The organism is Candidatus Paceibacterota bacterium (genome assembly GCA_035452965.1).
Classification (GTDB): Bacteria; Verrucomicrobiota; Verrucomicrobiia; order Limisphaerales; family UBA8199; genus UBA8199.
Map to the genome: position 1 here is coordinate 1 of DAOTCE010000016.1, position 112,066 is coordinate 112,066.

92 protein-coding genes, 1 tRNA gene and 1 pseudogene are annotated in these 112,066 nt (G+C 62.1%); 47 read left to right on the forward strand and 47 right to left on the reverse strand.

From position 1 onward, the window contains the following. The 4 genes from P5205_13035 to P5205_13050 form a co-directional block, all read right to left on the reverse strand. Positions 1–898: cache domain-containing protein (locus tag P5205_13035; protein ID HSA11286.1), on the reverse strand; the 898-nt coding region annotated here is incomplete at its 3' end. 32 nt (positions 899–930) lie between these two features. Continuing rightward, the gene (locus P5205_13040) at positions 931–1,614 is read right to left on the reverse strand and encodes a DUF4410 domain-containing protein (protein ID HSA11287.1); all 684 of its coding nucleotides are present in this window, start codon (positions 1,612–1,614) and stop codon (positions 931–933) included. 4 nt (positions 1,615–1,618) lie between these two features. After that, positions 1,619–1,972 (reverse strand): hypothetical protein, encoded by a 354-nt coding sequence (locus P5205_13045; GenBank protein ID HSA11288.1) that lies wholly within the window; start codon positions 1,970–1,972, stop codon positions 1,619–1,621. A gap of 715 nt (positions 1,973–2,687) precedes the next feature. Next, the gene (locus tag P5205_13050) at positions 2,688–4,709 is read right to left on the reverse strand and encodes a hypothetical protein (protein ID HSA11289.1); all 2,022 of its coding nucleotides are present in this window, start codon (positions 4,707–4,709) and stop codon (positions 2,688–2,690) included. Positions 4,710–4,837: 128 nt separating this feature from the next. Between P5205_13050 and P5205_13055 the strand changes: the two genes are divergently transcribed. Continuing rightward, the gene (locus tag P5205_13055; GenBank protein ID HSA11290.1) at positions 4,838–5,683 is read left to right on the forward strand and encodes a sugar phosphate nucleotidyltransferase; all 846 of its coding nucleotides are present in this window, start codon (positions 4,838–4,840) and stop codon (positions 5,681–5,683) included. A gap of 1 nt (position 5,684) precedes the next feature. After that, positions 5,685–9,035: a UTP--glucose-1-phosphate uridylyltransferase gene (locus P5205_13060; GenBank protein HSA11291.1), complete on the forward strand. Its 3,351-nt coding sequence runs from the start codon at positions 5,685–5,687 to the stop codon at positions 9,033–9,035. 16 nt (positions 9,036–9,051) lie between these two features. On the opposite strand, the gene P5205_13065 is transcribed toward P5205_13060, so the two are convergent. Next, entirely contained in the window at positions 9,052–10,311 is a 1,260-nt protein-coding gene (locus tag P5205_13065) for a mechanosensitive ion channel family protein (protein HSA11292.1), read from the reverse strand. Between the two features lie 150 nt (positions 10,312–10,461). On the opposite strand from P5205_13065, the gene P5205_13070 reads away from it, so the two are divergent. Continuing rightward, positions 10,462–11,703, forward strand: coding sequence for an MFS transporter (locus P5205_13070; GenBank protein ID HSA11293.1), 1,242 nt, complete (start codon positions 10,462–10,464; stop codon positions 11,701–11,703). Positions 11,704–11,725: 22 nt separating this feature from the next. Here the strand turns inward: P5205_13070 and P5205_13075 are convergent, their stop codons facing one another. After that, a complete protein-coding gene (locus tag P5205_13075) occupies positions 11,726–13,249 on the reverse strand; it encodes a DUF2961 domain-containing protein (GenBank protein ID HSA11294.1) in 1,524 nt (507 codons plus the stop codon). Positions 13,250–13,369: 120 nt separating this feature from the next. Here P5205_13075 and P5205_13080 point away from each other — a divergent pair, with 120 nt between their 5' ends. From P5205_13080 to P5205_13120, 9 genes and pseudogenes are all read left to right on the forward strand, one after another. Further along, the gene (locus P5205_13080) at positions 13,370–14,812 is read left to right on the forward strand and encodes a uroporphyrinogen decarboxylase family protein (GenBank protein ID HSA11295.1); all 1,443 of its coding nucleotides are present in this window, start codon (positions 13,370–13,372) and stop codon (positions 14,810–14,812) included. A 346-nt stretch (positions 14,813–15,158) separates the two neighbouring features. Further along, positions 15,159–16,109, forward strand: a complete 951-nt coding sequence (locus P5205_13085; GenBank protein ID HSA11296.1) for a hypothetical protein — start codon at positions 15,159–15,161, stop codon at positions 16,107–16,109. 3 nt (positions 16,110–16,112) lie between these two features. Further along, the gene (locus P5205_13090; GenBank protein ID HSA11297.1) at positions 16,113–16,397 is read left to right on the forward strand and encodes an isoamylase early set domain-containing protein; all 285 of its coding nucleotides are present in this window, start codon (positions 16,113–16,115) and stop codon (positions 16,395–16,397) included. A 518-nt stretch (positions 16,398–16,915) separates the two neighbouring features. Then, positions 16,916–17,125, forward strand: coding sequence for a 50S ribosomal protein L35 (gene rpmI / locus P5205_13095; protein ID HSA11298.1), 210 nt, complete (start codon positions 16,916–16,918; stop codon positions 17,123–17,125). A 39-nt stretch (positions 17,126–17,164) separates the two neighbouring features. Continuing rightward, positions 17,165–17,536 carry a 50S ribosomal protein L20 gene (rplT, locus tag P5205_13100; protein ID HSA11299.1) on the forward strand — a complete coding sequence of 124 codons (372 nt, stop codon included), beginning with the start codon at positions 17,165–17,167 and terminating at the stop codon, positions 17,534–17,536. 99 nt (positions 17,537–17,635) lie between these two features. Continuing rightward, positions 17,636–18,655, forward strand: a complete 1,020-nt coding sequence (gene pheS, locus P5205_13105; protein ID HSA11300.1) for a phenylalanine--tRNA ligase subunit alpha — start codon at positions 17,636–17,638, stop codon at positions 18,653–18,655. Positions 18,656–18,660: 5 nt separating this feature from the next. Then, a complete protein-coding gene (gene pheT / locus P5205_13110; GenBank protein ID HSA11301.1) occupies positions 18,661–21,117 on the forward strand; it encodes a phenylalanine--tRNA ligase subunit beta in 2,457 nt (818 codons plus the stop codon). Positions 21,118–21,382: 265 nt separating this feature from the next. Continuing rightward, complete coding sequence (gene glpQ / locus P5205_13115; protein ID HSA11302.1) at positions 21,383–22,396, forward strand: glycerophosphodiester phosphodiesterase; 1,014 nt, start codon at positions 21,383–21,385, stop codon at positions 22,394–22,396. 16 nt (positions 22,397–22,412) lie between these two features. Beyond that, a pseudogene (locus P5205_13120) lies at positions 22,413–22,745 on the forward strand (FAD-dependent oxidoreductase). 35 nt (positions 22,746–22,780) lie between these two features. Here P5205_13120 and P5205_13125 read toward each other — a convergent pair. From P5205_13125 to nadC, 5 genes are all read right to left on the reverse strand, one after another. After that, complete coding sequence (locus tag P5205_13125) at positions 22,781–23,914, reverse strand: sugar phosphate nucleotidyltransferase (GenBank protein ID HSA11303.1); 1,134 nt, start codon at positions 23,912–23,914, stop codon at positions 22,781–22,783. Between the two features lie 63 nt (positions 23,915–23,977). Next, positions 23,978–24,778 (reverse strand): tryptophan synthase subunit alpha, encoded by an 801-nt coding sequence (trpA, locus tag P5205_13130; protein ID HSA11304.1) that lies wholly within the window; start codon positions 24,776–24,778, stop codon positions 23,978–23,980. A gap of 88 nt (positions 24,779–24,866) precedes the next feature. Beyond that, positions 24,867–25,622 (reverse strand): type III pantothenate kinase, encoded by a 756-nt coding sequence (locus P5205_13135; protein HSA11305.1) that lies wholly within the window; start codon positions 25,620–25,622, stop codon positions 24,867–24,869. Continuing rightward, the gene (locus P5205_13140; GenBank protein HSA11306.1) at positions 25,619–26,599 is read right to left on the reverse strand and encodes a biotin--[acetyl-CoA-carboxylase] ligase; all 981 of its coding nucleotides are present in this window, start codon (positions 26,597–26,599) and stop codon (positions 25,619–25,621) included. Before P5205_13140 ends, P5205_13135 begins: the two co-directional genes overlap by 4 nt. A 12-nt stretch (positions 26,600–26,611) precedes the next feature. Then, on the reverse strand, positions 26,612–27,427 hold the full coding sequence (gene nadC, locus P5205_13145; protein HSA11307.1) for a carboxylating nicotinate-nucleotide diphosphorylase: 816 nt from the start codon (positions 27,425–27,427) through the stop codon (positions 26,612–26,614). A gap of 9 nt (positions 27,428–27,436) precedes the next feature. Here nadC and P5205_13150 point away from each other — a divergent pair, with 9 nt between their 5' ends. The 4 genes from P5205_13150 (at position 27,437) to P5205_13165 (ending at position 31,527) form a co-directional block, all read left to right on the forward strand. Further along, entirely contained in the window at positions 27,437–28,297 is an 861-nt protein-coding gene (locus tag P5205_13150) for an SGNH/GDSL hydrolase family protein (protein HSA11308.1), read from the forward strand. Positions 28,298–28,318: 21 nt separating this feature from the next. Next, on the forward strand, positions 28,319–29,002 hold the full coding sequence (locus P5205_13155; protein ID HSA11309.1) for a hypothetical protein: 684 nt from the start codon (positions 28,319–28,321) through the stop codon (positions 29,000–29,002). Continuing rightward, positions 29,002–29,565, forward strand: coding sequence for a LemA family protein (locus tag P5205_13160; GenBank protein HSA11310.1), 564 nt, complete (start codon positions 29,002–29,004; stop codon positions 29,563–29,565). The genes P5205_13155 and P5205_13160 overlap by 1 nt, the downstream gene beginning before the upstream one ends. A gap of 492 nt (positions 29,566–30,057) precedes the next feature. Further along, the gene (locus P5205_13165; GenBank protein ID HSA11311.1) at positions 30,058–31,527 is read left to right on the forward strand and encodes a Gfo/Idh/MocA family oxidoreductase; all 1,470 of its coding nucleotides are present in this window, start codon (positions 30,058–30,060) and stop codon (positions 31,525–31,527) included. Between the two features lie 137 nt (positions 31,528–31,664). Here P5205_13165 and P5205_13170 read toward each other — a convergent pair whose 3' ends face one another. From P5205_13170 to P5205_13180, 3 genes are read right to left on the reverse strand one after another with little or no spacing between them, the layout of a single operon-like run. Next, positions 31,665–32,408, reverse strand: a complete 744-nt coding sequence (locus P5205_13170) for a Sir2 family NAD-dependent protein deacetylase (protein HSA11312.1) — start codon at positions 32,406–32,408, stop codon at positions 31,665–31,667. Beyond that, on the reverse strand, positions 32,405–33,499 hold the full coding sequence (locus P5205_13175; GenBank protein HSA11313.1) for a DUF4838 domain-containing protein: 1,095 nt from the start codon (positions 33,497–33,499) through the stop codon (positions 32,405–32,407). The genes P5205_13170 and P5205_13175 overlap by 4 nt, the downstream gene beginning before the upstream one ends. Beyond that, positions 33,496–33,870 carry a Dabb family protein gene (locus tag P5205_13180; protein HSA11314.1) on the reverse strand — a complete coding sequence of 125 codons (375 nt, stop codon included), beginning with the start codon at positions 33,868–33,870 and terminating at the stop codon, positions 33,496–33,498. Before P5205_13180 ends, P5205_13175 begins: the two co-directional genes overlap by 4 nt. A gap of 242 nt (positions 33,871–34,112) precedes the next feature. On the opposite strand from P5205_13180, the gene P5205_13185 reads away from it, so the two are divergent. Further along, entirely contained in the window at positions 34,113–34,598 is a 486-nt protein-coding gene (locus tag P5205_13185; protein ID HSA11315.1) for a hypothetical protein, read from the forward strand. 38 nt (positions 34,599–34,636) lie between these two features. Here P5205_13185 and P5205_13190 read toward each other — a convergent pair whose 3' ends face one another. From P5205_13190 to P5205_13200, 3 genes are all read right to left on the reverse strand, one after another. Beyond that, positions 34,637–35,143 (reverse strand): hypothetical protein, encoded by a 507-nt coding sequence (locus P5205_13190; GenBank protein ID HSA11316.1) that lies wholly within the window; start codon positions 35,141–35,143, stop codon positions 34,637–34,639. Between the two features lie 216 nt (positions 35,144–35,359). Then, positions 35,360–38,506 (reverse strand): alpha-amylase family glycosyl hydrolase, encoded by a 3,147-nt coding sequence (locus tag P5205_13195; GenBank protein ID HSA11317.1) that lies wholly within the window; start codon positions 38,504–38,506, stop codon positions 35,360–35,362. A 33-nt stretch (positions 38,507–38,539) separates the two neighbouring features. Next, a complete protein-coding gene (locus tag P5205_13200) occupies positions 38,540–39,172 on the reverse strand; it encodes a nucleotidyltransferase family protein (protein ID HSA11318.1) in 633 nt (210 codons plus the stop codon). Between the two features lie 126 nt (positions 39,173–39,298). Between P5205_13200 and P5205_13205 the strand changes: the two genes are divergently transcribed. The 3 genes from P5205_13205 to P5205_13215 are packed head-to-tail and all read left to right on the forward strand — an operon-like array spanning position 39,299 to position 42,322. Then, a complete protein-coding gene (locus P5205_13205; GenBank protein ID HSA11319.1) occupies positions 39,299–39,883 on the forward strand; it encodes an RNA polymerase sigma factor in 585 nt (194 codons plus the stop codon). After that, entirely contained in the window at positions 39,880–40,467 is a 588-nt protein-coding gene (locus tag P5205_13210) for a zf-HC2 domain-containing protein (GenBank protein HSA11320.1), read from the forward strand. The genes P5205_13205 and P5205_13210 overlap by 4 nt, the downstream gene beginning before the upstream one ends. A gap of 7 nt (positions 40,468–40,474) precedes the next feature. After that, a complete protein-coding gene (locus P5205_13215) occupies positions 40,475–42,322 on the forward strand; it encodes a hypothetical protein (GenBank protein HSA11321.1) in 1,848 nt (615 codons plus the stop codon). 10 nt (positions 42,323–42,332) lie between these two features. Here P5205_13215 and bamD read toward each other — a convergent pair whose 3' ends face one another. From bamD to P5205_13235, 4 genes are all read right to left on the reverse strand, one after another. Continuing rightward, positions 42,333–45,035, reverse strand: coding sequence for an outer membrane protein assembly factor BamD (gene bamD / locus P5205_13220; protein HSA11322.1), 2,703 nt, complete (start codon positions 45,033–45,035; stop codon positions 42,333–42,335). A gap of 101 nt (positions 45,036–45,136) precedes the next feature. Then, positions 45,137–45,838 carry a DUF933 domain-containing protein gene (locus P5205_13225; GenBank protein ID HSA11323.1) on the reverse strand — a complete coding sequence of 234 codons (702 nt, stop codon included), beginning with the start codon at positions 45,836–45,838 and terminating at the stop codon, positions 45,137–45,139. Positions 45,839–45,943: 105 nt separating this feature from the next. Then, positions 45,944–48,493: an NPCBM/NEW2 domain-containing protein gene (locus P5205_13230; protein HSA11324.1), complete on the reverse strand. Its 2,550-nt coding sequence runs from the start codon at positions 48,491–48,493 to the stop codon at positions 45,944–45,946. Positions 48,494–48,620: 127 nt separating this feature from the next. Next, entirely contained in the window at positions 48,621–50,774 is a 2,154-nt protein-coding gene (locus tag P5205_13235) for a hypothetical protein (GenBank protein HSA11325.1), read from the reverse strand. 657 nt (positions 50,775–51,431) lie between these two features. Between P5205_13235 and P5205_13240 the strand changes: the two genes are divergently transcribed. The 4 genes from P5205_13240 to P5205_13255 are packed head-to-tail and all read left to right on the forward strand — an operon-like array spanning position 51,432 to position 54,995. Then, on the forward strand, positions 51,432–52,316 hold the full coding sequence (locus tag P5205_13240) for a prephenate dehydrogenase (GenBank protein ID HSA11326.1): 885 nt from the start codon (positions 51,432–51,434) through the stop codon (positions 52,314–52,316). Positions 52,317–52,342: 26 nt separating this feature from the next. Next, positions 52,343–53,629: a 3-phosphoshikimate 1-carboxyvinyltransferase gene (locus tag P5205_13245; protein ID HSA11327.1), complete on the forward strand. Its 1,287-nt coding sequence runs from the start codon at positions 52,343–52,345 to the stop codon at positions 53,627–53,629. Further along, positions 53,619–54,335, forward strand: coding sequence for a (d)CMP kinase (gene cmk / locus P5205_13250; GenBank protein HSA11328.1), 717 nt, complete (start codon positions 53,619–53,621; stop codon positions 54,333–54,335). The genes P5205_13245 and cmk overlap by 11 nt, the downstream gene beginning before the upstream one ends. Positions 54,336–54,341: 6 nt before the next feature. Further along, positions 54,342–54,995: a lysophospholipid acyltransferase family protein gene (locus tag P5205_13255; GenBank protein ID HSA11329.1), complete on the forward strand. Its 654-nt coding sequence runs from the start codon at positions 54,342–54,344 to the stop codon at positions 54,993–54,995. A gap of 23 nt (positions 54,996–55,018) precedes the next feature. Here the strand turns inward: P5205_13255 and P5205_13260 are convergent, their stop codons facing one another. The 4 genes from P5205_13260 to cysS form a co-directional block, all read right to left on the reverse strand. Continuing rightward, on the reverse strand, positions 55,019–56,323 hold the full coding sequence (locus P5205_13260) for a Gfo/Idh/MocA family oxidoreductase (protein ID HSA11330.1): 1,305 nt from the start codon (positions 56,321–56,323) through the stop codon (positions 55,019–55,021). A 64-nt stretch (positions 56,324–56,387) separates the two neighbouring features. Further along, positions 56,388–56,720, reverse strand: a complete 333-nt coding sequence (locus P5205_13265; GenBank protein HSA11331.1) for a DUF4404 family protein — start codon at positions 56,718–56,720, stop codon at positions 56,388–56,390. A 167-nt stretch (positions 56,721–56,887) separates the two neighbouring features. After that, positions 56,888–57,553, reverse strand: coding sequence for a dTMP kinase (gene tmk, locus P5205_13270; protein ID HSA11332.1), 666 nt, complete (start codon positions 57,551–57,553; stop codon positions 56,888–56,890). 1 nt (position 57,554) lies between these two features. Beyond that, a complete protein-coding gene (cysS, locus tag P5205_13275) occupies positions 57,555–58,970 on the reverse strand; it encodes a cysteine--tRNA ligase (GenBank protein HSA11333.1) in 1,416 nt (471 codons plus the stop codon). A 141-nt stretch (positions 58,971–59,111) separates the two neighbouring features. Here cysS and P5205_13280 point away from each other — a divergent pair, with 141 nt between their 5' ends. Together P5205_13280 and infC are read left to right on the forward strand one after the other, a co-directional pair. Then, entirely contained in the window at positions 59,112–60,389 is a 1,278-nt protein-coding gene (locus P5205_13280; GenBank protein HSA11334.1) for a PDZ domain-containing protein, read from the forward strand. A 219-nt stretch (positions 60,390–60,608) separates the two neighbouring features. Then, positions 60,609–61,265 (forward strand): translation initiation factor IF-3, encoded by a 657-nt coding sequence (gene infC, locus P5205_13285; GenBank protein HSA11335.1) that lies wholly within the window; start codon positions 60,609–60,611, stop codon positions 61,263–61,265. A 254-nt stretch (positions 61,266–61,519) separates the two neighbouring features. Here the strand turns inward: infC and P5205_13290 are convergent, their stop codons facing one another. Further along, positions 61,520–62,005 (reverse strand): BON domain-containing protein, encoded by a 486-nt coding sequence (locus tag P5205_13290; protein HSA11336.1) that lies wholly within the window; start codon positions 62,003–62,005, stop codon positions 61,520–61,522. Positions 62,006–62,017: 12 nt separating this feature from the next. Next, a complete protein-coding gene (locus P5205_13295; GenBank protein ID HSA11337.1) occupies positions 62,018–63,478 on the reverse strand; it encodes an ATP cone domain-containing protein in 1,461 nt (486 codons plus the stop codon). A 166-nt stretch (positions 63,479–63,644) separates the two neighbouring features. On the opposite strand from P5205_13295, the gene P5205_13300 reads away from it, so the two are divergent. Next, the gene (locus P5205_13300; protein HSA11338.1) at positions 63,645–65,069 is read left to right on the forward strand and encodes a sulfatase-like hydrolase/transferase; all 1,425 of its coding nucleotides are present in this window, start codon (positions 63,645–63,647) and stop codon (positions 65,067–65,069) included. A 99-nt stretch (positions 65,070–65,168) separates the two neighbouring features. Here P5205_13300 and P5205_13305 read toward each other — a convergent pair whose 3' ends face one another. Together P5205_13305 and P5205_13310 are read right to left on the reverse strand one after the other, a co-directional pair. Then, entirely contained in the window at positions 65,169–66,569 is a 1,401-nt protein-coding gene (locus P5205_13305) for a neutral/alkaline non-lysosomal ceramidase N-terminal domain-containing protein (GenBank protein HSA11339.1), read from the reverse strand. Between the two features lie 16 nt (positions 66,570–66,585). Then, entirely contained in the window at positions 66,586–67,929 is a 1,344-nt protein-coding gene (locus P5205_13310) for a DegT/DnrJ/EryC1/StrS family aminotransferase (protein HSA11340.1), read from the reverse strand. 314 nt (positions 67,930–68,243) lie between these two features. Between P5205_13310 and P5205_13315 the strand changes: the two genes are divergently transcribed. The 4 genes from P5205_13315 (at position 68,244) to P5205_13330 (ending at position 73,189) form a co-directional block, all read left to right on the forward strand. Further along, positions 68,244–68,750, forward strand: coding sequence for a response regulator (locus P5205_13315; protein ID HSA11341.1), 507 nt, complete (start codon positions 68,244–68,246; stop codon positions 68,748–68,750). A gap of 564 nt (positions 68,751–69,314) precedes the next feature. Next, a complete protein-coding gene (locus P5205_13320; GenBank protein HSA11342.1) occupies positions 69,315–70,688 on the forward strand; it encodes a sugar porter family MFS transporter in 1,374 nt (457 codons plus the stop codon). A gap of 67 nt (positions 70,689–70,755) precedes the next feature. After that, positions 70,756–72,924, forward strand: a complete 2,169-nt coding sequence (locus P5205_13325; GenBank protein ID HSA11343.1) for a glycoside hydrolase family 95 protein — start codon at positions 70,756–70,758, stop codon at positions 72,922–72,924. 172 nt (positions 72,925–73,096) lie between these two features. After that, a tRNA-Ser gene (locus P5205_13330) sits at positions 73,097–73,189 on the forward strand. 585 nt (positions 73,190–73,774) lie between these two features. Here the strand turns inward: P5205_13330 and P5205_13335 are convergent. Further along, on the reverse strand, positions 73,775–76,063 hold the full coding sequence (locus tag P5205_13335) for a nitric-oxide reductase large subunit (GenBank protein ID HSA11344.1): 2,289 nt from the start codon (positions 76,061–76,063) through the stop codon (positions 73,775–73,777). 322 nt (positions 76,064–76,385) lie between these two features. Between P5205_13335 and P5205_13340 the strand changes: the two genes are divergently transcribed. Together P5205_13340 and P5205_13345 are read left to right on the forward strand one after the other, a co-directional pair. Then, positions 76,386–76,514, forward strand: a complete 129-nt coding sequence (locus P5205_13340; GenBank protein HSA11345.1) for a hypothetical protein — start codon at positions 76,386–76,388, stop codon at positions 76,512–76,514. Between the two features lie 239 nt (positions 76,515–76,753). Continuing rightward, positions 76,754–76,978: a hypothetical protein gene (locus tag P5205_13345; GenBank protein HSA11346.1), complete on the forward strand. Its 225-nt coding sequence runs from the start codon at positions 76,754–76,756 to the stop codon at positions 76,976–76,978. 195 nt (positions 76,979–77,173) lie between these two features. Here P5205_13345 and P5205_13350 read toward each other — a convergent pair whose 3' ends face one another. The 3 genes from P5205_13350 to P5205_13360 all read right to left on the reverse strand — a co-directional run bounded on the left by P5205_13350 (position 77,174) and on the right by P5205_13360 (position 80,532). After that, complete coding sequence (locus P5205_13350) at positions 77,174–78,238, reverse strand: glycerol-3-phosphate dehydrogenase (GenBank protein HSA11347.1); 1,065 nt, start codon at positions 78,236–78,238, stop codon at positions 77,174–77,176. A 146-nt stretch (positions 78,239–78,384) separates the two neighbouring features. Next, positions 78,385–79,281 (reverse strand): amidohydrolase family protein, encoded by an 897-nt coding sequence (locus P5205_13355; GenBank protein HSA11348.1) that lies wholly within the window; start codon positions 79,279–79,281, stop codon positions 78,385–78,387. Between the two features lie 168 nt (positions 79,282–79,449). Next, on the reverse strand, positions 79,450–80,532 hold the full coding sequence (locus tag P5205_13360) for a sugar kinase (protein ID HSA11349.1): 1,083 nt from the start codon (positions 80,530–80,532) through the stop codon (positions 79,450–79,452). A gap of 322 nt (positions 80,533–80,854) precedes the next feature. Between P5205_13360 and P5205_13365 the strand changes: the two genes are divergently transcribed. Further along, a complete protein-coding gene (locus P5205_13365) occupies positions 80,855–81,199 on the forward strand; it encodes a hypothetical protein (protein HSA11350.1) in 345 nt (114 codons plus the stop codon). Here the strand turns inward: P5205_13365 and P5205_13370 are convergent. After that, entirely contained in the window at positions 81,196–81,819 is a 624-nt protein-coding gene (locus P5205_13370) for a DUF4202 domain-containing protein (GenBank protein ID HSA11351.1), read from the reverse strand. The two genes, P5205_13365 and P5205_13370, sit on opposite strands and share 4 nt — an antisense overlap. 55 nt (positions 81,820–81,874) lie before the next feature. On the opposite strand from P5205_13370, the gene P5205_13375 reads away from it, so the two are divergent. Further along, positions 81,875–83,425: an AAA family ATPase gene (locus tag P5205_13375; protein HSA11352.1), complete on the forward strand. Its 1,551-nt coding sequence runs from the start codon at positions 81,875–81,877 to the stop codon at positions 83,423–83,425. A gap of 144 nt (positions 83,426–83,569) precedes the next feature. Continuing rightward, the gene (locus tag P5205_13380; GenBank protein ID HSA11353.1) at positions 83,570–84,427 is read left to right on the forward strand and encodes a hypothetical protein; all 858 of its coding nucleotides are present in this window, start codon (positions 83,570–83,572) and stop codon (positions 84,425–84,427) included. Between the two features lie 2 nt (positions 84,428–84,429). Here the strand turns inward: P5205_13380 and thiM are convergent, their stop codons facing one another. After that, positions 84,430–85,248: a hydroxyethylthiazole kinase gene (thiM, locus tag P5205_13385; protein HSA11354.1), complete on the reverse strand. Its 819-nt coding sequence runs from the start codon at positions 85,246–85,248 to the stop codon at positions 84,430–84,432. A gap of 45 nt (positions 85,249–85,293) precedes the next feature. After that, on the reverse strand, positions 85,294–85,902 hold the full coding sequence (locus P5205_13390; GenBank protein HSA11355.1) for an HD domain-containing protein: 609 nt from the start codon (positions 85,900–85,902) through the stop codon (positions 85,294–85,296). 309 nt (positions 85,903–86,211) lie between these two features. Between P5205_13390 and P5205_13395 the strand changes: the two genes are divergently transcribed. Further along, entirely contained in the window at positions 86,212–86,529 is a 318-nt protein-coding gene (locus tag P5205_13395) for an RNA-binding protein (protein ID HSA11356.1), read from the forward strand. 128 nt (positions 86,530–86,657) lie between these two features. After that, positions 86,658–86,873: a translation initiation factor IF-1 gene (infA, locus tag P5205_13400; GenBank protein ID HSA11357.1), complete on the forward strand. Its 216-nt coding sequence runs from the start codon at positions 86,658–86,660 to the stop codon at positions 86,871–86,873. Between the two features lie 34 nt (positions 86,874–86,907). On the opposite strand, the gene P5205_13405 is transcribed toward infA, so the two are convergent. Further along, positions 86,908–87,759 carry an ABC transporter substrate-binding protein gene (locus P5205_13405; protein HSA11358.1) on the reverse strand — a complete coding sequence of 284 codons (852 nt, stop codon included), beginning with the start codon at positions 87,757–87,759 and terminating at the stop codon, positions 86,908–86,910. A gap of 100 nt (positions 87,760–87,859) precedes the next feature. Continuing rightward, complete coding sequence (locus P5205_13410) at positions 87,860–88,501, reverse strand: hypothetical protein (protein HSA11359.1); 642 nt, start codon at positions 88,499–88,501, stop codon at positions 87,860–87,862. 178 nt (positions 88,502–88,679) lie between these two features. On the opposite strand from P5205_13410, the gene P5205_13415 reads away from it, so the two are divergent. From P5205_13415 to P5205_13425, 3 genes are all read left to right on the forward strand, one after another. Continuing rightward, a complete protein-coding gene (locus P5205_13415) occupies positions 88,680–90,740 on the forward strand; it encodes a UvrD-helicase domain-containing protein (GenBank protein HSA11360.1) in 2,061 nt (686 codons plus the stop codon). 198 nt (positions 90,741–90,938) lie between these two features. Beyond that, positions 90,939–91,382 carry a DCC1-like thiol-disulfide oxidoreductase family protein gene (locus P5205_13420; protein HSA11361.1) on the forward strand — a complete coding sequence of 148 codons (444 nt, stop codon included), beginning with the start codon at positions 90,939–90,941 and terminating at the stop codon, positions 91,380–91,382. Between the two features lie 91 nt (positions 91,383–91,473). Further along, positions 91,474–91,818 carry an HPF/RaiA family ribosome-associated protein gene (locus P5205_13425; protein HSA11362.1) on the forward strand — a complete coding sequence of 115 codons (345 nt, stop codon included), beginning with the start codon at positions 91,474–91,476 and terminating at the stop codon, positions 91,816–91,818. Between the two features lie 22 nt (positions 91,819–91,840). On the opposite strand, the gene P5205_13430 is transcribed toward P5205_13425, so the two are convergent. After that, positions 91,841–92,068 (reverse strand): hypothetical protein, encoded by a 228-nt coding sequence (locus P5205_13430; GenBank protein ID HSA11363.1) that lies wholly within the window; start codon positions 92,066–92,068, stop codon positions 91,841–91,843. Positions 92,069–92,380: 312 nt separating this feature from the next. Here P5205_13430 and P5205_13435 point away from each other — a divergent pair, with 312 nt between their 5' ends. Continuing rightward, complete coding sequence (locus P5205_13435; GenBank protein ID HSA11364.1) at positions 92,381–93,424, forward strand: J domain-containing protein; 1,044 nt, start codon at positions 92,381–92,383, stop codon at positions 93,422–93,424. A gap of 1,031 nt (positions 93,425–94,455) precedes the next feature. Here P5205_13435 and P5205_13440 read toward each other — a convergent pair. The 7 genes from P5205_13440 to P5205_13470 all read right to left on the reverse strand — a co-directional run bounded on the left by P5205_13440 (position 94,456) and on the right by P5205_13470 (position 102,523). Continuing rightward, the gene (locus P5205_13440) at positions 94,456–96,255 is read right to left on the reverse strand and encodes an AAA family ATPase (GenBank protein HSA11365.1); all 1,800 of its coding nucleotides are present in this window, start codon (positions 96,253–96,255) and stop codon (positions 94,456–94,458) included. Beyond that, positions 96,255–97,235, reverse strand: coding sequence for a hypothetical protein (locus P5205_13445; protein ID HSA11366.1), 981 nt, complete (start codon positions 97,233–97,235; stop codon positions 96,255–96,257). The genes P5205_13440 and P5205_13445 overlap by 1 nt, the downstream gene beginning before the upstream one ends. Positions 97,236–97,294: 59 nt before the next feature. Beyond that, complete coding sequence (locus P5205_13450; protein HSA11367.1) at positions 97,295–98,206, reverse strand: ABC transporter ATP-binding protein; 912 nt, start codon at positions 98,204–98,206, stop codon at positions 97,295–97,297. A gap of 3 nt (positions 98,207–98,209) precedes the next feature. Then, entirely contained in the window at positions 98,210–99,082 is an 873-nt protein-coding gene (locus tag P5205_13455; protein HSA11368.1) for an ABC transporter permease subunit, read from the reverse strand. A 104-nt stretch (positions 99,083–99,186) separates the two neighbouring features. Then, positions 99,187–100,929, reverse strand: coding sequence for a phosphate ABC transporter substrate-binding/OmpA family protein (locus P5205_13460; protein ID HSA11369.1), 1,743 nt, complete (start codon positions 100,927–100,929; stop codon positions 99,187–99,189). A gap of 92 nt (positions 100,930–101,021) precedes the next feature. Further along, entirely contained in the window at positions 101,022–101,783 is a 762-nt protein-coding gene (locus P5205_13465; GenBank protein ID HSA11370.1) for a hypothetical protein, read from the reverse strand. Positions 101,784–101,815: 32 nt separating this feature from the next. Next, entirely contained in the window at positions 101,816–102,523 is a 708-nt protein-coding gene (locus tag P5205_13470; GenBank protein ID HSA11371.1) for a vWA domain-containing protein, read from the reverse strand. A gap of 219 nt (positions 102,524–102,742) precedes the next feature. On the opposite strand from P5205_13470, the gene P5205_13475 reads away from it, so the two are divergent. The 5 genes from P5205_13475 to P5205_13495 all read left to right on the forward strand — a co-directional run bounded on the left by P5205_13475 (position 102,743) and on the right by P5205_13495 (position 110,007). Further along, entirely contained in the window at positions 102,743–104,320 is a 1,578-nt protein-coding gene (locus tag P5205_13475; GenBank protein ID HSA11372.1) for a DUF2961 domain-containing protein, read from the forward strand. A 698-nt stretch (positions 104,321–105,018) separates the two neighbouring features. Beyond that, positions 105,019–106,629, forward strand: coding sequence for an RNA polymerase sigma factor RpoD (rpoD, locus tag P5205_13480; protein HSA11373.1), 1,611 nt, complete (start codon positions 105,019–105,021; stop codon positions 106,627–106,629). Positions 106,630–106,643: 14 nt separating this feature from the next. Then, positions 106,644–107,324: a metal-dependent hydrolase gene (locus tag P5205_13485; GenBank protein HSA11374.1), complete on the forward strand. Its 681-nt coding sequence runs from the start codon at positions 106,644–106,646 to the stop codon at positions 107,322–107,324. Between the two features lie 174 nt (positions 107,325–107,498). Then, the gene (locus P5205_13490) at positions 107,499–108,788 is read left to right on the forward strand and encodes a hypothetical protein (GenBank protein HSA11375.1); all 1,290 of its coding nucleotides are present in this window, start codon (positions 107,499–107,501) and stop codon (positions 108,786–108,788) included. 88 nt (positions 108,789–108,876) lie between these two features. After that, positions 108,877–110,007: an ATP-binding protein gene (locus tag P5205_13495; GenBank protein ID HSA11376.1), complete on the forward strand. Its 1,131-nt coding sequence runs from the start codon at positions 108,877–108,879 to the stop codon at positions 110,005–110,007. A gap of 308 nt (positions 110,008–110,315) precedes the next feature. On the opposite strand, the gene P5205_13500 is transcribed toward P5205_13495, so the two are convergent. Continuing rightward, positions 110,316–111,887: an MFS transporter gene (locus tag P5205_13500; protein HSA11377.1), complete on the reverse strand. Its 1,572-nt coding sequence runs from the start codon at positions 111,885–111,887 to the stop codon at positions 110,316–110,318. Positions 111,888–112,066 lie beyond the last annotated feature (179 nt).

Consider the following 112,066-nt stretch of genomic DNA (forward strand, 5'->3'; position numbering starts at 1 on the left):
GCTTTGGGGGCCAGCTCTGCTCGGCTGTGAATAACTTTGGAGACGGTATCAGGGTTAAGAGCGACTGTGCATCGGCCGCATCGGGAAGCAATCCCAACTGCTTCAGTTCGTCGTCAAACCGGCTTTCCGACAGGAGCACCCCGTTGCGGTTGAACGCATAAGTTTCCCCGCTGGCGCCGGACCGCGCCGTGGCCAGGATGCGCGTGAAGTCCTGTTCCGGCAGGATGCGCAGAGCCAGCACCGCGATGACCTGTTGATCCGCCGAGCGGATGGGGGCAGCGGCGAACATCATGGCTTGGCGCGAGCGCATTGTTCCCGTCGCGTCTGGCAGCAACCCGGGCGCGGAGAACGGGGGTGTCACGATCGCATTGCCAGCAAAGCAGTTGGCAAGCTGCTCCGCGTATTCAGGCGGAGACCTTGCCCCGACGAAGTCATCCCGCCCAGCCGCCAACACGACCAGATTGGCATCCAAAACGGCGTAACCGCTGAAGCCGCGCCCCTCCTCCGCGGGTTTGAGATTCTCCCGCAATGTGGCGAATTCCGGGGCGCCAACCAGCACAGCTTGTGAGGCGCCTTGTTGGCTGGCGCGCCGCAACAAGGCTGCGGTGAGCGTCCGCACGTGTTCGTCCCCGGCCAGCAGTTCGGCCTGGGACTTCATGGCGGCGGCCCAGGCCCGAAGCGCTTCCGCGTTGGCGTCCCGGACGACTTTGAGGTTGTCCGCGATTTCAGTTCGCATCGCGCCTTCCATCCGCGCCCGCAACCATACGCCCACAAAGGCAAGCATCGCCGCCGCCAGTAGCGGCCAAACCCACAATTGCCGGCGGAGAAAGCTTTGCTCGCGAACTCCCGTCACGGTGGCGGTCGGCCTGGGTAAATTTCTATGTCCAGGTTCAGCCATACGCGCGAGTCATGGTGGTCATTATGTTGTGATCAATGCGGCTGCTGGATGCGCACGGTCATTTGCTCGGCAATCTTTGCTGCGGTTTGCTTCACGTTCTTATCAAGGTCATTTCCCGCCATGACGAAACGAATAGCGGCGCCATAAGGACTGAAGACCAGCGTAGGAGCGGCGCCCGGCATCTGGCCGCTGTTCGCGTCCGTGGTGACCTCGTACAGCGGCTTGGGCGGGCCTTGTGAGAGGTTATCAATGGTGGTGACCACTTGGAGGTCAGTCGCCCCCTGGCCGAAACCGATCATGGCACGGCGCAGGCGATTGCCTTCCTGGACCTCCGTAAAGAGGCCGCGCACACACCACCCTTCACCCGGAACCGGACGGCCAGCCGGCAGCCGCAGGGCGTTATACCCGGCCTTCGACAATTCCTTGACGAGTGAATTGGCCATCAGGTCCACGATCTGCTGGGCGCGCGCGGCCGGGTCACTGGAGGCACCGGAGAGCCGCTGCCCGATCCGACCGACGGGACCAGGGCGGCCAGAGAGCATGCCATCCTCGTGCTTGACGACCCCGATTTCGAAGTCGGTGACGTAAACGACCACGGGCTTTGCGGCGGGCGGCGGGGCAAACTCCCGTTCAGACGTGACGTGGGCGCTCTTGCAGCCGAGTGCGCATAGACCAACCAGTGTCAGGATACAAGTCAGGGATAGAATGCCCCTCATAGGTTCAGGCAACAGGTTCAGGCCCCTTTTCCGGCAGGTGGGCTTGGGCAGGTTGAACTCCCTTTCGTTCAGCGAGGCGCTGCAGCACCACGAAGAACGAAGGCACCAACGGCACGGCCGGGGAGCTTGAGGCCATCATGCTGGTGGATACGGCAGTGACGGTGCCAAGCAACGCCAGGATGATCGCTGCTGGCGTGATCCAGCCCTCGCATTGGCCCGTGAGGACGAAATAGACCAGAATATTCCCCAGAGCGAAGGTGAAGTAGTTTGAACTGCCCAAGAGCTTCTCCTGGCAGGGCATCGCCGCCCATTCAAACTCCATCCCCGGGCTGGTTGCGAGCAGGGCGGTTGCTTTCATGTGGTTCCCTTTGTTCTTCTGGTTTGATCTGCGTTGCCCACTCTTCCGAACTGGTAAGCCGCCTATTCCCCCGGATCGTAGCCCCGGTTGTCGCCGTGTCCAGTTTGATTTATGGTTCTTCGCGGATTTCCTGGCAACCCCGATAGCGAATCATCGTCCCGCACTCCCTTTCTTGCCTTCAGCACTCCCGCCGGACGGGCGACGGTGCCATAAAGGCGGTCGCACCCGGTCGTTGGCTCGCGGTTGGCTGGACGATGGCTCGTTAGTGCGGTCGGGCTACGGTGTGTATCCCATGGGGAGCGCTCCCCATGGGATACACACCGTAGCACCACCGTGCCGCCACCGTATCTCCAAGCCAGGGGTGCCAGTGTCAGAAAGGACTGGAAGAGGCAGGCAGGCAGCTTGACTGTCCCAAATATGGACAGTGTGCGGATGAAAATCACCGTTGGCACCTCCCAGGAATCCCTGATGAACCCGACTTGTGGATGAATCCCGGCCCGGCGCATTCCCTGCTCCCTCAGTTTCTCCTTCCGGCAGAAATCACCGGTCCCATTCGCATTACCCGAACGCCCCCGTAAAATAGCGGAGAGTTCAGCCGGTGGTGAGCGAGTCGCAAGCCGGAGGTATGCCGAAGGACTGGCATCGTTCAGGACGCTACTTCAGGGTTCGAAGCGCTGGCCCCGATAAGTAAAACCTGGGTGTTTTGTTGGTGCAGCTACCTGTCGAGAATAGGAGGCGGAGCGGGGAGGTTATGATAAGCTTCAATGACCGCCGGCAGGTCCCAGCGACGGGCCTCATCGGACCGATGAACCACAGTCACGCCCTTGGGAGCCTTGAGCAGCGGACGTGATTTGGGCAGGTGGAGGACAATGTGTTGCGCGGGCTGGCGCCGGGGCGGGACCAGCTTGACCGAAACACCCGCACCTGAGCCGCGAATCCGCAGGCTCATCGGCCCAAAGTGGGTGGGGGCGTTTTCGACGCGGATTTCCCGGCCGGGTTCGAGCCACCAGTCGGGCGCGCCTAAGAGCAGGTGCAGTTCATCACCGCGTTCGTGAAGGAGGGCGTGGCGCAGGAGAAAGGCGAAGTTGGCCGCGCCGGTGGCGTGGGGGATGGTGTCGCTCCAGGCGAACCGTCGTCCGAAGAAGATGCCTTCAGGAAAGGCATGGGTCGCCGTTGAATGCAGCAGGTACCAGTAGAACTCCTCGACAAAGGTGTCGTGCTCGCCCCGAATCAGCGAGGCCATCGTGGTATAGGAGGACATGTACGGGTGGATGGCGGGTTCTTTGGAGCCGGTCCAGCGGATTGTGCCTTCGCAGAAGCCGCCACCGTGCCGCAGCCGTACTTCATCGAGGAGAGCGCCCACCCTGGCGTCGTCCGGCGCAAAGAGCTCGGTTGGCCAGAGGGTCTCGGTGTTCCCCCAGTGCGTGCCCGCCTTTTCCCAACTGGGCGGGAACCACCCGACGCCGGCTTTTTCCCAGGCAGCATCAATGGCGCGGCGATAGTCGTCAGCCTCTTGTTGGTAATGTTGCGCGTCGGCCTGTTCCCCCAGCGCGCGCGCGGCGGCCACGACACAGAGAACACCGCGCAAGTTCCAGAAGTCATAGCCGACGATGTGATGTTTGCCGTCCCAAAGATACTCGCCGTCGGCAAGCGCGTTAGGCAGCACGCCGGAAAAGGGTGAGTCGGCCGGAGCCTCGCGGCGGGCACGCAATGCCCAGTCGGCGGCACGGCGCATCTGCGGGTAGGCCTTCGCGAGCCAACCGCGGTCCGCAGTGATCTGGTAGAACTGCCAGAGGGTCCACAGCGCCTGGCCATTGGCGTCGAGTTGGGCTTTCTGCGTTTCAAACCGGCCATCGGGGCGTTGAGCGCGCAAATAAGCAGCGGCGGTCTTGCGGGCAGCGTCGAAGAGTCCGGCCTCTTCGAGTTCAAGCATCTGGTAAGCGCCATCGCGAAGGTAGAACTCATCATAGAAGCCCTCCCCGCCATGGAGCACGCCCAGATCGCTGGCAAGCAGTTGGCAGACATGCGCCGCGCGGAGGGCTTGGGTGGACTTCTCACATGGCACTTCGATCCGCGTGGCTTTGGCCATCAGGTATCGCCAGTAATGCACCGTGCGGTCCAACCAAAGCTTGGGTTTCTCGTGGTCGAATGCCGCAGCCCCGGAGACCGCCCTAAAAGGAACGCGACAACAGGTCTCCGCGCTGCGGCCCGGCGCCAGTGACGCCCGCCAGTCGGCCGGTGCGGGAGCGTTGGTGGCGACCAACTCGAACCGCACGCGCGCCTCGATCAAGGTTTGGCCCAGGTTGGTTGCCTTGACGCGGACCCAGTTCAGGAAATTCTCGCCTTCGGTGGGCCAATCGTAGGCGGCGCGCCAGTCCTTCACGCTCGGGAGCGGCGTCGCCCAAAGAGTAAACTCATAGCGCACGGTGTCTTCTTCGGCAGCCAGCAGCACGATCGGGAGCCAGCCATCGAGCAGCGTCTTGGTTTGCGCGCGGCTGAGGGGCCTCAGGCTCCTTCCGCACAAGAGGCGCAGCCTGTCCTTGTCCGCGAGCAGCAACTCATTCTGGGGCGTGACGCGCGTGCCGTCCTTGTAGTCCTTAAGCCCAATGACGCTCCACGAGTTCTGGAAGTAGTCGAACGGTTCCTCCTCCGCCAGGGCAGCCATGTCCGCGCCGGCGAGTTGCGCGACAATCAGGAAAAGCCAGTGAAAACGGAAAGCAGGTTGTGCGAGTTTCATAATCAGATCCGGCCGCTACGCCGCAGTTCCCGCGCGAACCGGCGCTCCAAGTACCGGTGCGCGGTTGACTCAGCGGCGGCATTTTGCAACGCTCCTGCCGCCTTGCACAACAACGAAAACTCCTAGTCGTGGAAATCAAAAAAGCCATCATCACCGCCGCTGGCCAGGCTCAGCGGACACTTCCCCTGCAAACGCTCGTAGGCCGCGACGGCGTCACCAAAACCGCGCTACGGATCCTGATTGAGGAGATCCTCGCCGCGGGCATCGAGGAGATCTGCGTCGTCACCTGCCCGGGAGACCAGGCACCCTACGCCGCCGCGGCGGGCGGCCAGGGGGGGCGGCTGCGCTTTGTCGAACAGAGCGCGGCCAAAGGCTACGGCCATGCGGTGTTCTGCGCGCACGAGTTTGCCGGCAGCGCACCCTGCCTGCTCCTGGTGGGCGATCACCTCTATGTCACCGGCGGCAAGAAACGCGCCGCGCAGCAACTCGTGGAGATTGCGGCCACCGAGAACTGCTCCGTGTCCGCCGTGCAGGCGACCCACGAAAGCAAGCTGCCGTACTACGGGACAGTGGGCGGGCGGCTGGTCGCGGGGCGCAAGGGGCTGTACGAGGTGTCGGAGGTGATCGAGAAGCCCACGCCCACCGAAGCCGAGCAGCGGCTGATCGTCGCCGGCCTGCGCGCCGGCCACTACCTGTGCTTTTTCGGCATGCATGTCCTGACACCGACAGTGATGGACCTGCTCGCGGAGGAAGTGGCACGGGCAGGCGGGCGCGGCGTGCAACTCACCACCGCCCTGGCCAAGCTCGCCAGGCGGGAACGCTATCTGGCCTGTGAACTGGAGGGGCATCGCTACGATATCGGCGTCAAGTATGGCCTCCTCACAGCCCAGTTGGCGCTGGCGCTGGACGGGCAGGACCGCAATGAGGTGTTGAGCAGCCTGGTGGAATTGCTGGCGCGACGGGGAATGAACTAACATGCCGGACCTGATTCAAATCATCACGGCCAGTGAGCCGGCGCTCCGCAATCAACCGCTCGACGCGGCCTGCGCCGGGCTGGCCACGGACGACCTGCTGAAGGAGTGCGCCAGGCTGGACGATTTTCGTCGGTCCAGCGAAAACCTCTACGAGCGCGTTCGCGCCCTGTTCTTCCTCTACGCCATCCACCGTTTCCACTTGCCCCAGAAACTCGAAGCCGCCGCACGTTGTGCGCGCCAAAGCTCACGCTCCCTCATTCCTTTCAAAGGCTACGAACACCTGTTGCAGCGCCGGTTTGAGGAGGCAATTGATCACCTCCTGTCCGTGCAGCAGGCCGAAGGGCCAAGCGACGCCATCTCGAGCGCGCTGGCCGCGGCCTACCACCGGCTGGGTTTTCAAACGCTAGCCGACCAGGTCCGCCGCAGCGTGCGTTCGGTGCGCGGCAACCAGTGGATGTTCCGCATGGGGCACCCAGCCGACCATCCGCTGCGCTTGCGGCCGGAACTGCTCCGGCCCAATCCGGCCGACGGCACTTATCCCATCCTGCGCGAATGCACCCCCGTGCGCATGGACCTGACTCACTGCGGCTGGAGCGATATCTTCTTCCTGGGGATGGATTTCCCCGAGGGCGCCAAGGTGTTGAACGTCTCGATTGACCTGGGGATACACGGACGCGATGCCGCCCCGCGCCCGCCAGTCGAGGCTTACTTGCGCGTCATCGAGGAGCCGTTGCTCCGCCTGGTGAGCGTTGACCTTGGCGCGACGGCGGACATCACGAACCTGGCTGAGGTGTTCGATTTTGCGAAGGACTATCTCGGCCTGCTCAAAGGGGCGGTGATCGCGGCAGGCATCGTGCCACCCGGCATCGAGGGCTCTGGCCAGAGCCTGGCCGAATTGCTGGCGCGGGTCGTCGGCCAGGGCCGCGGCCTGGAAATCGTCAGCAACGTGAATAATATTCCCAAGGGCTCGCGCCTGGCAGTCTCGACGACGCTGTTGGCCGCGCTGGTCAGCGTGTGCATGAGAGCCACGGGCCAGGCGGCCTCGCTTACCGGCCAGCTGCAGGAGCACGAACGCCGCCTGGTGCTGGCGCGGGCGTTGCTCGGCGAATGGCTCAGCGGCTCCGGCGGCGGCTGGCAGGATTCGGGCGGCGTTTGGCCGGGGATGAAGCTGATTGAAGGCGTGCTGGCTGGCGAAGGCGATCCGGAGTTCGGCGTCAGCCGTGGCCGGCTCATGCCGCAACACCGTATCCTCGACCAGGAGGATGCTTCAGCCGAAACACGGCGCAGGCTGCAGGAGAGCCTCGTCCTGGTCCACGGCGGCATGGCACAGAATGTCGGGCCAATCCTGGAAATGGTCACCGAGAAGTACCTGCTGCGCTGTGAAGCGGAATGGAAGGCGCGCCAGAGCATGTTGGGCATACTTAACGAGATCCTCGCCGCCCTTCGCAGCGGTGATGTGCCCCGCATCGGGGCCGCGACCACCCGGAATTTCCGCCAGCCCATCCAGGCCATTATCCCATGGGCGACGAACTACTTTACCGAGACGCTGATTGCGCGGGTAGTGGCGGAATTTGGCGAGGGCTTCTGGGGCTTCTGGATGCTGGGCGGCATGTCTGGCGGCGGGATGGGCTTCATCTTCTCGCCCGAGCGGAAAGCGCGCGCCCAGGAGCGCTTGCAGGAGATTATGTCCGCCACCAAACGCGAGCTCCAGCATGCCCTGCCGTTCGCCATGGAACCTGTGGTCTATGACTTTGCCATTAACGAGCGCGGCACGTTCGCCGACCTGCTCGAAGGCGAAGCCGCGCTGATGCCGCCGGCGTATTACACCCTCCTCGCCCCCGCGCTGCTGCGCCAGGATCGCCACTCGCTTTCGGTGGCCCGGCGCGCCGAATTGGATAAGTTTGGCGCGGCCTGCCGAAACCGGCCCGAGTTGCGCGGGGTAGTGCAGGCACTCTTCGATGTCATGCTGCCGCGCGGCAAGGCGGAAACGGCAGCCGACCAGTCTCTTGCCATGTTGCTGGACCAGCACGGCTTTGACCGCGTTCAGCATGAGCAAATCCGCGCCGATCTCAAAGAAGGCCGCATTGGCCTCGCCCAGAACCGCCTGCCCACCAGCGCGGTCATTGAGGACGTGCAGGAAAACGATGTCGCCGACCTTTCGAATCTCGATGCAGGGACCGCGGACCTGGCATCGGTTGGACGCGCTGCGTTAAGGAATGGCGAATTGGCGGTGGTGACGCTTGCCGCCGGCGCTGGCAGCCGCTGGACCCAGGGCGCCGGGGTGGTAAAGGCCCTGCACCCGTTCTGCAAGTTGGCGGGGCGCCATCGCACATTCATCGAAACGCACCTGGCCAAAAGCCGGCACATATCGCGCCAGGTCGGCATGGCTATCCCGCATGTCTTCACCACGAGTTACCTGACTCATGCGCCAACGGAGGAGTTCCTCGCCCGGCAGGATCGTTATGGTTACGAGGGACCATTGTTTCTGTCGCCCGGCAAATCCGTGGGGCTGCGAATGGTCCCTACCGTCCGGGATCTGCGGTTTGTCTGGGAGGAAATGCCGCAACAGATCCTGGATGAGCAGCAGCAGAAAGTGCGGGAGAGCCTGCGACACGCCCTCATCAACTGGGCCAGTGCCGCGGGTGAAGCCAGCGACTATACGGACAACCTGCCCCTGCAATGCCTGCACCCGGTCGGGCACTGGTACGAAGTGCCAAACCTCATGCGCAACGGAGTTCTGACCCGTTTGCTGGCGGAGCGCCCGTCACTGAAGTATTTGCTCCTGCATAACATAGACACGCTCGGAGCGGATGCAGATCCCGCCCTCCTGGGCTGGCACATCCGCAGCGGGGCCTGCCTCACCTTCGAGGTGATAACCCGCCGCCTCGAAGACCGTGGCGGCGGATTAGCGCGCGTGAACGGCCAGGTGCGCCTCGTCGAGGGGCTTGCCATGCCGCGCGAAGAGGCCGAGTTCGCCCTTAGCTACTACAACTCGAATACGTGCTGGATTCACCTCGACAAGCTGCTCGCCGCCTTTGCTCTCGCCCGGGCTGACCTGGCCGACGCGGATAAGGTCACCAGCGCCATCCGCACCCTCGGGGCAAAGATGCCGACTTACATCACGCTTAAGGACGTGAAGAAGCGCTGGGGGCATGGACAGGAAGATGTCTTTCCCGTGACCCAGTTCGAGAAACTGTGGGTGGACATGACCTCCCTGCCGGAAGTGGAGTCGCGCTTTGCGGTTGTCCCCCGCCTGCGGGGCCAGCAACTCAAAGACCAGGCCCAACTCGATGGGTGGCTGCGCGACGGCTCGGCGGCCTATGTCGAAAGCCTGTGCGAGTATCAGGATTGAGGCTGCCCCGGGCGGGCTATTTAACCGCGCCCTTCGCGTCCGCAAGCCGCCATTCCGAGTCCTGCCGCAGGTAAACCGTCTGCGTCGGAAAGGCAAAGTTGATTCCCTCCGCATCGAAGCGCCGTTTCAGTTCCAGGTTCAACTGCTGGAAGCCCTCTGCGTATTCTCTGGCGTCAGTCGAGTTCCACCAATGCACAACGAGGATGTTCAGGGAAGAACTCTCGAACTTGTTAAAGCTAACCATCAAGTCAGCGGTCTTCGGGTGCGGCCGGTAAATCTCGTTGATAATTCGCATCGCCAGCTCCACCCGCTCGGCCGGAGTGTCGCAAGTTACGCCAATATTCATCACGGTCTTGATATTAGGCCGCTTGCTGACGTTCACGATCGTGGCGTTCGCCATGGTCTTGTTCGGGATCGTCACCAGATACCCGTCCAGGTTCCGCACCCGGGTGCTGCGCAGGCCGATAACTTCGACCGTGCCATCCACGGCATCAAGTTGAATACGGTCCCCGACCCGGAAGGGCTTGTCCGCGAAGATCATCACCGCGCCGAACAAATTGGACAGCGTGTCCTGCGCGGCCAGGCCGACCGCCAGCCCCCCGATCGACAATGAAGCCAACAGGCCGGTAATATTCATGCCCAGGTTTTGGGACGTCACCAGCACCGCCACCACCAGGACAAATATCTTCAGGCTCTTCCGAATGATGGGAAACAGTTGGTGGTCCACCATTCCTTCGTGGGTCGCCTCTGTGCGCTGCTGCCAAAAACCGACCAGGACATCAACAAACTTGACCGCGACATAAGTCAGCGAGCACGCCACAACGATCTTCAGACCGTTGGAGATAAACTGGGCGGCCCATTGCGGCCAGGCGAAAAGCCGCAACCCCACGTAGAGGAATATCACGAAGGCGATTACCTTTACCGGCCCACTGAGCAATTCCAGGATAAGATCGTCCAGCTTGGTCTCCGACTTGGCCGCCCATTTCTTCAACCGCCCCTGGATTAACCTGTCCAGGAGCTTCGACACATAGAACGCCAGCAGCACATATATCAGGAAAGCCAGGTACTGCCACAGAGGATTGCCCATCACCTTGAGCTTCAAGCCCGGCAAAAGGTCTAATCCGAAGGTGAGCCACACTTTAGGTCCTCCCGCTCCTGTTGCTGGAGCCGCGCCTTCCGCCTCCAGCGCGGCAGCGCATAGCGGCATCGCCGTCAGGGACACGACCACAGCCCCCAGCCACGCTGCCTTTCCGATCCAATACTTCAATAACTTCATTCCCCAATTGATAAGACCCGTTCGAACCAAAGCCAAGCGCGGAAACTCAGCCACGTCCGGATCGGAAGAGCCGAGTCTCAATGCGGCTCAGGTTTGCGGGCGCGCCGAGCGCGAACTACCGCCGGCCGGGCTTGAATTTTCCCGCCTTTTGTGTGTTCTTTGCGGGTGCTCAGGACGATTCGCAAGGCCGAGTATGCGGAGTTGGTGACGCTGTTCTTCCTCCAGGGAGCCTCGCTGGGCATGTGGGTGGTGCCGCTGAGCACGGTGCTCGATGCCCACGGGCTGCACGCCATCAAACCGTTTGCGTTCGCCACCACGGCCCTGGCCGCGTTCGTTTCGCCGCTGATCTTCGGCGCCATGGCGGATCGGCGGGCTTCGCCCGTGATTGTCCTCCGTGGTCTGGCACTGGCCACGGCGGCGGCGATGGCGCTGGCCTGCACAGCGATTAAGCTGGGCTGGAGTCCCTGGCTCGTGCTCTCGCTGATCCAACTCCACGCGCTTTGTTCGTCGCCGACGTTCAGCATTTCCTCGACGATCGTCTTTGCGCGCCTGGTGGACACGCAGAGGGAGTTTGGCCCTATCCGCGCCATGGCTACGCTGGGCTGGATGAGCGGCTGCTGGCTGGTCAGCGCCTTGGGCGCGGACACGTCTCCGCTGGCCGGTTATAGCGGCGCAGTGCTGTGGGTGCTGGTCGCCGGGTTCACCTTCTTCCTGCCCGCGTTGGCTGTACCCCCGGCAACCGCGCACCTGACGTGGTACGAGCGGCTGGGACTGGACGCGCTCACGCTCCTGAAGAATCGCGACCACCGCGTCGTCTTCATCACCTCGGCGCTGGTCTGCATTCCGCTGGCGGCCTTTTATCCGTATGCGCCGCCGCACTTGCGCCAACTCGGCCTGGTGCACACGACCGCGTGGATGACCCTTGGCCAGATTACCGAGGTCATCGCCATGTTCGGCCTCGGCGCGCTGCTGCTGCGGTGGCGGGTGAAATGGATCCTGGCTGCCGGCCTGGCGTTTGGCGTGTTGCGATTTGCCTTAAGCGCAATGGACGGTAAGACGTGGGTCCTTGCCGGCGTGGCGCTGCACGGGGCGTCCTACACGTTGGTCACAACCACGGCACAGATCTATCTCGACCAGCGTGTCCCCGCCACTTGGCGCGCGCGGGCGCAGGCGCTGCTATCGCTGATGAACAACGGCTTCGGCAACCTGCTGGGCTACCTGGGCACCGGTTGGTGGTTCAACGTCTGCACGCAATCGTCCACCACGCAATGGACGTTGTTTTGGGGCGGCCTCACCGCAGCCGTCGGGCTCGTGATGGTCTACTTCCTCACCGCCTACCACGGATTAGGCTCGGGCCTCCTGCGCGCCAGTCGGGACCGGCCGCCGGCCTGAGTATGCCCCCCCCGGACACGCCTTACTTCTGAATCTTCCGCAAATCGAAGCCCGGCGGCCGCTCGTACGCCGGCACGACAGCGGCGAAAGAATCCAAGCCGAGATAGTAGCCAGTAGATTGGTCTGACTTGCCTCTGCACTCCAGGCGCAAGACATGCGTGCCGGCGCCGAGCTTGTGCACACCCCAGTGGTCCGATTGCCGCCGGGTCTCCGCGCTGTAAAGGTCCACCACGGCTAGTTCTTTGCCGTCGAGGGTGACGCGGTAGATGCCGTAGTCATGGGAGTGGATGAACTTGCCCCACAGATGCGCCGTGAAGTCCTTGCTCAGTTCAAACGCACATTCCACCCAGCCCTTGTCATCCTTCGGGGTGAAGAACAGTTGCTTGCCCTCCTTTGAGATGCCCGGCAAATCCTGCACCTGGATCGGGTGATCTGAGTGCCTGGCGGTTGGCACCGCCTTCCAGCCCGTGAGCAACTGCATCGTTTGCTCGGCCAACCGCTCCGGCCCGGGCGGCAGCGCAGGCCAAGGCTTGTGCGGCTCGGTCTGGTACCAGAACGCCACTGAGGACATCAGGTCATCGCGCTCAATAAACCCGCTCCCTTTGCCATCTGGGAACTCCTGTGAGCCTTTGTGTTCGATCTCCACGCGCAGTGATTTTCTAAAGGGCACCGGGTCGGGAAGATGAAAGCGGTAAACCGAGCCGCGGTTGCCGGGTGCGTACCCCTCCCAAAGCGGCACGCCGTAGTAAGGTCCGTCATGCGGGCGGAAACCCCAGCCATCGCAGAAGTAGTCCTCCGTACCCGTCCCGCGCAGGCGCGGCTCGACCTCCCCATCAATGAAAAAGAAATCGTCGCCCTCGCCGTACCAGCCGGAAGACACGTTCTGAACGCTCTGCACGGTGCCCACGTAGTGGCCGCGGCCCTCGATGTCAGCCAGCAGGTAGTTGCGGCCCATCACGCAGGGGTGCTCCTGGCGGTACATGGCATGGAAGTAAACGGTGTTCTTCGGCAGCGACTTATACTGCTGCCAGTCGAGGTAGTAGTAGAAAGCGTCGCAGCGCTTATCGCTTTCGTTGGTAACGGTAATGCGCGCCGATTTGCGGAAGGGCATGGGCCAATAGCAGTTTCGCCCGCGGCCGTCCGAGGAGACCTTGATCGGCAGCGAAACGAAAGACTTGTCCAACCCGTGGCCGATGCCGAAGAAGTCCCCGATGGGACACTCGACGCTGGGGTTCTTCTCTCCATCCCAGTAGATGCGCAGCGTCAGCAGCCGCGAATAGAACGGCGCCTGGTGGGCGATGGTGTTCCAGAAGTGCGCGATCATGCCGGGGCCCCTGAGGTCCGCCAGCACGAGCGTGCCACCGGGCTCGATCGGGCGCGCGTCCGCGTTCCCGTTGCGCCAATCCTTGTCGCACGACGATGCGCGCATGGACTCGAAATTCTTGAGTTGCTCGAGCCCTGCCAGCGAATTGCCAGGTGATAGTTGAGCCGTTGCCTGTGCGCAGAAAGCCAGCGCGAGTCCCAAACCTAAAATGCGTGTGTTCATTGTAATGTCGTGGTTAGAGTCCGATTGCGTTCGGGCGCCCATATACCCGGTTCCGCAAACCAAAGCGAGCGGAATTATCTCGTCAATTTGCACGCGGTCGCTAGGCTGCATGGCAGCCTTATGAATACCGAGCAACTCTACCAACAGCGCCTTAACCGTTACATCACGGCCATGCGCAACGAGAAGCCGGACATGATCCCGCTTCGACCCTTTGTCGCCGAGTTCACCGCCAAGTACGCCGGCTACACCTGCCAGGAGGTCGCGCACGACTACAACAAGGCCTTCGAAGCGGCCATCAAGACTGCCAAGGATTTCGGCTGGGAAGCAATCGTGCCGAACATGGTCTATGTCTGGACGGGGCTGGCGCAGGCGGTGGGGCTGCGCTATTACGGCATCCCCGGCATCAACATTCCCCACACGACGGGTTTCAACTACATCGAACCGCCCGAAGACCAGGCTTGGATGCGCGCCGATGAATACGATGCGCTCATCGCCGATCCCACCGCCTTTCTATACAACGTCTGGCTCCCGCGCGTATCCACCGAGGTCAGCAAGATCGGCCAGCCCGCCACTTACCGGAATAACCTATCGTTTGTGAAGGGCGCGATGGCCATGCTTTCCTACTTTTACGCCTTCGGGCCCCAGGTCGCGCGGATGCGCTCCGAGTGCGGCACCGCCTCCGCCATCTCCGGTATCTTCAAGGCGCCGTTTGACATTCTCAGCGACAAGCTTCGGGGCTTCGTTGGCCTGACGATGGACATGGCCACCCAGCCGCAAAAAGTCCGCCAAGCCTGCGAAGCGCTCATGCCTCACCTCTGCCACGTGGGACTGACCACCGCCGACCCGGGAAAGCAAGTCCCCATCGGCTTCTGGATGCACCGCGGCTGCGTGCCGTTCATCAGCCCGAAGACCTTCGCCTCGCACAACTGGCCCACGCTCAGGCCGATCATCGAGGAGTTCTGGAAGAACGGCCACCAGACTCTCTTCTACGCCGAAGGCAAGTGGCATCATCACTTCGACGCCTTCCGCGAGCTGCCCGACCGCAGCATCGTGTTCCACTGCGACCAGGACGACATCTTCCACGCCCACCGCAAGCTGCACGACAAGTTCGCCCTTAGCGGCGGCATTCCCAATGTGCTGCTCAGCTATGGGAAGCCGGACGAAGTCCGCGCCTTCTGCCGACGCGTGATTGACGAAGTCGCCCGCGACGGCGGCTACATCATGGACGCCGGCGCCATCATGCAGGACGACACCAGCATCGAGAACCTGCGCGTCATGACCGACACCGCGCGCCAATACGGCGTCTATGCGGCCGGCAGTTACCAGACGCCGACTTCGATGCCCCCCTGCGACCTGCCTTCGACCGCCGGGGATCGCAAACAGATCAACGGCATGCTCGGCCAGCCCGCGCCGCGCGTGCGGCCCGGCGTCTGTTTCTCATGGGAAGACCGCGTCAAGGACCTGCCCGAGATCACCGGCAGCCCGGAGCTCATCCGCAAGATCTGGGAAGACATTGATGGCTTCGGCAACATGTACATCTGGCAACTTCTCCTGAGCTTCTGATCCGGCCAAAGGAAACTGATTCAGTACAACCACGCACTACACGAAACACCAAGCGGTATCCCCTCTTCGTGTGGTTCGTGGTCACCCCGCGCTGCGATGGCCGCATCGCGATGGTCTTCGCTGCCAGCCTTCGCGGTCAATCGCCTCAACTGCCTCCTCGGCACGGGTGCTCTCCCACTGGGAACCAGCGGAGACGCCTTTTGCTGTTGCTTGCCAAGCCGCCCGGGGGCACTTTGGCTGCAGCCGGAGCAGCGTTGCCGGAATAGTGTTCTTCAGCAGAGACCAACCGAGCACCAATCCGGATCAACGCGTAACGCTTCCAGGACGTTTAACGAACCAACTGCTTATGAGGAAGAACGCCACCATGTCAGCGGGAGACCGGGCGAAGCGCCCACCGAGACTATCGCGCACGCCGACGCCCAAGGTGCACCCCGTCGTGATATACCCATTCCAGCAGCCGGATGAATACTCCAACCTGCAGGCCCTGTATCGGCTCGTCCGGCGTTTGAGCACAGACAAGGACCGCTACGCCCGCCCGATCACGGTGCTGGATCGCAAGACGCACTATGCCCTTCAGGGACAGAAGGCGTATCGGGATTTTCGGCGGAACACCCTGACGCGGTGCTCGGACGTTCTGGACGTCTGGGCGGTGGATACCTGCCAGATGTGGTACTGCGGATTGGGGGCGGCGTTTGAAAGGGGCCGGGAACATGATGTGTATTGGCTCATCCCCGGGGACTTCAATTACGGCACCAAGACCGGGCAGCATGTCCTGAGTCGGCTGCACGATCTTCCGGAAATCATCCTCGAACTGGACCAGGACTTGTGCATTGGCGAAATCGCCACCGACCACAACGATTCCAAGCAGCTCATTGACACTTACGGCACGTTTGCCTTGCTCTACAATTGGTTCCCGGTCGAAGCGCAGGAAATCCGCGGGTACACCGAGCGGCCCCGCTCCGAGTTTCTCGCCATCCGCCACGGTTTTTTGGAGGAGGCGTTGCGCCACCGGTGGTATCCCTACGAACAAACCGTGGTGATGCTCCTGGAAGCGGTCTTCGACAAAAGGGGCATCAGCCGTTTCTCGGTCGGGAACATCTCGGACTTGCCCGAAGGGCGGGAATCGCTGGCCTCGGCGATGCAGCAGGTCGAGCGGACTGAGCGGGTGCTGAAGGCGGTTTGGCGTGAGCACCACCAGACCAATCCAGACTGGATCGAGCAGTACCGGCGTCTGGCAGCCACCTCGAACCAGATCCGCCACACCGCGCTCACCATTCTGCAAAACCTGCTGGGCTGAGGTATGCGTGCATTTGCTTATCACAAGCCGCTCCGGGCAATTAACTTCATCTGCCATGCGCCGCAAGCCAAGGCCGTTACCCTGGTCGGCGATTTCAACCAATGGGACCCCGCCTCGCTGCCGATGAAACAGATGCCCGACCGTTCGTGGCTGCTCACGGTCGAATTGAAGCATGGGCACCATCGCTACGCCTTCCTGGTGGATGGGGTCCTGACCCTTGACCCCCACGCCCAAGGCGTCACCCGCAACGACAAAGGGGAACGCGTTTGCCTCGTGCCGGTGAGTTGAAGCCAGCCGGCCCTTCTCTCGGCAGGGGGGAGCGTGTATCACGTCACTCGACTCGCTAATTGCGGGCACCCCCGCCTGGCGGGCGACGCCGACGGTAGGTTGGTCGAACGCTGGCACTGGCCTGCGGCTGGCTGGGGGATGGCTTGTTAGTGCGGTCAGGCCCCGGTGTGTATCCCATGGGGAGCGCTCCCCATGGGATACACACCGGGGCACCATCATCCCGTCACCGTAACGTCAAGCCAACGGTGCTGGGGTCAGCGGGAACTGGAAAGGACTGGCAGGCAGCAACATTGTCCAAAATATCGACAGTGCAGGGGTTGGAGTTTCGGAAGGCCTATCCAGTTCCAGGAGGGGAGCAATGCGGACCTTGTATTAACTGCGCCACGGTCATCAGGGATATCCGGGTGAAACCCACCGCTGGAACATCCCGGAAATCCCAGATGAACCAAAATTAACGCTTGCCTGTCCGTAACCCGCTGCCTATATTGCGCGCTCTTTTGAAAGAAAGCTAAAGACTTATGCGACGTCCAAAAGGTGTCAAAACCAAGAAGTCCGTGGCCAAGCGGTTCAAGATCACGGCCGGCGGGAAAGTGGTGCGCCACAGTGCCGGCCGGCGGCACTTGTGCCAGTCCAAGGGCCCCAAGCGCCGCCGTGGCCTCCGCGGGCCCGCCGCGGTTCACCCGACCGATGAGTATCGCATAAAGCAGAACCTGATGTTCAGCCACTGAACCGCCATCCCCGCTCCACCATCAATTACTTACTAGACCATGCGCGTTACCAACGCCCCAGCTTCCCGCAAACGCCGCACCCGGATGATCCGCGCCGCCAAAGGCTTCCGGATGCGCCGCTCCCGGCTTTATCGCTACGCCTCTGATGCCGTTGACCATGGCCGCGTTTACGCCTACCGTGACCGGAAAACCAAGAAGCGCAATTTCCGCGCGCTGTGGCAAATCCGCATCAATTCTGCCGCCCGCGCCGCCGGCACGACCTATAGCCGCTTCATGGAAGGCTTGAAGGCCGCCAAGGTCGCCCTCGACCGCAAGATTCTCGCAGACCTCGCGGCGACGGACGCCGCGGCGTTTAGCGAGCTAGTCAAAGTCGCCCAAGACGCCCTGAAGACTAAGGCCGCCAAGGCTTGATATTTCGGACGGCCGATTTCCAATCGCCAATGGGCGAACGGGCGACCTGAACTGGTTCGCCCGTTTGCATTTCGGCCACCGGGTGGTGGAAGATGATTTATGGCTGGATTCCTGGACCAAATCGAACCTCTGAAACAGGCGACGCTCGCCGAGCTGCGCAGCGCGCCTAACCTGGCGGCGTTGGAGCTGGCGCGCGTCAACTGCCTTGGCTCGAACGGCAAGTTCACCGCCCTGATGAAACAACTGGGCGGCCTGCCCAAAGAGGAGAAGCCTGCCGCCGGCAAAGCCATCAATAGCGCCAAAGTCGAGGTCGAGGCCGCGCTGGCCCAGCGCCGCGGCGAACTGGAACTCAAGGCGGCGCTGCCTCAGGAGCCGACTGATTTCACCTTGCCAGGCCGCCGCCGCGTGCTCGGAAAGCTCCACCCGCTGACGCAAGTTACCGAGGACATTGTGCGCAGCTTCCGCAAGATCGGGTTCGTCGTGGCCGACGGTCCCGAGGTGGAGGACGATTACCACTGCTTCGACGCCTTGAACACGCCGGCAGATCACCCGGCGCGGGATACACAAGACACCTTCTATCTGAAGCCGGAGCCGGGCGGAACGCCTCCCCTGCTCCTCCGCACCCACACTTCTTCGGTCCAAATCCGGGTTATGGAGAAGCAGCAGCCGCCGGTGCGCATCATCGTGCCGGGGCGCTGCTATCGCCGGGACAACGCCGACGCCACGCACAACCCCACGTTTCACCAGGTGGAGGGGCTTTACGTGGACCGCAACGTAACCGTGGGCGACCTTAAGGGCACGGTCGAGTTTGTGTTCAAGGAATTGATGGGCGAGGAGACGCGCATTCGCTTTCGGCCTCACTACTTCAGCTACACCGAGCCGAGCTTCGAGATTGATTTCAGCAGCCAGGTGACGCGCCGGATGGGCAAGGAATGGCTGGAGATCGCCGGCTGCGGCATGGTGCATCCGCAGGTCCTGGAGAACGTCGGCTACGACTCGGAAGCCTGGACCGGCTGGGCCTTCGGCTTCGGCATCGAGCGCATCGCCATGATCCGCTACGGCATCAACGACATCCGCCTCTTTTACGAGAATGACCTGCGATTTCTCCGGCAGTTCTGACCGCCATGAAAGTTACCTTTAACTGGCTCAAACAATACGTGGAGTTCGACTGGTCGCCAGCCGAACTGGCCGAGCGGCTCACCATGCTTGGCCTGGAAGTCGAAACCGTCCAGAAGCTCGGGGGCGAGTTCGAAGGCATTGTTGTCGCGCAGGTCATCACCAGGGACAAGCACCCCAACGCGGACAAGCTCAGCCTCTGCCGCGTCAACGATGGCCAGGGCGAGCGCCAGATCGTCTGCGGCGCACAGAACTTCAAGGCCGGCGACAAGGTGCCGCTCATCCTGCCCGGCGCCAGCCTGCCGGCCAAGCCGGGCGAGGCGCCCTTCACCATCAAGGTTGGCAAGATTCGCGGCGTCGAATCGCACGGCATGATGTGCTCGCCGCAGGAACTCGGGATGGGAGACGAAGTGCAGGGACTGCTTATCCTGCGTGAGGATGCCAGGGTCGGCCAGCCGTTCGCGGAATACCTTGGCCGGACCGGCAGTGACGTCGTTTATGACTTGGAAATCACGCCCAACCGTCCTGACCTCAACAGCGTAATTGGCATTGCCCGCGAGATAAGCGCTGCGACTGGGAATCCGCTCAGACTGCCCCTGGTGCAGTTCAACGAAGCCGGCCGTCAGGTCGAGGAGTTGGCGCAGGTACGGATTGAGGATCCCGAATTGTGCCCCCGTTATACCGCCCGCGTGATTACTGGCGTCAAGATCGCCGGCAGCCCGGATTGGCTGAAAAGCACCTTGGAGAAAGTCGGCGTCCGCAGCATCAACAATGTGGTGGACGTCACCAACTACGTGATGCTCGAAACAGGCCAGCCGCTGCATGCATTTGACTACCATTTACTGGCCACTGCGAGCGGAGCGGCCTGCCCCACCATCGTGGTCCGCCGCGCCGGCGAGAGCGAGAAGTTCATGACCTTGGACGGCCAGGAGCGCACTTTGACCAGCCAGATGCTCCTGATTGCCGATGAAACCAAGGCCGTCGCGCTGGCGGGCGTCATGGGGGGCCAGAACAGCGAGATCAATCTCAACACGGTGGATGTGCTCCTTGAGAGCGCTTGCTTCAAGCCCCAGAACATCCGGGCCACGTCCAAGAAGCTCGACCTGCGCACCGAATCCTCGTATCGCTACGAGCGCGGGGCCGACGTCGGCATTTGTGATTGGGCCAGCCAGCGCGCGGCGCAGTTGATCCTGGAAACCGCGGGCGGCACGCTGGCGCAGGGCGTCGTGGATGCCTACCCCAAGCCCTTTACCCCCAGGCTAATCAATCTGCGTCACCCCCAGACGGACGCCGTGCTTGGCGTCGTGGTCCCCGTGGAGCGGCAGATTGACTGTTTGCAGCGGCTCGGCTTGGAGGTTGAGACCGCTCCGGGCATCGCTCCGACCACGGGGGTGCGCACGCCCCATGCGACGGCCTTCCGCGTACCCTCATTCCGGGTGGACTTGAAGCGCGAGATTGACCTCATCGAGGAAGTCGCCCGTCTCTACGGCACGGACAAGATCCCCGCCACGCCACCGCGTGGGGCCGTCGGCGCCAACGCCTACGACGCCGTCCACGATCAACTGGCTGAAGCGCGGCGAATCCTGACGGGCCTGGGCTTGTTCGAAACACAAGGACAGACCCTGATTTCCGAGACTGCCGGCAAGCTGGTGGCGGGCGAAGCCCTGGTCGCCCTATCCAATCCCTTGAGCAGCGACATGAACGTGCTGCGCCCGAGCCTGCTGCCATGCCTCCTCGATGCGCTGCGGCATAACGTCAACCGCAAGACCTATGATGCCGCCTTGTTCGAAGTCGGCCGCGTTTTCACCCAAACCGCCGGCCAGCGCCGCGAAGAACGCCGCGTGGCCATCGCCTTGACCGGCCAGCGCAACTCGCTCTTTTGGAGCGGTGGGGAGCGCGAGGCAAAGCTCGATCTCTACGACCTGAAGGGCATGATCGAGGAGTTCCTGGAGCAGTTTGGCCTGCGGGGGATGAACTACGTCCGCCGGGCGGATAGCACGGCGCTCTTCCTGGAGTCCGCCACCGTTCACCTCGGCCGATTTCAGCTCGGCGAGTTCGGCCAATTGCTGCCCCCGCTGGCCAGGCAGTACGATTTGCGCGACGCCGTCCTGCTCGCCGAACTGAATCTCGACCTGCTCCTGGCCCGTCGTAACAACGCCAAGACCTTTCGCTCTCTACCGGCCTTCCCAGCCATCCGCCGCGACGTGGCCATGGTCCTGCCCGAGGCGACTACCTACGACACCATCCTCCAAGTCGTCAAGCAGGCCAAGCCGGCCAATCTGGAGGCAGCCGAACTGTTCGACGTGTTCCGCGGCAAGAACGTTCCCGCGGGGCAAAAGAGCATGGCCTACGCCTTCACCTATCGGCACACGGAGCGAACGCTCACCGACGCCGAAGTCAACGCGGTCCATGAGAAGCTGGTGGCCCAGTTGAAACAGAAGCTGCTGGCCGTCGTGCGGGAGTAGATGCGAAGGCAGCGGCCCCTGTAATAATTCGAACAACCTCAACGCCACGGCTGCTTCAGGGGCGGGCGATAGATTGCGCGGTGCAACTGCAAGCCAGCACCACGGCCAATCCGGTGAATCGCTTCCAGACGAATCTCATCATAGGCCAATGCTATTTGCCTTATCGCATCCTGTCGGTCGGAGCCACAGAACTCCTGCCGTTACCAGGCTTCGGGCTTGACGAAGGGCCTCACTTCGGCTGCTTTATGGCGCAACCACTGACATCATGATGAACATCTTCCTGGTTGCAATTCTGTCTGCGTTGGTCCTGCCCCTGACCGCTCAAACCGCCAAGCCCGTTGTCATCGCGCATCGTGGCGCCAGCGGCTACCTGCCTGAGCACACCCTCGAAGCCAAGGTGCTGGCCCACGCAATGGGCGCGGACTTCATCGAGCAGGATGTCGTGCTTACGAAAGATGACGTGCCCATCGTGATGCATGATATCCAGTTGGACAACATCAGCGACGTGGCCCAGCGGTTTCCCGAGCGCAAGCGGCAAAACGGGCGCTACTACGCCCTGGATTTCACCATCGCGGAACTCAAGCAACTCCGCGCCAATGAGCGACTTAATCCCAAGACTGGCAAGGCCTACTATCCGAATCGCTTTCCCATGAACCGCTCGTCATTTCAGATTTCGACGCTGGAGGAGGAACTGCAGCTGATCCAGGGGCTCAACATGACCTGCGGCCGCGTGGCGGGTATTTATCCCGAGATCAAGCAAGCCGCCTGGCATCGCAAAGAAGGTCACGACATTAGCCGCATCGTGCTCCCGATCCTGCGGCGGTACGGGTACGCGACCAAACAAGATCCATGCTGGATTCAGTGCTTCGAGGCCGACGAGGTCAAACGGATTCGGACCGAGTTGGCCTGGGAAGGGCACCTTCTCCTGCTGCTGCAAGCGAACAGGAAGAATCCGGACGGCAGCAATCGGGAAGCCTGGTTCACGCCCGCGGGCATGGCAGAGCTGGCGCGGTTCGCAGACGGCATTGGCCCGGAGCTCAGCGCGATCGTGTCAGGCAAGTCAAAGGCCGACTGCCAGGTCTCCGACTTCGTCAAGAACGCCCACGCGGCAAAGCTAACCGTCCACCCCTATACTCTGCGCGCTGATGATCTGCCGAAATTCGCCGACTCAATGGACGACGCGCTTGAAATCCTCTTCGTCCAGGCCAAGTTAGATGGCCTTTTCACCGATTTCCCCGATCTGACCGTGCAATGGCTGCGCCGACGAGGAATGCACTGAAGCCCGCGAGACCTATCGAATCCTAGGCAAGAGCACGGTGAACCACGACGATTACGTCAGCGGACGCCAGTTCCGGGACGCGGTCGCGTATTCTTTCTATCCGATTGATCTCCACGACGAGCACGGCGTTCGTCCCAAGCCGCTGGCTGACGGCGTGGTCCCCACCCTCCCGATGGGAGCATTGATTCCGAGGGGCAGCCGCAACCTGGTCGTGGCGGGACGTTGCGTGAGCAGTGACCGCCTGGTCAATTCGGCGCTCCGCTTGCCGGGCTCGTGCATGGCGATGGGTCAGGCCGCAGGCGCTGCCGCCGCCCTCGTCGAACACGGGGCAATCGTCCCTGCGATTTAAGGCGGTTGCCGCAGCGTCACCCGAACACGGGCACGCTAAATCAGCTTCTTGAGCCTTGGGTCCGCGGCCAGCCGCTTGACCAACTCCTTGACCTTTTGCGACTGGCTCTTGTGCGCCAGAAGGGTGGCGTCATCGGTCTGCACCAGGATGGAATCCCGCAGCCCCACGACGGCAATTGGCGTACGCCGCTCCTTGCTTCGCGCGTCGAAGATGATGTTCCGCGCGCCGTCAACGTGAAGGAAATCAGCCACGGCACAGTTGCCCTCCGGGTCAGCCTTGAGGTGCCGGCCCAGCGCGGTCCAGGAGCCAAGGTCGTCCCACTCAAAGGCGCCGTCGGCTACAATGACATTCTGCGCATGCTCCATCAGGGCGTAGTCAATGGAGATGCGTTTCAGCTCCGGATATTCCTTCGCGAGGACCTTGTTCAGCCTGGCGGGGTTGGCTCCCACTTTGAACCAGCGTTGGCAGGCCTGATACATATCCGGCTGGTGCTTTTGCAGGCCCTCGGTGATGGTGACGAATGACCAGATGAACATGCCCGCGTTCCAGCGGTATTGGCCGCTGTTGAGGTATTCGAGCGCCCGGTCGAAATGAGGTTTCTCCACAAACTGCTCGGCGCGGTGGAACGGCGTCCTGTAGGACTTCACCCCCTGCGGCGGCGGCAGAGTCTCACCAACGCGGATGTACCCGTAGCCCGTGGCCGGTTCGGTGGGCTTGATGCCGATGGTGATGATGGCCTGCCCACGGCTCGCAAGGTCAAAGGCGTCCCCCAGAACCTGTTGGAACTTCTTTTCCTCAGGAATGACGTGGTCGGCCGGAAGCACCGCCATAACGCCAGTGGTCGAGCGCGCTCCAACCAGCGCGGCCCCTAGTGTCACCGCCGCGCAGGTATCGCGGCCAATTGGCTCGGCGATGACATTCTCCTTAGGCAACTTCGGCAATTGTTTGCGCACCTCGGGTGCCTGGACCTCGTTGGTGATGATTAGGATGTTTTTGATGGGCACCAGTGGCAGCACGCGATCAACGGCCTGCTGGAGGAATGACCGGCCGCCCAGTAGCGTGAGGAGTTGCTTGGGCCGCTTCTCGCGGCTGACCGGCCAGAAGCGCTCGCCGCGCCCGCCCGCCATGATGATTACGAAACGTTCGTTGGTTTTTGGTTTGGCTTTCATGCTTATTTCACTGGTTTCTGCAGGCGCGCCATGCCTCAATGCGGCGTCCCTACTGTTTGAGGTTCATGGTTTCTTCACTGCCTGAAGGAGGCGTCTGGTGAAAGCGATGACCCGCTCGACTAACTCCGGCGCTGCACCGCACTGGGCAACCTGGTCAACGATGGCGCTGCCCACAACCACCGCCTGGGCGCTCTGTGCCACGCTACTCGCCTGCTCCGGCGTCGAGATGCCGAAGCCGACGGCAACAGGCAAGTCAGTGTGCGCTCGGATCTTCGCGGTCATCTGCGTAATCGTATTGGAGACCTTCTCTTGCATGCCAGTAACGCCCTCGCGCGAAACGTAGTATATGAAACCCGTGCCGCGCTTGACGATCAACTCCATCCGATCGTCCGGCGTTGTCGGCGCCACCAGATAGATGTTGCACAGCCCCGCCTGGCGCATGAACGCTTCGTAGTCGTCGCTCTCCTCCGGCGGCAAATCCAGCACCAGCAATCCGTCCACCCCCGCCCGCGCTGCATTCGCAATGAACCGCTCGACCCCGCAGCGATGGACAAGGTTGAAGTAGATGTAGAGGACAATGGGAATCTGCGACTCCCGCCGGATGGCCGCCACCGTTTCGAGCACCTTGAGCGGGGTGGTGCCGGACTCCAAGCCGCGCTGGGCCGCAAGCTGGTTGACCAAACCGTCCGCGAGCGGGTCGCTGAATGGCACCCCTAACTCCAGCACATCCACCCCCAAGCCATCGAAGGCCAGCGCCAGCCGCCGCGTGGCTTCGAGGTTCGGGTCGCCCGCGCCGATATAAACGATGAAGCCCTTCTGACCTTCCTGCCGCAGGCGGGCGAACCGTTCAACGATACGATTCATTCACCCTCAGAATGCCTGAAGCGCCTTTGTAATTCAACGGTTTTGGCCGCTGCCTTCATGAGGCCGTGCCGTGCACAGCAGGTCAGCCCTACGCGCGATGGTGGGCCACCCAAACCAAGCGCAGTCCTTCCAACGTTAGCAGCGGGTCCACGCGCGTGATCTCCGGCAGCTTTGAGGCAAGCAGCCGCGCATAACCGCCCGTGGCCACCACCGGCAGCCGACGCGCCTTGAGTCCACGCTTCAGCTCCGCGATCAGTTCCCGCACCAACCCCCGGTAGCCGTAGACAGCCCCCACGAGCATCGCCTGCTCGGTGCTCTTGCCGATAGGGTTCCTGACGTCGCGAATCCGGATGCGCGGCAGCAGCGCTGTCTTCTCGTGCAGGTAATCGGTCATCGCCGCCAGTCCGGGCGCGATAACGCCCCCCACGTAGTCACCCCGCCGGTTCACCACGTCGATCGTCACCGCCGTCCCGAAATCCACCACCACCACCGGGGCGCCAAAGCGCGCGCGCGCCGCCACCGCGTTCGCCAGCCGGTCCGGCCCGATGGTCCGCGGGCGCGGGTAATCAATACCAACACCCCGCAGTGTCTCCGGTGTCAGCTCCAGGCACCGCGCGTGCCACATGTGCTTCACCATTTCGTGCGCCAGCGGCGTGGCCATCGGCACGACGCTGCAAACAACCGCCCCTTTGATCCACGTGCGGCCGGTGAGATTGACTACTCCTTTCAGCGCCGTGTTATGAAACCAGGCGGCAGTCGGCATGTCCGCCTGTTTCACCACGCGCCGGGCATTCGCCAGCCCGAGGTGGGTGTTCGTGTTCCCGATATCGAACAGCAGGATCATTTCTCCACTCTCACATCTCCCCCCACCACGCGTTCCAGCCGGCCATGCTCCGTGCGCAGCAGCAGCTCGCCGTCCTCGCCCAGAGCCTCCGCACGACCGCGCATCCGACGTTCGCCCATACTAATAACCACTTCGTGGCCGATGGTCGTGCCGTGCTCCTCCCACTCGTCCGCCAGCGCCCCGAATTCGCTCGATCCCACCCGCGCGTAATCGCGATCCAACTCGCGCAGGATCGCCACCGCCAGGTCCGGCCGCGAAACCGCCTTGCCCAGCTCGGCCTTCAGCGACGTTGCCACCTTGCGCAACTCGGGCGGAAAGTCGGACGGGCTGAGGTTCACATCCACGCCAATGCCGAGGATGACATACTTGATGTGGTCCAGCTCGGCGCTCAGTTCCGTCAGGATGCCCGCCGCCTTGCGCCCGTTAACCAGAATGTCGTTGGGCCACTTGATCCTCGCCCTTAAACCCGTCTGCCCCTCGATAGCCCGGCGCAGCGCCGTCGCTGAGGCGATGGTCAACCGCGTGGCCTCCTGCGGCCGCAGGTCAGGCTGCAGCAGCACCGAAAACCACAGGCCGCCCTTCGATGGCGACATCCACTTCCGGCCCAGCCGTCCCCGGCCCCGCGTCTGCGACTCCGCGAACACCACGACCCCCTCCTTGACGCCATCGCGCGCTAGCTTCTCGATCACGTCGTTGGTGGACGTGGTCTCCTGGAAGACGCGGATGTCCCGCCCGATCACCTTTGTCTTGCCCAAACGCGAGATTAGATCGTCGGCGTGCAACACATCCGGGGCGTGCAACAGCCGGTAGCCCCGGTGCGGGCTGGCCTCAATGTCATAGCCGAGCGAGCGCAAGTCCTCGATCCGCGCCCAGATCGCCGCGCGGCTCACCCCAAGCTCGTGGGACAGCTCCGCGCCGGAGACAGCGCTGTACTCGGCGGCGCGCAGTGCCGTCAGGATTCGAGCGTCAAGGTTCATGGGAAGAGCAGCTCAAACCTCGAAGTCGAGCCCGATATCCACTGAACGCGCGGAATGCGTCAGCGCCCCAACTGAGATGAAATCCACCCCGGTTTCAGCGATGGCGCGAACGCCGGGCAGAGTCACGCCCCCGCTGGCCTCGGTCAGCGCGCGGTCCTTGCACTTCTGCACCGCCAGGCGCAATTGGACCAGGTTCATGTTGTCCAGCAGAATCATATCGGCGCCCGCGGCAACGGCTTGTTCGACCTGCTCCAGAGAATCGGCTTCGACCTCCACCTTAAGCTGCGGATACCTGGCCCGCGCTCGCTCGACCGCGGCGGCAATGGCGTTGGGCGACTCGTGTCTTAGCGCCGCCAGGTGGTTGTCCTTGATCAGCACCATATCAAACAGGCCGAGGCGATGATTCTTCCCGCCACCGCACGCGACCGCGTACTTTTCCAGCCGCCGCCAGCCCGGCGTGGTCTTGCGCGTGTCCAGAATCTGCGCCCGGGTGCCGCGGACAGCCTCAACGAACTGGGCGGTCAAAGTGGCAATGCCGCAGAGACGCTGCAGGAAGTTGAGCGCGACGCGTTCGCCACTGAGCAAAGCACGGGTCGGACCGGAAATTTCCAGGATAGGCTTGCCTTCCGCCAACCGCTGGCCGTCCTCGGCAAGGCGGGCAATCTTCACCGAAGCAGACAACGCTTGAAATGCGCCTTCGGCCAGGGCCAAGCCTGCCACCACCAGCGACTCGCGCGCTCTCATCGCCGCCTTGGCCTTGGCGGTTTCCGGCACAGTCGCCAGCGTCGTCACATCTCCGCTGCCTATGTCCTCCGCCAGAGCGGGCATGACCACGCGATGAATCTCATCTGCCAACCACGGTTCCACGCCAGCAAGATGGAGGAAAGCAAGGGAAAGCAAAAGCCCGTAGTTGCGGGCATCAACAAGACCTTTGACGAGAGCGGCCTGGCTTCGCAATATCGGCTGATGCGCACGCGTTTTGTTTGGTCAAGCACGTGGCTGGCCCTGGCAATGTGGGCCAGCCTGAGCTGCGGTCTGTTCGCTCAAACCACCCCGGCTGGCAAGCAACCGCCGGAGGTGCGTTGGGCGAAAGCGATCGGCGACTTCGAGGCGGCTGATCGAACAAATCCACCACCAAAGGATGGGGTGCTGTTTATCGGCAGTTCCAGCATCCGACGTTGGACGAACATCGCTTCGGCCTTCCCGGGACACAAAGTCATCAACCGCGGCTTCGGCGGGTCTCAACTGGCGGATTCAGTTGCGTTCGCGGGCCGGATTGTCACGCCCTACAGGCCGAGACTGGTCCTGCTTTATGCGGGAGACAACGACATCGCGGGCGGCAAATCGCCGGAGACAGTCCTGGCCGATTTCAAGGCGTTTGTGGGGAAGATCCATGCGGCGCTGCCGCGCACGCGGATAGGCTACATTGCAATCAAGCCGTGTCCGTCGAGGGAGAGATTCCTGGATCAGGTCAGGAAAACCAATCGGCTCATCCGGGACCACTGCGGCACAGATGAGCGGCTGGTCTTCGCGGATGTGTTCACACCAATGTTGACCGCCGAGGGCAAGCCACGGGCAGATTTGTGCGTCAAAGACATGCTTCATCTCAATGAGCAAGGTTACGAACTCTGGGCCTCGGTCCTCCGGCCGTTGGTGGACAAGTATGCGGGACCGGGAGGCGGCGGCAGCCAGCCTTGAGCCAGCGGGAACACGCGGCTTATGGGCGTTGGCGGCATCATTTTCATCCTCGGCCTGTTCTTGCTGCTGGTCATCGCCGGGGCCATTTATTCAACCATTGCCGCGCGGAAGCGGCGCGAGGAGCTGCTCGAATTCGCTACCCGGCTGGGGCTGGATTTCCGCCCTGGCAATGATTACGAACTGGCGAAACGCTTTGGCTTTCTCAACAAGCTTGCCCAGGGCAGCAACCGTTACGCCTTCAATGTGCTCTCCGGCGGCTACCGGCAGAACCAGGTGCTGGTGTTCGATTACCACTACGAGACGCACTCCACCGATTCGAAGGGCCATCGGCGCACGCACCATCACTACTTCTCGTTCTTTATCCTGCTTCTGCCGGTGAGTTTTCCGGAGCTGAAGGTCACGCGCGAAGGCTTGCTTTCCAAATTCGCCCAGGCGCTCGGATATGACGACATTGACTTCGAGTCGGCAGAGTTCTCGCACGAGTTCTGCGTGCGGTCCAAGGACCGGAAGTTTGCTTATGACGTCTGCAACGCGCAGATGATGGAATACCTGTTGGCCAACCGCGACCTGAGCCTTGAAATCGAAGACTCTGCCCTGGCGCTGGCGTTCGATAAGCGCCTCTCCGCCGCGCAGATCGAAGGCAACCTCCAGCGGCTGCTCGAGATTCGGTTGCGCCTGCCCGATTATTTGTTTACCAAGACCTGATGATGGCGGCGTTGATCATGTTGTTCCTGATCGTGTTGTTGCCGGTGGTCTGGGTCATCGTGCAATACAACTGGCTGGTCAGCCTGCGCAACTACATCAGCGAGTCCTGGAGCAACGTGGACACCGAACTCAACCGCCGCTACGACCTGATCCCCAACCTGGTCGCCACGGTCAAAGGCTATGCCGCGCACGAGAAAGAGGTGCTGGAACGGGTCACGGAGCTGCGCGCGCGCTGCGTGTCCAACCACGGCTCGCCCGGCGACCAGGCTAAAGACGAGGTCCAGCTCGTGGACGCCTTGAAACACTTGCTGGTGCTGGTGGAAAGCTACCCCCAGCTCAAGGCCGACCAGCACTTCCTCAAGCTGCAGCAGGAGTTGATTACGACTGAAAACCGCATTCAGGCCGCCCGCAGGTTCTACAACGGGAACGTGCGCGCCTACCGCAACAAGTGCGAAACCTTCCCCAGCAATTTGGTGGCACAGGTGTTCGGCTTTCAGTCACACGAATTCTTCAGCGTGCCCCCCTCCGTCAGGGAAGTCCCGGACTCTGAGTTTGCGCAATAGCACCTGCTTGGGAACGGGTGTATGTCTCCCCAAGCCCACGACTCCAACCGCGTGATTTAGCGAATCCAACCTGACCAGTATCGGCTAGCCTGATCTCACCGGGCAGGGCGGCTCAAGACCTGCGCCAGAAGTCGGGTGTATCCAGCCAAGTCCACCCCCGGCCGTCCCAACTACTGGCTCCCCCCACCCCCCTGGCCTGAACCACCCATCGCCCAAGCTAACTACGGCATTGGGACGGTGCCAATCCGGCGGGATCCCGGTGTGGTTCCCATGGGGGTCGGGCCCCATGGGAACCACACCGGGGTATAACGGGTGTCACAACGTTGTCGCACCGGGGCGGCTATTCGGCCCAAGAATAGGGGTTTGCGGCAGCAAGACAGCAAGCCAAGCTCAAGCTGCGCGGGCAAGTTCACCTTCCTCCCAAGAGCCCCGCGCTCTATATTCTGCTTGTCTGCGCGCGAGACTCCGCGTAGTAGCAATACCATGTCAACTATGCGACCTGCTCTGCTTCACGGCATAACCCGGCGGCAATTTCTTTATTATTCCGCGCTCGCCGCGAGCGCCACCACCCTGACGGGTTGCAGCGCGCCCCGGCCCCGCCGGCTCTCAGCCACTGACAAACTGAACATAGGGGTCATCGGCGCCGGCGGAAAGGGCGCCAGCGACACAGAGTGTTGCGCGGGGGAGAACATTGTCGCGCTGTGCGATGTGGACGAAAGGGCAACCGCCGCCCGGCGCGCCAAGTATCCGAACGCCAAAATCTATCAGGATTGGCGCAAGATGCTCGACCAGGAGAAATCGCTCGATGCGGTCGTCGTGTCCACGCCCGACCACACGCACGCCATCGCCGCCGCAACGGCCATGCGCCTGGGCAAGCACGTCTACTGCCAGAAACCGCTGACGCAGACGATCTACGAAGCGCGCCTGCTCCGCAAGCTGGCCAAGCAATGCAATGTCCGCACCCAAATGGGCAACCAAGGCAGCGCCGAAGACGGTTTGCGGCGCACCGTCGAGATCATTCAGGCCGGCCTCATCGGGCCGGTGCGGGAGGTCCATGTGTGGACCAACCGGCCAATCTGGCCGCAAGGCATGGATCAGCCTCCGGGGTCTGATCCCGTGCCTGACAGACTCGATTGGGACGGCTGGCTTGGGCCGGCTCCCCTGCGCCCTTACAAGGCCGAATGGCCCGAGAAGCCGATGAGCGGCGGGCGGCGCCGGCGGGGCTCGATCTACCATCCGTTTGCGTGGCGTGGCTGGCAGGACTTCGGCACCGGCGCACTGGGCGACATGGCATGCCATACGGCGAACATGCCTTTCCGCGCGTTGAACCTGGGTTATCCGACGGAGGTTGAAGCAACCTCCTCAGCCATCAACCGGGAGAGTTACCCGCTCAAGTCCACCATCCGCTTCCAGTTCCCCTCCCGCGGCGACCAACCGCCGGTCACCTTTTGGTGGTATGACGGCGGCGACCCCAAGCCTGACCATCCCTACGATCACGACGGCAGCAACAAACCCCCTATGGAAGTCGTCGCGGATGTCCAGGAGATGATGGACAAGATCCCGGGCAGCGGGTGTCTGCTCGTCGGCGACAACGGCAAGCTCTTCTCGCCCGACGACTACGGCGCCCAGTTCTTCCTCAAGTTAAAGGGGGAAAAGGAACTGACCGATGGCAAGACCCACCAGGCGGTGAAGAATATCCCGCAGACCATCCCGCGCAACCCGTTCCAAGGCACCGCGGACCAGCGCCATCACCTGGAGTGGATTGCCGCCTGCAAGGGCGGGCCGCCCGGTTATTCGGACTTCGAAATTGCGGCTTACCTGACTGAGATTATTCTGCTGGGCTGCGTTGCTCTGCGTGCCGGCAGGAAGATCGAGTGGGACGGGCCCAACATGCTCGCAAAGAACGCCCCCGAAGCGGCACAGTTCATCCGCCGCAAACCTCGAAAGGGCTGGGATTTCTAACTAGCCGTGCGGTGGAATGGCCAGTCATAAGTCTGGTCCAGGCCATGGACCCAACGTTGCATCAAGCTCTCGGCTTCAAGCAAACGTGGCCGATGGCGGTGAAGTTGATCTCCCAAGAGAACGCGCACCACGTTATATTAAGCCAGTGCCTCTGTTACTGCCGGCGGTAGAATTTCCCCCACATCTCCTTCCAGACGCAGGGTGACCTCCGGCAACTCATCGTGGTCGGTCGGGCCGCGATTGATGATGACATATGGCATGCCCCGGTTGGCCGCCACCAACGGAATGTCCGCGGCAGGATGAACCGACAGCGTCGAACCCAGCGCCACCACCAAGTCGGCAGCCCTGGCGGCAGCTTCCGCCCGGTCCAGGTCTTCGTTGCGCAGGTTCTGGCCAAAGCTGATGGTGGCTGGTTTGAGGAAGCCGCCGCATTCGCAGACCGGCGGGAGGTGCGTCTTGCGGAAATACTCGAAGTGCGCCGCGGGGTCCGAGCGCCGACCGCAGGTTTGGCATTCGACGAGGCGGTTCGTGCCGTGCAGTTCGATCAACCGCTCCGCGGTCGTGCCGGCCCGCGCGTGCAGGTCGTCTATATTCTGCGTCACCACCGCCTGCACCTTGCCCGCCCGATCAAGGCGCGCGATGGCTTCGTGCGTGGCGTTCGGGCGCGCGTCCCGAAAGGCCTCCCATCCCTCCAGCTTGAAATCCCAGTGCTCGATGCGCGCCGCTTCCGAGCGCATGAAATCATGGTAGTAAACCGGCTGGCGGCGTTTCCAAACCCCATCCGGCCCGCGAAAATCGGGAATGCCGCTGCCGGTGGAGATGCCCGCGCCGGTGAAGAGCAGCATCTTCCTCGAACCACGCAGCAGTTCAGCAAGTTTCATTTCTGGAGTGTCCATTGACAAAGTTGTTGACCGTATTGCTTGAGCGGCGGCTCGCCATGACGCGCGACGTAATCGCTGTCAATATAGACGGCGAAAGTGGTCACGTGCCGTATGCCGCGGCGGCCGTAGGTGTCCAGATCGGCAGACAGCACTTGCGGATCAAACGGCACTCTGATGGCGGGCTTCTTCCACTTGGAGAACAACGAGGCATCGAGCCAGTATTCGAGGCATTGCGCGCTCGCCGCGCCAAACACCTCTAGGTTGGCGTCCAGCATTTCGAACTGCTCCCGGGTTTTGGGGTCGTCGGCCCGCTCGAACGGCACGTCATAGCGGCGATGGATGGGGGCGAATTCGAGGAAGATCCCCGACGCAGGTTTAACCTGCCTGGGAGGAGGTAGCGTGTTGTGATACGCAAGGTGAGCGACCTGGGCCTTGGCATCCACTTTGCGGAGAGCCTCCAGAATGCGATTCTCGACGAGGAGCGCCTGGTCGCTATCGCTCAGGCCGACACATTCCGGACAGCGGCACCACGGGCAACCATCGTCGCCCCAGTAGAAGTAGCGGCCGGTGGTGGGGCGAAGCGTCTGCGCCAGGGCGACGGCGTTGTCGGCCACGATTTGCATCGCCGGATCTGAGTGAACGCACAAGTTCCATTCACGCACCCGCTTCCCCTTGTCGTCCATGCGGTAAAGCCGGGGAGCGCGGTCAAAGTACTCTCGCGGCAGCAAATCCTGCATGGCGTGCAGCTCGTACTCCACGGCCAAGCCGAGTCGGCGGCAGCTTGCGAGGAACTTTCGGCCCGGCTTCGAGCGGATGTAATCGGCCAGCAGGCGCGCCGACCTCGGCGCATGTAGCGCAATAGTGTTTACCCCCGCCGCCTTCGCCCGCTTTGGCCAATCGGCGAGAGTTAAATCCTCGACCGTGAGGACCACGCCCCGCGTGCGGAAAACGGGCTCCCCGAGGCCTCGGCTGGCGGCATCGGCAATGGCGGTTTCTCCCAGCACCAAACCGCCTGCTAAAACTTCCAGAAACCGCCGCCGGGTAAGAGACGCCGGGCAATACGCGTTCATGTTGGGCCGGGCCGCAGTCATTTCTTTGACCAGAAATCCATGACAAACACGTCATCCAGCAGCGGGCCGACCAGCTTGCCGAAAGCCTTGTGCTCGGGGTGGGGCAGGTAGTTGTCGAGGTCCGCCTGGCTCTTGAACGTCAGGATGAAGCAGTGCGTGAAGCCCTTATCCTTCTTCTCTTTGCTGACGTTGGTGCCCCATTCGAAGGCCGCGATCTGGGGAATGCTCTTTTTCAGCGCTTGGAACGCCGCCTCGACTTTGCCGATGTCCTGCGCCGTGGCGGTGCTCTTGAACTTAAAGCAGACAACGTGCTGCAATTTGTCGGCAGCGCGGGCATTCGTAACCAGCGCCATAGTGAGAAATGCGATTAGAATTGTGGTGAATGCTTTCATGCAGGCTGCAGCCTATCCGGCTTGGCCTCTCTTGGGCAAGCAAATGGTCAGATCAGGCGCAGCGTGATTGGCTCGCATGCCGCCAAAGCGGATGCGTTGTGAGCGTTCATGCTGGTTCGTATTCGGTCCTTGGGAGTGCCTGGAATCGGGACAGTGTGCCCCATAGCCGCGTACAGCGTGCGCCGCCTGCGCCTTTCGGAGCGGAGGTCCCGCGGCATCTAATGTGCTCATTTCGCGTCGAAATGAAATCGGCTATCCTGCCCTCCACAGTCTTGATTGGGTTGCTAGCGATTCAGGCCGCGCCGCTCAACGCTGAAGAATCGCAAACGCTGGCAAACTACAAGACGTTTGGCGCAGGTCTGATGCTGGGTGAACCGACCGGAGTGAGCCTAAAGTACTGGCTCTCGGACGCGTCCGCCGTTGATGCGATGGCGGGACTTTCTTACGATGACAACGATCTCAGCTTCCACACCGACTATCTCTACCACTTAGACGACCTTGTCCAACTCGATAAGAACAGGCTGGCCTTCTACGGCGGCGGCGGCCCCCGTTACAGGGCACGGAGTCACAAGAACGACCTGTTTGGCACCCGAGCCGCAGGCGGTGTAGCCTATATCTTTGGTAAAGTCCCGATGGATATCTTCCTCGAAGTGGGGCCGGTGCTTGATCTGACACCAGACGCGAAAGTGCGTTACACGGCAGGGATCGGGGCGCGATACTGGTTCTAAGGCCCCAGCACAAATTCAGGGAGATTCGCCGCTCGGGCTTACAGGCCCAATTTGCTCAACTCGGCCTCCAGCGCCATTCTGAATTGCTCCAGATCGGAATTCGGCGGCCGGTAACCGGATTGATGGGGTGCTAAAGCCAGTTGGCCTAGTTCGTTGATTTGCCACGCGGCTGTGTTACCGTCGCTGAACGTGACCTTGCCGCTTACCACCGCGCCGGGACGGGCGATCTGGTCCACGACTAAAGACACTCTCCCGGGACCGCCTGCGGGCGGGGCTGCCTTTGACCCGGCTGGGCCGATCCGCGCCCCCGGGACAGGCGTGCCCGCGGGCGGCGTTCCGGCAGGTGTGGTTAGCACGGACTCGATAGGCTTGGGCGGCTCTGCGTCCTTGGGCGTCAACTTCAAGTCGTCCACCAGGAGGCGCACCTCCATATAGGTCAGGCGCACGCCCAGGTCGGCCGCCAGACGGTTCTGTATTTCGGACAGCTTCAGACCTTGCCTGATCCACTCCGCCACATTGCTCCGTTGTGCTTCATCCAAGTTCATAATCCGTATCGCACATTATTCGCGGTGATCGCCCGCTAATTCAACTCTTGTTTTGTGCCGCCCGCCATGAATTGAATCTTGTGTTGGCTGCTGCGTTGCGATGAGTGGGAGAAACCGCACACTTCCACCTGCGCAAGCCGGCTTTGTCGGGGGTCCCGGCCAGCCAGAAGCTCAACCTTGCCGGGCACCCTTCGACGGCTGGAGTAACTTCCGTCTTCAGCGCACCTGGACGCGGAAGAAACGGGACGCGCCCGTGGCGGCGCCAACGGCTTGTGTAAGCACACCATCCACGCCGGCGAGGGCGGCGCCGAAGTTGCTCCAGGTCGCCGACTCGCCCAAACCGTCGCTCTGCAGCAACTGATATGTCCTCCCCGCGCGTGCGGTCCAGGCTAACTGCGCTTCGCCGGCGGCCTGAACGAACCCGGTGATCTTGAAGCTGGAGGTGTCATCCCGCGGGTTCGTCCCGGCGACAAACTCGGCCAGGTTGGACAGACCATCGCCGTCGGCATCATCGCCCGCCCGGGAGAAGTCCTCAGCCTGACCGATCGCGTGATCGAAGAACGCCAGCCGCCACCAGTCGGGAATGCTATCGTTGCCGCTGTAGAGGTCGGCAAGCTTGCGGACCTGGATACCGGAGACGCGAGCGTTGTCCACGACCGGAGTGAACAGCACTTTTAGCTGGGCGTTGGTGACGGCATTGGTGAAGACCAGGGTCAACGGCAAGTTCATCCCGCCGGCGGTGGCATAAATGTCAAAGTCAGTCAGCACCTGCCGCCCCTGGATATAGGCGTCGAAGACCCGCTGGCCAGCGCTGCTCCAGTAAGTCTCGGCTTCAAGCATTGTGACTTCATAGGTCCCCACCGGGCAATCAAACTGGTAGTAGAACCCCTCTGATGATGTGCTATACCGCTCCCGCTGGTAAAGCGATTGCGCGGCGGCGCATACGCCGCTAATCGTGTTAACGAGCACGCCGGTCGTGCCACCCAAATGTCCGCAGGAGCCAACGCTATAAGCCTGATCACGCATCCAGACATTGCCGGCGCAGTCCGTAACGTTCGAGGAATTGCCGCCGCTGATGCGCTGGAGGTAGTCGCCGGGCACATTCAAGAACCGGACGTTCACAGAGTTGGTAGCCGAGATATTGCCGGACGAGTCTGCCGCGCGCACGGCAAGGAGATGGGAGCCATTCAGGAAGTTGGAAGTACTCAGGAGGCAACTCCACGTATTGGTGCCGGAAGCCAAGACCCACGCGTTGGTGTCCAATCGGACCTCGACCTTCTGGACGGCGAAGTTGTCAGCGGCCGTGCCGGTAACTGTGAGATTCCCGCCCACCAAGCTCTCATTAGTCGGGGTCTGAATCAGAACCGTTGGCGGCGTAAGATCAATATAGGTCGAGGTGCCAGTCCTGTAGCGGGCCTCGAAGCCGGCGTGAAAGGCCTTGCCAGACTCCGCACCCTGCGCGGTGGCAGCCAGACGCACAGTAACGAAGGTCTGGGCAGGAAACCCCGCGCCTGCGGGGGTAAAGGTCAAGGTGTCGTTGGCTGATGACCACGAGAATGCGCCGCTCACAGCCGGCAGCGTCGAGAACGCGGACACAACGCTGCCGGTGCTCATCGGCTGGCTAAACCGGATGACAACGGGCGCAACCGTGGCGGCGTCCGTAGAATCGTGCGCCGGAGTGATGCTGGTGACCACGGGATCGAGCAGGGCCCACTGCGATTCCGCGAGGAACAACTTGGCCGACATGCCCGGCACCGAGATGGATGGCGTCTGCGGCCCGGCGGTCACGGTGGTAGTCTCGTTGGTGTCGAGCAGATTTACCAGCGTGGTGCCCGCCGGATAGACCGTAGAGCGGGCCGGGAGTGTTTGACTTGAGGTCGCGGTGTTCAACACCACAAGGACCTCTTGCGTGCCAAGCCGGCGAGCATAGGCAAACAGCCCCGGACCGTCTGGGTCGTTCCAAAGGTTCACATGGGAACCCGTGAGCAGCGCAGGATAGAGTCGGCGGAAATTGTTCAACCGCGCGACCCACTGGAACAGCGGGTGCGCCATGTTGAAGTTGTCGCCCAGCGAGGGGCCTTGCTCGAATTGGCCGTCGAACATGTCTTCTCGATCGTAAGGATCATTGCCCCCGTTGAAGGCCTGCTCCGTGCCGTAATACAGGCAAGGAATGCCGCGGGCGGTGTAGAGAAAAGCCAGGGCGACCTTGAGCCGCTCCGTGTTGTTGTTGGCCTTGCCCGAACTGAGAAAACGCTCCTGGTCGTGATTGTCCAGAAACGTCACCAAGCGGTTGCGGGCCGAAGCATCATAGTTAGCGGCGAGGGCGGCATAACGGCTTTCGATCTGCGAGGTGCTGCCCGAGGCTGTGGCGAACACGTTGTTGACCGCGAAGTAGAGCGGATAATCCAGCACCGAATCCAGCTTGAAAGGCCCTCCGCCCTGGGTGCCGGTGTAGGAGCCGCACTTGGCGTTCGAGCCGTCGAGAATCTCCCCGAACATGAAGAAGTTTGGTTTCCCATTGGTTGCGGCCCAGGCATGTATCGCCGGGCACCATGTTTGCCAAAAGCCCATCTCGACGTGCTTGACGGTATCCACCCGGAAGCCGTCGAACCCGGCCTGCCCGATCCAGTACCGGTAAATCTCCACCATGCGCGCACGCACGTAGTCCGATTCGGTGTTGAAATCGTCCAAACCGCTGAGCTCGCCGAGTTCAGCCTGGTCCTGGTTGCCGTAGTCATGGATAAGGCCGTTGTTGTGAAACAGATCGGTGAGGTTTGGATTGGCGGCGTTGGTGTTGAAGGGGGCGGGGTATTGTTTGGAGCTCCAATGGCGCAGATTGTAGCCAGCCGGCGGCGTCTTGAAGCTGTTGAAGTAGTTTCCTTCGGAACTGCCGATCAGGTCTCCACCGTGGTTGACGATGACGTCGTTAATGACCAGCAATCCACGGGCGTGGGCGGCGGCCGTGAACTGCTGCAAGTCCGCCAGCGTGCCCCAATGCGGTCCCACTTGGTAGAAGTCACGCCCGGCGTAACCGTGAAATTCGCCGTTGGCGTTAAGCACGATGGGGGAAATCCAGATCGCGGTGGCGCCGAGTGACTTGATATAGTCGAGCTTTTGTTCCAGGCCCTTGAAATCGCCACCATGCACCGACGTGCCAGAGCTGCCGCCGGGATTGTAACTGCCCTCCGCGTTGTTATTGGAGGAATCGCCGTCGAAGAATCGGTCCGTGACAACGTGGTAGATGCTCTGACTCTGCCAAAACTCAGGGGTTTGGTCCGCTCTCGCAGCCAAGGCGAGCAAGGTCAGCGCGAAGTTGAGGCTTGCCCCAACGGCGCCCGGCCAGAATTTGGCAGTTCGCTTCAATGTAGTCGGAACGTAGCAGAGCAATGCGTGCAGTTAAAGGGAAAAGCCGGCCTGCTTTAGGGCACTCCGGTAGTCCTCCGGCCAGTCAATGTCCAGGTCCATCCCGGGATCGTCCAGCTCGCAAAGGGCCACAGCCTGTTGGCTAACGGTGAGGAATTCCTTTAGATGCGCCGCCCTCGAACCGGCCACCTGCCCGAACACGGCCTTGGGTAGCATAACCGGGTGACGCCCATGACCACGACAGGCGGGCTGGCAGACGCTGGCAGGATGCCCGGCGCTGAAATCAAGCACCTGCCGCAGAGTATCCCGCCGGATTTGCGGCTGGTCGCCCAGAACAATAGCCCAGTGAGTCAGAGTGCTCACCCATCCTGGCCATCGTGCCGCGCATTGGACCGAACTCAACATGCCGCGCTCGGGAGCCGGGTTGCGAATCCGGTCTTTGGCCGAAAAGCCAAGCCGATCCAACTCCGCCTCCATGGCCGAGTCGCCGGTGGCGCACACCACAGCCACCTGGACGGCACCCAGGGCTTGCCATTGCCCGATCAAGTGGCCAATGACGGAAGTCCCACCCCAAGGCAGCAGCAGCTTGGGCTTGCCCATTCGCCTGGATGCGCCTGCTGCCAGGAGCACCACTCCAAACGAGAACTTGCGTCTGGCGGATGGCATTGTCATAGGACATTAGTGCCGCAAATTTCGGCGCCGGATGCAAGCACTTGGAGCCCGGCGCAGAGTCCGACGAAATACGTGTAATAAAACGAGCTGCATTTGGCTTTGTCTATATAGAGCATAGTTATGCGTGAAGCCGCCATATCCGACGCGGACCGTTTCCTGGCGCTGCTCAAGCCAATCGAGCGCGAATTGGAAACGTACTGTCGGCGGCTGATCTGGGAACCCCAGGAGGCTCCCGACGCCCTTCAAAACGCCGTCCTGCGCGCGTTTAAGGCCTTCGATAGATACCACGAATATGCCAGCTTCCGGGCCTGGATGTTCAAGATACTGACACACGAAGCCTTCGCCCTGAACCGGAAGCATGCCCGGATTGCCCGCCACGAGTTCCAGCTTGAGCCGGAGGAGTTGGCTGAACTGCCACTGCCCGGTGGGCCGGACCGAGACGGAGGCCAGCCCCTATCAGCCACGGCGTTGGACGACACCTTGGAACCACCCCTGGCGGCGGGGCTGAAGGCGCTGACGGACACAGAGCGCGCCGTGCTGCTGCTCCGTGCCATTGGCGATCTGCGTTACCGGGAGATCAGCGAATCCCTGGGCATCCCATTGGGCAGCGTCATGGGCAACCTGGCCCGTGCCCGGCAGAAGATGCGGGCTTGCCTCGAACGAGCTGAGCGACGAACCGCCCTACTGAAGGAGAGCCAGATATGAAATGTGACGAGTCCCAATCATTGCAAGTCCCCTACCTGGACTCGGAGCTGGACGCCAGAACCACAATTGAAATCGAGCAGCATCTGAAGTCCTGCACAAAATGCGCGCGTCTCTTCGCCATGCAGGAAAGGCTGGACGCCCGGGTTAAGTCCTGCCTGAACCAGGGGCAGAGAACTGCAGCCCTGTGGGAGCAGATTGAGCGGTCGGTGGCAGCCGCAGCATCAGCGACGGTCCGGCGCCCCCCCTCGCCCCGCCCTGCCCTGATTGAGTTATGGCGTGCCTTCGTCACGACACTGGGGGACCAATTGCAGGCCGGCTGGCGGCGTTCACCCGGGGCCTGGGCTGGGCTGACCGCCGTCTGGGTGGTGATTCTCACCCTGAACTTCGCGGCGCGCGAATCCGAAACGCGACTGGCGGCTGGCAAGCAACTGCCGCACGCCACCGAAGTGCGCTTTGCCGTGAAACAGAAGCGACTCTTGCTGGCTGAATTGGCCTTTCTGCCCCAGCCAATACTGACCGGCAAGTCGAAAGCGCCGACAATTAGCCCGCGCAGCGAACGCCGCGCACAAACCCTGAACATATAGAACCACTATGAACGACAAACTCAGAGACTTCTTCCACACCACCTGGACCGAACCTCGCCACTTCTTCTTTTGGCTGGCAATGCTGAGCATCGCCGGATTCGTCGCGGTCGCGGTCGGCGCAGCGCTAGCGGGTCCCTTTCTCTTGTTGGCCTTCGTCGCCCTGGGTTGCATCGTCTGCTTCGTGGTCAGCGTTCCGGCCTTCATTTTGGCCTGGATTCCCCCCTTCCGTCGGTTCTGCGCGTGGCTGTTGGCACGAAAGCTCTTGGTTCTGAGCAGCCTCATCACGCTGGTCGTCCTGTTATATGCGGTGGAGAACTGGCGCGGACGCCAGGCCTGGCGGAGTTTCAAGCAGGCACGTGAGGCCAAAGGCGAGCGATTTGACTTGGCCAGCTTTACGCCGCCTCCGGTGCCGGACAGTCAAAACTTCTTTGAAACACCGCTCTGGAGTGACCTGCGCTTCGTGCAGACAAACGGTAGGGTCGTCTGGAGCAACACTAATCGCCGCGACCGAGCCTTTTTTGACATTTACGGCCCGGGTAGCAACCGGCATCCCGATCTCGGCAACTGGGCGGTGTCCCAGCGCGTGAATCTGGTGGCGTGGCAGGGATATTACCGCGGCAACAGCAACAAAGTGGACGAAGCGGCCATGTTATCACGTGATGAGGCTTTCCGCAGGCGATACGGCTTGTTGCCGGACGGTGTGTTGCCGGAACCGGCTCCGGTTAGTGGGCCTCCAACCAATTACTTTCCCAGTGCCAAAGAGCCGCAGACTCCCGCAGCGGATGTCCTGCTGGCCTTGAGCCGGTTTGAGACAAACCGCCAGCTCCTGATCGCGTCCGCCGCCCGGCCGCAGGCCCGCTTCTGGGTCAACTACGAGGCCGGCTTCGGTATGCTGCTTCCCCACCTGGCACGGCTGAGGGGCACCGTCCAATACCTGTCTCTCCATGCAACCGCCGCATTGAAAGCCGGCGACCGGCAAACGGCATTGGAGGACCTTAGGCTGGCGTTTCGGCTAATGGCGGTGATCCGGGCCGAACCAAACTTGATTGCACAGCTCGTTCGCATGGCAATGCTACAATTCGCGTTGCAGCCAGTGTGGGAAGGCCTGGCTGACCGGCAGTGGACAGCAGCCGACCTGAGTGCCATCGAGAACGAACTGGCCAGCCTGGACCTTCTAGCCGATTACCAGTTTGCAATGCGCGGCGAGCGGGCGTGCGGCATCTGGGCGGCAGATTACATCCACCGAGTGGGAATTCAGGGGCTGGATGAAATGGGGATCAGCAACTACAACACGTCAGGGCCATCGGAATGGGAGCGGTCTCTCGGCCAGGCAGTGTTCCGGCTGATCCCGGCTGGTTGGTTTAATCAAAACAAAGTCTCCGTCTGCCGCCAATTTGAAACCTACCTGCTGCCGGCGGTGGATCGGGAGCGACGCATCGTCCCGCCCGGCCCGGTCCAAAAGGCGCAGGCCGCGCTGGAGGCGCAGCGTCCGCGGCCTTACGACGCGGTCTCGCGACTATTCCTGCCTGCCGTTGCAGGCTGCGCGCAACGATTCGCGCGCGGCCAAATTTCCAGCGACCTGGCCCGCGTCGCCTGCGCGCTGGAGCGCAGCCGCCTGGCAAATGGTTCGTTTCCTGAAGCCCTCGACGGCCTCGTGCCGAGGTTGATTGAGACGCTCCCCCACGACATTATTAACGGCGGGCCGCTGAAATACCGCCGCACCGACGACGGCCAGTTCGTCCTCTACTCGGTCGGTTGGAATGAATCCGACGATGGCGGCGTCGTGGAACAAACGAAGAACGGCAACCCGGTCCTGGACAAAAACGACTGGGTCTGGCGCTACGCAGGCAAATAGAACGACAGTCTCAGAGACTTGCCTTCTCGCGCTCCAAGTGCTCGAGCGCCTTGAACGCCCGCTTCTCCAGCGAAGCGGGCAACTGCGGCCACACCGTGTTCGTCAGCCGGCGATAAATGCCCGCGGCTTGCGACCAGGCCTGCATGGCTTCGGCCAGGTTAAACGCCTCAATGCCGGCTTCCCTCGTCCAGAACTGGTCGGGCACTTCCTCGTCTTTCAGAATGTTGCCGTAAACCACATCCACGCAATTGCTGAGGGCCTGCTTGAGCAACATGACGCGCGCTTCACCGCCCTTTTGCTCAGCCCACTTCCCCAGCACAATGGCCTGCCCAACCTTGGCCTGGCTGCGGGCAGGCACGTCGGCTTGGGGCGAATCAATTACCCGCTGGAATGCGTTGAGCGCATTGGTGAGGGAGTCGTATTGCTGTCGCGCCAGCGCCCATTGCATGTAGCAGTTGGCCCGTTCGGCCCAGGCACGAACCGCTAGCCGGTTGGTCGGGTAGTCATCGCAAATGCGGCCGAAAGCGCGCGTGGCCTCTTCGCAATTCGCGAGCTTGTTGGTTTCCGACGGGTCCACCACGCGCATCAAGGCCTGGCCATGCTCGAACAAGGCCTGCAGCCGCAGGTCCAGACTCGGGCCGTTGAGGTTGTTGTAAAGATTTGTGAAGTAGTACCTCGCATCACCCCAGCCCTGCCGGGCCACAGCGGCGCGCCCGGCCATCAGTTGCGCCTCATAGGTCAGCTCGGACGGCGGCCAATTCGTGTTCTGAAACAGCAGCTTATAATTCATCTCCGCCTCCGCCGGGGGGCCGGCGCGAAAATAGTAGTCCGCCACCCACCATTGCGCCAGCGGGGCGAACTCGCTGGTCGGGAACTGAGCAACGAGATTGGTGAAGCACGCCAAGGCATTTGTCTCGCGCCCAGCTTGGAAGTTGGCCCAAGCGCGGTAATACTCCGCGCGCGGCCGGGCCGCGTGGTTTGTGAACCCGGCCAGCCAGCCGTCGTATTGCGCGATGGCCTCCGCCCATTTCTTCTCCTGCTCGTAGGTAGCCGCCAATGCCAATTGCACCTCCGCCAGCAGCGGCGTGTGCGGCGCACTCTGGGCGAACTCCAGCAGCATCCGGCGCGCTACCGCCGGGCCGCCCTGGCGGCTGACTTCCTGCCCCGCCAGCAGCACAGCGCGGGCGGTATCCGGGCTGTCCGGGTACCAGACCCGAACTCTCTGGAGCGCGTTGGTGGCGGTAGCCAGGTCGTTCGCCGCCAATCCAGCGCGTACCGTTTGGCAGAGGGCGCGCTCAAAGAAGTTCGTCCTGGCCTCGGGCAGCGCGGCAAACTTCTCGATGATGGCCTGGTAGTTCTTGATCGCACCCGCGTAATCGGCCTGCCGGAACTGGGTGTCCGCCAGCCGGTAGTAGGCGGCCGCCAGGTCATTCGAAAACGGCAGGCACTCGACCGCAGCCTGGAAGGCGGCCTGGGCTTCCGGCAGCTTGCCCTCCTGCCAATAACACCATCCCAAGTCCAGTTGCGCCTTGCCCCAGAGCGGGCTCTTCGGAAACTTCTTCACCAGCGTGCGGAACGAGGCCAGGGCCAGTTGGAGGCCGTTGGTTGAACCCGGCGCATTCGTCGTGGCGCCGGCGTTTAAGTGGCTGTCCCCGCCGGCATCGTGCAGGCGCAATCGCAGTTCACCCAGCGTGAGCAATGCCAGGTCAGCCGAGGCCGCCTCGGGATACTGCGCCAGGAATTTCTCCAGCATCTCTGTCGCTCCCGGGATGTTGTCGTGCGCCAGGTAAAGCCTGGTGATCTTCAGCAATGCCTGACGCTGGCGCTCGGCCGGGACGCCCTGGGCGAGGTTCCGCTGGTAGGCGACAATGGCTTCGTTGGTCCGGCCCAAGCCTTCAAACAGGCCGCCCTGAAATGCGGCGCTCTCGGCTTGCAGGTTGCTTTGCCCCGTGTCGGCAGCCATCGCCAGGAGATTCGTCGTGCCTTGCAGCGCCGCCTCGGGCCGCCCGTCCGCCTGTTGGATGCGGCAAAGCAGGTATTGCCACTGCCAGGCCAGTAACGGCTTGAGCAATCGCTTGGCCAGCGGTTGTATAATTGCCTCGGCGGAGCGGTAAGCCTTGGTCGCCAACTGCGCTTCGGCCAGCAACAACCAGCCCTGCGCTAACTGCTCGGCGTCCGCCTGGGCGCGCACCGCGGCCTGGAAGGTCCCGTTCGTCGCCTGCAACAGCTCGATCACCTTCGGCCATTCCGCGGGCTCCATGCGAGCCAGCGCCGCTCGCGCCGACGCCTCGCCGATGACGGCTTCCAGACGCCGGGCCGAGTTCGGGTACTCCTTGACTACCTTCGCAAAGTCAACCCCGGCTGTGCGCCATTCTCCATTGCGGGCGCGGGCCTCGGCGATCCAGAAGAGATACTGGTCGGCATTCGTTCCGGCGGCATTCTGGTGCGCCGAAAGCAGCTCGATCGCACCGGCGTAATTCGACAATTGGAGCCGGGCCTGCGCCTGGAGCAAGATCGCTTCCGCCAGGCGCGGCGAGGCCGGATGCTTCTGGCGGAAATCGGCCAGCTCCGCCTCCGCCCGATCATAAAACGTGTCGTGGAAAGCCTTTACCGCCGCGTCGAAAGCGCGGTCCGCCGGGGTCGCCGCCAGAAGCCGCGGCTCCGCGGCAAGCAGCACAATCAGAAGCAGAATCCACCGGCACAGGACGGCCATAGCATCCCAACTCTAAACCAGACCGCACAGCGACGGAAAGTGGTAAATGGGCCGCGATATCCAGCGGCACTGCGCGCCAGGTGAGGCCCCGTCGCGACATCTCACTTGTTGAACCGGAAATTCACCACGTCGTAGTCCTGCACGACATACGTCTTCAGCTCCAAGCGCTGCTTGCCCGCGCGTTTGGCCTGCGTCTCCCCGCCTGCGGCGGAGAAGTCCGCGAAGCTGATGACCTCCGCGCGGATGAACCCTTTCTGGATGTCCGAGTGAATTGTGCCCGCCGCTTCCCAGGCGGTCGTCCCCTTCCGGATCGGCCACGCGCGATTCTCCTTGCCGCCGACCGTCAGGAACGAGATATAGCCCGCTTCCGCAAACGCGCGCAGCAGCAGCGCTTCGGGGTTCTGCAAGTCCCCGGCCGCCGCAACAGTAATCGGCTTGGTGGTGTAGAAACTGTGCGCCGCCACCGCCTGCAGGTCCTCCGCGCTCACGCCCGCGTTAAACAGGAACCGCTCGCTTTCGAGCAACCCTTTAATCCGCTCCAGCGCCGCCCGCTCCGCCGGATGAGGGTCACGGCCCAGGCGTGTCTCCACAAATTCGAGGTCCTTTAGGATCAGATCCGCCTTTGCGTCGCCGCTGGTGAGGATGGCGTCGGCATCCAGCAATTGGTCGTCGCCGATCACGTCGGCCTGCGCGTGTGTCTTCTTGTCGGCTTCGACCAGCGTGTGGGCCTCGTCGAGCCGGGGGTCTTTGAGGTTATGCTTGCCGAGCTTGATCTCCGCAATGCCAAACAGGGCGATCTTCATAAGAACCTTTGATCGGGCGTCATAAGAGGCCGGAGCTTAAAGAAGTCCGCCCAATTCGCAAACAGGTTTTCGGGCTTCAACCAGCGGGGGGCATCCTGCCTGCGGCTACGACTGCGGCCTGTAGCGCACGAGCAAGCTGGTGCCGCGTTTCATCATGCGCAGCTCGACATTGTTCATGAGCTGCCGGCCGGTGAGCGTGCGCGTCTGGTTCGCGCGGCCTTCCTCAAAGATATCGAGGTGATAGGATACCTCTGGATTCACGCCCCTCAGGCCGGTCTGGAGCACGGGGTAAGGGCACTCATCGCGGCGGAAGGCTTGCACAATACCCGCGTTAAGGTCGCTGCGATGAAGTTGCCAGGCAAGCAGCGCGGTCGGACCGAGCGCGCATGGAGTGAGCGGGTAGAAATCGCCATACCAGAATTCCTGATTCAGTTTGACCTCGGCGAGCGCGGTGCGGGCGGCCTTGATGGAGAACGTCTCGTCCAGGACGGGGAACTGGCAGATGACCCCGGCGGTCGCCGAGCTGCGCAGGTCGTAAGCGTCGGTGGTCCAGGCGCACGCGCCAAACAAGGGCACGTAAAGGCTCAGGCCGTAAACATGGGTTTGGTTCCAGTCGGCGTGGCCGGGGGAACAGCCGGTGTCGCTGTGCCAGAGCGGCACAGAGCGGCGGCAGGTTTCGAGGTCAATCCTCCGCCCGCCGCTGGCGCAATTGTCAATAAACAGCCCGGGGTGCTTGGCCAGCAACTCGTCCCAAAGCGCGTACAGGCCTTCCACGTAACGGATTTCCGTCAGGCCCAGGCGGTTGGTGGCGTCGGCCTGGCGCCAGAAGCTGAGCGGGTCAATGTTGAAATCATTGCGGTAAGCGTCCATGCCGAACTCAGTGATGCGCCGTGACAGCAAGTCCGCAAGCCAGCGGCGGGCGGCGGGATCACCGAGCTTGAACAGACCGCCCTTGTCGCCGCCAAACACGAATTCAGGGTGGTCGCGGGCGATTTGGCTCCTGGGCGCGACGCGCTCAGGCTCAAACCAGACCATGAATTTGAGGCCCAACTGGTGGCAGGCTTCACTCACGGGCTTCAGGCCATTGGGGAACCGCTGGGACGGGTAGAACCAGTTGCCTACGCCGTTGGGGAAGCCGCCCTCGAACCACGCAGCATCGAGCCAGTGCATGTCGCAGCCGACGTTGTAAGCGGCCCGAGCGGCTTGAAGCTGGCCAGCTTCCGTCCCCCAATCAGGGCGCGTACTGGCGTACCGGTCGAAGCATTGGAGCGCGACCGGCATGGCCAGCGGCCGTCCGTTCAGCTTAGGGGTATACTCGAACAACATCAGGCGGCGGAAGCGATTGTGCGCTTCCAAACGGTCGCCCTGCCATGCCAGGATGAGGATGCGCGGGGTGCGAATCTTCTCACCGGGACGCAGCACGAGGGAGAGCCTCTCCAAGCCAATACGCAGGTTGGTTGGCCCGGCCGCCGCGCGGTCCAGGACGGCACGCCATTGACCCGACCAGCCTATGGCAGTGATCAGGCCTTCGTCGCCGTACTGAACATTAAAGAATGGAAACGCGCCGCTGGAGGAACGTCCGCCTTCCGGCGTCAGCACAACGCTCTGGCCGGGCTCAATCTCCGTCTCGATCGGCAGGAAAGAACGCTCGCCGCCGACATCGCCGTTCAACCGGTGCAATTTGACCGGCTTGCGGTGGTAGCCGGTAATCAGTTGGGTGTCGAAGGCATGAACCTGGTCGAGCAAGGGCGTGTCCTCCGTGCCCAGATTCTCGAACTCCAGCATCCACTCGACAGCCGGGTAGCGCTTGAAGACCATGGCGGTGGCGCTCACGCGCAGGCTGGTGTTGGGATCGGTCCAGCTTCGCTGGTGAATAATTCGGTTTGGGGTTTCTTTCGTTTCGATTGTGCGCTGCCAGCTATTCAGGACCGTGGTTGCGCCCGCCTTCCCATAACGGAACGAGAATGGCCGCGTCGAGCGGAGGAAAGGCTGGCTGCCCGCATCCGCCCAATGGACTACCCCATCGCCCGTGATGACACAGGCATCGGCCCAGTCAGCCTGGTCGTGGCTCGAGCCATCAGCGGTCGCTTCCACCTTGAGGACAAGTTGCCGTGTTCCAGGGGGCAGATTGATCTTGACCGGCACCGGGGCATTGGTGCCTCGAAGGACGGGTGTCCGGAAAACACTCCGGCCGTCTAACTCAACGTTGAACTGGACCGAGCCGCGCACTCCCTCGGTGTCAGGGTTGTTGTCTAACCCGACGAACGCCCTGAACTCTTTCGCGTCCGGCGGCAGGCGCAGAAGCAACTCGCTGTTGGCGTGAGTGCCCAGCCCGTGCTTGAACTTGCGCTTCCCAATCTGGATCGGCGTCTCGATGCACGACTGGCCGAACCGCAAACTGCCGTGGTCCTGATGGCGAACCGTGACGCGCACTGCCGGCGCGCGCCCTGGCGGCAATCGCCCCGTGAAGACCTGGCTGACCCAATCCTGCATTTCCTGGATTTCCACGGGATTGGCCATGAGAGCATCCGCCGGCGCATCTGCCGGAATGTCGGAGGCGCCGAGCCCCAACACGGCCTGCGCGGCAAGCAAGAGCACCAACAGCGAAGACGCGAGCGCGCGGCCGCTGTATGTGGGAATCGCGCACCTGAACATGCGACGAGAGTACCTGATCCCGGAGAGCAGAGCAAGCGCGGTGCGACCGGCGGCTGCGCTGTCCTCGGTCTTCTCCTGCCCTTGCACCACCTGCACCCCGCAGCGGCGGTCTCCCACCCTGTCGCAGCTAAGGAGAGTCGGGCAGCATCTGAGCCTTGAGCCGCTCGAAGTGGTCGCGCACACGGGTCTTGGCCGTGAACTCCCAGACGGTGGTGTGCTGTTCGCGCAAGGCCAGCAAAGCGGCAGACCAGGCCTGGGCCCAGCCGCTTTCGATGGACCAGGCGCCCCAGCCGACGTCCGCCGAACTCGCCCAGGCTTCCCAGCGACGGTCGTCGAAAGCGCGAAACCAGGTGCCGTTCAGGTAGGGGAACTTTCGCGAGCGAGTCTGGATGCGGCAGAGATACTCAGCCAGCCGGTTTTCAGCGTCCTTGAACCTATGGTCGCCAGTCGCACCGACGGCCTCATGCAGGCCGAGCAGGGCGAAGCCGCTGGTGTAAAGCTGGTCGCTGACGGGGTCGCCATTCTGCTGCAACAACGGGGTCTCGCCGGTGCCGTAATCTTCGTTGCGCTGGGGCGTTTGGTAGTGGCCGCCATGGACACGACCCAGGCGTTCGTGGATTGCCCCGGAAGGTTGCTGGCAGGCGAGGAGATCGCCCGCGACACGGTCCAGCCATTGGCGGTGCTCGGGAGTATCTTCCACGCGGACGAGCCAGGCGAGGCAAAGGAGCATGTGGGCGCGTTCGAGGTTGTCAGACCAGCGCCACTGGTCGGGATAGGCTTTCATGGTCATGGCGATGGCTGTGCGCGACCGATCCAGGAACGGCCGGAACCCGGTGTGCTGGTAAGCCCATAGATAGCACGCCCAGAGATACGATTCGAAGTGCGGCGCGTAGCTGATGGGCTCGCCCTCGTAATAGGGCCTCCAGCCGTTCTTCTCCAGGGCCGGCAGGTCGATGCGGTCAGTGCGGAAACCGAGCTTGCCGGTGGTGCGCAGGTTGGCCAGCAGAGCGCGCATGAGACGCTCGTCCCAGCGGGTGCTCTTCATGGCGGCGGCGGCGACGGCCGTGGCCAGCATGGAGCGGGCGTTGTCATCGCCGTAATTGGCCACGAGCCAGGCGGGCGCAATGTCGCCCCACCCAATGAGGCCGAAAGCGCCGTGCTTCGGGTCGTCGCGCGGGCCCCGGCACATGCCGGAGGTGAAATAGACGAAGTCGAGTAGGTTGCTGGCGATCAGGGCGCTGGATTTGCGACGGTTGAGCTGGTTGTCCAGTGCGAAGACCATAGCAGATTCGAGATTGCAGTCGGCTCGCAGCGGGAGGCGGCGAAGCTGGTTGCCGTCGAAGAGGATTCCCGAGGCGTAACCTTCCAAAATGCCGAGCGAGCCATCGCCTTCGGGCGCGTCGGGCCCGGCAGGCTCGGCCGTTTCGGCATTGGCGGCCAGGGCCTCGTAGAGTCGCGACTTCTCTGACGGATGAACCAGCAAGTGCGAGCTGGCGAACCACGCGGCGGACTGCTCAAACGCCTGGCGCTGGAAACGGCGGGGCAGCTTGGCGGTGGCGCTGAAAGCGGGTCCCACGACTGGCGTCGCCTTCAACGGGTGGGCGTGCTGCGGATCGAGGGTGGCGAGTATCTTCTCCCACACAAGCAGCCAATCACCGGCGGGGGCATAGCGTCCGGTGACAAAGCTGCTCAGCCTGGTCGTCGCAACCATTAGCTTGCGCTCCGGCACCTCAAAGAGAATCGGAAAGGCGTCCTTGTCCGGGATACCGTAAATGGCCGTGTCATAGCCCGCCACCCTTGCCACGACCAGCACGGCGGGCGGCGCGTTGCTGACCGGCACGAAATGGCAGTCGTGCGCGGCAAGTATGCGGAGGCGGGGAAGCGCGGGCGCCAATCCATCAGAGGACACGACGATGCGCTCCCAAGTGGTGGAGCGGGGCGGCGCAATGTCGAGGCCGGGAACGGCGGCGGGGTATTCAATGAACAGGCGAAGGTCCTTTTGCCGCGCCAAGTCTAAGCCAGCCGGGCTGAGTGTTGTCCGGGACGCGGGGTAATTATCCGCCAGCAGCAATACGCCGGAGCCGGGCGGAGCCGCTTCTACTGCGGCGAGTGGCGTCGCGAAGCGCGGATAGCGGGCCTTGCCCAAGGAGGCGTAGAGGTCGTTCTGTGCGGTACAGCAAAACGTCAAGGCCGCGGTGCCGGGCCTTGCCGCTGACGCAGGAGTGACCGCCACAAGCAGCGTACCACCCAAAAGTGCGAGCAGAAACGGGGGTAGGTTCATTTGGAGTGTAGGATTGGGCGATGATCGGCCAATTGCATTGGATAAGGATGATTGAAGAGTCAGCCCGAGGCAAGCCAGCCTCGGGCTTGGCCGCCGTTGGCCAAGTAGCGCACTCCACTGATGCAGTCCCGTATCCCTGAACCCGGTAGTCACCCCACTGAAAACCGGCGTTGTGTCCATTTTTGAGACAGTGATAGTTCCCGAGCGTAGTCTTCCCGGCCAGAAATGCCAGTGTGACAACGCTGTGACACCCGTGATACCCCTGTGTGTATCCCATGGGGATCGCTCCCCATGGGATACACACCGTAGTCCCACTGGATTGGCGCCGTCCCATCACCGGAGCTGGTTTGGGAATCACGCAGTCAGGGGGGCGACCATCCCAGCTGTGCCGAGCATGGCAATTTCATTGCGGCTTTGCGCTACCAAAGCTATTCCCTGCCAAAGCAGCCGGTTGCCTGCAAAGTGAAATCTCGTATATCCGCTTGCGCCTGCCCGTCTCTTCTCGTGTCTTCATCCAGCAACCCACCGCCAAGCACTGCCGATCCACCAGCCCCGGCAGCGCCTCCGGAAGCCCTTGCTTCCTTGTATCGCTTCACCGCCACCCCTTTTGCCAACTCGCAGCTTGAATCCTGCAGGGCTAAACCTGAGACTCCGAGCGTGCGCTGGAAGAAGATCACATTGATCGGCGTGGGCCTGCTGGGCGGTTCGCTTGGGATGGCCCTGCGGCGACGCCGGCTTGCGGCATCGGTGGTGGGGTTTGTCCGGCGCGCAGCCAGTGTGGTCGAGTGCGAAACTCTCCGGGCGGTGGATCGGGCTACTTTAGATTTGGCCGAAGCGGTGCGAGGAGCAGAACTGGTTGTCCTGTGCACACCCCTGGCCCAAATGCGGCCGCTGGCGGAACAGATGCTGCCGGCGCTCAAGCCGGGGGCCATCGTGACCGACGTAGGGAGCGTCAAGGCCAGCGTCGCGCGGGACCTGGAAGCGCTCCTGGCGAAAGCGGGGGCACACTTTGTAGGCAGCCACCCGATGGCCGGTGCCGAAAAGATGGGCGTCGTGGCGGCGCGGGCAGATTTGCTTGCCAACGCCGTGTGCGTCGTTACCCCCACACGGAAGTCGAGCTCGGCTGCAGTGCAGAAGGTGGAGCAGTTCTGGAAGGCGGTCGGCTGCCGCATACTTCGGCTCACGCCAGAGACGCACGATGAGCTGGTGAGCCGCTCCAGCCACCTGCCACATGTAGTGGCCGCCCAGCTAGCGAACCTGATTCTCAGCCCGAACCGCCCGAAAGAACAGGCAACGCTCTGCGCCAACGGCTTTCGGGATACGACGCGTATTGCAGTCAGTTCCCCGGAAATGTGGCGAGACATCACCCTGGCCAACCGGAAGAACCTGCTGCGGGCATTGGCGGTCTTCACCACGGGCTTGCAGCAGTTCAAGCGCGCACTGAAGGCCGGGGATGGGCGGGCTGTGTCGAGGTTCTTCGAACAGGCCAGGCAAAAGCGCGAGGAGTGGGCGGCACACGCCGGCTCGCGCTCGCCGGAGTGAAAGCCGTGCAACTTCCGGTCTAGACTATGGCGTTGCCCGACCTCGTTGAAATCGTTCCGCTCGACAAGCCGGTGCAGGCCGAGATCACGGTGCCGGGGTCAAAGAGCATTACAAACCGCGCACTGATCCTGGCGGCGTTGAGCGAGGGCGAAACGACCTTGCATGGCGCGCTGTGGAGCGAGGACACGCAGGTAATGACCGAGTGCCTGCAGGAACTGGGGTTCATGGTGAACGTCGAGAACGATCCGCATGAGCCGTGCAATCGCACCATCACCGTTTACGGCAAAGGCGGCCAGGTGCCCCGCGGCGGCACCGCGACGCAGCCATTGGAGCTCTTCGTCGGCAATGCCGGCACGGCGGCTCGGTTTCTGACGGCGCTGGTTTGCCTGGGTGACGGCGTCTATCGGCTGACTGGCGTGCCGCGCATGCACGAGCGCCCCCAAGCCGCGCTGTTCCAGGCGTTGCGCGAGCTGGGCTACCGGATCGAGTCGGCCAACGGCAAGCTCCCGGCACTGGTCCACGGCCGCGGCCCGCATGCAGCAAGGAGCCAGGTGAGCATTGCTGAAAGCTCACAGTTCGCCTCAGCGCTCCTGCTTTGTTCGGACGCTGGCAGGTGGCAGGTCGAGGTGTCGGAAGAGAACGCCGAGGAGTCACCCTACGTCGCCATGACGCGGAATTTGATTGCGGGATTTCCTCGAAGCGGAGGCCGGTTTCAGATTGAACCGGATGCATCGAGCGCCAGTTACTTCCTGGCCGCGGGCTCCCTTCTATCCCTCAGCGAGCCTGCCTTAGCGTCGGTGGTAAATGTCCATGCCGGGCCAGTTACAGACTGGCAGGTGGACTCCAAATTCCGGCGCTTTCTGCCTCTGCCGGCCAGCATCTCGCGCCTCACCGACCTGGGCGACAGCATAATGACGGCGGTGATCCTGGCGCCGTTTTCGCAACGGACCGTCCAGTTCACCGATCTTGGCCGCTTGCGTGCCCAGGAGTGCGAACGCGTCGCGGCTCTCCGCACCGAGTTGACGAGGTGCGGCGGAACGGTGATCGAAGAAGGAGACACGCTGACAGTTCATCCCTCCCGGCTTCACGGCGCGGAGATTGAAACCTACCACGATCACCGCATGGCCATGTGCTTTGCGATTCTGGGATTGAAAGTTGCCGGAATAAAACTCAAGAATTCCGTGTGCGTGAAGAAGACGTTCCCGAATTTCCTCCAGAAGCTGGCCGCCCCCCCGCCCGGCGGACTGGGAGCGAAGCTGCTAGAGGCAAAGGGCGGACGTATCCTCAGCGAAGCTGAACTGTTTGCTGAATGAATCCACTACACCCGTTAGGAAACCGATGTTGCAGCCCAATCGAAGGCCACCGATCGTAATCGCCATTGACGGCACGAGCGCCAGCGGCAAGAGCACCAACTCCAAGCTGGTGGCCAAGGCGCTGGGCTTCGTGCATGTGGATACCGGCGCCATGTATCGGACGCTGGCGTGGTATTGCCTGCAGCAGCGGATTGACGTGCAGAACGCCAAGGCCGTGGCGGCTGCCTGCCGCCGCTGGAAGACGGCGCTCAAATGCAGCGACGGCCACGCCTACTTGGTGGTGGACGGCTATTACCCCGCCCAGGAGATTCGGACCGCCGAGGTCAGCGGAGCGGTGTCACACGTGGCCACCGTGCCCAAAGTGCGCGACTGGATGAAAAGGAAGCAACGCGAGTGCATCCAGTTCGGCAATTTGGTTATGGAAGGTCGGGACATCGGCACCAATGTATTCCCGGAAACCGATTTCAAATATTACCTGGATGCGAAGCTGGAAGAACGCTCCCGCCGCCGGGCCGCCGACGGCATCCAGGAAAATCTCGCGGCTCGCGACCAGCGGGACAGTCAGCGCGCCGCGGCTCCCCTCATGATCGCGCTGGGGGCCAGGGTCATCAACAACTCGCAAATGACCTCGGAGCAAACCAGCGGGACAATCCTGGCGGATATCCGAAAGCGGCTGGCGGATGCGGAGAAGGCTCGAGGCAGATGAGCCGCCATGAACTTTTGGTATTTCCTCGGTTGGTGCGGCTATCGGCTGCTCTACAAGTTCTACTTCCGCTGGCGGGTGTATAACGCCGAGCGGGTCCCGCTGGAAGGCGGGGTGATCCTGGCCTCCAACCACGCCAGTTACCTCGATCCGCCCCTGGTGGGTGCCGGCTTGCGGCGTGGCATCAACTACCTCGCCCGGGAGAACCTCTTCCGGTTCCCGATAATGGGCTGGGTCCTCCGCCAATGGCAGGTCGTGCCCGTGGACCGGGATGGCGGCGGAGCGGCGGGGCTCAGGGCGATTCTGGACCGGTTGCTGGCTGGCGGAGCCATTATTCTCTTCCCCGAAGGCACACGGACGCGAGATGGCAAGCTGCAACCAGCCCGATCGGGCATTGGGCTAACAGTTATCAAGTCCACGGCGCCGGTAGTGCCAGTGCGCGTCTTCGGCACCTACGCCGCGTATGGGCGGCACCTGCTCTTCCCTCGCCCTCGCCGGGTGGCAGTGAAGTATGGCCAGCCATTGGACTTCGAACAACTGCGAGCCGAGGCAAAGACCTGCTCGAAACCGCGCCTTAAGGAGATTTACCAACAGGTCGCCGACGAGATCATGGCGGCGATCGCCAAACTCGAACCGCACGCAGACAAGGCCCGCTTCCCGTAAGGGTCACTCAACAAGCGAGCGGATCAGACTTTCGGCTCCCAACCCGGCCGGTAGGTGCGGCTGGCGAAAGCAGTGGCCGCCTCATCGCCGACAATCCGCCGCGTCTTAGGGTCAAAGTTGATCGTGTGCCCGGTGCGCCAGGCGATGTTGGCCAGGTGACAAAGCACCGTGCTCTTCTGGCCCTCCTCGATCTCGGACTTGAGTTCTTTGCCTTCCCGGATGCCATCCAGGAAGTTGGCGAAATGGACGGAGTCAAAGTCAAACAAGCCGTCGCGCTTGCTCTTGATTTCGCGGAGCACCTTGTTGTTCAGGTCGTAAATGGTGGTGTTGTTCCCAGCCATCGCCAGGCAACCCTTTTCGCCGTAGAAATTGACGCCAACGCTGGCGCCTTCAAATCCGCGCGGGGCGCAGCTCTGGCAGTCCCAGGCAATGCCCTTGTCCCCATAGTCGAACGTGGCGCCCATCGTATCCGGGGTTTCCCAATCGTCCTGGTAGAAATACCGGTTTCCGCCGCAGGTAATCCGACTCGGGAGATCGACTTGCAGGCCCCAGCGAGCCAGGTCAAGCATGTGGACACCGTTGTTGCCACTTTCGCCCGTGCCCCAGTTCCAAAACCAGTGCCAGTTGTAATGGATGATGTTGTCCTGAAAAGGCCGCTCAGGCGCGGGCCCTTGCCACAAGCCGTAATCAAGCCATTCGGGAACCGGCGCCGGCTTGCCACGGCCAATCGAGGTGCGGCGATTGGCGTACCAGCCGCGGGCGAAGGAGACCTTCCCCAACTCGCCCGCATGGAGCGCCTGGATAGACTCGATTACCCAGGGCCAACTGCGCCGCTGGTTGCCCATCTGCACGACGCGCTTATACTTGCGCGCGGCGGCCACCATAAGCTCGCTTTCGCGCAAGTTGTGGCTGCCGGGCTTCTCGATATAGACATGCTTGCCCGCCGCGCAGGCAAGGATAGTGGCCGGCGCGTGCCAATGCTCGGGCATGGCGATGGATACTGCGTCAAGGTCGGCCTTTTCCAGGATGGTGCGGAAGTCTTTGACGCCCTGGGGTCGCCGCTGCTGCTTCTTGGCGACGGCAGCAATGCCTTTCTCGACGGCGCGGCTGTCCACGTCGCAGATGTAGCCAATCTCGGCATTGGGCAGCGCCAGGTAGCCCGAGATATGAGCCATGCCGCGGCCGTTGCAGCCGATGATGGCGACAACGACCTTCTCGTTCGGGCTCCTGGCCCCCCGCAGCGAGGCGGCGCCGCCCAGGACACCCAATCCCGCAGCGAGCGCGGATGTTTGCTTAAGAAAGTTCCGGCGATTAATTGAGTCAGTCATGGCGCCATGAAATGGTCTTGCGGGGATTCTGGCAAGCAAACTCGGCACTGCCAAGTGAGAGGCTTCAGATGCCGAGATTCGAAAGCGTGCCGCTAATGGAGTTGACGATTTGGACGAGCCGGGGGTGAGATTCTTCGAGTTCCCTGACCGCCGAGCCCAACCCCTGGAGCGAGAGTTTGAGCGACTCCGGATTCTGTTTCGCGCGAGTGGCCTCGTGGGCGGAAACATCCGTGAACCTGGCAATGCTTTGGGCCTGCTCCTCGTGTGTCTTGGACAACTCGGCAACCTCCGACTTGAGTGTGCCAAGCAATTCCAATAACTCCTGCCGACGCTCCTCCTTGACGGCCTCGACGCTCCGGATTCTCTCTTCAATCTTGCCTATGGTGTTCTCGATCATCGTTATGGCTTCGGCTTCCGGTCTAAAGATACTGTTTGCTGAAAGGCTGGCAAGCAACACAAACGCGGCGAGATATCACACCACAGGAAGGTGGATCCGGGCAGGAGGGCCACGGCATCCAGCAGTGTTGCTGAACGTCCCCGTGCAGAGGGGCAAAGCCGGCCGCTTCAACGCGTTGTCGGGTCCAGTCGCTTGAGGAGTGGCTGCACCAGCTTCCAAATGGCGGCCTGAGTGGTGGCGACGTCTCCGGCGGCGTCGAATTGCCGCACGCGTTGCGGCTCGGCCGCGGCGATGGCCTGATACCCCTGAGCCACGCGATCGAAGAATGCCTGATCCGCCTCCTCGAACCGGTCGCGCTTGATGGTCAACGGCAAGGTGGGCTGGCGAGCCCGCCGGCGGGCTGCGCTGACTTCGTGCGAAACGACAAAGAGCAGCGTCAACTCCGGCCGGGTATCGCCCACAGCCACATCAATGATGCTCTTGACCATCTGCAAGTTCAGCTGGCGCCCGTATCCCTGATAGGCGGTGGTAGAATCATAGAAGCGGTCGCACAGGACAATCTGGCCGGACACAAGGGCGGGGCGGATCACTTCGCGGACCAGTTGAGCACGGCTGGCGTTCATAAGAAGTAGTTCGGCCTCGGGGGTCATGGCGTGGTTGGCCGGGCTGTGCTTGAGTGTGTGGCGAATCTCCTCCCCGACGGGTGTGCCGCCGGGTTCGCGCAAGGTGCGAACTCCATAGCCCATTGACCGCAGGCGCTCCGCCAGCAGCGATATCTGGGTCGTCTTTCCGCTGCCTTCCGTCCCTTCGAAAGTAATGAAAACGCCCTTCATGTCACACGCGTTTAGCCCGCGCGCCCTTGGGGGTGTCCTCGATGATCCAGCCTTTGGCTTTCAGCTCGTCGCGAATCAAATCCGCGCGCCCGAAATCCCGGGCCTTGCGCGCTGCCTGCCGGGCTTCCAGCAGCGCGGTGATTTCCGCTGGCACTTCCACTTCCTTCGGCGCCCCGACACCCAGCACCGCATCCACCTTTTCCCACGCGGCCAGCCCTTCGGCGGCTGCGGTGGCATCCAGCATATTGTCCGCCAGCGCCCGATTCGTCTCGCGGATCCACTCGAAGATTGCCCCCCAGGCGCCGGAGATGTTCAGATCATCGTCCAGGAAATCAGCAAACCTGCCCGGCAAAGGCGAGGTGCCCACTGCTTTTGCGTTCCCCGCCAACTCCCGCAGCTTCGTCAGGCAATCATCAATGCGCGCCAGCGCCGCCCGCGCGCTTTGCAGGCCTTCCAGGGTGAAGTTGAAAGTCTCGCGGTAATGGGCCGTCAGCAGCAGATAGCGGATTTCCCGCCCGGTGAAGCCCTTCGCCAGCAGATCGCGGAGCGTGAAGAAGTTCCCCAGCGACTTGCTCATCTTCTTTCCCTCGACCAGAAGGTGGGCCCCGTGCAGCCAGTACTTGACGAACGACCGCCCGGGCGGCTGAAGTCCCGCACCCTCGCTCTGGGCGATTTCATCCTCGTGATGCGGAAACATCAGGTCTTCGCCCCCCAGGTGCAGATCGAAGCTCGGCCCAAGCAGTTTCATACTCATCGCGCTGCACTCGATGTGCCAGCCGGGCCGGCCTTCGCCCCACGGGCTGGCCCAGAACACGTCGCCATCCTCCGGCACGCGCGCTTTCCAGAGCGCAAAGTCGGCGACGGCGTCTTTCTCATATTCGTCGCTTCGGACCCGCTCGCCCACGCGCATCTCATCGAGCTTCAGGTTCACCAATTGTCCGTACCGTGAACCGCTGCCGCGATACTTCTCGATGCTGAAATACACCGAGCCCTCCGGGGTCCGGTAGGCCAGCCCGCGCGCCACCAGCTTCTCGATCAACGCGATGATCTCCGTTACGTGCTCCGTCGCGCGCGGCGTCTGATGCGGCATCCGGCAATTCAGGGTCTTAAGATCGTCAAAGAACGCCGCTTCAAACTTGCCAGTGAACTCCCGCAGCGTGGTCTTCGTCTCGCGGACCCGCTTGATGATCTTGTCGTCCACATCCGTAATGTTCATGGCGTGCTGGACGGCGTAGCCTTTGAAGTCGAGGTAGCGCCGCACCAGGTCGCTGAAAATGAAAGTCCGCCAATTGCCTATGTGCGCGAAGTCATAGACCGTCGGACCGCAGCAGTACAGGCCGACCCTTTTCCCACCGGGATCCAGCGGAACAAACTCCTGCACCGAACGCGATAAGGTGTTGAACAGCGTTAAACCCATACACGAATGCGTGGGAGATTAGGGGCGAAGCGCGGAAAGGAAAGGATAAAGTCCGCCGCGAAGACGGGATTGGAGTTGTAACCACTGCCTCTATTCGCTTAAGAATCAAGAAGACGGATGAAGCTATACCCTGAGCCAAAAATGGAAACTACATCTCCGGCGCGTTTTACGGTCGGTTTAATGGTGTGGGCGTCGCTCGCGCTCGCAGGTTCCAACGCGCAGACCAACACCTCCGCTCCTGGCCCGGTTCCAGCCCAGGTAGTCATCATCGGAACGCTGCATGGCGGGCACAGGTCGAGCACCAACTACTCCGTGGAACTGCTGCGAAAGCTGATTGTGGCCGTGAAACCGGCCGCTATTTTGATAGAGACTCCGCCGGAGATTGCTGGCCAGCCGACGGTGCGCGACGGGCGGGCCACCAACCCGGGAGGCGGTGTTGAAAACACCATAGCAAACATTGCGGCGGATGATTTGGGCGTCAATGTCATTGCTTACGACCGTGAGGGGCGCCAGGAGTACTACCTGAAGACCCACTATATTCCGCGTCAGGAGGCTGCTTTCAGGGGCCTGGACAGGTGGTTTACCGCCCAGGCCGGCCGCGCACCGGACTCGATTGTCCACCTGGCGAACCGGCTGAGGCTCGAGACGATCGGAAAGCAAGACAACATCAACCGCAAAGGCGGCCCAGAGGCGGTCAACTCGGCCAATTTCGACATGGTGATCGCTGCCAAGCACGGCATTCTCTTCGGCATGGGGCCGAAGCTGGTCATGGCTGCCGGGGAGCAGGCGTTGGCCGAGGAGCTGTTCTTCGTGAGCCATGAGTGGCAGGAGCGCAACCAGATTATGGCCCGGCACATACGGGAGATTGCCTGCAAGTTCGCAGGCAAGCGCCTGGTGGTCCTGACGGGGGCGGAACACCGATACATCCTGCGCGAGCTGCTGGCGAAGGCGCCGGAGTTGGAGATTAGGGAGTTCTACGAGGTGCCCGAATGGACCGGAGCCGTGCCGCCGGAGTTCGCCAGCCCGGCGCGGAAAGGGCAGCTCGCGGGCCCAGCCTCGATCGGGCAGCGACCCGGCGCTCGAAACGGAGACGCAGCCAGCGCCGCAGCACCAGAGGTAACGCTGGTGGGCATCGGCATCGAGCTGCAGAACGGGTATCCCGACATCAAACGCTTGTTCCCCGGCTCGCCGGCCGAGTTGTGCGGTCAGCTTCATCCGGGGGATCGTATTCTCGCCCTGGCGCAGGGCGATCAAGCATTTGTGGATTCTCGCAAGCTGGGCCTGCAGGAGCTGGTGCAGATGATCCGCGGCAAGCCTGGCACGACGATCCGGCTTCAGGTCCTGCCGGCTGACGCTCCGCCAGTTGCGACTCCCCGGACAATCGCCCTTGTCAGGAACAGCTACGCCATCAACCGCTGAGCTGCAGTGGGAAAGGAGCTCGGCCGCCGCTTATCAGGCTTTGCGAGGACGGGAGCTGCTCCCCCATGCATCCGCGCTGCGGCCGCGCGGGGTGTTACAATATGCTTGCCAGCGAGCGGGCGTATGCGAGAATGTGGGAGTATTAGTTTATGACCACAGCAGTGCAGCAAGCTTGGCAGATTACAGCCGCATGAATGAATTCCAGCCGGGGAGGCTGAGTTGAGCCGCCCTTTTCCCTTCCGTTCGCGTTACTCCCGGGAGCCTCTGCATCGTCGCAATGGCAAGATCCGTGCCCGTGAAGTGCGCGTGCTCGACGAGAACAAGCAGCAAGTGGGGGTCATGTCCCTCAACGAAGCCCTGCGGCTAGCCATGAGCAAGGGGCTGGACTTGGTGGAAATCGCCCCCAACGCCACGCCGTCCGTGTGCCGGATCGTGGATTACGGCAAGTTCATGTACGAAGAGGCCAAGCGGCATAAGGACACGCAGGGGCGCCAGTCGGCGAGCAAGATGAAGGAGATTCAGCTTTCGCCGACGATTGATCCACACGACCTGGAAATAAAGGTAGGCCACGCGGTCGGCTTCCTGTGCGAGGATATGAAGGTGCGGGTCAAGCTGCGCTTTCGCGGGCGGCAGAAGGCGCACACGGAATTCGGGTTTGAGGTGGTCAACCGCTTCGTCCAGAAGATCAGCCCCTGGGGCCAGGCGGATGCACCGCCGAAGATGCTGGGCGACCGCGACCTAAACGTCGTTCTCAGCCCATTGCCTCGCAACAAACGCGCCAGGAATCCCCGCCAATCCGAGCCGCCGGAACCAGCAGCGCAGGGAGCACCGTCGATGCCGCCAGTTGCGCCGCCAGCATCCGGTTCGGCTGCTTAGAGCCTGTTTAAAAATGCCAGTCTAATGCCGGGTGTGGACACCCGGCCTACAGGGAATCGGCGAAAAGGCGCAAGCCTGTAGGCCCAGTCCCCTGACCGGGCGAATTCTCAAACAAGCTCTTAGCCCGGATATTTCATCTTCCGCACGAAATGCTGACAGGCCAGCGCGTGGGCATCCTGCCCGCTTGAGTCACTCTAACCTTGTAAGCGGGCAGGATGCCCGCAGCACCACTTCGCAGGGGTGAGAGGTCCCGACTAGGAATCGGCTTTCGGTTTCACCTGAAGGGTGGAGACCACCTCGCGCACACCGTCAGTCTCCATCGCCAACAGTATCGCCTCGCCGATATGATCGGAGGAGGTCACAAAGCCGGATAAGGTGACTACTCCGCCGGTGGTGTTGACTGAAATATTGAGCGCCGAGAGATCACGGCTCGCGACCAGCTTGGCCTTGATGGCAGCAGTAATGCGCGCGTCGGCGGTGGCATCGGCTATCGCCTTGCCGGCTGCGCTGGCTTCGCGGCGAACAACTTGACCGGTGCGAGCCAGTTCCTCCTTGATGTCCTCGGGCCGCAGCCGGAGAGAGCGGATCTTGTCCTGGGCTGCGTCGCGGGCAGCGGTGGCGGCACTCTCGACCTTCTTCTCGGCCGACTGCCAGCGCGGGTCATTCCGATACGTAGTGTAAAACCAGACTCCCGCACCGCCAACGGCGATGCCCAGGACCAACACCATGAACGTTCTCATACTCAACGCGGTCTATTCGTTGTGGGGAATCTTGATCGTGCTGCCGCCAATAAACTCACGGATGACGGCATCACCGGGGATTATGTCGTAATTCGCAGCCTGTTCCCTGCCCAGCGCCTCCACGGAATCCAGCAGATGCTTGACCCGCTCATAGCGGATGCGGGCGTCTAGAAAACCACTGTAGGATTGAAAGTCCTCAGGGCATGGCAGGTAGCCGTCCGGGCCGCAGAAAAACGGCTTGAGAACGGGCAGGTCGAATGGGAAGCCGCCATTGACAACGTGGTCGGCCAATCCGCTCAACGGGATGATGCTGAATAGTTCGCCTGCGCGGACATAATGCCAGTGCAGGATCGTGAGCAGCGGGCTGTGATTGCGGTGCTGAACATCGCGCAGCATGCGGCGCAGCAGGCGGACATCAGTGAAATGCGTGCGGCGCCCGCTGCTGCCATCGCCCTCGTAGAGAACATTCTGAGTCTCGATGTAGAGGCGGAACTGCGAGGAGGCGGGAATGCCTTCCGTAATGGGCGGGTAAAGCCCATGCAAGCAATCCAGCAGGAGAATCTGCCCGGCCTCCAATTTGATGCGTTTGGTGGCAGTGCGGCGGCCTTCCTTGAAACTGTAAATCGGCTTCTCAATGGTCTCGCCCGCGAGCAGTGCGGCGAGGTGGCTGTTGAGCAACTGGATGTCCAGTGCTTCGGGCGTCTCATAGTTGCGGTCGTTGATCCAATCGGTGGGATGCTCGACGAGCGACCAGAAATAGTCATCAAGGTTGAGCATCAGAAAGCGCAGGCCCTGCTTCTGGAGCCGCTCCGTCAATTTGACGGTGGTGGTCGTCTTCCCGGAGGAGCTCGGGCCGCTGACCCACATCATGCGAAGCGGATCCCCGCCGCTGCAGCGCTGCATGACCTTCCGGGCCGCTTCGTCAAGCGACTGCTCATACAGTCCGAGCGACTCGTCCACCAGCGCCTTGGTTCTCCCGCTGCGGACGATTTCGTTGAGACCGGCGACGGTATCGCAGCCACGCGCTCGGTTCCAGGCCAGTGTCTGATCCATGCGCACTCGCGGAAAGCCGTTGCCCATGAACTTATCCGTCGTAATCGCGCCTTCCCGCAGCCAATGCCTGCCCCAGCGATAACATTCGTAGGCGTCGGCCGTGTTCTGGAAGCCATAGCTCCGCAACGCGTGGAGCACCTCGTCCTGGATTGTCTCGATAGTCGGCGGGAAATTGGAGATCAGGTGATGCGGATCGGAATTGAGGCACACAACCACTGCGTCGGCCAGAAACTCGGCGATCTTGTCATTGCTGCCGTGCGCCTGGAAAATGGCTTCGTTGACGCCGGGGACAAGGTCCTGGCTAAACCCTCCTATGGACTCTGCGGCGTGGAAAATAGCCCGCCGGATGCGCATGTCGTCGAACTTCACGAGTGCGCGATTCCGCTTCTGTACTTTGACTATTCGGTTTTGGACTGCCATGTGGTCTGACTATACACCAGGGCCGGCGGCTGACAACGTAGTTCATCCTCCGGCGGGCACTCCGGACGAAACACGCCAGGACAATCGGCTCCCGCCCCCTGCGCACCGGAAGCAGGTCTCAGGATTGCATGACCGCGGAGGAATGTTAGGCTCCAAACCGGAAGCTATGATACGACGATTCTCTGCTTCAGTGCTCGCGACGATTCTGGTGGGGTGGGCTGCGTCTGCCTCGGCAGCCCCCCAAGACCCCCGGCACAACATCCTTTTCATCTTATCGGACGATCACCGCGCGGATGGCGCGGGTGCGATGGGCAACCCGCGCCTCAAGACGCCCACACTCGACAAGTTGGTTGAGCGGGGCGTCGCATTCCGACGGGCCTACGTTATGGGCTCCCTGGAAGGTGCCGTGTGCTGCCCAAGCCGGTGCATGGTCCAAACCGGGCGCTCGCTGTTCCACCTCCCCAAGGCGAACCTGCGCAAGGGCTACGCCCAATTCGCAACCGCAATGAAGGACAAGACTGAAGGCCGTGACTGGGCACTCGTGCCTCGCGTCCTGCGCGCCCACGGCTATGCCACGTTCCACATCGGCAAACGGAGCAATGAATGTGTCCCCGCCCTCGATTCCTACGACCTCGATATCACCCGCAATGACACCAAGCCGGAAGATCGCGCCCGCTCCAGCCAAGTCCATGCCGACGGCGTAATCGAGTATCTCCGCACCCGCAAGCGCACCAAGTCGTTCTTCATCTACCTGGCGCCGCCTGTGCCCCACGACCCGCGGGTCGCGCCGAGGGAATTCATGGACTTGTACCAACCTGCGGACATGCCTCTGCCGGCGAGCTTCCTGCCCGTGCATCCATTTGACAACGGTGAGATGACGGTTCGCGACGAGCAGTTGGCTCCCTGGCCGCGCACACCAAACATCATCCGCCGGCACCTGGCGGACTACTACGCCTGCATCACCTGCCTGGACTACCACCTGGGCCGCATCGTCGCCTGCCTCGATGATCTCGGTGAACTGACGAATACGATCATCATCTTCGCCGGGGACAACGGGCTTTCGTTGGGCGAGCATGGCCTGATGGGGAAGCAGAACCTCTACGAATACGGCGGCATGCACGTGCCACTGGTGATTGCCGGCCCGGGCATCAAGCAGGGGCGGAGCGACGCCTTGGTCTATCTCTACGACCTGTTCCCAACCATCTGCGATCTGGCGGGCGTGCCCGTGCCGGCGTCAGCCGAAGGCAAGAGCCTGGTGCCCGTGCTCAAAGGGAAGCGCATGCGGGAGCGCGATTACCTGTTCACCGCTTACAAGAACGTCCAGCGCGCCGTGCGCACCGACCGCTGGAAGCTCATTCGTTACCCTCAAGTGGACCAGACGCAGCTCTTTGACCTGCAAACCGACCCGCATGAGTTGAAGAACCTCGCTGCCGCGCCCGAATACGCGGACCGGGTCAAGGAAATGCTGGCCCTGCTTGCAAGAGCGCAGGAGCAGTACGGCGACACTTGTCCGCTTACTCTCGCCAACCCCAAACCGGCCACGTGGTCTCCTCCAGATAGAATGTCAACCAACCCGGGAGGCAAGCAGTAGGTTCCACCCGGCCGGCAATAAAGCTCGGGATAGAGCGGACGAGAGCGGCCCTCGAAAAGAATGAAATTGGACCCACCAGCCGAAACCCGGGAATCCTCCTCAGGATCGTGTGCGCACCCGGTTCGCCAACGCCTCCAACCGCTCGAGCAGCAGCCTTTCAACCTCACCGCGGAAGGGCCCATAGAAGCCATAGTAGATCATTGACGATTCCGTCTCATAACCGCCTTCCTTTATCAGCCGCGCGGTGGGAATATAGCAGGGCACTTCGTAAGCATAACCGACCGGCCAAGGATAATCGCCAGCCAGCAGCCGCTTCAGCTGGCGCGAGTAATCCACCACCACTTCACCTCCCATCAGCACAAAGGTCAGATCATCACCCAGGCGCAAGATCGCCACCGGCAATTTGACCGACCCCGGCGACGGCTGACCAGCGTTCAACCGCTTGAGGTATGCCTCTGCCCGAAGTTTGACATAGATGTCCCCACTCCCCGCGTCCTGTTCCAACTTCTCCCGGCTGGGCTGCACCGCCAGCGGCAGTTCGACTTCTTCGTAGGCCAGCTTCAACGCGCCCCGCACCGGACGCATCGGACGATTCAACACCCCGATCACGGCGCCGGCCAGTTCCAGACCGTGCCGTTTGGCGTCGAGCAACTGGCCGCGCGGCGCCGGGTCAGAGTCGGCACCCATGCCCATTAGAAACATAGCCGCAGCGCCCGGCTGATGCGCCTCGAGGTGTTGGCGGGCATAAGCCATGTACTCGCCGGAAACCGCATACCAGTCCTCGCCGCTGCGGACAGATGTTCCGTGGCAGGCATATCCAAACAGGATCGCGCGGACCGCCCCGTTGGTGCCTCTGACCCGCAGCACGGGCACGTCCCAGTCCGTCGGACCGTTGGGATTGTCACCGAATACGACACTGTCGCCCCGATACACGCGGCGGTTCATTGCAAAGCCGGCGCGACCCAAGCCGTGCTCCAGCGTTGCGGGCTGGCAATCCGCCAGAGCGGCGCCCACTGCCTCCACTAATTTGGCCCGCAGCAACCGGCTGTACTTGGCGATCTGCTCAAGATCCTCTGACGACGGCTGGACCATATCCGTCAGTGTCTGGTCCAACACCGGCGCGGAATGCGTGTGACTGGAGACAACCGCCACCTCGCCTCGGCCCAATTGGAATCGGTCGGCCAGCTCCCGCAGCACCGGCTGCATGAAAGCGTGGCTGACCTCGCAGTTATCCAGTGCGAGAAACACGAACCGCTCACCCGACGGATTTCGCAGGGCCAGCGCCTGCGCTACCAAAGCGTGATCCAGCTTGTCGGCCGGCCGTTTCCGACCGGCGTAACCGGCCAGCCGGATAGGCAGCTCCGGCGTGATGTCCCGCACGGCGATACCCACCTCGGGAGAGGAATTCCCGGCCGCATGGCCAGGGGCCTCAAAATACAACCCGGCGCACAGCACCAACCCAGCGCACACGCCCCGGGATAACTGGCGAGCGGTCTTCATTGGTGGCCCTTTGCGCTCAGGCTTTCACCAACGCAGCGCTGTGAGCCTGCACCTTGCGGATCGCTTCCAGGATGTCGTCCATGGCGCTGCGGTCGGTCAGCAACATCGTCTGGCTGAAGGAGACTGTCGTTTCGCACACCTGCTTGTTGCCTTTCAATTCCTGGAAACTATCGCGGTAAGCCTTGAGCCGCTTGGTGCCCCAAAGCCGCTTGAAGCCGCGCGAGGCAATGGCTTCGTCGAGCAGGCCGTCGTAATACTGCTCGTGGTAGACGCCACCGCAAGGCACCCCTTCCGCCCCCATCGCCTTGGCGAACTGCTCGCGTGACAGGCCGTTGAATTGCGCCGGATCGTAGCGAAACGAATAAAGGTGCCACACCGGCCGGCTGTTTTCCGACAGCCGCACCGGCGTGATGCCAGGAATCTTGCCCAGGTTGGCGCTCAGGTAGTCGGCATTCGCCCGTCGGACTTCGGTTTCCTGGACCAGCTTCTCAAGCTGGTTCCTGAGCAGCACCGCCTGCGCCTGGGTCATCCGGTAATTATTGCCGCGGGTGAAGCACCCGTTCCCCTTGTTCGTTCCGACCGCGCGGCCGCAGTTGTGATAGGAGTCGCACTTGTCAATCAACTCCTCGCTCATGCTCGTAATGGCGCCCCCCTCGCCGGACGGGAGGTGCTTCGATTCCTGGAAGCTGAAGCAGCCCAGGTCACCGAGTGTGCCGCACTTTCGGCCCTTATACTCCGCGAGCCACGCCTGGCAGGCATCCTCGACCACCGCCAGTTTGTGCTTCCGCGCGATGGCGTTGATCGGATCCATGTCGCACGGCATGCCAAAGATGTGGACCGGCATGATCGCCCGCGTCCGATCCGTTATGCGGCTCTCGATCATGGCAGGGTCCACGGTAAGGGTGGCCGGGTCGGTATCGGCAAACACCGGCAGGGCCTTGTGCGAAAGAATGGCATTGTAGCTCGCAATGAAAGTGTAAGGGGAGACGATCACCTCATCCCCGGCATCCACATCCATCGCGTACAAGCTGACGATCAGCGCCGTAGTGCCGCTGGTGGTCGCCAGGCAGCGTTTGGCGCCCAGCAACTTGGCGTAGCCCTGCTCGAACTCCGCCACATGCCCGGCCGAGTTGCGAAACCAGCGACAGCTCCGGTAAACCTCCAGCATTTCGGGCTCCCACTCCTTCCGCCATTGCGGCCAGGCAACCCACCCGCCTTTGTGGGCGGGAGTACCGCCGAGCAAGGCGGGCTTGGCGGCCTCGGCTGCGAACACCCTGGGAGCCTGGCCCGTCCCGAGCCAACCCAAAGCAACGGAACCCGCCGCGGCGGTACGGATGAAACTGCGTCGTGTCAATGTCATATCATTTTTCATGGCTTCGCTTCCTTATCTCAATCGGTTCGGTTATTCAGCGTGGGCGCTGTCAATCGTGCGTGCGATTTCACTACCGGGCCAGTCTAGGCCTGGTCATTGGCGGTGGCAATCCTAATGAGCGGTTTCCGTCCCATCGGACAACACGCGCAAGTCCCTCCGCCCGGGCCGGCACCCGGTAAACCCCCGGGGGCAAATTCATGGATATCCCGGCGCGAAAACCATGGCGTGCCCGATGGCAGGAAATGGCCCCAGAGCGCATGCTGTTACCAGTGCAGAAAACACAACTAACTTCGGAGTAGTATATGATCAAATTCAAACCTTACGGTTTCGACACCACCCCCCCACCAGCGCCAAAGCCTTCCCCAGGCAGAGATGGCCCCGCGGCTCGCCCGGCCGAGGTTGTCGCTCCAACGCTTCCTGCCGGGAAACGAGTGCTGATCGTAGATGACGACCCCATCTTCCTGAAAGCGACGGCAGCGAAACTACAAGCCGCCGGCTTCCACGTTCGGACCGCAACGGAAGGCTCGGAAGTCATCTCCACCCTGGGCGAGGAACCGGCCGACGCCATCCTGATGGACATCACCTTTCAGCCCGATGTTTCCAGCGGTGGCATGGGCTCCTGGGACGGCTTCCAGATCATGACGTGGCTGCGTGGCTATCCGGCCGCAAAAGGCGCCCGCTTCATCATGGTGTCCAACTCGGATTCGGAGTCCGACCGTAGGCGCGCCAAGCGACTGGGTGCAGTGGCTTACTTCCAAAAACCTGTGGATCATGAGCAGCTATTCGCGGCGGTAAACGGGGCGAACTAAGGCCCCACCGCGAAGTGATTCATCCCTGCGGCAGCGTGCTCGCAAGGATTTGCCGAAGCCAGCTCAAGCCCCCGGGCAGACCGCTCGCCTAACAGGCTCCAGCCGGCGCAAGCATGGTTCCTCCGGAAAGAGGTGCCAGAGCTTTCCATCGAACTCCAGCCTGCTCCCCTGCCCCTCTCTCCGAAAACCAGGCGCTCTGGTTTGCCGCTGCCCGGAACCCGACCCCTCCCCCCAAGGGAGTCCCACCGTATCCACACCGTATCCGCACCGTATCCACACCGTGGATACAGCCTTGACATCGCCAGAGAACCCGCGCGTAACACTTTGTCATCACAGGACTTATGAGAATCTAGCTATAAAATCGGCGTTTACATCGCCCCGGTCCTTGTAACCCACTGTAAATAATGAGCATACGCCAATTTCCGTGAGAATTGGCGCCTTCCGTGTCCGGCATTCCCAACTGTCGGCACTACATACCCCCGGCGACAGCGATCGGGCAGCATCCCGCAAACAAAACCTTGATCACCCGCGCCTTCCCGCATACAGCTTTGAACGCAGAAGACCATGACCAACTCCACAACCTCCCCCGGTCTGCCCCGCCCGGCCCGGTTGACGGCTGGCCTGCTCACCAGCGCGATTGTGGCCGCGTTGGGCGGGCTGCTCTTCGGGTTCGACACGGCAGTCATCTCCGGCACAACCGACTGGCTGAAGAGCCAGTTCACGTTGACTGACTTTTCGCTCGGGTTCACGGTTTCGAGCGCTTTAGTCGGCACGATTATCGGCTCGGTCGTGGTGGGCAAGCCGGCCGACGCGTTGGGCCGGCGCGGCGTCCTCTTTTTGCTGGCCATCCTCTTTTTTGTCTCGGCCATCGGCTGCGCGCTCGCATGGGACTGGTGGTCATTCATGCTGTTTCGCTTTCTGGGAGGATTGGCGGTGGGCGGCGCGTCGGTGGTATCACCGATGTACATTGCCGAAATCTCCCCCGCCCAATTCCGCGGGCGCCTCGTGGCCATTACTCAGTTCAACATCGTGCTGGGCATCCTTTTGGCCTACCTGTCCAACTACATCATCGGCAGCCTGTATCCCGGCCCGAACGAATGCCGCTGGATGTTCGGCGTGATGGCCGCCCCTTCGGCCCTCTTCTTCTGCCTGCTCTTCATCACGCCGCAAAGCCCCCGTTGGCTGATCGCCCGCGGCCGTGACGCGGAAGCGCGCGCCGTGTTTGAGAAATGCGGGACCGACCTGGGCAACGTAGAAGAAGAGATCAAGGAAATCCAGGCCTCCCTGGATTTGCAGCATCACCGCCTCGAAGAGCCGTTCTTCTGCCGCAAATACCTGAAGCCCATCCTGCTGGCCGTGGCCATTGCGGCCTTTAACCAACTCTCGGGCATCAACGCCCTCATCTACTACACAGCCCACATCTTCAAAATGGCCGGAGCCGGCGCCGAGTCCGCCCTGTTGCAGTCGGTGATCATCGGGGTCACCAACCTGGTTTTCACCATGGCCGCGCTGGCGGTAATTGACCATTTCGGACGGCGCAGACTCATGCTCGTGGGTTCCTTCGGATACATCCTAAGCCTGAGCGCCGCCGCTTATGCCTTCTACACCAACACGGGCGGTAAGCTGCTGCTGATCAGCCTGCTGGTGTTCATCGCCTCCCATGCCTTCGGGCAGGGCGCGGTCATTTGGGTGTTCATCAGCGAAATCTTCCCGAACCGTGTCCGGGCGCGAGGCCAGGCGCTGGGCAGCTTCACGCACTGGATCATGGCCGCGGCCATCTCGTGGACATTCCCGATTATTGCCGCCAAATCGGGCGGGCACACCTTTGCGTTTTACGCCGTGTGCATGGTGGGTCAGTTGCTATGGGTCTGGTTCCTCATGCCGGAGACCAAAGGCGTTTCGCTGGAGCAGATCCAGAAACGTCTGGGCATCAAGTAGGCCTGGCATGACGGAAGATCCCTCCGAACCTGCCCGCTGGAGTTGAGGTCATGCAACGAAAGGAGAAATGGTGAGTCGAATAGCTGGACTGCTGCTGATAGTGAGCCTTACCGCCGCCGCCACCGAGACCAGGCTGTGGTACGACGAGCCCGCCGCCGACTGGGAGCGGGAAGCGCTCCCGATCGGCAATGGCCGGCTGGGCGCCATGCTGTTCGGCGGCGCGCCCCGGGAGCGCATCCAATTCAACGAGGAAACGCTCTGGATCGGGGATGAAACCGATACCGGCGCCTACCAGGCATTCGGCGATGTGCTGGTTGACCTGGAGCATGGCCCGGTGACCGCGTATCGGCGCGAACTCGACCTGCAACGCGCGATCCACACCGTCACCTACAAAAGCGGCGGCGTAAAGTACCGCCGCGAAGCCTTCGCCAGCTTCCCCGCCGGGGTCCTGATCTTTCGATTCACGGCAGACAAGCCGCGCAGCCTCGCCGGAACCGTGAGGCTGACGGACATGCATCAGGGAAAAGTCAGCGCAGACGGCCACCGTCTATTGGCCTCCGGCTCGCTGGCCGGTTACCAATACGAGGGAACCAACCCTTATGCCATCGCCCTGAACTACGAGGCGCAGGTCCTCGTGCTCAACCAGGGCGGCACGATCAAGCCCGCCGGAGACACGATCGCGTTCAGCAACGCAAATGCGCTCACGCTGCTGCTCGACGCCGGAACGGACTTCGTGCAGGACCGCGCCCAAGGCTGGCGTGGAGCCCTGCCGCATCGCGCCATCACCTCCCGCCTGAGAGCGGCGGAGCAAGTCCCTTACAAGAAGCTGCTGGCCGCCCACCTCCGAGACTACCAGGCCCTCTTCAACCGGGTGGCGCTCGACTTGGGACCAAGTCCGACACGGACTTTGCCGACGGACGAGCGACTGGTCAGGCTGAGCCAGACCCCTACGCCCGACCCGGGCTTGGAAACGCTCCTGTTCCACTATGGCCGCTACCTGCTCATCGCCTCGTCGCGCCCCGGCGGCTTGCCGGCCAATCTGCAAGGCAAATGGAACCAAAGCAACCGGCCGCCGTGGCGCAGTGATTATCACACCGACATCAATGTGCAGATGAATTATTGGCCCGCCGGGCCCGCCAATCTGGGCGAGTGCTTCCAGCCGTATGCCGCCTGGCTGAACTCCATCCGCGAAGTGCGCAAGGCCGCTACCAAGGAAGCATTCCACACCCGTGGATGGACCATGCGGGCGGAGAACGGCATCTTTGGCGGTTCCACCTGGGAATGGATCCAGTCCGGCAGCGCCTGGTGCATGCAAAACCTCTGGGAACACTACGCCTTCAGCGGTGACAAGGAATACCTGCGCACCCTGGCCTACCCGATGATGAAAGAGGTCTGCGAGTATTGGCTCGACCGCCTCAAAACCCTGCCGGACGGCACACTGGTCGCGCCCGACGGCTACTCGCCCGAGCATGGCCCGCGCGAGGATGGCGTCTCGCACGACCAGCAACTGGTCTGGGACCTGTTCAACAACACCGTCGAGGCCGCCGCCGCGCTCAACTTCGACCACGAGTTCCGCGACACAATCGCCGCCAAACGCGACCAACTGCTCAGCCCGAAGATCGGCCGCTGGGGCCAGCTCCAGGAATGGATGGTGGACCGCGACGACCCGAAAGATACCCACCGGCATCTCTCGCACCTCGTAGCGCTGCATCCGGGCCGTCAGATCACCCCGCGAACGTCCCCTTCGCTGGCCGACGCCGCCAGAGTGTCCCTTAACGCGCGGGGCGACGTCAGCACGGGTTGGAGCACCGCCTGGAAAATCAACCTCTGGGCGCGTTTGCACGACGGCGATCGCGCCCACAAACTCGTCGGCAACTTGTTGCGGTTGGTCGGGGACACCCGCATCAACTACCAGGACGGCGGCGGTGTTTACGCCAACCTCTTCGATGCCCACCCCCCGTTTCAGATTGACGGCAACTTCGGCTACACCGCCGGCATTTGCGAGATGCTGCTGCAATCGCACACCGGCCAGATCGAACTCCTGCCGGCACTGCCCAAAGCCTGGCCCGCCGGCGCCGTCAAAGGCCTCCGCGCACGCGGCGGTTACACCGTGGACATCACCTGGAAGCACGGCAAAGTAACCGGCTACCGCATCAGCTCACCCAGACCGCGGACGGCAACGGTCCATGCCAACGGCCACACGAAGACCGAAACCTCGGCGAGACCACGACATTGATGTGCCAGCAGCCGGCTTGACCACCAGGGCGAATGCAGCTATAAACCTTGGTCCATAGACGTTTGTGGCCGGCTCGGGCAGCCTTCCTGGCACCCGCAGTGTCGCGCAAACGGCGCGCAGTGAACTTCGCGCACCACAGCTCGCGAAGCCTACAGCGCTGCATCGCTAGTTTGGAGAGATGGCCGAGTGGCTGAAGGCGGCGGTTTGCTAAACCGTTATACGCTCTAAAGGCGTATCGGGGGTTCGAATCCCCCTCTCTCCGCCATGTTTTATATCCATCTGATAACTAAAGACTTGCGCGACAGGCAGTTGAGAGGAGGGCTCTCAGTCGCAACGCGTAGTCATAACACGCTCAAGAGTTCTCGCGGCTGTTTCCAGCCGTTCAAAGCCGTCCTGAACGCCTGCAAAACAGACGGCCCTCGCGACGACGGCAGGATTCTGCGATCTGGCGCCCTGAGGACAATCAGTCTGAATTCATCGGGCGGTTTCCATCTCATTGCTTCTTCAGAACTACTGGAGAGGCTCGCCCCGACCCAACTCTTAAAGCTGTATGCAGAATGTCGGCTCTTCCGGCTACCGTTTTGAGGCAGAGGAATCAACTCGGTCTCCCGGAAAATCTGCGGCAACTGACCGGGCCGCTGAGCGACCAAGACTATCGCTCGCCCTATCCCCGGCCGGGATCGGCTGCCGTCTGGAACCACTCGACAGGTCCAGCCCCTGCAATAGCAGGAGGTTAGTCCATCAAGGTATTGCAGGGTTTGGTATGTGATGTTGGGACTGGAGTGGGACGCTAAGGTTCAAACCTCACGGACTGGATTCACTTTGGTCTCCGCTATTCTGTCCAGGTTCGTTATGAGGATACGTCTGAGGAAAACTCTTCTGCGACCGCGTCCGGTTGTGCGGTCAACGACCAGCCGGTCTTGATGCCGAGCACAAACCAGCCGAGCACCACGACGCCAATGCCGAAAATCGTATCCCCAATGACACGCAGCCAGCGAAAGGTCTCCATGATGCCCGTCTGCATGAAGTCGGCCGAGCGCGCCCACCACATGCCTTCGTTGACGCTCGCGACGGTTTGCATCAGGCCGCGCGGCAGGTCGGAGAGCAGCACCATGAGCGCGAGTCCAATGTTGATGAACCAGAACGCGAACGCGAGCGGCCCGGTTCGCCACGTCTTGCGCACGGTGAGCCCCTTCAGGCAGAACAGCATCAGGCCGATGCCAAGCATGCCATAAACCCCGAACAAAGCGGTGTGCCCATGGACCGCGGTCGTGTTGAGCCCCTGCATGTAATAGAGGGCGATGGGCGGATTGATGAGAAAGCCGAACAGGCCAGCGCCCACGAGATTCCAGAACGCCACCGCCACAAAGCAGTAGATCGGCCAGCGATACGCCGAGACCCATTTTCGCGCGCGTGAGAGCGTCAGGTTCTCGTACGCCTCAAAGCCAATCAGCACCAGCGGCACCACTTCCAGGGCGCTAAAGGTCGCTCCCAAAGCCATCACCGCCGTCGGAGTGCCGCTGAAGTACAGATGATGAAAGGTCCCGACGATACCGCCCGACAAGAAGATGGTCGTGGAGAACAAGACTGCCGCGGTGGCAGTCACTGTTCGCAACAAACCCATCCGCGTGAACAAGAATACAATGACGACCGTAGCGAAGACTTCAAAGAACCCTTCCACCCATAGATGCACCACCCACCAGCGCCAGTATTCAGCCATGGCATAATGGGTTTGACGACCCCACATCAATCCCGCGCCGTAGAACAGGGCGATGGCCGTTGAGGCGATCAGAAACAGCGCCAGCAGGTGACGGTTTTCACTGGGCTGGCGGAAGGCGGGCCACATCGCGCGGGCCATCAGAAGAAGCCAGACCCACAGGCCCACAAACAGGAAGATCTGCCAGAATCGCCCAAGGTCCACGTACTCGTAGCCCTGATGACCGAACCAGAAGTTGGCTTCAAACCCCATCTCTTGCCGCGTGCCGGCCCACGTGCCGTACATGGACCCGACGACGATAATCAGCAGACAGATGAAGAGAAAATTCACCCCGGCCCGCTGAAACCTAGGCTCATATCCCGATACCGCTGGCGCAATAAACAGACCGGTCGCCAGCCACGCGGTGGCTATCCAGAATATGGCTAATTGCGTGTGCCACGTTCGGGTGACCGCGTAGGGCAGCCATTCAGCCAGCGGAATTCCATAGAATCCGCTCCCTTCCACGCCGTAGTGAGCCGTGACCACGCCCAGCATCACCTGGGTGACGATCAGGGCGGCGACAACCCAGAAATACTTCAAAGTCGCGCGCATCGAGGGCGTCGGCCGCAACGCCAGCAGCGGATCATGTTCCGCCGCTTCGTGCGGTCCTTCTTCCTTATGTTTCAACACCGCATAGTACCACGCCAGCGCGCCAATGCCCGCCAGCAACAGAACAAAGCTCACGACCGACCAGATCACACTCGACCCGGTCGGCACATTGCCCACCAACCGGTCAGGCGGCCAGTTTTGGGTATAGCTGATGTTCTCCCCCGGCCGATTCGCCGCGCAGGACCAGGACGCCCAGAAGAAAAACGCCGTGATGAGATGACGCCGTTCCGGGTCACGCAACACGTTTGACGGAATTGCATACGCCTCGCGCAGCTCGGCCAGTTCCGGCGCATCGCTGAATAGCCGCTTGTAATGCTCCGCCACCGCGCGAACTGCCGCAGCGCGATCCTTTGAGACAGTCAGTTCGCCGGAGTCCGGGTTGTGGGTGTTCGTTCGCATCTCCACCTGCAGCCTTGCCCGCAGCGCTCCCTGGTCCGGCGCTGCAAGTTCTTCATACGGCCTGCCGAATCGTTCTTGCGCCCATTGCTCGAGCAGCCAGACCGCCTCCCGATGCAACCAGTCCGCCGACCAATCCGGAGCGACGTAGGCGCCGTGTCCCCACACCGTTCCCATCTGCTGGCCACCGGCGGATTGCCAGACATTCTGCCCATCCAAAATCTCTTGCTTGGTGAATAGAACCGTACCGTCCTCGGCAATGACCTTTTCCGGAAGCGGCGGCATCTCCTGGTAGATGTCGTTCCCGTAGTAAATCAGAACGGCAAATGACACGACGATAACGATTGCCAGGCTGGCCCAGAGCTTTCGATAGTTCATAGATTGTTCGTTTACAGATCATTCGCGGCACGCACTTTCGCCGGCTGCTTTCGTAAGTCAGCCAGCGTGCAGCCATCAAGCACCGCGAAAAATGCCGACCCTGCTTCATCCAGCGCACGCCCAACTTGAAGGCAGGAACAATCTGCCACGTCAGATCAGCGGTGTCTATACCTTCTATCACCCGTGCTGATACATCGCCGGGTCGGACCATGTCTTCCAGGCGAATTCTCCCCAACTGCAAAACCAGGGCGAATCCACCGCTTACGCCACGTTGCCTTCACAGATACTCGTTGCGCCCCCCCTGCGGCTGCTTGAGCAAAATATGCACCCGCACGTTCACCAGCAGACCAATGGGTCATCCGTAAAATCGCTGGTCGCAGCGCAGGTTGTGCCTGAGACGATTGAGCATCCACTGACCCGATTGGAGTCCGACATTACCGCACCCGCGTAGCGCCCAGTGCGAACGGGTGTGCAGTAGCAAGTTCCTGCGCAGCTCAAACAAAGCTCTGAGATCCATGCAAACAGTGGAGGATTCAATAAATCCAACCGAAGCTTCGAGGGCGACACTTGGGCAGGAAAGCACCATAACGTGAAATGAACCTGAACTTTGAAGGAAAAATTCAATAAAATCCCGTTCCCAAGCGTCTAGCCTCCAGTCGGCCGAGAGGCCGATCCGAAATAAAGATGCCTATGAAAAAGACCTTTCTGCTCTGCGGGTTACTGGCCGGCGTGGTCGTGCTCAATCAGGGTTGTGTGGCGCCGGGGCATTATGAGGTCGCCTATTACGAGCCCGTCTGCGCACCGCCACCACCGGTGGTAGTCGCGCCCGCACCGATTATAGTGCATCCCGGCTATCGCTACTATCCTCCCCCTCGGGGACACTTCCATGGCCACGCTCACCACCACTGGCGGTAGGGTCAGTAACCGTCAGAGGTTATCCTGGGGCAGCGCAGCTAGGTTCTCTATTAACACGAAGTCCCAGGGCTAAAGCGCAAGGTACCCTTGACCGTTCAAGGGAGTCCCATGGCGTTGGTGTGCGGCCGCATTGAAGTGTTTCATACGCCTGCGCTGCGCTGAAGCGCTCGCAGGTCACAGCATCCGCGTTTCAGCTCATTTCAGGTCGTCGAGAAACAGGCGATCGAAGTCCACCTCTGCCGGCGCGCGCTCGGTGATTATCCGGCAAAGACACCGCGTGAGCGGCAACTCTTCGCGGCCCAGCAGTCCCCGAGCCTCCAGGCCCGGAAGCGCCTTGGCAATCTGCGTCACCACAAAGGCGCTCTCCAGCGTCTCTCCAGCCATCTCGGCGCGGGCTTGCTCGTAGGTCATGCCCTTGCCCAGCAGCCGCCCCAGCCGAACGGTGCGCCCCCCCATGCAAGTCACGTACTGATCGCCCACGCCGGGCAGTGAAGCCGCCATGGCCGGATCGCCACCCAGCAGAGAGACCAGCCGCGCCATTTCTTTGGCACTTGCGCCGAAGAGCGCCGCTGCGGGATTGTGATTCTGCGCGTCCGCCTCATCAGGCCCTCCCAATTTGTCCAGCATCCCCCCCGCCAGCCCTACCGCCAGCGTGAACGCGTTCTTGAGCGCCACGCAGACCTCCACGCCTATAATATCCGTCGAGAGAAAGATGTGGTAATAAGGCGTCTTGAACATCTGGCGCAAGACGGGGAGAACCGCGGCATCACGGGACGTGAAATAGACGCAGGTCTGGCGCCGCCCGGCCAGTTCGCCCGCAATGCATGGCCCGCCAATGGCCGCCAGACTCACTTTGCCCCGCACCGCCGCGGGCAGCTCATCGGCCAGCACGTCGGGCAGTATGCGCAGATTACCGTCGGCAGTCGCTTCCAGCCCCTTGGTGACGGCGATGATCTTCATGCCAGGTTTGAGGTGGGGCGCCAGTGTGCGCCCGATCCAGTGCACCCCGGGCGAGCTTACGCCGCTGACGACAACCTCGACGCCTTCCAACGCCTCCGCAATCTGGCCGACCTGAAATGGCTGCACATTGTCCGGGAGCCGGCGCCGCAGGCGAGGATGCCAGCGTTTCTCCAGGCACGAAGCAATGATCTCGGCGTCAAGATGGGTCCCGACCAAGCGGACGTGGTGGCCGTTATCGCTTAGCGGCCAGGCCACCGCCGATCCCATCATCCCCGCGCCTACGATTGTTACATCAGACATGCTGCATCCTCAATGCTGCTTGCGCAACGCTGTGGTGTTATTGTGTTGCCAGCCATAATGAGGCGGCAGGGTGTCAGGCCGACGTCAACGGGTCAAGTTCCTGGGCGGAGAAGCGTGGCGGAACCGCCAATTTGACGCGCCGCTTATCACCGTAAGCCATAGATCTTCCGCGCGTTCTTGGAGAAGAGCCGCACTCGCTCAGCCTTGGTGCAGCCATTGGTGATTTCGCCCACCGCCTCCAACCAACGGCGGAAGCTGCAAGCCAGGGTGCACACCGGCCAATCGCTCCCGAACAGCACGCGCTTGAACCCAAACTGCGCCAACACCTGATTGACGTAAGGTCTAAGCTGCTCGATCGTACCTGTGCTCCAATCCAGGCTGGTCGCCGCCCCTGAGACCTTGCACGAGATGTTCGGCAACGCGGCCAGTTTCTGGATGTCCTGGCTCCATCGCTCGAAGGCCCCCTGCTTGATATTTGGATTGCCAAGATGATTGAGCACAAAGGACACCTGCGGGCATTGTTCGACGAGCTTGACCACGGCGGGAAGCTGTTCCGCGCGAGCCCCCACATCAAACGTCAGCTTCGCTTGCGCCAGCATCTTCACGCCCGCGACAAATGGCCGGCGCAGGCAGAACTCCACGTCTCGCTCGGATTGAATCAGGTGCCGGATGCCCTTGACCAGCCGGCGATGGGAGAAGTCCTCCAAGGTCCGCGCGAGGGCCTTTTCGTCGTCCATCGGCGCAAAGGCAACGATACCCCCGATCCGTGGTTCCATTGCTGCCAGTTTCTCCACCCAGGCTGCCTCCTCCCTGCATTGATCTCGCCGGCATGCGGCCTCAACGAACACCAACCGCTCAACCCGAACACCGTTTGTTGCCTCCCAGTAATCCCCCGGGAGTCTCGGACCGCCAATCGCCAGGTTCCGCAGCCAACCATAGTCCAACCCCGCCGGATCCCAGAAATGCACATGAGAGTCAATGATAGGCAGGTCGGCCAGTCGCTGAGGCAACACTGTCTCCGCGCCCCACAACGAACGCTTCAAGATGGAAATCCCCAAACAAGTCATCACACTCGATTTGAGGAAGGCCCTTCTTCTCATGCGCTTACCCGCTCACCCTGCACGGGATACGAAAATGACAGCACGGCGAAGTAAAAGCCTGGTGTTCACCTTCCAAAGTAGAGGCTTAAACTGCGGGCCGCTTCAAGACTCCTAGCGCTGAATCCGCGCCGATCCGCCTTTGGCGAACGCGCGGACCTGGTCCAGCGTAGCCATGGTGGTGTCGCCGGGGAAAGTGGTCAGGAGCGCGCCATGAGCCCAACCGAGCTTGACTGCTTCCGCCGGCTCTTCGCCGGTCAGCAGGCCATAGAAGAAGCCAGCCGCGTAACCGTCGCCGCCGCCGACGCGGTCGAGAACGTCCAACTCGCAGGTGGGCGCGGTGTAAGTCTGACCGTCAATCCAGGCAACGGCGCCCCAACTGTGGCGGTTGGTGGAATGCACCTCGCGGAGGGTGGTGGCCACGACCTTGATCTGGGGATGCTTCTTCGTGACCTTGCCAATCATCCCGATGAAGGCGCTGGGGTCGAGCTTGTTCTTGGCGGCGACTTCGGGCCCAGGGATGCCCAAGCCCATCTGCAGGTCTTCCTCGTTGCCGACCAACACGTCCACGTTTTTCACGATGCGGTCGAGCACCTTGATTGCGCGCTCGTGGCCGCCCGAGATGTTCCACAGCTTGGCGCGGTAATTCAGATCAAAGGAGACCACGGCGCCGGCGTTCTTGGCAGCCTCCATGCCCTCGATGATAACCTCAGCGGTGGTCGGAGAGAGTGCGGCGAAAATGCCGCCGCTGTGGAACCAGCGGACGCCGCCGGCAAAGATCGCCGGCCAGTCGAAGTCGCCCGGCTTGAGCTGGGCCCCGGCCTCGTTGTTGCGGTTGTAGAAGACCACCGGCGCGCGCACGCCCTGGCCACGATCGCTATACACCGCCGCCATGTTGGGGCCGTGAACCCCGTCGTGTTTGAAATGCTTGTAGAAAGGCCTCACGCCCATTGCCCGGACGCGCTCGGCAATGAGGTCGCCGATGGGGTAATCCACCATCGCCGTGGCGATGCCGGTCTGCATGCGGAAACAGTCGGCCAGGTTGGCGGCGACGTTGAACTCACCGCCGCTGACGTGAATTTGGCATTGAGTCGCCTTACGGAATGGGATGATGCCGGGGTCGAGCCGATGAACTAGAGCGCCAAGGGACACCAGATCCAGCGCTCCACTCTTTGCGATATTTAAGCCGTGCTTCATATGAGTTTGGTGTGGTATAATGCCCAGAAGCTGGGCGGGTTGTCTGCCAAAAAGTTGACGGCCGACCGAAGCCTGCGCGAATCCAAGGCGCCGCGGCTGCCACCGTCAGTCGGCGCATTTCTGCGCACTCTCTAGAATCAGGGCCGGCTGACACCAGCGGCTACCGTTGCGGGGAATCTGGGATCGGCCCAAGCCAAATTCTTGGAGGACGCGAGGCATGGCTTCTGCTCCTGGCAGCGGAGCAATGTTTGGTCGAGTAATATTGAAACCGCGCCTCCTCGCGATCGGGTTGGCCTTCGGAACCAGTCTTCCACTTGTGGCCATGGACCGCTGGAGCGCGCTTTCGCAGCTCGAGTCGGGCGACAACGACCAGGCCGTAGGCGCCGCCGGGGAGATTTCCCGCTACCAGATCAAGCCCGAAGTATGGTGGCATTACGCATCCACCAATGCGGACTGGACCAATCCCGAGAATGCTCTGTTGGTCACCCGGCACGTTATGCAGGAACGTAGCGCCGCTTTTGAACGGGCCATGCACAGGCCTCCGACGGACGCCGAGTTCTATATCCTGTGGAATGCGCCCGCGCAGGTACGCCGGCCGAGCAAGGCGGTGCTCGCCCGTGCTGAACGATTCTGCAACCTGGTGAATCGGCGTGAAGCGGCCAGCTAAGAATCTCCGGTGGCGGGCTGCACGACCCTCTCGAGCAGCACCCTTTGGCGCGGATCGAGGGAAAGCTCCATTGCCCGTGCTTGGGCCGCTGGCGTCATCTTCTTCCACGTCTTCCGCAACGCGTTGATCACTTTGGCGGCGTCGTGATTGCCAGCGAGATCGGCGAACTGGTGTTCGAGGAAGACCAGGCAGAGGGCGTCTTCCAGGACCCGGCCCTCCGCATCGTGGGGGAAATTCCGCTTGAGGTTCAGGCTCTGGACGCGGGCAACGACCTCTTCCGAGTAGCCTACCTCGCGCAGGATCTCACCGGCCTTCTGCGCATGGAAGTGTTTGAGATCCTCGCGCCATTTCAGGTAGCCTGCGCGGGTCATGGGATAGGAATCGCGCGGCACCATCCAGCGGCGGAGATGCTGGCAGCGGGCGGCGAGTCGAAGCTCTTCGGAAGCGTCCGGGCAGAGCTTCAGCACCCACTCGGTGAGCCATTGTGCGTAAAGCAGCTCGCGGGGACGCGCGATACCTGCGACCTGGTCGAGATGCGGGTCGCGCGAATTCTCCTCATCGAACCGGCACAGGGCGGCATCGAAGCGCTGCGAGTCGCGGGGCTGAAAGGTCTCGGCCATCGGTTTGGTGTTATGGCATAGGTGCGGTAGGATGACAAGAATACTACGGTAGATTATGAATAGACCAATGTTTAGCGGGCCGTCGTCGCAGGATGAGTTCCAACGGCAGATGTCGGAATTCATTCGGCAGCATTTCCAGGCCGCAGGCGGGCAACCAGCAGCGGAGCCCGCAGATGCCGGCGTGGCGGAAAGCCCCGGGCGGCAAGGGAAAGCCGACCTGTTGGATTTCAACTACAAGCCGCGCGAGGTGAAGGATTACCTCGACCGGTTCGTCATCAAACAGGACGAAGCCAAGAAGGTGCTGAGCGTCGCCCTTTGCGACCACTACCACCATGTCCGGCTGGCGCTGGAGGGGAAGGAGTCGCCGAATTACGCCAAGCAGAACATCATCCTCGTCGGACCCACGGGCGTGGGCAAGACGTTCCTGATCCGCTGCGCGGCGGACCTGATCGGGGTGCCGTTTGCCAAGGCCGACGCGACGAAGTTTTCCGAGACCGGCTACGTGGGCGGCGACGTCGAGGACATGGTGCGCGATTTGTTGCGCCTGGCCGGCGGCGACGTAACTCGCGCGCAGTACGGCATCATCTACATTGACGAGATTGACAAAATCGCCGCCGCCGGCAACGCGGTGGGCCGCGATGTCAGCGGGCGCGGGGTGCAGACCAACCTGCTTAAGCTGATGGAGGAAACCGAGGTGCCGGCGCGCTCGCCCAACGACATCGCCGGACAAATCCAGGCGATGATGGATTTCACCCAGCGCGGCCGCAAAGCGCCCAGCACCATCAACACCAAGCACATCCTCTTTATCGTCAGCGGCGCGTTTGGGGGGTTGGAGCAGATCATCCGCAAGCGGCTGCGCGAAGCCATTATCGGCTTTGCCGCCAAGGAGCGTCCACTCCAAACGCCGGAGGACGTGCTGGGCCACGGCCAAACGCGGGACTTCATCGAGTTTGGCTTTGAGCCGGAGTTCATCGGGCGGCTGCCGGTGCGCGTGGTGTGCCACTCGCTGAAGGTGGACGACTTATTCCTGATCCTGAAGAGCTCCGAGGGCAGCATCATCCGGCAATACGAGCAGGACTTCGCGGCCTACGGCATCGAGGTGCTGTTTGACGACCAGGGGCTGCGGCGGATCGCCGAGCGCGCGGCGGACGAGCAGACCGGCGCGCGCGGCTTGATGACGGTGTGCGAACGGGTCTTCCGCGACATCAAGTTCGAATTGCCGTCCACCAAGGTGCGCCGCTTCGTGGTCACACGCGAGTTGGTAGATGATCCGGTAGCCGAGCTGCAAAAGATATTGGCGGACCCGGCGCAGGAGGAACGGATTGTCACGCGGCAACTCGTGGACGAATTTGCGCGGCGCTTCCAGGCGGCGCACGGCATGACCCTCCGATTCACCGAAGCCGCCGCCGACCTCCTGGTCAAGGAGGCGCTGGATAAGGGACAGCCGATCCGCGACCTGTGCGCAACACGGTTCAAGGACTTTCAGTTTGGCTTAAAGCTCATCGCCCAGAACTCAGGCCAGAATGAGTTCGTCGTTGATACGGATGCCGTGCAGGCGCCGGACAAGGTGCTGAGCGATTGGGTCGTGGCCAGCTATCGGAAGTAGAGGCGGGAAACAACTCGCCCGGCTTGCCGGCGAGGGCTTGTGCCTGGGGTGCCGGATCAGGAACGGTCGCCGGGTGCAGGTTGAAGGCCGCGAGCCGCGCGAAGTGGCTTGAGCCGGCGGGCACTTGGCGGTTTAATGCGGCTGATGCCAGCCTTGAAAGGCAAGAGCAACCTCCTGCGCGGCGCCCGGGTTTATCTCTCCGGGCCGATGGATTTTGTGGCGTCGCGCGCCGCGGAAAAGCGGTCGGGTTGGCGCAACCGGGTAAGCCAATTCTTGCAGGGGATGGGCGTGACGGTGTTCGACCCCTGGTTTAAGCCGGACGTGCGCGGACTGCACGAGTACGGCCGCGAGGACGTCAAGAGCGGCGACCGTATCCGGCAGCGGTGGACCTACGCCGGCGGCAGGAAGGGGGCTCGGGCGCGAGCTTGGTGCGCCAAGCGGTTTTGGGAGACGCTGCATATTGACTTGCGGATGGTGGATACCAGCGATTTTAGCATCTCGTACTGCCCAACGAACATCTATAGCGTCGGCACGCCGCACGAGATCATCATGGCCACCATGCAGCACAAACCGGTGCTCTTCGTCAGCCCGCCGATCCTCTTCCCGGCCCTGCGCAAATTGCGCGAACACCTGGCAAATGACCCGGCAGGCCGGGAGCTGTTGGAACGCCTGGAACGGGAGCTGCCGATCAAGGAAAACCCGCGCGGCATCCCCAGCCTGTGGTACATCCCGCTGGTCGGCGGGGAGAACTTCTTCGACGGCTTCGGCTTTGCGACCTACCGCAAGCGCTTCGGCTGGCACGAAGACATCCCGATTGATCAACATGAGAAACGCTTCCCCCCCCAGCGCCCACTGCTGCCGTTCCTCGAGACGTTAAACCAGCGGTTGCCCCGGAAATGGGACAGCAAACTCAACCGCTTTGTGCCCGACGACGACTGGCTGCTGTGGGATTTCCGCGCGCATAACATCCGCGGCAAGCACGTCCAATCTGTCCGCAAGTAGTCTCAGGCGCCCGCGGGCTGCGACCGTAGAACGTCTACGCGCTGCCTCCGGTTCAGCGTATCCCTGTCCAGATTGTAGAGGCAGTCAAAAAGCTGCTCCTTGAACGAGGCGGGGCCGGACGACTTATCGGCCGCGACCTCTGCCGCGATGCCGTAACAAGCCAGGGCACACGCAGCCGCCAGGCCCAGGTCCAGTTCAACTGCCGCGAAAGCCCCGATCAGCGAGGCCGCCATGCACCCTGTCCCGACCACGCGCGTCATCAGGGGGTGACCGTTCTTCACGAGATACGTGCTTCGGCAGTCTGTGACGATATCCACCTCGCCGGTAATCACCACCGCGGCCTTGCGTTGGGCCGCCAGATCTGCAGCCAGCCGAGCCAGGTCGCCGCTGACCTCGGTCGCATCAACACCCCGGGTCCTGGCAGTCTGCCCGCTGACCCTGGCCACCTCAGAGGCATTGCCCTTGATTACGCCCACCCTGACCTCGTCGAGCAACTCCACACATTTCCGGTCGCGTAGAGCGGTGGCGCCTGCGCCACAGGCATCCAGCACTACCGGGATGCCCTTCTGGTTTGCGCTCCGGGCGGCAAGCTTCATTGCTTCGACCAGTTCAACGGTCAGGGTCCCGATATTCAAAACCAGAGCGGAGGCGATTTGCGCCATTTCGCCGGCCTCCTCCGGCGCGTGGGCCATCACCGGCGAGGCACCCAGGGTTTTCAGCACCTGCGCGCAGTCGTAAATCGTCACCCAATTGGTCAGATGGTGCACCACAGGCTTTTGATGCCGAACTCTCTCCAATAAGTCCCAGGGCTCTGATTTCATAATGCGGTGTGGATGAAGCGCATAGTCCTGACCGGCAACGACGGCCTACAGTTCGATCCCGTCGGCCTCGGCCTCGGCAGCATCCAGGAATGCCTTGAGGCTCCGGACGCGGCTTTCGGCGAGGCGACGCGCGGCGGGCAGCTCCAGTTGCGCGGGCAGGTGCTCCACGTTCTGCCTCAGGACCCGGATCGCGTCGGCATACCGCACAAAGCGCGTGTCGCGGCCTACTTTGCTCACGGTGCGGAGGACGGCGATAGCCCCGAGCTGCTCGAGGATGTCCGCATCCCGCAGCAGCGTGCCCTCAAAAGAGGTCGGCCTCCTCGACGGCAGGTGGGTCCGAATGACCTCAATGGTGGCCGAAATCTTGGCCTCGGGAAATCCCACTTGCCGCAGGACGCGCGGCACCTGGCTGGTCGCATAGACCACGTGGTCCCAGACCGCCAGCGCCGCCAGGTCCTCCGGCCGGTGGCCGACGAAGACTCCGAGGTCGTGCATCCAGGCTGCGGCATAGAGCACGTCATCGTCATAAGCCTGGCCATCCGCCAGTCGCCTCGCGAGCTGATACAGCCGGGGCTGGTGGCTAAACTTGTCAGGCGGCTTGGCCTGGGAGCGGATGTAATCAACAATAGCCTCTCGGTATCCGGGCTGACTCATGGCCGCAGGATAGCAGCGCCCTCGCGGATTTCCAGTCCGGCAATGGAGGGCCGCCGGCACCGGCCCGCCACGCCACCGCGGGAAATCCTCCCCCGCCGGCCACGGAAGCCCTGCCGTGAATTTTTAGAAAAAAGGCTTGCTATTCCTTGAAAAAGAGCCACTGTTCGCTCGTCTGTTAGATAACTTGTCACTTTCCTGGCATGGAAAATCTTCAGGTGAACTTCGTTCAGTGATGATTTGAAACCCGATAGGCGGGAACAGTTGGGAGAAAGCTAAAGTCAGTCTAGGACAGTAAGTTAGATACATCACATGAGCGCAAAATTGTTTGTTGGAAATCTTTCCTTCAACATCACTGAAAACGACCTGCAGGATGCCTTCGCGGTCCACGGCACGGTCGTCGAAGCCAACCTGATGATGGACCGGGCAACCGGCCGTCCCCGCGGGTTTGCCTTCGTCACCATGAGCACGCCCGAGGAAGCCCAAAAGGCCATTGACGCCCTCAACGGCAAGGAACTGGGTGGACGCGCCCTCACGGTTAACATCGCCCGGCCGCGCGAAGAACGCCCGCAGGGCGGCGGCGGCTATCGGGGCCATGGTGGCCGCGGTGGCGGACGCGATCGTTACTAATTTAACAGATCGCATTTGTGCGAGGCCCGGGCTGACCGGGCCTCGTTCTTTTCTCTGGTTGCGTCCTTTCCGGCCGGTGCGCGGGATGTTGCCTGTGCCAGCAAATCCGGCCGTTGGTGAAGCAACCTATGAAAGAAGAACATATTGAAGTAGAAGGCCGCATCCAGACCGTGCTCCCGGGCACAATGTTCCGGGTGCAACTCGACAACAACCACCTCGTCCTCGCCACCATCTGCGGCAAAATGCGCAAACGCTGGGTCCGCCTCACCGCCGGTGACCGCGTTAAGATGGAAATGTCACCTTACGATCTGGACAAAGCCCGCATCGTCTGGCGGTTGAAATAAGCCCGCCCCCTCCAAAACTGGCGGCTCGGCAGTTTCAGGCCACAAACTCCAGCTCCGGCTCACGGGCGATCAGCCCACGGCCAGCCGCCTGGCCCAGGAACCGCCGGATTGCCTCCCTCCCCTTCTCGCCGTAATCCAGCGTCCAGTGGTTTACATACATCCCGACAAACTTGTCCGCCAGCCGCTGATCCATATCCCGCGCGTACTGGAGCGCATGCCGCACCGCCTCGGGCCGATGGTCCAGGCTGTACTGGATGCTCCCCGTCAACACATCGGACACCACGCGCCGCGTCGCCGGCGGAAAGCGCTTGTGAATGACGTTCCCTCCTAGCGGCAGCGGCAAACCGTCGTTCTCGCTCCCCCACCACACCCCCAGGTCCTCGCAGACCTGCAAGCCCTCATTCTGATACGTAAGCTGTCCCTCGTGTATAATCAGCCCGACCTCCGCCCCGCCTGAACGAACGGAAGCAAAGATCTGGTCGAACGGGACAACTACATAATCGAACTCCCTTGCCGGCCTGCCCAGCCACAATTGCAGCGCCAGAAACGCGCTGGTCATCGTGCCCGGGACGGCGATCTTCCTGCGGGCGACCTCCGTCCGGGTGAGCTTCTGCTTCGCCACCAGCATCGGCCCATAACCGTCGCCCATGCTTGCGCCGCTCGGCAACAACGCGTACTGGTCGCCCACGTAAGCATAGGCGTGAATGCTCACCGCCGAGATGTCCAGCTCCCCTCGCGTGGCCCGCTCATTGAGCGTTTGGATGTCCTGCAATACGTGCTGGAAACGAAACCCATGCGTCGGGATTAGCTCGCGCGCCAGCCCGTAGAACATGAACGCGTCGTCCGGATCGGGCGAGTGGCCGAGGGTTAAAGTGGTCTGCGACATGCCCGCAAGCTAACCCGTCCTCCGTCTCGCTGTCACGCCGAGAGCTTTGCGCCAACCCGCTTGCTTCCCAATCCGCCCCCGCCAAGTCCCCGCACGCTGCTTACGTCCTGTCGCGGGGCGCGGGGCCCGGCGCCAGCTCCAACATCTCCCGGCTATACGGAATCCCCCGGCGCCGCGTCACCACCAGACGCATCATCTGCTCGAACACCGGCTGCAAGTGCGGAAAGCGCTGGCTGAGCCGGGCCTGCGGCAGAGATGCCACCATCAACCGCACGAACGCCTCCAGGGACACCACATTGCCATGCAGCGCCATGTTGGACGTGACCACATGCGGCCAATAGCCCGGGATGATGCAGCAGGTCAGGCTGCAATGCAGATCTCGCTGCGAGAAACCCAGCACGGGAAAACTGCCGCGCCGCAACGCGCTAACCAGTTGCTCCAGTTCCGAGGCCAGCAGCCCGAACACCGCACGCGTCCGCTCCTCCGACTCGCCGGCACCGGTGATGCCGTAGTTATAGTCAGCGGGCAGCGGCAAAAACACCTGCTCCCCGGTTACTTCCTCGTCGCCGGACAACCGCTCCAGCCGAAGACAACCCAGCTCCGCCGTCAGCGCCCAGTTGCGAGAAACATCGTCCCGGTTGAATGCCGCCAAACCCAACGGCGTGGCTTTGCCCAGCAGAGCAAAGACCCGCCGCCCTTTTCGCAGCAAACATCCCGGCATCGGGGTGCCCAGTTTTTTCAAGCACAACGCCATCTTTTCGTCGCCAAACGATCACCCCTATCCTGCCCCGCGCCGCCCGCGCTGGAAATCCGTACTAATAACCAAATCGTATCGGGTCTTTTCCGTCACCGGTGTGCCCGCCCGCCGCCGCCCCAATCCCGCTTGCCTTCACTCCGCTGCCCCCTAGACTCCGCGCGCGATGTTCGATCTCAATACGCTCAACCCCCAGCAGCGCCTGGCGGTTGAGACCATCCACGGACCGGTCCTGATCCTGGCCGGCGCCGGCACCGGCAAGACGCGCGTCATCACCTGTCGCGTCGCCCACCTCATTGACCGCGGCATTGCGCCCGCCCACATTCTTGGCGTCACCTTTACCAACAAAGCCGCCCGCGAGATGCTGGAGCGCGTCGGAAAACTCATCCGCGGCAAAGCCCAACACCGCCGCGCCGCCGCCCAGTCACCACCCCCCGACGCTCAACCCACCCTCTGCACCTTTCATTCCCTCTGCGTGCGCATCCTCCGCCAGCACATTGAGCGCCTGGGTTACAAGCGCAACTTTGTCATTTACGACGAATCCGAGCAGCTCGGCGCCATCAAGAAAATCCTGGCCCAAATCTCCGCCAAGGGAGAAAAGGCCGACCCCGCCGCTATCCTCAGCCTCCTTAGCCGCTTCCGCAACGGCGGGCAGCGTGCCGCGGCCTTTGGCGATCCGAGCGTCCGCGCCATGGCCGAGCACATCCGCTCCCGTTACGAGTCCGCCCTGCGCGCCTGCAATGCCGTGGACTTCGACGACCTCATCCTCCTCACCCTCCGCCTCTTCCGCGAGCACCCCGACGCGCTCGAATCCTGCCGCACCCGCTACCGCTACGTCATGGTGGATGAATACCAGGACACCAACGCCGCCCAGTTCAAGCTCGTCCACGCCCTCACCTGCGAGCACCGCAACCTCTGTGTCGTCGGTGACGACGACCAGAGCATTTACGGCTGGCGCGGCGCGGAAATCTCCAACCTCCTTGACATGGAACAACATTACCCCGAGACCCGCGTCATCAAGCTCGAACAAAACTACCGCTCCACCAACACCATCCTCCACGCCGCCAACGCCATCATCCGGCACAACGTCCGCCGGCGCGGCAAGACCCTCTGGTCCCAAAAGGGGGACGGCCCGAAAATCACCCTCCACGCCTTTGCCACCGACGAAGAGGAAGCCCGCGCCATTGCCGAACTGATCGAATACGCCCGCCTCACCCAACGCGTGCCCTGGTCGGAGCAGGCCATTCTCTTCCGCATCAACGCCCAATCCCGGCCACTCGAAACCGCCCTCCGGCAGGCCGGCGTCCGCTATCACCTCATCGGCGGCCAGAGCTTCTTCGACCGGCGCGAAGTTCGTGACTTCCTCGCCTACCTCAAGACCCTCCTGAACCCCAATGACGACGTGAGCCTGCTGCGCATCGCCAATGTTCCGGCCCGGGGCCTGAGCGATGTCACCATGGAGCGCCTCCTGGCCGCCAGCCACGAGCGCAAATGCCCCGTCTTTGCCGCCATGAAGAACCCCGCGGTCACCACCACCTTTCAGTCTCGCACCCGCGAGAACCTCGAAGCCTTCGTCAAACTCATCGAGCACACAGGCGGACGCCTCCACACCGAGAGCCTCTCCCGCGACCCGCGCGCGCTACAAACCTGGGCCTCGCACTTCCTCGACCAGATCGGTTACTTTGCCGAACTGCGCCGCTCCGAGCGCAACCCCGAGACCGCCGAAAACCGCCTGCGCAACCTCAAAGACCTCATCGCCACCCTCGACGGTCCCGACGGCGCTTCCCACCCTCCCTTCGACCGCCTGGAAGCCTTCCTCCAACAAATCAGCCTTGATACCGAGCGCGAGGAGGAACAGGAAGACTCGCCGGGCGACGCCGTCACGCTCATCACCATGCATAGCTGCAAAGGGCTGGAGTTCCCCCACGTCCACATTGTCGGCATGGAAGACGGCCTGTTGCCCCACTCGCGCTCCAAAGCCGAGAACACCCTCGACGAAGAGCGGCGCCTCTTCTACGTCGCCGTCACCCGGGCCATGCACACCCTGGCCATCAGCCATTGCGCTGGACGCAAGAAATACGGCGCCATTGTCCCCTGCCATCCCTCCCCCTTTCTCAAAGACCTGCCCCCCGAACTCGTCGAGCACGCCGACGAAAAAGCCAGGCAGCCCGTCACCCTCCAATCCGGCAAAGCCAAGTTCGCCCTCCTCCGCGCCGCCCTGGGCTAAGAGCTTGTTTGAGAAGTCGCCCGGTCAGGGGACCGGGCCTACAGGATCGCGCCTTTTCGCCCATTCCCCGTAGGCCGGGTGTCCACACCCGGAGTTAGACTGGCATTTTCAAACAGGCTCTAAGCCCAAGCCCTCCGCCTCACCCGCAGCGGCAGGCTTGCTGGTGGCGTGGGCTCGCCAAACAGGTTAGGTTCCCGTGTGCGATCCTCTCTGGCAGTGGCCGCGCCCCCGGCCCGGGCGCTGCTGATCTACGACGGCGACTGCAGTATCTGCTCGCTGTGCGTCCGCCGGTGGCAAAAGACCACCGGCGCGCACCTCGATTACCTCCCGTTCCAGGACCCGGGCGTGGCGCGCCGATTCCCCGAAGTGCCCCGCGGCCAGTTCCAGACTGCGGTGCAACTGATCGAGCCGGACGGCCGCGTTTATGGCGGCGCGGTGGCGGTCTTGCGCGCGCTCGCCCAGGGCCCCCGCCGGGCGCGGCTGCTCAATTGGTATGAACGCTGGCCGCTCTTCGCCCGCGCCGCCGAGTGGACCTACCGCCTGGTGGCCCGGCACCGCCGATTCTTCGCAGCCCTGACACGCCTTGCCTGGGGCGCGGCACACCGTTCCTTTGACAAACCCGGCCGGCGGGCTAGTGTTTGATCGGATGGCAACCCGCAACGTCAAACCCGGCGTCACGCAAGAAACACTCCCACCCGTGCGTAGCGCGGGACAGTTGCAGCGTTGAATTTCTATGACACTGAAATGGAACGTGGTCGCCAAACACATGCGCCCCCACGCGCAACTGCAGTCCAAGCTCGAGCAGAAGATCGCCAAGCTGGAGGCTCATTTGACGCACTTCCCAGCCGACGCGGTCCATTTGCAGGTCGTGCTGGAGCGGCACGCCAAGCGCGACTGGTTCGAGGTCGCCCTGACGCTGCGGGTGCCCTCCAACGTGCTGCAGAGCAACAAGTCCGGCGCCGACCCGGTGACGGTGCTTGACCTCGCGGTCAAGGCGCTGCTGCGCGAGCTGGCGGGGCTGAAGTCCGAGTTGCGCCGCGAGCCGGACTGGCGGCGGGTGGCGCGGCGCAAACTCTGAGCGGCGGCTTCCGCCCGGTGGATCACGTGCCAGGCGTCTTGTCTTCCCGCCGTTCGCGATCCCGCCTGGCCGCCCGCCGGGCCTTCACCAGAACCCAGACCTCCAGCACCAGATAGACCGACAAAAGCCCGGCGATAGTGGCCAGCATCCAATCCCAATACCGGACGGCCAGCGCCCACAAGCATGGCACGACAAAGACCAAAATGGTCAACCAGCCCTTTGACTGCTTCGACGCTGCGTTCTTTTTCATTGTAAGGACGGGGGCCGGACCACTGGCTCGACGCACCGCTCACCGGCGGCCATCCGGGCCGGTGGCCGGCTGCCTTGTCCATAGCCCAAATCACGGCTCAACGCCAGCCCCTTCCCCAGAAACGATTGGCCGCCCAATCCTTGGCGAACGCAGGGCGGTTTTGGCCTGTCCCGGCGCTCTCGGCAAGCGCGCCCGACCTTCAGCGATCGAGGAAGCGTGTTCGCAGTTCGCTACGGATCGGAGCGCAAACAACCACCGGGCAATTTGTCTGGCGTGGGGCGGCCGAGTGTGCGGTAATGAGTGACCCAGGTTATGCCAGTGCAGTACAGAGACTACTATGAAATCCTAAAGGTGCCCCGCAGCGCCAGCGAGGCCGACATAAAAAAGGCCTTCCGCAAGCTCGCGCGGGAGTACCACCCGGATGTCGCCAAGAACAAGAAGCAGGCGGAGGAGAAGTTCAAAGAGATCAACGAGGCCTACGAGGTCCTGGGCGACCCGGCCAAACGCAAGCGCTATGACGAACTGGGACCCAACTGGCAGGCCGGCGCCGAGTTCCGTCCGCCGCCGGGCTGGCAATCCTTCGGCCGGGGCAGGCCGGCGCAGGGCGGCGGACCTGGCAGCGAGGCCTTTGAGTTTCAGTTCGGCGGCACTGGCTTCAGCGACTTCTTCGAGCAGTTGTTCAGCTCCGCGGCAGGCCGGGGCGCAGCCGGCTTTGGGCGGCGCGGCCCGTTCGCCGAGGAGGAAATGCGCGGCCAGGACATCGAGGGCGACATCCTCGTATCGCTGGAGGAAGCCACGCGCGGCTCCGTCCGGTCCGTGTCGGTGCGCCACGCGCTCCCGTGTGGGCAGTGTGGCGGCAGCGGTCATCGCAACCGCCGCGTGTGCCAGGCCTGCGGCGGGGCAGGCCAGGTCGCCCGGACGGAGACCTGGCAGGTGAAAGTCCCGGCGGGCGTGACTGAAGGCCAGCGGCTGCGGCTGGCCGGGCGCGGCGAGGCGGGTGCGGGGGGCGGCGCGGCCGGCGACCTCTACCTGCGTGTGCGCCTGGCGCGGCACCCCGACTTCGAGGTGGAGAATCACAACCTCATCTACGAAGCCCAAATCGCCCCGTGGGAGGCGGTGTTGGGGGCCAACATCTCCGTGCCGACCCTGGGCGGCCGCGTGGCGATCAAGATTCCGCCGGGGACGCAAAACGGCCAAAAGCTGCGGGTGCGCGGTCGCGGCCTGCCGCAGCGCGGCGGCGGGAGCGGTGACTTGATCGTGGAGACCCGGATCGAGGTGCCCCGGCGGGTCACAGAGTCCGAGCGCAAGCTCTGGGAGCATCTCGCGCGCGAGTCCCGATTTAACCCTCGCGAGTAAGCTCGCCCGCCCGCACCACCGCCTGCACGACTCAGCCAACCCAGCGGACATTCCCGGCGCCACATCCGGGCAGCAGGCCTCGTTCTCCAGTGCGTGAGATGGTGAATTGCTGCGCTGCCGCACGGAGTCCCAATCCGAGGACGCCTTTGCGGAATTGGTTCAGCGGCACTCGGACTTGGCTTATTTGGCAGTGCTGCGGCAGGTGAACGGCGACTCGCATCGCGCCCAGGATGTAGCCCAGTTGGTTTTCGCCGACCTTGCCCGCAAGGCACACCGGCCCCCGGGGCGGGAGGCTTTCGCGGACCGGCTCTATCCCGGCGCGCATTTCCGAGCCGACAAGGTTCGTGGGGGGACAATCCAAGTGCCATAAATGATCTGGAAACGGGGTGAGAGCGGCACCGGGACGGCCACTAGACGGCCACTAGACGGCCACCCCATGGCCACTAGACGGCCGGGACCAACTTTGGGCCCCGGCCATCCGCGGCTTCAGGGCGGGTTGTCCGGGCTGCTTCGCAGGGGCAGGCGGCTGACAGGTTGATGCTTCTAATCACGCACCTGGACTCTGCCGCGAGAGGCAAGGGCTGCGGAGATGCCAACTATGGCTGCCTTTTGGGGCTGGAGCCGGGTGTGAGGTTAATGGAAGCCCCCCGGGACCAGGCGGCGCCACCCGAAGGAGTCTCACCGTATACGCGCCATATCCACACCGTATCCACACCGTGGATACAGCCTTGACATCCCGCCGCCCCCCTGACGTAACCCACTGCCGTTGCGGCAGTTGCGATCACAGGGCCAAAATACAGGCCCTTGCGGGCCAAATCCGTTGCAAGTACATCCATTTCAGTGAGTTGAGTCAAATCCGGGCAAACGGACCTCCATTCCCCTCCCATAGAGCTTGTTTGAGAATTCGCCCGGTCAGGGGACCGGGCCTACAGGATCGCGCCTTTTCGCCGATTCCCTGTAGGCCGGGTGTCCACACCCGGCTTAGACTGGCATTTTCAAACAGGCTCTAAGGGAGCTGGGGCTGCGCGGCTTCATCGCCGCCCGGCGCGGAGCTTGAGGCGGGCAAAGTCTTCGAGATGGGCGGCGCGGTCACCCTTGAGGTATTGCTCGGGCAAATAACGCTTGTCGGAGCAGGCCAGGACGGCGGCCAGCTCCTGCAGCTTCAGCAGCTCCGGATCGAGCGGGTCAATGAAGGAGCTGACCGCCTCCTCCAGGTCTCGCCGCTGCACATCGTCGTCCCGCTTCGCCAGCACCGCCCGCTCTTTGGCGCGGATGAGGATGGACTCCACGTCGCTGCCGGTGAGCGGCCGGGCACCCAGGTTTTGCCGGATGTAGGTTAAGCTGGGCTGGGCAAGCGCGATCCCCTTCACCCTGGCCACCGTGGCAAACAACTCCAGCACATCCTCCGGCCCCTGCGCGGGAAACAGGGGGATGCACAAGCCAAAGCGGCCCTGGCGCTTCATGTCTATGGCCAGCAGGTCCGGCCGCGACGTCATGGCCACCCAAAGCTCGCGCCCGCGCAGGGAGGAGTCCCCGATATGAGCCGCGAAGGCGGCAAAGACGCGCCCGGACACGCCGCTATCGCCGTCGGCCTCGCGGGTGCCAAAGACGGCGTCGGCTTCATCCACCACCACAATCACCGGTCCCAGGGCGCGGATGGTCATGAGGATGCGCGCCTGCTGGCGCTCGGTGTCGCCAACCCATTTGGAGCGAAACTCGCCCATCTCCATGACGGGCAGCGCGCACTCGCTGGCAAAGCAGTCAATCAGAAAAGATTTGCCGACGCCGACGCGTCCGGGAACGAGCACGCCGCGTTCCAGCACGTCGGTCTTGCCGTTCTTGATGAGCCAGGCCAGCTCGCGCAGCCGCTGCTTGGCGGCGGCATGGGTGGCGACCCGGTCGAGGCTCACGCCGGGCTTCGGGTCCTTGAAGCGCACCAGGCCCTGGCAATATTCCTCGATCAGCCGCTTTTTGCTCGCGGTCACGTGCTCTTGCGTCACGCGGATGCCGTTGCGGATGGCCGCGGCCAGGAAGTGGCGGATGCGCAGCAGGTTCAGCCCCGAGGTGCGAGCCGCGAGCTCCTCGCTGGTGAAATCGCTCCAATCGGAAGTGGGTTTGCCTCCCGCCAGGTGCTCGGCCCAGCCCGACTTGAGGAAGCGCAGCCGCTCCTCGGCATCGGGCAGATCAATGCGAACCTGGCAGACGTGGGGACTTTGCAGCAAGTCGGCGTGGAGCTCGGCAGCCGATTCAGACACCAGCACGACGCCAATATCCAACCGGGCGAGCTCCTGCGACGCGGCCCACTCGAGAAACGTGACCAGGTTCATCCGCTCCTCCATGCTGGCGTTGGCCTCCTCGCAGGCGGGGATGAGCTTCTCCGGAAAATCAATCACCAGGGTGATCCCTCGCCACTTCTCTTTCTCCTCGGCAACACGCAGGAAAAACCGACGCAGCAGGGGTGCCAGGTGGAGGAAGTCCCGCGGCGGACCGGAGGCATGAAAGGCGGTGTTCTCGACGCTGTCGTAATCCGCCAGCCATTTGAAGAAGCGCTTCTGCATTTCGGCGGAGCCGAAGCTCAGGCCGTTGCTGATGTTGTAGAAAAGCAGACAGCCGCGCTCCGGGAACAGACGGCTGACGAGGAAGGTCTTGAGCGATTCGTAGCGGACGTTGCCATGGTCCTGAACGGGAAAGAGGTCAAAGATGTTGCCATGGAGGATGAAAAGCGAGTAGGTGCCGCCATTCCAGCGGCGGGCCAGTTCGAGCGCCCAGCCGGTGAGGGGCAGCCGGGCAGCGGCGCTGGCGGGTGCGGGCGATGCAGCGGCGGATTTCATTACCCCTGCCTTTGGCGCGCCGGGTAGGTCTTCTTGAAGGGCGCGTTTTCAATAACCGGCGGTGCCGCGGCGGCGGCGGGCGCAGGCGCGCCCACAGGCTGGTAGCCCACGCGGAGTTCCGTCGAAGGCATGTCGCCGACGAGGTCTTTAAACTCGTCCATCTCGGAGAGCCACTTATTGGTCTGGTCGAGGTGCTCGACAGTGGCGTCAATGCGGGCGGTGAGGGTCTCCGCATTCTTGGTGGCAACGGCATCGGCACGGATCAGCTTGATTTGCTGGTCGAGGCGTTCCTGCTCGGAGACCACCAGGGCGAGGTTCGCCTCGGCCTGCTCGCTGCGTTGCTGGCGCTTGCGCAGGACCTCCAGCCGCTCCAGACGCGAGGCCAGGTAACGTTGCTTGGTCTCCATCGCGCCGGCGTCGCCTTTGGCTTTCAGAGCTTCGACTTCGGCGTCGAGCCGGGCGGCCTCGGATTCGGCATTCTTCAAAACCACCGGCAGGTTCTCGCTGCGTTCGGTCTGCAAGAACTGCTCCAGGGACTCCTGGATGCCGAGCAAGCGCAGGTAGGTCCACATCAACTCATCCAGTTTGCGCAAGCGCGGATCAGTGGCCGGGTCGGCGGAGGCCAGCAGATTGTCCGCGCTGGCGGTTTCGATGTCCTGGCAGACCGCCACGAGACGGTTGTAGCACTCACGGCGTTCGGACGAAAGCGAGCCGATGAGGGCGTTGCGACGCTGGACAAAGGCGGCGACCTTGCGGGCGTCCTCCGCCCGCTTGAGGGCTTCGCGGCGGCGATCCACCCAGCGGCGGAAGAACGGCAGGTCAGGCAGGTAAATCCAGCCCAGCGTGTAACAGGTCGCCCCAGCGATGAGCGGCAAAATCATCCCGCTGACGAAGCCCGCCCCCAGCGTCAACAGTCCCAGCGCCGCGTGCTGCGGGCTCTTCAGAAACTCGCGGTGATAGTTTGGCGCTTGCTGGTCCATGCGGCTCTTCGCGCAGTCTATTACAGGCGACAGCTCAGCAACACATAAAACTTCGGAGCCTACACCTGCACTCCCGGCGGCGTGGATGACGCCTCTTCCAGCCGCCGCAGCAGCGTCTGACAGAAGTTGACAAACCACGGCTTGCGGCGGCTCTCTTCGGGCGGCTCAGCCGGGCGCGGCACCTTGAGTATCTCGACCAGCCGCCCAGGGTTGGCCGCCATCAAGAACACCCGGTCGCCCAGGTAAACCGCCTCCTCGACTGAGTGCGTCACCAAGAAGACTGTGCTTTGCTGTTCGTCCCACAATTGGATAAGCAACTCCTGCATGCGCAGGCGGATGCCCGGATCCAAAGCCCCAAAGGGCTCGTCCATGAGCAGGATGCGCGGCTGGAGTATGAGGGTGGCGGCTATGGCCACGCGCTGCTGCATGCCGCCGGAAAGCTCGGAGGGGAACTTCTTCTCCGAGCCTTCCAGACCAACTTTCTTCACCCACTCGGAGGCCCGGTCCAGGCGTTCGGAGCGAGCGACGCCGCGCAATTTCAAACCGAAGGCGATATTCTCGAGCACATGCAGATGCGGCAGGAGCGAGTATTTCTGATCCACCAGCCCCCGGTCGGGTCCAGGGTCCGTAACTGGCTTGCCCAGCACGCGCACCTCACCGCTGGTGGGAGGGAAATGGGGCTTCAACCCGGCCAGTATGCGCAGGAGGGTGGATTTTCCGCAGCCGGAAGGTCCCACGATGGCAATCAACTCGCCAACATGCGGCAGGTCTTCGATTGTGAAGTTGACGTCCTGGAGCGCGAGCTTGGCGTCCGGCCCGACGCCAAAGGTCTTGGAGACCTGCTTGAAGGACACCACATCAAGCCTCTTGAGAAGCACTGGTTCTGGCGTGGCCGCCAGACTGCCTTGTCCTTGACCGTCCTTCGGTTGCTGCGGTGCGGCGCCGTCACTGGGGTGGGTCGTCTCAGGCATAACTCACTCGGCTGTCTTGCGATAAGGGAATAGGAGTTCGCCGCCCAACCGCCACAATTGATCGCAAGCCACTGCGATCAGGACGATGACAATGATAATCGCATAAACCGAGCCGGTTTGACTCCGCCGCGTGGAGACCTCGATTAAGCCGCCCAGGCCATACTCCGGCCGGACAAACACCTCGGCCATGATAATCCACCCCCAGCCCACGCCGTAAACGCCGCGGAGGTGGTCCCAGATGTTGGCCTGGGCCACCGGAAACAGAACGTGTCGAACGAGTTGCCACTGCGACGCGCCTTTCGTGACTGCCACGTCGAGAAAGGCGGATGGGACATCCGCGATGTCCTTAATGACCAGTGGCAGCAGAACGACAAAGCAGCCGATAAACAGGAACCCGATCTTCTGGGCCTCACCGGTGCCAAACCACGTCATGCTCAGCGGGATGAGCACCACGATGGGAACGTAAGCGCCCGCCAGCGCCAGGGGCCGGAAGAACGCAGCCACGGATGGAAAGCTGGCCATGTAAACCCCCAGTGGCACGGCAACCAGTGTGGCCAGGGCGAACCCGGCGGTGACGCGAAGCCACGAGTGAAAGGCACTGCGGACCAGGCCCTGTTCAACATGCAACGGTTTGAATGCCTGAAGGACTTCCATCGGGCTAGGCAGGATCAGCGATTGAACGAGCCGATGTTCGACGCCGCCGCGCGTGACAAACCACCAGGCCGCCAGGACCATCCCGACGAAGGCGACCGTCAATCCCACCGTTCGGGCGTAGGAAGAATCCGCATTGACCTGTAGCCGGGCGAGACGGACGACGAGTGTCAGGACAGCCACGAACACCGTGGCAAAGGTGAGGAAACGCAGGAATTCGGCCATGGGATATTCGTCCAGGCTACAGAGTTACATCGCTACGCAGTCACATGGGTGTGGCGTGAGACCGGCCCCTGTAACCAGGCACCTCAGGTAACGTGTGTCGCCGGTCAGGACCCGGCTTCCAGCGGGAACACCTTGACCTCCACGCGCCGGTTCTTCTTGTTGTGCTCGGCGTTGCTCGGGTCCGTGCAGCCGGGCAGCGGATTCTCCCAGCCATTGCCGACCACCTTGAACTTGTTCGGGTCGAACTTGTATTTGTCCATGATCGCACGGCGAACGGCGTCGGCGCGGTCGTAGGAGAGCTGCCGGACGAGGTCGGTGGGCACGATGCCCTTGCGACTGGCGTCCGTGTTGCCTTCAATAATGATGTAGGCGTTGCCGAACCTGCCGGCCAGTTTGCCGATTTCCTCCAGCGTGTTGGGGATGGTCGAGTCATATTCCGGGTTGAGCACGGATTTATTCGGCTCGAATGAGATCAGCACCGCCTTGGTCAGAATCTGGCCCGCGCCCGCCTCGGCGCTGAGATTCATGAGCGCGCTCGGCTTGAAGGTGGGCTGCGACAGATCCCGCACGTCCTTATATTCCCCGGACAGGGCGGCCAGGACTTGGTGGGCTTTGACCTGGTCGGCGGGCACGGTCTTGCTGATCGTGCCTAACGATTTGTAGATGGTCGAGGCACTGTTCCATACCACCTCAAAGTTCGCCGGGTTGAACGGGTCCAGGAAGAACTTCGCATTCTCGCGGTAGTTGGTGAGGTGGGCGTCGCCCTCGACAATCCCGCCGTCGCCGCCGATCATCTTGCCGCATTCCTCCTCCGGCAGCTTGAAGGCCGCCGCCAGTGCGCGCGCCGCCATCTTCGGGTCTTTGCGCACCATGTCCATGCCCTCGAAGATGCCCCGCACCAGGTTCTTCACGATCTCCGGATGGTCCTTGTAAAAGTCGTTGCGCACCGCCCATACATCCGCGATGAGGTGATTGGCCGTCCCGGTCGTCACCACCAACCGAGTGCCCTTCAGCTTGTCGGTGACGTTGTAGATGTCCGGCGACCAGCCAACGAAGGCATCGTACGACTCGTCCTGCACAAATATCTTCGCCGCCGACGGAGCATCCGCGGCCCACCTGAAGTCAACGTCCCCAGGGTCAATTCCCGCATCAATCAGCAGCGACATGATCAAGTAGTGACTTGGCGAGTTTTGCGCCAATACAACCTTCTTGCGCTGGCCGGCAACGCTTCGCAGGTCGTTGATGCTCCGTATCTCGCCCCTGGCCACCACGCCGTCGCCGCCCGCGGAAAAGTCAATTTGCTGGCAGACGACGGGCACGGTTCTGGAGTCCTTAACCAGCTCGGGCGCGAACAAGGCAATCATGTCCAGTGTGCCCCACAGAATGTGGCTTTGGCCACTCGCGAACAGATCGCGCGCCTTGACCGGATCGTCCACGATGGCCAGGCGCACGTAGAAGCCGTATTTCTTCGCAAATATGCTCTGGTCATTCGGCTCCAACCCCTGGTTGGCCACGATGATAGGCGCCCAGCCGGGCCAGACGTTGATCGGGAACTCGATCACCAGCTTCCCGTCCTTCATATCTGTCTTGTAGTCGCTAACTCCCGTCACCGCGGGAATGCCGGACCGCTGGACCAGCGTCGCCACATTTGTGCCGGCCAGGAGGTACTGGCTGGCGTCTTCGGGCGGGGCGATTGCTTCTTTGATCTGCCGTTTCACCTCGGCCGGGTTGACGGAAACGTTCTGGGACCGGCTCTGGGGCGCGATCTTGTCCCACCAGCGATACATCCCAAAGCCGACCACGGCCAGGATGATAATAGTCAAAACAATCTTCCCACGTGTTGTCATAAGATCTTTCCTTAAATGTTCACTGCTTGGTTAACTCGCCGTATTTGGATTCGTGTTCAATTTCACGAGTTGGACATTGGGATTTCTGGCGGTCACTGCTCTGGTATCTTCTGCCGCTCCGGCTGCGGCGTGGGGGCTGGTTTCGCCGCCGCCGCCGCTTCCGGCTGCACCATGCCCATCTTCTTCTTGTATTCCTGAAACAGCGCCGCTCCGCGCATCTTGCGGGCCTCCTGCTGGCGGGCAATGCCCGAGCCCATTTCCTTGGCCAGGTCAAGCGTCGCGCGCATCTGACCCTCGCCAGAGGCGGCGGACTGCCGGAGTTGCTGCATGGACTGGCCCATCTCGCCGCCCATCATGCCCTGCAATTCGGTAATTGAACTCTTCATCATGCCCGCCAGGCTTTCGAGCGAGCGGCCGATGGCGACCTTGGCCTTGACCGCCTCGAATTCGCGCTGGAATCTTTGAATCTCACGCAAGCTCTCGGCTATGATCTCCGTGTTCTGCCTGTAAAGCTGATCAAGGTTGTCCGTTTGAGCCTTGTTATCGTTCAGATCCGCTTCCAGGGCGGCAAGTTCCTCGGCGTAATGCGCTCCGTTGGCCTCGTCATTGGCCGCCGCCGCCGCCTGGAGCAGCGACTGCAGGTCCGCCCGCTGGCGTTCCTGGCGTTTGATCTGATCGCGCAACAGCGCGATCTGCCCGGCCAGCTGGCCGTTGGCATAATGCGCTTTGTCGGCCTTGGATTTCGAGTCGCGGATGCCGCGCTCCACCACCGCCTGGTTAATCGCGTCCGTCTCCGTGGCCTTCTCGGCCATCAGGCCCATCCATATAAACAACCGCTTGATCGCTCTGAACATAGGTAGTCCTTTCTTTTGGGTGCTGGCTACTTCTACTTCACTGGCTCCTCATCTTCGAGGAGAATCTTGCGCTGGAGCACGTACTCCAATTGCGCGTTAAGCTGCTTTTCATCGGACGCGCTCACGACCGTCGCGCCGAGCTTCTTGACTGAATCAAAGACCTTCGCGTTGATGTCGAAGGCCACGAAGTGAACGGATAGCGTCACCTTCTTGTCCTGCGCCTGCTGCTGCAGCCGGGGCAACACCGCCGCCGGCGCCGGCCCCGCCGTGTTCATGCCGTCCGTGATGACGAGCACGTGTTTGCGAGGCTGGGGGGAATTCATGATCGCCCGGGTGGCGATGCTCAAGGCGTTGCCCAGCGGCGTGTTGCCAACGGGACGGGAGAAACGTTGGGCGAAATTCTCAAGCGCCGACGCGTCAAACGGCCCGAACTTAACGGCCTCCCGCGCGCTGTCGCCGCTGAACGCGAACAGACCGGCTTCGACTTTCCGGGGCACGCCCCCTGCGTTACTGTCGGCGTAGGCTTGAATCTGCTTTGCCACCGCCGCCAGGGCGCGGTTGGCGATGATGTACTTGGGTGAAGACCGGTTGTTGGCGTCACGCACCGGGTCTTTCATGCTGCCGGAAGTATCGTAGATAATGGCGAGTGCGACGCCGTCTTCATCGGCGGCGTTGCAGGTTGTCCCTTGCCCCAGCGCAACCAGAGCCATCATAACAGCGAGCGATAGAATAATTTTCATACTAGACCTGAGCCTTTCTCCCTCTGCTAACCGCACGCAACATTGCAGGGGTAGCAGTTGCTTCACGCGCTGTCAATATATCCAATTTTGCGCCGCGCTCCGCATCTATAAAAGCTGCTGGCGTTTGTAACCAGCATCCCGGGCCGGAAAGCGCAGCGTGGCAAGGACAGTATGATTCGCGAGCTTGCCCGTGTTTTTGCTTTCCGATAATCGTTCCCGATGATCGCCTCACGCACTATTCGGCCAGCCATTCTGCTGCCTGGGATTCTGGCGCTGCTGTTGCCGGTCCAGGCCACGCAGGCCCAGAGCCTCGACTGCCTCCTGCATTTGCAGAAATTCACCGCACACCGCGTTTCCAGTTCCGACCCCTCCAGCGGCAACATGGACATGCGACGCGTTAACGCGGGCCAATCTCTTACGCTTGCCAACTTGGAGGGCCCCGGCGTCATTACGCACATCTGGTTTACTCATCTCTATCCGTCGCGCAGCGCGCTGCGGAAACTGGTGCTGCGAATCTACTTCGATGACCCGGCTGAGCCTTGCGTGGAGTCCCCGTTGGGCGATTTCTTTGGCCTCGGCCACGCGCAGACCTACTCCTATGCCAGCCAGCCACTGGCCGCAGGCACACATGGCGGGCTCAACTCCTATTGGCCCATGCCCTTCAAGAAGATGGCGCGTCTCACTATCGCCAACGAGGGAGCGCAGGATTGCAGCGCGCTCTACTTCCAGGTTGATTATCGGAAGCTGGAGCAGCCGCTGCCCGACGGCCTGCATTTTTTCGCCGCCTACCGCCAGGCTTTTCCTCCACAGAAGGGAAAGCCTTACCTGATATTGCAAACTGACGGCGGCCAGGGCCATTTTGCCGGATGCAACCTGTCGGTTGAACAGCGGGATGAAAGCTGGTGGGGTGAAGGCGACTTCGCCATCTACGTGGACGGCGAAACCAAGCCCTCCATCGCGGGCACAGGTTCGGAGGATGATTTCGGCGGCGCCTGGTGCTACAGCCACGAGTTCGGCTACGCCCAGTTCGGCGCGCCGCTGCGCGGACGGTTTAACCAAGCGGGCATCCTGGAGCACTGCACCGCCGATCTCAAGGGCAAGGACCTGAACCAATGGCGCTGGCCGGAGGCCTGGAAACCGGGTGACTTGTGGAATGTCTATCGCTATCACCTGGCCGATCCGGTGCCATTCCGCAAGTCGCTACTGGTGAACATCGAGCACGGTTGGCAAGGGAATGAACGCTCAGACTGGTACTCCAGCGTTGCTTATTGGTATCAAACCGGTCGGCCGTCTGCCCGCGCGGAGCTGCCTTCGGTTCAAGACCGCATGCCACACTACCTGCGTCCGCATGACCATGGCGGCGGACGATGGGAGGGCGAAGATCTCGTGGATGCAGCCACAACTACCGGCGGGAAAGTCGAAGAAGCCGGCATGGCATTCTGGGGCGACCTGTTCAGCGGCCAGTACGCTCTCCAATGGGATGCTGTCCAAACCAACGCCACACTCACCCTCCCTTTCTCCATAGCCAAAGCCGGGCGCTACCGGGTCGTCACCCGGCTGAGCCGCAGCGAGCCGGGCGGCACCTTTGCGCTCCAGCTGGACGATCTAAAGCCCACCGACCCGATCAATCTCCACCAGCCAACCCCGATTCCCGGCCTATTTGAGACAGGGCCAGCTGAGGCCGAGCTCACAGCCGGACCTCATGTGCTCAAGTTCGTCAGCCTATGCCCGGATCAAAGGGCAAAAGGAAACCGGCTGCTGCTGGACAAATTCCAGTTGAGCGAAGCCAGGAAATGACCGGCAAGTGACCCCGGGAACTCTGGAATTGGCCGGTTGCAGGGGCTGGCAACGCGCCCCAAGAAGTGAGCAATGCGGGGATACTGCGGAGCGGCACCACCTCTACCAGCCTCACGTATAGCCATTTTTGCCGTATTGCCGTATTTTGCTGATAATTTTCCTTGCAGATTGCCCGTAAAATTGCAAAATTGGCCATTCGGGGTTGGTTCGGGCCTCGCGCCCGGTGGCTAAGACCGCCTGCCGGAAACAGCGTCAGGAGTTTGAGTTTTTGGTAGAATAATGTACATTGCAATTGCGTCAGCCTTCTGGTGCTTGCGGTCTTCGAACGCCTAAGTGGGCGGTCCGTGTAGATGTCCCAAAGATGAATTGCCGCCGTAGCACGCCCTGCGGAAATATCTGAACTAAAAGGGCTTGTGTGCGTCTGATTACTTATGGTCAACAGGAAAGAGAGCAAATCGGGTAACCGGGCTGGCCGTCGTGGCCGCCCCAGAGGGCGGCCGGCCGCCATTAGCACGCACCGCCCATTCCGCCGTTTCGTGATTTCCCATAAAGCGCACGGCCTCAACCGGTTACCCACAAAAGCCCCCTCCCATACTCAGCCGATTCAGCCGAAGGCCCGCACAGCTTCCCAAGCCAAGGCCACCTACGCCAGCAACCATCCGGCTCTGACTCCAGGCAAGCCCAGTCGAGCGGTGGATTTGACCGAGACCATCAAGACCCTCCTTCACCTGGCCCAAGAGCATGGGTTCGTCACCTACGACGACATCAACGACATCTTGCCGGACGGTCTCTCACCGGAGGACTTGGACGATCTCTACACGAAGCTGCGCAACCTCGACGTCGAGATAGTAGACCACGCGGAGGTGGAGCGAGCCAAACCCGCCGAACCTGAGGAAGAAGAAGACACCCGCCTGGAGGTATTGGATGACCCGGTGCGGATGTATATGAATCAGATGGGCAAGGTGCCCTTGCTGACCCGGGAGCAGGAGGTGGAAATCTGTAAGCGCATCGAGGAGGCGGAAGCCGACATTAAGCGGTTAGTCTATTGCCTCGGCTTCACCGCCAAGGAGCACATCGCCATCGCCGAGAAGCTTCTCTCCGAACCACCTAAGGAACGTTTCGACCGCGTGGTGGTGGACAAGAAGGTCCCCAACCGCGAGGCCCATCTCCGGGAGCTGCGAGCGTTAATCAAGACGGTCCGGGTGCTGGACACGAGCGTGGATGATAAGTTCATCGCCTGGCAGAAGTGCCCCACCCAGGGCCGCCGTCAGAAACTTCACCTCAAGTTCCAGAAGTTCGACCGGAAGCTGCAAGAGGTCTTCCCCAGGTTCTTTTACAAGCAAAGGGTTTTGGAGGACATGATCCTGGTGGCGAGCAACGTCCATGAGAAGTTCAAGGGCAGTCTGCGGCGCGTCGAGGAGCTGGAATCCCGGCGCAAATCGGCCGACCAACAGTCCGCCTTGCAAGCCGAACGCGCCAGGATGCGCGCCCTCGAGCAGTTCGTCCGCCTGCCCCGCGAAGAATTCTTCCAGACGCTTGAGCAGTTGAAGCGTGCCGCTGACAGGGCGCACCAGGCCAAAACCCACATGGCCGAAGCCAACCTGCGCCTGGTGGTGTCCGTAGCCAAGAAATACACCAATCGCGGACAGTCTTTCCTCGATCTGATTCAGGAAGGCAATATTGGCCTGATGAAAGGCGTCGAGAAGTTCGAGTATCGGCGCGGCTACAAGTTCTCCACCTACGCCATCTGGTGGATCCGGCAGGCAATAACCCGGTCCATCGCCGACCAGGCGCGCACCATCCGCATCCCGGTGCACATGATCGAGATCATGAACAAGCTCTGGCGCGCGCAAAAGCAGCTCACGCAGGAACTGGGCCGCGAGCCCACCCCCGAGGAGGTCGCCGACGAAATGCACATGCCGGTCTCCCGGATCAACGCGCTGTTGAAGATGGCCCAGCAACCCATCTCGCTGCACGCGCCGGTCGGGGACGACGGCGACGTGAGCGTGGGCGACTTTATCGAAGACAAGACGGCCGAAAACCCCTCGGACGTGACCAGCTACAGCCTGCTTAAAGAGAAGCTGGGCGACGTGCTGACCAGCCTCACCGAGCGGGAGCGGAAGATTTTGGAAATGCGCTTCGGCCTGGTGGACGGCTATGAGCGCACCCTGGAGGAAATTGGCAAGATGTACAGCGTCACCCGCGAGCGCATTCGCCAGATCGAAGCCAAGGCCCTGCGCAAATTGCGCCACCCCACCCGCGTCCGCCACCTGCAAGGCTTCCTCGACACCGAAGAGAAAGCCGCGTAGAGTTGGCGCTCGCCATGAAAGTCACTTACTACGGACACGCCTGCTTTGCGGCCCAGGTCGCGAACAAGACGCTGCTCTTCGACCCGTTCATCACTGGGAACGAACTGGCCAGGGCCATTGACGTGAAGCAAGTCCCGGCGGATTACATCCTTATTTCGCACGGGCACGCAGACCACATGGCCGACGCGGCGGAAATCGCCCGGCGGACCGGCGCGACCATTGTCTCCAATTACGAGATCACGGTCTGGTTCGGCAACCAGGGCCTTTCCAAAACCCACCCGCTGAACCATGGTGGGGGCTGGCAATTTGATTTTGGCCGTGTCAAGTACGTCAACGCCATTCACTCCAGCAGCCTGCCGGATGGGACCTACGCCGGCAATCCCGGCGGCTTCGTTGTCGAGAGTGCCGAAGGCAACTTCTACTACGCCGGCGACACCGCGCTGACGCTCGACATGAAGCTGATCGGCGATTCCACCAGGCTGCTGTTTGCCGCGCTGCCCATCGGGGACAATTTCACCATGGGTGTGGACGACGCCATCAAGGCTGCCGAGTTCGTCCGCTGTTCGGAAATCCTCGGCTTGCATTACAACACCTTTCCGCCCATCAAGATTGATCCGTCCGCCGCCATCGAGCAATTCAAGGCGGCGCGCCAGCGCCTGCACCTGTTGCTGCCGGGCGAAAACCACAATTTCTAGGGATTGACAGAGGGCTGTGGCTAAGGGAGATAATTCTGCCGGCTTGCCAGAGTAGCTCAGGGGTAGAGCAGAGGACTCATAAGCCAATTCCCAATCTCACGTTTCCCTAACATTTGCGCTATTATTTCACTCCTTGCTTGCCATTTGCCAAACTATTTGGCAAATTAGGGGCAAATGAGAGCACGTGCAAAGAACGGCAGCAAACCCGGACCAAAAGGAAAGGGCGTCTTCCGCGTCATCGCCTTCACCAACCCCGGCGGTGCCACTGCCTATCGCGTCACCGGTTGGACCCTCAATGGCGAGCGAATCCGCCAGAATTACAGCACGCACGGAGAGGCCGTCGCCCGCCTGCAGGAGCTCGAGATTCAGACCGCCAATCTCCAGGGTGCCGCGCGTCCCGTGATCACGCGGCTAACGCCCGAGCAGGCCGCCGAAGCCGAGGTAGCTTACGCCCAGCTCGAAGGTCGTCCCCTTCTCGTCGCCATCCGTTTCTTCCTGGACAACTACCGCGACCCGCTCAAGAAGTGCAGCGTAGGGGACGCCTTCAGCGCGTTCGTCGCCGAGAAGAAAGCCGCCAACAAACGCCCCCTCACCATCCGCAACCTCGAAACCAAATGCCGTGCCCTTAAGGCCGACCACGGCAAGAAGCTCGTCAGCGATATTTCCGAAGACCTCGTTCGCGACCTCATCAACCAACCTGGCCGCGGCCCCGTAGCACGCGACAACTACCGGCGCGTCCTCAACGGCTTCTTCGCTTGGGCCCAGGAGAAAGGCTTCACCCCGGTCAACCCCGTCGCCAAAATCGACCGCATCGAATCCGACGAAGCCGAGCCAGCCGTTCTGTCCCTTGACGAGTGCACTGCCCTCATGAACGCTGCTCGCGCCCATAAGGAAGGCAAGCTTGTTCCTTTCGTCGCCCTCGCTCTCTTCGCCGGCCTGCGCCCTGACCAAGAGCTGAAGCGCATCTCCTGGAGCAACATCGACCCAGAGTCCGAGACCATCACCGTCAGCGGCAAAGTCGCCAAGATGCGTGGTCGCCGCACCATCGAGGCCGTCCGTCTCACGCGAAAGGACGCCACCGGCCAGGAAATCAAACTCCCTTCCAATCTCTTCCAATGGCTTTCGCCACACATTGCCCGGCGCACCCCGATCAAAGGCACCAACTGGCGCCGCGACTTCGATGCCATCAAGCGCACCGCCGGCTTCGGCCCCAAGACCGAAGACAAGACCAAGCCCCAGCTCAAGCCGTGGGTTCAGGATTACCTGCGCCACACCGCGGTCAGCTACCACTACGCCCTATATGAGCACGAAGGCAAAACCGCCAAATGGGCCGGCAATTCCCCCGACATCGTCCACCGCAAATACAAGGGCCTTGTGAAACCTGCCGACGTTGCGAAGTTCTGGTCCATCGTCCCAGAGGCCCCCGCCAACGTAGTCCATCTCCAAAAGGAGAAAGTCGCCTGATCCTTCCCAAGCGTAGCTCTGGCCCCCACTCGGCCAACGCCGCTACCATACTTTACATTTGGTAAACCTTTCAGCATAGTCCAATGGCATGATTCAACGACCATTTTGGCGGCAGCGTATTGAGGACGCTTGGCGGGAGGCCCCCATCGCCTGGCTCTGCGGTGTTCGGCGCTCCGGCAAAACCACCCTCGCCGAAGCCCTCGGCGCCGACCGCGCAATCTACGTCAACTGCGATCTGCCCGTCGTCGAGGACATGGTCCGCGACCCGCAGATGTTCTTTCGCTCCTGCACAAAGCCGATCGTGGTCTTCGACGAGATCCACCAGCTTCACGATCCCACCCGTCTCCTGAAAATCGGCGCCGACATATTCCCCAAATTGCGGATTCTGGCCACCGGCTCCTCCACCCTCGCCGCCAGCAGAAAATTCCGGGACACTCTGACTGGCCGCAAACGCACGGTTCACCTTCTGCCCGTAACCTGGGACGAGCTGCCGGCCTTTGGCGTGCCCCTGCCGAAGCGACTCTTCCACGGCGGCCTGCCAGCCGCACTTCTCGCCGACACCAAACGCCCTGCGCTCTACCGCGAGTGGATGGATTCATTCTTCGCGCGCGACATTCAGCGGCTCTTCGGTTTCCGCGATCTGGATCGCTTTAACGCTCTCTTTGAATATCTCCTCCGGCAGAGCGGTGGACAATTTGAAGTGACCAGGACGGCCTCGGCCATCGGCATCACCCGCGCGACTGTGGAAAGCCACCTGCGCGCTCTCGACATCACCCACGCCGTCACGGTGCTGCGTCCCTTTCACGGCGGGGGACAAAACGAGATTGTCAAGCAGCCCAAGGTCTATGCGTTCGACACCGGCTTTGTGAGTTTTGCACGCGGTTGGGATCCGCTGCGCCCGGACGACCTCGGCCAGCTATGGGAACACATTGTGCTGGAACATCTACAGGCTCATCTGCCGGACACCCCTCCCCGCTACTGGCGTGACAAACAGGGGCGCGAAGTGGATTTCGTCCTCGCGCACCGTCGCGATGCGGTGGACGCCATCGAGTGCAAATGGGACGCGAGCTCGTTTGAAAGCTCGGCCCTGAAGCTCTTCCGAAGCTACTACCCGAAGGGCCGCAACTATCTCGTGACCCCCTCGGCAGACCAAGCCTACGACAAGCACTACGGTAACTTGGCGGTGCACATTTGCACGCCGATGGAAATTCGCGCATAGGAGAATCTTCCCCGACGGGCTAACGTTGTCCCGAAGGGATTTATATTTCTTCCCTGATCTGTCCTACGAAATTCGTCGAAACACTCAGTATAGCCCTACAAAATAAGGGGAATGCGCGTACCCGCCGAGCGCCTCAATCACATGAAATCAACTCAAATAGCCTGAAATAGTTGAAGTCTGGCAGGCGATGGCAAACGGCACTAGCTATCACACCTGCACTCTAAAGGCTACAAATCTCATGTCAGCGAACTGGAGCTGGATTCGAGGCGAGCCGGGACGGACGCGGGCTTGCTCGTAGGATTCGTCCATCAGTGCCCGCCGGAGGTTTTCAAGCCACGAATGCCTTCAGACTGGCTAAGCTTCGACCATGTGAATCCATAGAGCGCGATCAGCGCGAAGCAGACCAAGGGCATCCAAAAGCTGACTGACATATTGTAGATGTCACCGAGGTGCCCCATCAATTTCGGCATGAGCGCACCCCCCGTAATCGACATGACGATGAAGGCCGAGGCCTTCTTCCTGGACTGGGTGCCCAAGCCGTGAATGCCGAGGGCGAAGATCGTTGGGAACATGACGGACATGAAGAAGAAGGTCAGGAAGACCGCAATGACCGAAATCCAGCCAAGCTTGAGCACCACAACGCTGCAAAGGAGGACATTGAGGAAGGCGTAAGTTCCCAGCACGCGGTGCGCGGGAGCCTTGCTGATCACGGCGGCCCCGACAAACCGGCCGAGGCAGAACAGGACAAAGCCCACACAACCCAGCAGCCGGGTTGCTCCCTTCTCGTTCACAAAATAGGCGCCGTCCCGCAGGACGGCATTGCCGCTGATCAACCAGCCATCCATGGTTGCCCTGGAGATCGCCGGCATCTCGGAGATGATGTAGTTGATGAAGAAACTGAAGATGCCGGCTTGAGCGGCGACATATAAAAACTGGGACAACGTTGCCGAGGAGAAGTGCGGGTGCGCCCAAATATTGTGGAAGGTGATGCTCTTTGCTATGGGGACCAGCATTAAGCCGGCAACCACCAGAGGGAGCCCGACGATGATTGGCACCAGGCGCGCGGTGTTCTCCTCACTGACACTGCAGGCGGGCAGGATCAAATGCAAAATCATGTAGGCAGCGAAGCCCAACACGCAAACGTTAAGGAACATCAGGCAGTACATCAGGATGCGGTTGTATTCTTTGGCGCGCTGCGCGGGGGTATCGGGCAGAGGCAGGTTGTCGTCCGTGTGATAGGCATCCTCCGTCCGTATATCGGGCACGTTGGCAAAAAAGAAAATCACCGCCAGAATGAGCACGATGATCGCTATCCCCAGATAGGGGATGTATAGCCGGCCGTGCGCCACCTCAACCCCGCCGTCTGAATAGAAATACGCTCCACCCACGATGGGACCAAGGATCCAGCCGATGCCATTGAACGATTGGGCCAGGTTGATGCGGGCGGGACCGCGCTCCTTGGGGCCCAACACCGTGGTGTAGGGATTGGCGACCGTCTCCAGCACCGTCAAACCCATGGCGATCAAGCATACTCCCAGCAGAAAAGCCCAGAATGCCGAGATGTGCGTCGCTGGCATGAACCAGAACCCACCCAGCGAGACGAGCACGAGTCCAAAGAGGATGCCGCCCTTATACCCGAATCTCCGTGTCAGCAGGCCCGCGGGCAGCGCCATGAGGGTGTAGCCCATGTAGTGGGCAAACTGCACCCATGCCGACTGTGCCTTGGTCAGATGGAGCTGGTCCTGAAAGTGTTTGTCCATCACGTCAATCATCCCGTTGCAGAACCCCCAGAGCAGAAACAGCGAGGTGACGAGGATGAACGTGAATGTCACGTTCTTTCCGTCATCCGTTACGAACATACTCTTCTTGGAATCGCTCATAATTCTGCGCTGAAGTGTCTGCCTGGGGTCTTGCCCAGCAACTCACCGGTCTACGTGTTAAGCGCCGTGTGCAGTCCAAAAGCTTGGCTTCCAAGGCCGTACTCCCCCCCACTTACCGTCCGGAGTGAGATATTCTCTGGGTTGCAAGTGGTGTTTTCATGAAAGTTATTCACAGAGCT

Excerpts from the sequence above, each read along its gene's own strand:
- P5205_13265 (HSA11331.1), bottom strand. The coding sequence starts at position 56,720 with ATGATCGAGAACACCATAGGCAAGATTGAAGAGAGAATCCGGAGCGTC.
- P5205_13065 (HSA11292.1), bottom strand. The coding sequence starts at position 10,311 with ATGAAGTTATTGAAGTATTGGATCGGAAAGGCAGCGTGGCTGGGGGCT.
- P5205_13430 (HSA11363.1), bottom strand. The coding sequence starts at position 92,068 with ATGAAAAAGAACGCAGCGTCGAAGCAGTCAAAGGGCTGGTTGACCATT.
- P5205_13425 (HSA11362.1), top strand. The coding sequence starts at position 91,474 with ATGACACTGAAATGGAACGTGGTCGCCAAACACATGCGCCCCCACGCG.
- P5205_13170 (HSA11312.1), bottom strand. The coding sequence starts at position 32,408 with ATGAAACTTGCTGAACTGCTGCGTGGTTCGAGGAAGATGCTGCTCTTC.
- P5205_13190 (HSA11316.1), bottom strand. The coding sequence starts at position 35,143 with ATGAACTTGGATGAAGCACAACGGAGCAATGTGGCGGAGTGGATCAGG.
- P5205_13375 (HSA11352.1), top strand. The coding sequence starts at position 81,875 with ATGAATAGACCAATGTTTAGCGGGCCGTCGTCGCAGGATGAGTTCCAA.
- P5205_13350 (HSA11347.1), bottom strand. The coding sequence starts at position 78,238 with ATGTCTGATGTAACAATCGTAGGCGCGGGGATGATGGGATCGGCGGTG.
- P5205_13080 (HSA11295.1), top strand. The coding sequence starts at position 13,370 with ATGAATACCGAGCAACTCTACCAACAGCGCCTTAACCGTTACATCACG.
- P5205_13075 (HSA11294.1), bottom strand. The coding sequence starts at position 13,249 with ATGAACACACGCATTTTAGGTTTGGGACTCGCGCTGGCTTTCTGCGCA.
- pheT (HSA11301.1), top strand. The coding sequence starts at position 18,661 with ATGAAAGTTACCTTTAACTGGCTCAAACAATACGTGGAGTTCGACTGG.
- P5205_13185 (HSA11315.1), top strand. The coding sequence starts at position 34,113 with ATGAAATCGGCTATCCTGCCCTCCACAGTCTTGATTGGGTTGCTAGCG.
- P5205_13295 (HSA11337.1), bottom strand. The coding sequence starts at position 63,478 with ATGGCAGTCCAAAACCGAATAGTCAAAGTACAGAAGCGGAATCGCGCA.
- P5205_13135 (HSA11305.1), bottom strand. The coding sequence starts at position 25,622 with ATGATCCTGCTGTTCGATATCGGGAACACGAACACCCACCTCGGGCTG.
- P5205_13160 (HSA11310.1), top strand. The coding sequence starts at position 29,002 with ATGATGGCGGCGTTGATCATGTTGTTCCTGATCGTGTTGTTGCCGGTG.
- P5205_13210 (HSA11320.1), top strand. The coding sequence starts at position 39,880 with ATGAAATGTGACGAGTCCCAATCATTGCAAGTCCCCTACCTGGACTCG.
- P5205_13050 (HSA11289.1), bottom strand. The coding sequence starts at position 4,709 with ATGAAACTCGCACAACCTGCTTTCCGTTTTCACTGGCTTTTCCTGATT.
- P5205_13230 (HSA11324.1), bottom strand. The coding sequence starts at position 48,493 with ATGTTCAGGTGCGCGATTCCCACATACAGCGGCCGCGCGCTCGCGTCT.
- P5205_13215 (HSA11321.1), top strand. The coding sequence starts at position 40,475 with ATGAACGACAAACTCAGAGACTTCTTCCACACCACCTGGACCGAACCT.
- P5205_13435 (HSA11364.1), top strand. The coding sequence starts at position 92,381 with ATGCCAGTGCAGTACAGAGACTACTATGAAATCCTAAAGGTGCCCCGC.
- P5205_13470 (HSA11371.1), bottom strand. The coding sequence starts at position 102,523 with ATGAAAATTATTCTATCGCTCGCTGTTATGATGGCTCTGGTTGCGCTG.
- P5205_13165 (HSA11311.1), top strand. The coding sequence starts at position 30,058 with ATGCGACCTGCTCTGCTTCACGGCATAACCCGGCGGCAATTTCTTTAT.
- P5205_13205 (HSA11319.1), top strand. The coding sequence starts at position 39,299 with ATGCGTGAAGCCGCCATATCCGACGCGGACCGTTTCCTGGCGCTGCTC.
- P5205_13325 (HSA11343.1), top strand. The coding sequence starts at position 70,756 with ATGGTGAGTCGAATAGCTGGACTGCTGCTGATAGTGAGCCTTACCGCC.
- P5205_13450 (HSA11367.1), bottom strand. The coding sequence starts at position 98,206 with ATGCCTGAGACGACCCACCCCAGTGACGGCGCCGCACCGCAGCAACCG.
- trpA (HSA11304.1), bottom strand. The coding sequence starts at position 24,778 with ATGAATCGTATCGTTGAACGGTTCGCCCGCCTGCGGCAGGAAGGTCAG.
- P5205_13175 (HSA11313.1), bottom strand. The coding sequence starts at position 33,499 with ATGACTGCGGCCCGGCCCAACATGAACGCGTATTGCCCGGCGTCTCTT.
- P5205_13155 (HSA11309.1), top strand. The coding sequence starts at position 28,319 with ATGGGCGTTGGCGGCATCATTTTCATCCTCGGCCTGTTCTTGCTGCTG.
- P5205_13365 (HSA11350.1), top strand. The coding sequence starts at position 80,855 with ATGGACCGCTGGAGCGCGCTTTCGCAGCTCGAGTCGGGCGACAACGAC.
- P5205_13465 (HSA11370.1), bottom strand. The coding sequence starts at position 101,783 with ATGTTCAGAGCGATCAAGCGGTTGTTTATATGGATGGGCCTGATGGCC.
- nadC (HSA11307.1), bottom strand. The coding sequence starts at position 27,427 with ATGCCCGCTCTGGCGGAGGACATAGGCAGCGGAGATGTGACGACGCTG.
- P5205_13200 (HSA11318.1), bottom strand. The coding sequence starts at position 39,172 with ATGCCATCCGCCAGACGCAAGTTCTCGTTTGGAGTGGTGCTCCTGGCA.
- P5205_13335 (HSA11344.1), bottom strand. The coding sequence starts at position 76,063 with ATGAACTATCGAAAGCTCTGGGCCAGCCTGGCAATCGTTATCGTCGTG.
- P5205_13445 (HSA11366.1), bottom strand. The coding sequence starts at position 97,235 with ATGGACCAGCAAGCGCCAAACTATCACCGCGAGTTTCTGAAGAGCCCG.
- P5205_13415 (HSA11360.1), top strand. The coding sequence starts at position 88,680 with ATGTTCGATCTCAATACGCTCAACCCCCAGCAGCGCCTGGCGGTTGAG.
- infA (HSA11357.1), top strand. The coding sequence starts at position 86,658 with ATGAAAGAAGAACATATTGAAGTAGAAGGCCGCATCCAGACCGTGCTC.
- P5205_13455 (HSA11368.1), bottom strand. The coding sequence starts at position 99,082 with ATGGCCGAATTCCTGCGTTTCCTCACCTTTGCCACGGTGTTCGTGGCT.
- P5205_13305 (HSA11339.1), bottom strand. The coding sequence starts at position 66,569 with ATGAAGACCGCTCGCCAGTTATCCCGGGGCGTGTGCGCTGGGTTGGTG.
- P5205_13340 (HSA11345.1), top strand. The coding sequence starts at position 76,386 with ATGCACCCGCACGTTCACCAGCAGACCAATGGGTCATCCGTAAAATCG.
- glpQ (HSA11302.1), top strand. The coding sequence starts at position 21,383 with ATGATGAACATCTTCCTGGTTGCAATTCTGTCTGCGTTGGTCCTGCCC.
- P5205_13225 (HSA11323.1), bottom strand. The coding sequence starts at position 45,838 with ATGAAGATCGCCCTGTTTGGCATTGCGGAGATCAAGCTCGGCAAGCAT.
- P5205_13405 (HSA11358.1), bottom strand. The coding sequence starts at position 87,759 with ATGTCGCAGACCACTTTAACCCTCGGCCACTCGCCCGATCCGGACGAC.
- P5205_13300 (HSA11338.1), top strand. The coding sequence starts at position 63,645 with ATGATACGACGATTCTCTGCTTCAGTGCTCGCGACGATTCTGGTGGGG.
- pheS (HSA11300.1), top strand. The coding sequence starts at position 17,636 with ATGGCTGGATTCCTGGACCAAATCGAACCTCTGAAACAGGCGACGCTC.
- P5205_13500 (HSA11377.1), bottom strand. The coding sequence starts at position 111,887 with ATGAGCGATTCCAAGAAGAGTATGTTCGTAACGGATGACGGAAAGAAC.
- P5205_13060 (HSA11291.1), top strand. The coding sequence starts at position 5,685 with ATGCCGGACCTGATTCAAATCATCACGGCCAGTGAGCCGGCGCTCCGC.
- P5205_13245 (HSA11327.1), top strand. The coding sequence starts at position 52,343 with ATGGCGTTGCCCGACCTCGTTGAAATCGTTCCGCTCGACAAGCCGGTG.
- P5205_13150 (HSA11308.1), top strand. The coding sequence starts at position 27,437 with ATGAATCTCATCTGCCAACCACGGTTCCACGCCAGCAAGATGGAGGAA.
- P5205_13320 (HSA11342.1), top strand. The coding sequence starts at position 69,315 with ATGACCAACTCCACAACCTCCCCCGGTCTGCCCCGCCCGGCCCGGTTG.
- P5205_13395 (HSA11356.1), top strand. The coding sequence starts at position 86,212 with ATGAGCGCAAAATTGTTTGTTGGAAATCTTTCCTTCAACATCACTGAA.
- P5205_13475 (HSA11372.1), top strand. The coding sequence starts at position 102,743 with ATGATCGCCTCACGCACTATTCGGCCAGCCATTCTGCTGCCTGGGATT.
- P5205_13255 (HSA11329.1), top strand. The coding sequence starts at position 54,342 with ATGAACTTTTGGTATTTCCTCGGTTGGTGCGGCTATCGGCTGCTCTAC.
- P5205_13310 (HSA11340.1), bottom strand. The coding sequence starts at position 67,929 with ATGACATTGACACGACGCAGTTTCATCCGTACCGCCGCGGCGGGTTCC.
- P5205_13280 (HSA11334.1), top strand. The coding sequence starts at position 59,112 with ATGGAAACTACATCTCCGGCGCGTTTTACGGTCGGTTTAATGGTGTGG.
- P5205_13345 (HSA11346.1), top strand. The coding sequence starts at position 76,754 with ATGAAAAAGACCTTTCTGCTCTGCGGGTTACTGGCCGGCGTGGTCGTG.
- P5205_13180 (HSA11314.1), bottom strand. The coding sequence starts at position 33,870 with ATGAAAGCATTCACCACAATTCTAATCGCATTTCTCACTATGGCGCTG.
- P5205_13460 (HSA11369.1), bottom strand. The coding sequence starts at position 100,929 with ATGACAACACGTGGGAAGATTGTTTTGACTATTATCATCCTGGCCGTG.
- P5205_13290 (HSA11336.1), bottom strand. The coding sequence starts at position 62,005 with ATGAGAACGTTCATGGTGTTGGTCCTGGGCATCGCCGTTGGCGGTGCG.
- P5205_13040 (HSA11287.1), bottom strand. The coding sequence starts at position 1,614 with ATGAGGGGCATTCTATCCCTGACTTGTATCCTGACACTGGTTGGTCTA.
- P5205_13370 (HSA11351.1), bottom strand. The coding sequence starts at position 81,819 with ATGGCCGAGACCTTTCAGCCCCGCGACTCGCAGCGCTTCGATGCCGCC.
- P5205_13380 (HSA11353.1), top strand. The coding sequence starts at position 83,570 with ATGCCAGCCTTGAAAGGCAAGAGCAACCTCCTGCGCGGCGCCCGGGTT.
- P5205_13140 (HSA11306.1), bottom strand. The coding sequence starts at position 26,599 with ATGAACCTTGACGCTCGAATCCTGACGGCACTGCGCGCCGCCGAGTAC.
- P5205_13360 (HSA11349.1), bottom strand. The coding sequence starts at position 80,532 with ATGAAGCACGGCTTAAATATCGCAAAGAGTGGAGCGCTGGATCTGGTG.
- tmk (HSA11332.1), bottom strand. The coding sequence starts at position 57,553 with ATGAAGGGCGTTTTCATTACTTTCGAAGGGACGGAAGGCAGCGGAAAG.
- thiM (HSA11354.1), bottom strand. The coding sequence starts at position 85,248 with ATGAAATCAGAGCCCTGGGACTTATTGGAGAGAGTTCGGCATCAAAAG.
- P5205_13090 (HSA11297.1), top strand. The coding sequence starts at position 16,113 with ATGCGTGCATTTGCTTATCACAAGCCGCTCCGGGCAATTAACTTCATC.
- P5205_13490 (HSA11375.1), top strand. The coding sequence starts at position 107,499 with ATGAGAGCACGTGCAAAGAACGGCAGCAAACCCGGACCAAAAGGAAAG.
- P5205_13440 (HSA11365.1), bottom strand. The coding sequence starts at position 96,255 with ATGAAATCCGCCGCTGCATCGCCCGCACCCGCCAGCGCCGCTGCCCGG.
- bamD (HSA11322.1), bottom strand. The coding sequence starts at position 45,035 with ATGGCCGTCCTGTGCCGGTGGATTCTGCTTCTGATTGTGCTGCTTGCC.
- P5205_13235 (HSA11325.1), bottom strand. The coding sequence starts at position 50,774 with ATGAACCTACCCCCGTTTCTGCTCGCACTTTTGGGTGGTACGCTGCTT.
- P5205_13125 (HSA11303.1), bottom strand. The coding sequence starts at position 23,914 with ATGAAAGCCAAACCAAAAACCAACGAACGTTTCGTAATCATCATGGCG.
- cysS (HSA11333.1), bottom strand. The coding sequence starts at position 58,970 with ATGGGTTTAACGCTGTTCAACACCTTATCGCGTTCGGTGCAGGAGTTT.
- P5205_13390 (HSA11355.1), bottom strand. The coding sequence starts at position 85,902 with ATGAGTCAGCCCGGATACCGAGAGGCTATTGTTGATTACATCCGCTCC.
- P5205_13485 (HSA11374.1), top strand. The coding sequence starts at position 106,644 with ATGAAAGTCACTTACTACGGACACGCCTGCTTTGCGGCCCAGGTCGCG.
- P5205_13260 (HSA11330.1), bottom strand. The coding sequence starts at position 56,323 with ATGACTGACTCAATTAATCGCCGGAACTTTCTTAAGCAAACATCCGCG.
- rplT (HSA11299.1), top strand. The coding sequence starts at position 17,165 with ATGCGCGTTACCAACGCCCCAGCTTCCCGCAAACGCCGCACCCGGATG.
- P5205_13085 (HSA11296.1), top strand. The coding sequence starts at position 15,159 with ATGAGGAAGAACGCCACCATGTCAGCGGGAGACCGGGCGAAGCGCCCA.
- rpmI (HSA11298.1), top strand. The coding sequence starts at position 16,916 with ATGCGACGTCCAAAAGGTGTCAAAACCAAGAAGTCCGTGGCCAAGCGG.
- P5205_13315 (HSA11341.1), top strand. The coding sequence starts at position 68,244 with ATGATCAAATTCAAACCTTACGGTTTCGACACCACCCCCCCACCAGCG.
- P5205_13045 (HSA11288.1), bottom strand. The coding sequence starts at position 1,972 with ATGAAAGCAACCGCCCTGCTCGCAACCAGCCCGGGGATGGAGTTTGAA.
- P5205_13495 (HSA11376.1), top strand. The coding sequence starts at position 108,877 with ATGATTCAACGACCATTTTGGCGGCAGCGTATTGAGGACGCTTGGCGG.